Raw genomic sequence first — 83572 nt, forward strand, 5'->3', positions numbered from 1 at the left:
AAGAACACGTTGTCCTGGATGTCGGGGTTGCCGAGGCCGAACTCGCCCTCGCCGACGCCCGCGAACGAGATGAGCGAGGTCGAGATGAGCAGGTAGAGCGAGACGATGATGAGCACCGACAGGGTCGCCGCGCGACCGGGCGTCTTCTCGGCGCCTCGGGTCTCCTCGTTCATCGTGAGAGTGACGTCCCAGCCCCAGAAGATGAAGATCGACAGCGAGAGGCCGGCGGCCAGTGCGCTGAAGTCGCTCACCGCGAACGGGTTGAACCAGCTCAGCTCGATGGGCGTGGCGTCGAAGGCGTTGCCGTTGGCGACCTCGACGAGCGCCGCGACGGAGAACACCACGAGCACGAGCACCTGGAACCCGACGAGCCAGTACTGCAGCTTCTGCGTGGTGCGCATGTCGCGGTACGAGATCCACGTCGCGCCGAGCATGAACAGCAGGCACACGGCGACGTTGACGAACGGGTTCGCGGCGATGCCCGCGATCTCCGGGTTCCCGACGATCTGCGAGATCGCGAGGAACAGGAAGTCGACCGCGATGCCCGCGAGGTTCGAGAGCACCAGGATCGTGGCGGCCACGAGCCCCCAGCCCGCCATCCAGCCGATCCACGGGCCGAACGCGCGCGTCGCCCACGTGAACGAGGTGCCGGAATCGGGCATGCGGCGGTTGAGCTCGCGGTACCCGAAGGCGACCAGCAGCATCGGGATGAACCCGAGCAGGATGATCGCGGGCACCTGCGTGCCGACCTCCGACACGGTCGGGCCGAGCGCGGCGGTCAGCGTGTACGCGGGCGCGATGCACGAGATGCCGATGACCACGGCGCCGACGAGGCCGACCGACCCGGCCGAGAGGCCCTTCTTCGAGATGCCGTGCTCGGCGGAGTCGACCGCGCGGGTCGCCTCGGTGAGCGGGGGCGGGGATTGGAGCGATTGCGTCATTGCAGGTCTTTCGTCAGGTGCGGGTGGTGCGCGGCACCACGATCATGGGGACGGGCAGCTCGCGCAGCATCTTCGCCGCGGTCGACCCGAGGAAGAGCCGGCGCGGTGCCGCGAGCCGGCTCGAGCCGACCAGCACGACCTCGCCGGGGTGCCAGTCGAGGGCGCGCACGGCCCCCTCGATCGAGCTCCCGTCCGCGGTCTCGACGCTCGCGTCGAGATCCACGGGGAGGGCGCGGCGGGCCTCGTCGAGGACGTCCTCGGCGTGGACCGTGCTCGTGAGCGCGGCCAGCTCGGCGTCGAGCCCGGCCGGCAGGTCGATCGGCACGAGCGAGAGCAGGCGCAGCGGGGCGGAGGCGCTCCGCGCCAGGCGGACGGCGGACTCCAGCAGCGCGTCGGCGCCCGGGCGGGTGCCGACGGCCGCGGTGATCCGCGTCACGCCCTCGTCAGACGACGCCTCGGATCCGGCGGGCGCGAGCAGGACGGGCACGTCCGAGGAGTGCAGCAGCGCGTCCGCGACCGAGCCGATCCGGGACCGGCCGAGGATCCCGCCCCGGGCGGTGCCGACGACGATGAGCGCGGCCCCGAACTCGTGGGCCGCGTCGATGAGCCCCTCGGCGCTCGACTCGGCGTAGCGCAGGTGCAGCTTCGTCGCGACGTCCGTGCCGAGTCGTCCCGAGGCGTCGGCGAGCCAGGACCGCGACCGCTCGCGGAGGAACCGCTCGTAGCCCGCGTCGGCCGGCACGCTCGAGTTGCGCGCCTCCGACGGCAGGACCAGCACGACCTCCACGCCCGCACCGGTCGCCGCGGCGACGCGGCCGGCCACCGCGAGCGCGTCGGCGCCCGCCTCGTCGGCGGTGTAGCCGACGAGGATCGACGCCGCGCTCACGCGAGTTCCGCCAGGATCTGCGAGGCCACGAGGCGTCCCATCCGGATCGCGCCGTCGACGTGCTGGTAGCCCTTGCCCGCCATGTCGGAGCAGGCGAAGCGGATCGGTCCGACCGGCGTGCGCAGGTCGGCGCCGTAGCGCGCGAGTCCGCCCATGTCGAAGCTCGCGGCGTAGGCGCCGCGGGTCCACTCCTCGCTGCCCCAGTCGCTCTCGTAGTAGACGACCGGGTGCTTGGCCTGTTCGCCGTAGTAGTGCGAGAGCGATTCGAGGATCCGGGCCTTCCGCTCCTCGGCGCTCAGGCGGAACACCTCGTCGGCGGCCTCGTCGGAGACGAAGCCGACGAGCGTGCCGCGGGTGTCGCCGTGGTTGGTGTTGTCGTACGCCTCGTGCGAGAGCTCGTACGGGCTGAATGCGGTGCCCGAGAGCCCCTGCTCGCGCCAGAACGGCGTCTCGTAGACGGCGTGCACCTTTATGACGAAGCCCATCGACAGGTGCTGGTGCAGCTGGTGCTGGCGGCGCGGGAGCGGCGGCTCGTACGAGATGCGGTCGACGAGCACGGGCGGCACCGCGAGCACGATCTCGCGGGCGTGCACCTCGAGGTCGTCGGTGACGGCGACGACCGCCGCGGCGCCGGGGGCGGCATCCTCCTGCCAGCGCACGACCCGCACGGGCTGGTTCAGCCGCACGCGGTCGCCGAGTCGCTCGGCCATGCGCAGCGGCACCTGCTGGAGACCGCCGACGACGCGCTTGTCGAGGATGAAGTCGGCGTCGACGAGGTGCGAGAACGATCCGGCCGACGCGGCCATGAGCAGCGCCTGCAGCGCGCTGAAGGCGTGCGTGGGCTTGGTGAGCATCGCGCCGGCGATGAACATGCCGATGTTCAGCCGCGCCTCGACGTCGTCGGTCTGCGTCTCGAGCCAGTGCGCGAACGAGATCTCGTCGAGCTCCTTGGCGCGTGGGTGGGTCCACGGGGCGTCGGGGTCGATCTCGGCGACGAGGTCGTCGAGCTTCTCGATGAGGCCGACGATCTCGCCCTCGGTCCGCGCCGGGACGGGGAAGATCTCGCCCTCGAAGAGCCGGCGCTCGCCGTCCTCGGCGATGTAGACGTTCTGGCCCTCGCGGTAGCGCTCGTACGTCTCGAGGCCGAGGTCGTCGAGGGTCTCGATGAGGGCGTCCTGGTCGGGCGAGACCCACTGGCCGCCGATCTCGAGCATGGCCCCGTCGATCTCGCCGGTCCAGAGGCGACCGCCGACGCGGTCGCGGGCCTCGAGGACCACGACCTCGCGGCCGGCCCTGACGAGCTCGGTCGCCGCGGTCAGTCCCGAGGCGCCGGCCCCGACGATGACGACGTCGGTCTCGATGCGTTCCATGGTGTTCGTCCTTGCTGTCGTTCCGCTCGTCCGCAGATCGGTACTCAGGAGGCCTCCGGGTGCACAGGTGCAGGACACGTCGTGTCCTCCTGAGGAACGCCCGCGAGCGGGCCCCGGTTCCGTGAGAGAGCGATATGGGTGATGTGAGCGGGGCGGATGCCGCGACCCGCGGCGCACGTGCGGCGCACGTCGCGGCATCCGCCCGGCCCGGTCGCGTCGGACCGGACCGGACCCCGGCTAGGCCGGGATCAGGGTGTACTTCGTGTCGAGGAACTCGTGGATGCCCTCGAAGCCGCCCTCGCGGCCGATGCCCGACTGCTTGACGCCGCCGAAGGGCGCCGCCGCGTTCGAGACGAGGCCCGTGTTCAGGCCCATCATGCCGGTGTCGAGGCGGTCGATCATGCGGTGTCCGCGCGAGAGGTCCTCGGTGAACACGTACGAGATCAGGCCGTACTCGGTGGCGTTGGCGAGGCGCACCGCCTCCTCCTCGTCGGCGAAGGTGGTGATGCCGAGCACCGGTCCGAAGATCTCCTCGCGGAGCAGGCGCGCGTCGGCCGACACGTCGCCGAGCACGGTCGGCGCGTAGAACGTGCCGGCGCCGTCGATCGCGGAGCCGCCCGCGAGCACGGTCGCACCCTTCGAGACGGCGTCCTGCACGAGCTCGTGGGTCGAGGCGACCGCGTTCTCGTCGATCAGCGGGCCGATCGCGACCCCGTCCTCGGTGCCGCGGCCGACGCGCATCGCCTGGACGCGCTCGGTCACCCGCGTGGCGAACTCGGCCGCGACCGACTCGTGCACGATGAAGCGGTTGGCCGCGGTGCAGGCCTGGCCGATGTTGCGGAACTTCGCGACCATCGCGCCGTCGACCGCCTTGTCGAGGTCGGCGTCCTCGAACACGACGAACGGGGCGTTGCCGCCGAGCTCCATCGAGGTGCGCAGGATCCCCTGCGCCGACTGCTCGATGAGCTTGCGGCCGACCTCGGTCGAACCGGTGAACGAGAGCTTGCGCAGGCGCGGGTCGGCGATGATCGGGCCGGAGACCTTCGACGAGCTCGTGGTGGTGACCACGTTCACGACGCCCTTGGGGAGCCCGGCCTCCTCGAGCAGCTGCACGAACGCGATCGTCGTGAGCGGCGTGAGCGCGGCGGGCTTGACGACGACGGTGCAGCCCGCGGCGAGCGCCGGGGCGATCTTGCGCGTCGCCATCGCCAGCGGGAAGTTCCACGGCGTGATGAAGTACGACGGGCCGACGGGGCGCTGCGCGACCACGATGCGACCGGTGCCCTCGGGGTTCCAGCCGTAGCGGCCGGTGATGCGCACGGCCTCCTCGCTGAACCAGCGGAGGAACTCGCCGCCGTACTTGACCTCGCCGCGCGCCTCGGCGAGCGGCTTGCCCATCTCGACGGTCATGAGGAGCGCGAAGTCGTCCGCCCGCTCCATGAGCAGGTCGAAGGCGCGGCGGAGGATCTCGCCGCGCTCGCGGGGCGCCGTGGCGGCCCACGCGTCCTGTGCGGCCACGGCCGCGTCGAGCGCGCGGATGCCGTCGGCCGGCGAGGCGTCGGCGATGGCCTTGACGACCTCGCCCGTGGACGGGTCGCACACCTCGAAGGTCTTCCCGCCCTCGGCGGCGACCCACTCGCCGCCGATGTAGAGGCCGTCGGCGACGTGCTCGAGCAGTGCGGATTCCTGCGTTGCAGTGGTCATGGGGTGTCCGTTCCTTGTCGTGCGCGGGTCTCGCGCGATCACGGGTAGAGGCCGCGGAGGCGGTGGGCCTCGGCGACGCGCTCGACGGCGAGCGCCGTGGCGGCGGTGCGGAGCGAGAGGTCGCGGGCCTCGGCGTAGCCGAGGACATGACGCCAGGCGTTCAGCATCCGCTCCTCAAGTCTGCTCTCGACCTCGTCGACCCGCCACCAGTACGCCTGGTTGGCCTGGACCCATTCGAAGTACGAGACGATGACACCGCCCGCGTTGGCGAGGATGTCGGGGACGACCAGGACGCCGCGCTCCCGGAGGACGGCGTCGGCGGCCGGCGTGGTGGGGCCGTTGGCGCCCTCGACCACGACGGTGGCGCGCACGTCGCGCGCGTTGCCGTCGTGGAGCACGCCCTCGACCGCGGCGGGGACCAGGAGGTCGACGTCCTGCGTGAGGACGGCGTCGCGGTCGAGCTCGTCGGCGCCGGCGAACCCGACCACCGAACCGGTCTCGCGGACGTGGTCCGCGAGCGCCTCGACGTCGATGCCGGCGTCGTTGCGCACGGCGCCGTACTGGTCGCTGATGGCGAGGACCCGCACGCCCGCCTCGGCGAGGAACCGCGCGGCGTCCGCGCCGACCTTGCCGAAGCCCTGCACGGCCGCGGTGGCGCGCGCCGGCTCGATCCCGACGTGGCGGAGCGCGGCGAGCGCCACGTGCGTCACGCCGCGGCTGGTCGCCGACGCGCGGCCGAGTGAGCCGCCGAGCGAGATCGGCTTGCCCGTGACGATGCCGGGCACCGTGTACCCGGAGTTCACCGAGTAGGTGTCCATCATCCAGGCCATGGTGCGCTCGTCGGTGCCGATGTCGGGCGCGGGGATGTCGCGCTCCGGCCCGATGATCGGGAGGATCTCGCTGGTGTAGCGACGGGTCACGCGCTCGAGCTCGCCGACCGAGTGCTCGCGCGGGTCGATCGCGATGCCGCCCTTCGCACCGCCGTACGGCACGTCGAGCAGGGCGCACTTCCAGGTCATCCACATCGCGAGCGCCCGGACCTCGTCGAGGTTGACGTTCGGCGCGTAGCGGAGGCCGCCCTTGGCGGGGCCGCGCGAGAAGTTGTGCTGCACCCGGTAGCCGAGGTAGACCTCGGTCTCGCCGGTGTCGCGCCGCAGCGGCACCGCGACCGCCATCTCGCGACGCGGGGTCGCGAGCATGCGGTGCAGGCCGTCGCCGTAGCCGAGCAGCTCGATCGCCTCGGCCAGCTGGGCGCGGGCGTCGACGAGCGGCGTCGGCTCGGCGTCGGCGAGCGCGGGCAGGGATGCCGCGTCGGCGTGGATCAGGGGCGACGTCGTCGTCGCCGTCACGGGGTTCATGCCGAGCGCAGTCCTTCCGCGACGACGTCGAGGCCCTCGATGAGCAGCTCGTCGCCGATGGTGAGCGGCGGGAGGAAGCGGATCACGTTGCCGTAGGTGCCGCAGGTGAGCACGAGCACGCCGTTGGCGTGGGCGTGCGCGGCGACCTTCGACGTGAGCGCCGCGTCGGGAGCGCCGGTGGTGGGGTCGACGAGCTCGATCGCGACCATCGCGCCGCGGCCGCGGACGTCGCCGATGCGCGGGTCGGCGGTGCGGAGCGCGTTCAGGCGGCCGATGAGCACGGCGCCGATCTGCTGCGCCCGCTCGATGAGGCCGTCCTCCTCGTACGCCTCGATCGCGGCGAGGGCCGCGGCGCACGCGAGCGGGTTGCCGCCGTAGGTGCCGCCGAGGCCGCCGGCGCCGGCCGAGTCCATGATGTCGGCACGGCCGGTGACCGCCGAGAGCGGAAGGCCGCCGGCGATGCCCTTCGCGGTCACGATGAGGTCGGGCACGATGCCCTCGTGCTCGCTCGCGAACCAGGCGCCGGTGCGGGCGAAGCCGGTCTGCACCTCGTCGGCGATGAAGACGACGTCGTTGGCCTTCGCCCACTCGACGAGCGCGGAGAGGAAGCCCTGCGCCGGGACGATGAAGCCGCCCTCGCCCTGGATGGGCTCGATGATGATCGCGGCGAGGTTCTCGGCGCCGATCTGCTTCTCGATCTGCGTGATGGCGCGGGCCGCGGCCTCGGCGCCCGACAGGCCGCCGTCGCGGTAGGGGTAGCTGAGGGGCGCGCGGTAGACCTCGGGGGCGAACGGGCCGAAACCGTTCTTGTACGGGATGTTCTTCGCGGTCAGCCCCATCGTGAGGTTGGTGCGACCGTGGTACGCGTGGTCGAAGGCGACGACCGCCATCTTCTTCGTGTGGTGGCGGGCGATCTTGATCGCGTTCTCGACGGCCTCGGCGCCCGAGTTGAACAGCGCGGAGCGCTTCTCGTGGTCGCCGGGGGTGAGCTCGTTGAGCTTCTCGGCGACCCGGACGTAGGCGTCGTACGGCGCGACCGTGAAGCAGGTGTGCGTGAACGCGTCGAGCTGGGTCTTCACGGCGTCGACGACGCGCGGGTTCGAGTTGCCGACGCCGGTGACGGCGATGCCCGAGCCGAGGTCGATGATCGAGTTGTCGTCGGCGTCGACGATGACGCCGCCGCCGGCCGCGACGACCGAGACGGGGATGGTGTGGCCGACGCCCTTGGCGACGGCCTGCGCCTTGCGTGCGATGAGTTCCTGCGACCGGGGGCCCGGGATGCTGGTGACGAGGCGGCGCTCCTGCGGGAGGGCGGGGCCGCCGACGGTGGTGGCCGTGGGTTCGACGAGGGTCATGGGGTGCTCCGATGCGGTGACGACGGTGGCGATGTCGGCTCATGGTAGGCAGGCCGATTCGGATGGCACCCCGTCCGCCGTGTACACCCGAACACCTGATGCACGCCTCCACGTACAAGTCACGTGCGTCCGACGGTGCGGGTCGATGGGCCGTTGTGGAAACTCCTCAAGCGAGGAATAATCCGTCTCATGCGCGCAGTGATGCTCAAGGAATTCCAGGAACTCCGCCGCGATCGACGCACCCTCGCGATGCTCATCGTGCTTCCCCTCCTGCTGCTCGTGATCTTCGGGTACGCGGCGAACTTCAACGTCGAGCACCTGACCGTCACCGTCGTCGGCAGCTCCGCACAGGACGTCGAGGACCTGATCGACGGGAACGAGGACCTCGCCGACCGCCTCGAGGTGGTCGGGACCGACCCGGACGGCGACGCCGGCACCGCGGAACAGGTGCTCCGCGACGACGAGTCCGACATCGCGGTCGTCGCCGACGGGAGCGACACGTGGACGGCCTACGTCGACGGCTCGAACCTCTTCGCCGCGCAGTCCGCCCTCACCCTCTTCGCGCAGGTGCAGCAGATGCTCGCGCAGCAGCAGGTCCAGGCGGCGGCGCAGGGCCAGCCGGTGCAGGGGCCGACCCTCGAGACCGAGGTGCTGTTCAATCCCGACCTCACGACCGCCTGGGTCATGGTCCCCGCGATCATCGGCCTGATCCTCACCTTCATCGGCACGATCATCACGAGCATCGGGCTGGTGCGCGAGCGCGAGGCCGGCACGCTCGAGCAGCTGGCGGTCATGCCGCTGCGCGCGAGCGGCGTCATCCTCGGCAAGATCACGCCCTACTTCCTGCTCGCGAGCATCGACATGGTGCTCATCACGGTGCTGGGCCTGCTCCTGTTCGACGTCCCGTTCAACGGGCCCGTCGGCCTCTTCATCGCCGGGGCCGCGCTCTTCCTGTTCGTGGTGCTCGGCATCGGGGTGCTCATCTCGACCGTCTCCCAGACCACGGGGCAGGCGATCCAGCTCGCGATGATGACCCTCCTTCCGCAGATCCTGCTCTCGGGCATGATCTTCCCGCTCGACGCGATGGCCGCCGGGGTGCGCTGGATCGGCTACCTGCTGCCGCTGACCTACTTCACGATGATCTCGCAGGGCGTCATGGTGCGCGGCGCCGGATGGGACGTGCTGTGGCTGCCGCTCACGGTGCTCGCCGTGATGGCCGTCGTCGTGTTCGGCCTCGCGGTCGTGCGCCTCCGCCGCAGCCTCGCACCGGCCGTCCCGAGGGCCCGCGCGCACGCCGAGCGCGAGCCCGTCGGGGCCGGACGATGAGCGCCGCCGACGCCCGCGCGGTCGCGGCCACCGAGGCGGGCCCGATCGCGGTCGAGGGCGTCACCGTCGGATTCGGCGACGTGCTCGCCCTCGACGACGTGGGCCTCGAGGTGCCGGCCGGCCGCGTGACCGCGGTGGTCGGCGGCGACGGCGCCGGCAAGTCGACCCTGCTGCGGGTGTTCGCGAACCGGATCCGGCCGTCGTCGGGACGGGTCAGCACCCTCGGCGCGGACCGGCTCGGCTACCAGCCCGCGACCTCGGGCGTCTGGGGCAACCTCACGGTGGCCGAGAACGTCGACTTCGTCGGCCGCTCGTACGGCATGGGCTCGCGCGCGATCCGCGAGCGCGCCCCCGGACTGCTCGCGCGCGCGGGCCTCGCCGAGGCGCGGTCGCGACTCGGCCGGGACCTCTCCGGGGGCATGCGGCAGAAGCTCGGGTTCGTGCTCGCGATCCTGCACGAGCCGGACCTCGTCATCCTCGACGAGCCGAGCACCGGCGTCGACCCGGTCAGCCGGGTCGAGCTGTGGCGGCTCGTCTCCGGCGCCGCCGCGAGCGGCGCCGCGGTGCTCATGGCGACGACGTACCTCGACGAGGCCCAGCGTGCGAGCTCCGTGACCGCGCTCGATGCGGGCCGCGTCATCGCCTCCGGCACGGCGGAGGAGATCATCGCGGCCGTCCCCGGCACGATCGCGGTCCTCCCCGCGGGCCTCGACCGCGACGAGGCCCCCGCCAACGCGTGGCGCCGGGGCGTGCGGCGCCACGCCTGGTACCCGGCGGGCGGCGCGCCGGCCGGGGCGGCGCCGATCCCGCACCCCGACCTCGAGGACGCCCTGATCGCCCTCACCCTCCAGCGGCGCACCGGGGCGGATGCCGCACCCGCCGCGGACGCGGCGCCGCCCCGGGAGGCGCCGGAGGGGCGGGCCGAGCCGACGGCCTCCGGGCCGGCCGACGCCGCTCCGGCGCACACCCACCCGCGCCATCGCGCGCCCGGGCCGGCCGCGCCGCCGGCGTCCGATCGCGTGGCCGAGCCATCCGGTGCCGTCCTGGCGGATGCCGACGGGGCCACCCGCACCTACGGCGCCACGCGGGCCGTCGACGACATGAGCCTCGCCGTCGACGCCGGCGAGATCGTCGGCCTCATCGGGGCCAACGGCGCCGGCAAGACGACCTTCCTCCGCATGCTCATCGGGCTCGAACGCCCCGACGCCGGGACGACCGCGCTCTTCGGCGGACCTCCCGACAGCGAGGCGCGACGCCGCATGGGCTACGTCCCGCAGGGCCTGGGCCTGTTCCGCACGATCGAGGTCCAGCAGAACGTGGAGTTCACCGAGCGCGTCTACGGCGGACCGCCGGCGGACCTCCCGCACTCGCTCGAGGAGGTGCGCCGCTCGATCGTCGACGCCATCGGCCTCGGCCGGCAGCGCCAGCTCGCGTTCGCGCTCGCGCTCAGCCACGGGCCCGAGCTGCTCGTGCTCGACGAGCCCACGTCGGGCGTCGACCCGCTCGCGCGGGCGCGCCTGTGGGACGTCATCCACGAGCAGGCCGCGCGCGGCCGGGGCGTCATCGTGACGACCCACTACCTGCAGGAGGCCGAGCAGTGCTCGCGGCTCGCGCTGATGTCGCGGGGCCGCCTCCTCGGCATGGGGTCGGTCGCCGACCTCACCGCGGGGACCACGGCGGTCCGGGTGCGCGCGGCGAACTGGGAGGCGGCGTTCGGCGCGCTCGGCGACGCCGGCCTGCCCACGATGCTCACGGGCCGCGACATCCGCGTCGCCGGCGTGCCGTCCGACCACGTGCACGCGGCACTCGCGGCGCGCGGGATCGAGGCCTCCGTCGACGCGGTGGCGCCGACGCTGGAGGAGACGATGGTGCTGCTCGACCACGTGCCGGGCGACGCCGCGGCGCCGACGGCCGCATCGTGAGCGGGCGGCGCCCGGGCCGCTCGACGACGCGGGACGAGCTCGTCGAGGCCGCCCGGCACGAGTTCGCCGAGCGCGGCGTCGACGGCGCGACGACCCGTCGCATCGCGGCGCGCGCGGGCGTGGACCCCGGCATGATCCGGCACCACTTCGGGTCGAAGGCCGGCCTCTGGCAGGCCGTGCTCGAGCTCCCCTTCGACCCGTTCCGGCTGACGGCCCCCGTGCGGCAGGCACCGCCCGAGGAGGTGGCGCGCGTGCTGCTCTCGACGCTGCTGGGGCACTGGGAGGGTCCGCTCGGAGCGGGGTTCCGCGCCATGCTCCGCAGCGCCGTGCAGGACCCGGGGTACGCCGACGGCGTGCGGCGGTTCCTGCTCGCCCGCGCCATCATGCCCGTCGTGCGCCGCGTGGCGCCGGAGTCGCGCGAGGGCGGGGCCGATCCCGAGCGGCTCGCCGAGCGCGCCTCGCTCGCGGCGAGCCAGGTCATCGGGCTGATCATGGCGCGCTACTTCCTCCGCCTGGAGCCGCTCGCGTCCGCGGACCACGAATGGGTGGTGGACCACGTCGCCCCCAACGTGCAGCGGTACCTGACCGGGCCGATCGGCGACGACCACACCGGGGGTTCGCCCCGCGAGTGAGGCCGTACGGGGCGGCGGCTCCCGGCGCCGGGGCGCGAGCCGCCGATCTCTCCTCGATGTACACTCGATGCCACCGTGCTCGACGCCGCGTACATCCGAGGAGGTCCCGTGAAGCCCACCGTGCGCACCCTGATCGGCCGCGACGACCTGGCCCTGACCCTCCTCACCGAGGAGGACGTGCTGCCCGACGGCGCACTCGAACGCCCCGTGCCCTGGGTGCACGGCTCCGACCTCGCCGACCCGGCGCCGTTCCTCGAGGCGGGCCAGGTCCTGCTGACGACCGGGACCCAGTTCGGCAGCGACAGCGAGCACGACGACCCGGCCCGCTTCGACGAGTACGTGGCCCGACTGGCCGGCGCCGGTCTCGCCGCGCTCGGCTTCGGCACCGAGGTGGTCCGGCACGGCACGCCCGACCTGCTCGTCGACGCCTGCCGCCGTCACGGCGTGCCGCTCTTCGAGGTGCCCTACCGCACCCCGTTCATCCGCATCTCCCGCACGATCGCCGACCTCAACGCGGCCGACGCGAACGCCAGGCAGGCGTGGGCGCTGCAGGCGCAGCGCGCGATCTCGCTCGCCGCGCTCCGCCCGGACGGCCTCGGCGCGACGCTGACCGAGCTGAGCAACCGGCTCGGGACGTGGGTCGGGCTCGTGGACGCCGCCGGTGCGCTCGACCGCGAGGCCCCGGTCGGCGGCCTCGGCCAGCCCGCGCTCGGCGAGGTCGTCGGCGAGGCGCGCACCATGCTGCGCCGCGGGCAGCGCGCGAGCCGCACCGTCGAGGCCGCGGCCTCCGTCGGCGCCCCGCAGCGGATGACGCTGCAGACGCTCGGCGCCGGCGGCGCCCTCCGCGGGGTGCTCGCCATCGGCGACTCCCCCGAGCTCGACCAGGCGGGGCGCGAGGTCGTGACCGCCGTGATCGCGCTCGCCGGCCTCGCGCTCGAGCAGAACCGCGACCTCGATCGCGCCCGCGGCCACCTGCGCTCGGGCCTGCTGCGTTCGATGCTTGCGGGCGACGTCGACCTCGCCGCCGGCGTCTCCGCCGAGATGTGGGGACCGCTGCCCGCCGACCCCGCGCGCGTCGCCGTCGCCGACCTGCCGCCCGACCACGCAGACCGGATGGCGGAGTTCCTCGAGCTCCGCGTCGACGAGCGCGACGGCCGCCTCTTCTTCGGCCGCGACGGCGAGGTCGTCGTGATCGTCGCCGAGGAGGAGGACCGCGAGGTGGCCGACGAGCTCGCCGCGGAGTTCGACGTGCCCGTCGGCGTCTCGGACGCCGGGCCCCTCGCCGAGCTCGCCCGGTTGCACGAGCAGGCGCTCCGCGCCCTCGAGCGCGCGCGCGAGACGGGACCGGGGGTCGTCTGGTTCGACGACATCAGCCGGCAGGGCGTACTTGCGTTCCTCGCGCGCACCGATGCCCGCGCGGTCGCGCGCGCGACGCTCGAGCCACTGATCGACTACGACCGCGAACAGGGCACGGCGCTGCTCGAGACGACCCGGACCTGGCTCGAGCACGGCGGCCAGTTCGACGCGACGGCGCAGGAGCTGGGCGTGCACCGGCACACGGTCCGCAGCCGGATCGCGCTCGCCGAGAAGCTCCTCGGCCGCGACCTGTCGGGCTTCCACGCGCGCGCCGACCTCTGGGCGGCGCTGCTCGCGACCGACTGAACGCGACGGGCCGTGCGTCCTTCCCGGCCCGGCGGCCCAGGCGTACGCTGGGCCGCAGGACGAGGAGGTTCGCGATGCAGGCGACGGTCGGTGACCGGCTGGTCATCCACGGCAAGCAGGTCGGGAGCACGGAACGGCACGGCGAGGTCCTCGAGGTCCGCGGCGCCGACGGCGGCCCGCCGTACCTCGTGCGATTCGACGACGGCCACGAGACGCTGCTCTACCCGGGCAGCGACTGCGAGCTCGAGCACGCGGCATCCTGACCGCACTCCCACGCGGCGGTCAGACCCCCCGCGATAGCGTGGTGGCATGTTCCACTCCTACGCGGCGATCGGCGACTCCTTCACCGAGGGCGTCGGCGACGAACTGCCCGACGGCGTCGCACGCGGGTGGGCGGACTTCGTCGCGCTGGGGCTGGCGAAGGCCGCGGCTCCGGAGACCGTGCGCTACGCCAACCTCGCCATCCGCGGAAGGAAGCTCGGCCCGATCATCGACGAGCAGCTGGAGGCGGCGATCGCCCTGCGGCCCGAGGTGATCAGCTTCAACGGCGGCGGCAACGACATGCTCCGTCCCCGCATGCCCGAGGAGCTCGTCGCGAACCGGTTCCGCCAGGCCATCGAGCGCATCCGCGAGGAGGGCATCCACGTCCTCATGCTGAGCGGCGCCAACCCGACCGACCACCTCCCGCTCGGCCGCGTGTTCGACGCGCGCGGCGGGCGCCTCACGCACGCGCTCCGCGACCTCGCCGACATGGAGGGCGTGACGTTCGTCGACAACTTCGGCGATCGCACGCTGCGCGACATCCGCTACTGGTCGGCCGACAAGCTGCACCTGAACTCGCTCGGCCACGCGAAGGTCGCCGCGAACGTGCTCACCGCGATCGGCGTCCCGGTCCCCGAGGAGTGGGGCGTCGCCGAGGTGGCCGCGCCCGCGGGATCGCGCACGCGCAACACGGCGACCTACTACCGCGAGTACGTGCTGCCGTGGATCGGCCGGCGGCTCACCGGTCGCTCGTCGGGCGACGGCCGCACGGCCAAGCGCCCGACGCTCGAGCCGGTCCTGCTCGACGGCTGACGGCTCAGCGGTCCAGCACGCCTCTCACGAACGCCCGCGTCCGCCGCGCGAGGCCGTCGATGCGCGCCGATGCGTGCCCGCCCGGTCGGACCTCGGCCGGGGCGAGCGGCGCGTGCAGGCGCACGTTCTCCTGGCACGACAGGTCGCTGCAGAGGTAGGTGCCGATGGTGTTCCCGTTCCGGCCGGCCTCGCCCGCGCGTCGCGCCGAGAACATCGTGACCTGGTTCGCCGGCTGCTGCGTGTGGCACAGGTTGCACATGCCCGCCCGGAAGCGCGACGACGGCGGATCCGCCGCGCGCAGGACGACGCCGACCGGTTCGTCGTCGATGAGCGTGACGAGGTAGCCCCGCCGGGACGCCCGGCGGTCGCGCCAGGCCAGCGCATCGACCCGATCCCACTCCACGAGCAGGTACTCCAGCGGGAGCTCGAGCTCCTCGAGTTCGCGCTCGGTCGCGTTCACGAACGACTCGCGGAGTTCGTCTTCGCTGAGCGGACGCATCCGACCCCCTTCGACCCGACCAGTGTAGGCAGGTCCCGGGGACGCTCCCGGCTCAGCCGAACTCGGGGCGGACGCGATCGTCGGCCCTCGGGCACCATCCCGCCGGCGTCCGGTCGTAGGCGTGCGCCGGGCCGGATGCCACGAGCCCGGCGAGCGCGGCGAGGAACCGGTCGACGTCCTCGATCGACGTGCTGGCGCCGACGCTCGCGCGCAGGCCGTTCGCGCGGGCCGCGATGCGGTCGAAGAAGGGGTGGGCGCAGAAGCGCCCGGCCCGCACCGAGATCCCGTGCTCCGCGGCGAGGGCCGCGGCGACGAGCCCCACGGACCCGTGCTCGAGCTCGAGCGTCGCGATGCCGACCCGGTCGTCGAGGTCGTCGAACCCGCGCAGCACGCGCACGCCGCGCAGCTCCGCGAGCCCGTCGAGCAGGCGGGAGGTGAGGGCGGCCTCGTGCGCTCGGCGGGCGGGCTCGCCCGTCGACTCGAGCTCGACGAGGGCGCGGGCGAGCGCGGCGGCGCCGACGAGGTTCGGGGTGCCGCCCTCGTGGCGCTCCGGGCCGGACTTCCAGTCGATCCCCGCCAGCGAGACGGACTCGACCGCCCCGCCCCCCGCGAGGTGGGCGGGCGCGGCGTCGAGCCAGTCCGCGCGCCCGACGAGCGCCCCGGCCCCGAACGGCGCGTACGCCTTGTGTCCCGAGAAGGCGAGGTAGTCGATGCCGGACGCCGCGAGGTCGACGCGACGGTGCGGCAGGAGCTGTGCGGCGTCGACGGCGAGGCGCGCGCCGTGCTCGTGCGCGACGGCGGCGAGGGCGTCGAGCGGGAGCACCTCGCCCGTGAGGTTCGAGGCCCCCGTCACCGACAGCAGGGCCGCCGGCCGACGCGCGAGCTCGGCGTCGAGCGCCGCGAGCGTGGCCGCGAAGCCGGGCCGCGCCACGACGACCCGCCGGCCGCGGCGTTCCCACGGCAGCAGGTTCGCGTGGTGCTCGAGGTCGAGCACCACGGTCTCGCCGGGCACGGCGCCCGCGAGCAGGTTGAGCGCGTCGGTCGTGTTGCGCGTGAACACGACGTGGTCGTCCGTGCGGGCGCCGACGTGCCGGGCGACGACGGCGCGAGCGTCCTCGAGCAGCGCCGTGGAGGCCTGCGACGCCCAGCCCGTGCCGCGGTGCACGCTCGCCGAGTACGGCAGCACGCGGTGGACGTGCGCGGCGACGGCGGCGAGCGCGGGCGCGGAGGCGGCCACGTCGAGGTTCACGTGCCGCACGCGGCCGCCGCCGAGCACCGGCACCTCGAGGTCGGCGCCGACCACCCGGAGCAGCGCGTCGCCGTCGGCGCGCGCGGTCGCGACGGGCACGGCGGTCGGGATGCTGGACATGGCGCCTCCTGGCGGACGGGTGCGTCGAGGCTAGGCGCGCCCGCGACCCCGCCTCAACGGCCGCTCGTCACGGCGCGTCACGGCGTGCAACGCGGCGTAGCACCGGGGCGCCGGCGCCCGGCCGCGCCCTCGCCTCCGGCCGTCGGCCCGGGTGCGCCGGCGGTCGTACGATTGAGCCATCCGGCGCCCTCGCGCCGCGCCACCACCGATCCCGGAGCCCTCCACGACGTGACGACGAACGAGCCCGCACCGCAGCGCGACGAGCGCACCCCGGCCGAGGGCGACGCCTTCCACCGGCGCCTTCCCGACGGCCGCGGCCTGCAGCTGAGCGGCGTCCCGGAACTGGTGGTGGTCTCCCCCGACGCCGGCCGCGCACGTTTCGACCGCGACGACCTCGTGGTCCGCCGCGGACAGTACGCGCTGGTGAACGGCCACGCGACGCCGCACGAATCGATGGTGGAGGACCTGCTCGCCGTGGCATCCGCCCTCGACGCCGCCGATGTCGACCACCTGCTCGTGCGCCGCGACGGCGGCCGGCCGGTGATCGCGGTCGACCGAGCCGAGCGCAAGCGCGTGGTCCGTGCGCTCGTACGCGCCTTCGCCGACGAACCGCTCTACGCGGCGACCATGGTGCCCGAGAAGGCGGCCGACGGCCCGCACCTGCTCGTCGCCGACGGCGCGATCTCGACCACCCGCAAGCCGCTGGCGGTGCGACTGTACCGGCCGCGCATCGAACCGGTCGGGCGCCTGCGCTACGGCGCCGAGTCGGCCGTGCAGCTGGAGTTCTGGCGCTTCGGCGACGACCTGATCGAGGCTCCGGTCGAGAACGCGCTGATGCGTCGCACCCTGCCGCGCGGCGAGGCCGTCGAGGACACCGTGCACCTGCACGGCCGCGACTGGCGCACGCTGGAGCACATGTGGGAGCCGCTCGCGAGCGACATCGACTTCGAGATCGACATGGTGTTCTCCTGGGTCGACGGCTCCGACACCGAGTTCCTCCGCGAGCGGGCGCGTCGCATGCAGACCTACGTCGTCGGCGAGGGCGACGACTCCGAGGCCCGCTACCGCCAGATCGACGAGCTGAAGTACGCACTGCGATCGGTGTACCTGTTCGCACCCTGGGTCCGGCACATCTACATCTGCACCGACTCACGGCCGCCGGCGTGGCTCGCCAGGCATCCGAAGGTCACCGTCGTGCGGGCGGAGGAGATGTTCGCCGACCCCTCGGTGCTGCCCACGTACAACTCGCACGCGGTGGAGAGCCAGCTGCACCGCATCCCCGGCATCGCGGAGCACTTCCTCTACTCGAACGACGACATGTTCTTCGGCCGGCCGGTGTCGCCCGACCTGTTCTTCTCCCCCGGCGGGGTGACGAAGTTCGTCGAGGCGGGCACCCGGATCGGGCTCGGCGACTCCGACCCGACGCGGTCCGGGTTCGAGAACGCGGCGCGCGTGAACCGCGCGCTGCTGCGAGAACGGTTCGGCAAGGTCACCACGCGGCACCTGGAGCACTGCGCCGCACCGCTGCGCCGGAGCGTGATGGCGGAGCTCGAGTCCACGTTCCCCGAGGAGTTCCGGCGCACCGCGGCCAGCCGGTTCCGCTCGGCGACCGACATCTCCGTCACGAACTCGCTCTACCACTACTTCTCGCTCATGACCGGGCACGCGGTCGTGCAGACCGACGCGACGGTGAAGTACATCGAGACCACGCTGAAGCGCGCGCTCCCGGCGATGCGACGCCTGCTGAAGCGTCGCGACGTCGACATGTTCTGCCTGAACGACGGCAGCTTCCCCGAGATCTCGGTCGAGGAGCGCACGAGCGCCGTCATCGACTTCCTCGAGCGCTACTTCCCGTTCCCGGCCCCGTGGGAGAAGGCCGAGCCGGATGCCGCGGCCGACGTGGAGGAGCACCGGCTCGGCGCCTGAATCCGGGCGCGCCCGACCGGCGCCGCTATGGGCGCAGCACCAGCGTCGTGGGCGGCGTCGGCTCCGCTGCGCGCTCGGGCCGACCGGCGCGCGACTCCGGCGCCGTCGCGATCTCGATGCCGTCCGCCGCGAGCCGCCGGGCGGACTCGTCGGCGTCGATCCAGTCCAGCGGCGCGTGGTCGCCCATCGGGACGACCGAGTGCAGGACCGTCGTCGGGTACACGTGCACGAGGTTGAAGGACCGCGCCCCGTCCCATCCGCGCGTCCCGCCGACCGGCACCGTGAGGTCCTGCGTGTAGCAGCTGGCCGAGGCGACCGAGACCGGGATGCCCGCGAACGTCGCGGTCGAGGAGTAGTGCAGGTGCCCCGCGATGATCGAGCGGATGTCGCTGCCCGCGACCACCTCGGCGAGCGCCGCCTGGTCGCGCAGCTCGACCGACGCGGCGAGGTCGAGCACGCTCGGCACAGGCGGATGGTGCAGGGCGAGGACCGTGCCGTGCGGTGCGGGGATGGAGAGCTCCTCGGCGAGCCAGTCGAGCTGCTCGCCCGTGAGCTCGCCGTGGTGGTGCCCCGGCACGGTGGAGTCGAGCGTGATGACCCGCAGCCCGGCCACGTCGTCGACGCGGTCGACCGGCCGGGGTCCGCCGATCCCGTCCCCGAGCAGACCCCGCCGGAAGGCGTCGCGATCGTCGTGGTTGCCCATCACCCAGATGACGCGGGTTCCCAGGCGCGCGGCGACGGGGTCGACGATGCCCCGGATCAGCTCGTACGCCTCCGGCTCGCCCCGATCGGCGAGGTCGCCCGTGAAGACGATCGCGTCCGGCCGGCCGCCCGAGGCCTCGAACTGCTCGAACAGCTCGCGGAGGTGACGGTCGGAGGCGACGCGATCGTAGAGGCGACCGCCGCCGGCGAGCAGGTGGGTGTCGCTGACGTGCAGCAGGAAGTGCGACGGCCGGGGATGCTCGGCCTGCCGGGTGATCACGGGGACTCCGATCGTTCGCGGGGCGTCCGGGTGGACACACGCTAGCGCAGCACGTGCGGCCGAACATCCCGTGACCGCGGAGTGTGACGCAGCTGAACGCCGGGTTCAGTCCTTCTTCTTGTCGGGTCGGTTCGTGGCGCCGGGCGGATCGGGTCGCCCGTTGCCGGTCGGCTCCTCGGTGGGCTCCGTGGTCGCGACCGGCGCATCCGGTTCCGCAGTGGCCACCGGGTCCCCCGGCTGGTCCTCGGCCGGGGTTCCGGGCACGGTGGTGGCGGGCGGGGTCGGCGTGGGCGTCGCGGTCGGCGCTCCCGTCGTGGGGGCCGGCATCACGAAGTCGGAGCCCGGGCTCGGTCGCGGCCGCGGGCCATCGCCGCGCTCGCCATCGGCGACGGCGCCCGGCGGGTTGGCGATGAACGCCGCGGTGCCGACGAAGGCGACGCCGGAGACCAGCACCGCGACGGCCACGAGCACGAGGATCCGGTGCGCCGAGACCCACGGCAGCACCGGCCCGGATCGAAGTCGGTCGAGCAGGCGGGAGAGCGTGCCCAGTGCGGCCGCGGCGATCCCCGCAAGGCGGTCGGTCACGCCCCCGAGGGGGCCCGTCGGTGCGGATCGGCGGGCTGCGTGTCGCCCACGCCGCTCCCGCTCCGTAGCCGGGTCTTCCATGCCGTCCTTCGCCTCGTCCGTCTTCTGCGCCGCAGTGCAGCATACCCGCGACCGCCTGAGGATGCCTCCCGAACGGGGGGGCTTGCGAGAGGCCCGGGACGACCGGGCAGGGCAGCGCCGGCGCCTTGCGGCGATCGACCTCAGGCGACGGACCAGCCGACGAGGTACGCCTCGACCACCACCTGCGGGGAGACCACCACCGGCCCGGCGAGGTTCATGAGCACGTCGGAGTTGGTGCGGCCGAGCGGGAGGAATCCGCGGCTCGCGACCCGCCGGCCCGTGACGGTCAGCACCGCCCGTCGAGAGATGCCGATCAGCGAGTCCGATGCCGCGCCGGCGGCCGTCCGCCGCTCCACCGGGACCTCCGGTGCGGCGTCGGCCGCGATGTCACCGGCGCGATCGAGTGCGCGGTCGTCGATCCCGTCCCCGTCGACGGCGCGCAGCAGCACGAGCGGCTCCCCGAGGCGAGACGCCTCCTCGGCGGCGAAGCGGACGGCGTCGTCGCTGTCGTGGCCGTCCGAGACGCCGACGGCGACCCCGGACCTGCCGCGCCAGGAGGTCACCGGGACCACGGCGGTCGGCGACGCCGCGACGGCGGCGAGCTGCAGGCTGCGCGATCCCATCGCCCGGCCGTGGAAGTAGCCGACCTTGTGCGTGCCGACGACCACGAGCCCGGCCCCGCGGGACGCCTCGGCGAGGGTGAGGATCGGGCTGCCGACCACGACGCTGCTGCCCACGACGGCGCCGGGCGCCACCGCGCGGGCGGCGTCGAGCTCGCGCGCGGCGAGGTCCTCGGCGGCGGCGCGCAGTTCTGCGAGGACGGAGTTGCCCACGCTCCCCCACCCGTCGTCGACGATCGTGACGAGCGCGAGGTCCTCGCCCGTGCGGTCGGCGCGACGCGCCGCCCAGTCCACGGCGGCCCGGCTGGCGACGCTGCCGTCCGCCCCGACCACGATCGTCATGGGATCAAATATCCGCGCGGCCCCCTGCGACCCCGGGGCCTTTGGTCCCCTCGTCGGGGGCGGATGCCGGGGATGCCCCGGATGGTACATTGGCGCCATCCGCCGGGTTGGAGGTGGCATGTCGCACACGTCGCCGCTGTCGTTCCCAGAGGGCCCGAGGGTCGAGCTCGACCGGGCGCTGCGCGACCTCGTGGACCGGGCCGACGAGGTCATGCGCACGCAGGGCCGGCTGCGCGCGCTGCTGGATGCGACGCGCTCCGTCGTCGGCGAGATCGAGCTCTCGGAGGTGCTGCGCAGCATCGTGCGCTCCGCGGCCGACCTGGTCGATGCGGAGTACGGCGCGATCGGCGTGCTGGCACCGCAGGGCGGCCTCGAGCAGTTCGTCCACGTCGGGATGCCGGACGCGACCGTGCAGCGCATCGGCCGCCTCCCCGAGGGTCGCGGACTGCTCGGCGCCCTGATCGACCACCCCGACCCGATCCGGCTCGGCGTGCTCGGCGACGACCCGAGGTCGGTCGGGTTCCCCGAGGGCCACCCGCCGATGGGCAGCTTCCTCGGCGTCCCACTGCGCGTGCGCGAGGAGGTCTTCGGCAACCTCTACCTCACCAACCGGCGCTCCGGCCCGTTCACCGAGGAGGACGTCGAGCTGATCACCGCGCTCGCCACCGCCGCGGGCCTCGCGATCGACAACGCGCGCCGATACGCCGAGGCGCGCATGCGCGAGACCTGGGCCGCCGCCTCGGCGCAGGTCGTGTCGGCGCTGCTGACCTCGCCGGGCGATGACGCGCCGGCACTGCTCGCCGACGAGCTCTCGGCGCGCGGCTCCGCCGAGCGCGTGGCGATCCTCACGGGCGCCGGCGGCACCGCGGTGCGCGTGCTCGAGGTCCGCGGCGACGAGACCGACGTCGACCTCGCCGGCGCGACGCTGCCCGCGGGTCGGACCCTCGGCGCCGTCGTCCTCGAGGGCGGCGAATCCCGCGCGACGCCGGGCGGCCGGCTCGACCAGCCCGACGCGCTCGCCCTCGCGCACGACGGCATGGCGGGCCCCGTGCTGTTCACCGCGCTCCGCAAGGCGGGCGTGCCGCGGATGGTGATCGCCGCGGCCCGGCGGCCCGGCGCGCCGCACTTCACCGCCGCAGAGATGCGGATCGCGGAGGACCTCGCGGACCGGGTCTCGCTCGCGCTGGAGCTCGCCGAGGCGCGCGATGCGGAGCAACGGGCGCTCCTGCTCGAGGACCGGGCGCGCATCGCGCGGGACCTGCACGACCACGTCGTCCAGCAGCTCTACGGCGCCGGCCTCGACCTGCAGGCCGCCGTGGGCGACGCTCCCGACGCGGTCGTCCGCCGGCTCGACTCGGCTGTCGACGCGATCGACGAGGCGATCGCACAGGTGCGCACCATAGTCTTCGCGCTCACGCCGCACGACGGCCGGGTCCCCACCCTGCGGCATCGGGTGCTCGACCTCGCGGGAACGGCGTCGCGCCACCTGCCCCAGCCGGTCACGGTCTCGTTCTCGGGTCCGGTCGACCTGGTCTCCGAGGGCGCGCTCGCCGACGAGCTGACGGCGACCGTGCGCGAACTGCTGTCGAACGCGGTCAAGCACTCCGGGGCGAGTTCGGTCGTGCTCACCATCACCGCGACCGACGGGTCGGTCACGGCCGTCGTGGCCGACGACGGCCGCGGCATCGGCGACTCGCCGCGCCGCAGCGGGCTGGAGAACCTCCGCGTCCGCGCCGAGCGGCTCGGCGGGGCGTTCGAGCTCGAGAGCGGCGGCGACGGCACGCGCGCCAGGTGGACCGCCCCGATCGCCCCCGCCCCGTCACTTCCGGAAGGAGACCCCAGATGACCCGCGTGTTCCTCGTGGACGACCACGAGATCGTCCGCCGAGGCGTGGCGCAGCTGCTCGATCGCGAACCCGACCTGGAGGTCGTCGGCGAGGCCGGCACCGTCGCCCAGGCGCTCGCCCGCATCGAGGCCACGCGGCCCGACGTGGCCGTGCTCGACATGCGCCTGCCCGACGGCGACGGCATCGACCTGTGCCGCGAGCTGCGGTCGCACCATCCCGAGCTCGCCTGCCTCATCCTCACCGCGTACGACGACGACCAGGCCGCGATGTCGGCGGTGCTCGCCGGCGCCGCCGGGTACGTGCTGAAGAACGTGCGCGGCACCACGATCGTCGAGGACGTGCGCGCGGTGGCTACCGGCAGGTCGCTCATCGACCGGTCGATCGCCACGCGCGTGTCACGACAGGCCACCTCGGACGCGCACGACGATCCGCGCTTCAGCGCGCTGAACCTCCGGGAGCGGCAGGTGCTCGCGCTCATCGCCGACGGGCTCACGAACCGCCAGATCGGCGACGAGCTGGGGCTGGCCGAGAAGACCGTGAAGAACTACGTGTCGGGGCTGCTGTCCAAGCTCGGATTCGAGCGTCGCACCCAGGCCGCGGTCTACCAGATGGAGCCCCGCGCGCACGGCGACGAGTGAGCATCGGTCCGATGTCGCAGGGAGGCGGCTCCATCCGCTCGTGCGCGGCCACGTGATTCGCCGGAACGTGGGTACCCGCTACTCATGACCGGGCGTCTCGTTCTTCCTAGCGTCGTTCCCAGCATGGACCGACGCAGCAGTGGGAGGGAGCGGCCATGAACACGAACGCGACGAGGATCCCGGGACGCGACGAGACGGGTCGTCGCACGGGCACCGGACGGATCGCCGCGAGGTTCGGGACCGTCGCCGCCGTCGCCGGCCTCGCGACGGTCGGCCTGACGGCGCCATCGGCCGCCGTCGCGACCGAGCGCGCCGGCGCGGGCGACCGAGCAGCGGAGATCGAGCGCACCAGCATCGAGGCGGCATGGCTCTTCCACGACCTGGACACCGACCTCCACGTGCTGCAGGGCCTCGCGCCCGAGGAGGGCTGCACCGGGAGCCCGTTCCCGCTCGTCGACGCCATGACGGTGACCTCGCCGAGCGGCGTGACCACGATGATGGCGTCCGGGACGGCTCCGGTCTACGTCTACGAGGACGACGACTACGACGACGCGCTGGCGTGGATCATCAACGAGGCATGCCCGGCGGTCGCCGCGGGCACGCCGCCGGTACCGGTCGCCGCCGGCGACGCCCACTTCACGTCCGTGGACCACATCGCTGCGGACGGCACGGTGCGGGGGCGCACGACACTGAGCGGCACGCTCTCGACGCCCGACGGCGAGCAGGTCCACCTGGTCGCCACCGGCACGCCGGGCACGTTCGCGAACGACCACGTGGTGCTCACGGACTGACGGCGGTCAGGGTGCTGCGGTACCAGGCGCGCGGGCGGGCCGGTCGCGCGCACCCGCCCCGCGCCCCTCGCGCCGCGTCAGTTCGGCGGCCGCCTCACGGGTGCCGACGCCCAGCGCGCCGAGCACCGCGGCCACGTGGTTCTCGGCGGTGCGCACCGAGATGAAGAGCCGTTCGGCGATCGCCGCGTTGCTCAGCCCCTCGGTCACGAGCGCGAGGACCTCCTGCTGGCGTCGGGTGAGGCCGTGGACGTCGCCGCGCGTCGCCGCCCGAGGCCCTCGGGGGATCGTGGTGACGCCGTCCGCGACGAGCCCGGAGCGCACGCGCGCGGCCAGTGCCCGTGCGCCGATGCGCTGCGCGACGCGGAGCCCCTCGATGCGAGCCGCCACATCGCCCCGGGCGAGCGCGGTCGCCTGCTCGAAGGGCGCGCCGCGCTCGCCGAACCAGTCGGCGGCGCGGCGCCACCGTCCGCCTGCGATCCACTGCAGTGGCGCCGGCGCCGACGTCGGCAGTGCATCGAGGACGCCGTCCATCAGCAGCGCGAGCGCGAGCTGGCCGACCGCCCACACCTCGTGGACGTCGCGGTACCGGGCGAGGACCTCGAGGTCGCGGGCACGGCCGGCCGGGTCGGTCCTGCCGAACACCCAGCGGTGCTCGGCCGAGACGCGGGCCGCCCAGAGCCGGTCCTGCGCCTGGCCGTCGGTCGAGGTCCGCTCCCACAGGTCCTCGACCGCCGACGCCGCGGCGTGGTCCCCGGACCGCACGAGCAGCAGCGCCGATTCGGCCCTGCACCACCATCTCAGCGCCTCCGGGCTCGCGTCGTCGTCCATCCATCGACGCAGGTCGGCGAGTGATCGGGCGAGGTCGCCGCGCCGACCGGCGAGGACGCTCCCCATCACGGCGAACCACCGTCGATGGGCTCCGACCTCCGGCTCCGCCTCGGTGCGCCGGACCTCGACCTCGTTGAGCCGGCGGGCGCGATCGAGGTCCATCGCCGCAGCCGCGGTCTCGATCAGGTTGGCCCGCGCACGCTGGGCCTCCCACGCGAGCCCGAGGGAGTCGGCCACCTCGACGGCGTCGTCGAGCATCGGCGTGCCGCTGGGATAGTCGGCGAAGTTGCGCAACGTCCCGAGGGCGGTCAGCGCCACGGCCCTCGCCGGGTTCGGTCCGGGGGCCAGTTCCAGCGCGCGACGGGCGTGCGCCGACGCGGCGGCGTCGTCGAGCGACTGGACGGCATGGCGCGCAAGGAGCGCGTGGGCGGCTGCCAGGTCCTCGCCCGGGACGTGGACGAGAACGCGGGCGGCCTCCTCCGCGAGGTCCGCCGCACGTGCCCACTCCGACCGGGCCCACGCGGCGCGGGACGCCGCGATCAGCGCGTGTCCCTCCGCGCGCGGTTCGCCGATCTCGCGGGAGACGGCGACCGCGCGCAGCGCCATCGCCAGGCCGTCGCCGTCCGCGGCGTCGACCTGTTCCGAGCACATCGTCAGCAGGACGACCCGATCACCGGGTGGGAGCAGATCGAGGTGCGGCACGAGGGCCCGCAGGTGCGTCGCCGCCTCCCGGTGGCTCTGACGGGCGGCAGCCTCCGCGGCGGCCGCGGGGAGGATCCGGATCATCGCGTCGACGTCGCCGGCGCTCCGGGCGTGGTGCGCGAGCCTGGCCGCATCCGCACCCAGGCGCTCCCCCGCCGACAGCACCTGCCGGTGGGCCGCTCGGCGACGGGCGGGGGTCAGGGCCTGCTCGACCGCCGCGCGCGCGAGTTCGTGACGGAACGCCACGCTCCCCGACCGGATCTCCAGCAGCCCCGATTGGACGGCCGCATCGAGGGCGCCGACGAGGTCGGGATCGATCGCGTCCAGCATCGACACGTCCAGTCGGGTGGGCACGACGGCCGCGATCTCGACGACGGCGAGCTCCGGGCCCGTCAGCCGCGACACCAGGCTCCCGACGAGGTCGGCGACGGGGTCGGGACCCCGGGGTCCGTCGCATCGAGGAGGGCGGTCACCAGGTAGGGGTTCCCGCCCGTCGCGCGGCGGACCCGCTCCGCGACCTCGCGATCACCGGCCAGTCCGGCGATGACCTCGGCGCTCCACGGGCCGAGGTGGACGTTCTCCACGCACGCCGCGGGAAGGTCGCCGATGAGCGTCCGCACCGGGTGTCGGGGGCCGACCTCGCGCATCGTCAGCACGATGGCCAGCCGGCTCCGGTCGACCCTCCGCCCGATCAGCCGCAGCAGGTCGATGGTCGCCCCGTCGGCCCAATGCACGTCCTCGACCACGACGAGCGTGGGCGAGGCGCGGTGCACCAGGGCGTCGAGGATCCGCTGGCGCACCAGGCCGGGCGCCCCGGCGTCCAAGGCGGCGCGGAGGTCCGGGTCGGCGGCGCTCATGTCCCACACCGGGCCGAGGGGGCGAGCGGCCAGCAGGTCGTCGCACCAGCCCTGCAGCACCCGCACGCCGGGGCCCGCCGAGTCCACGAGCGCGCGGACGACGGTCGTCTTGCCGATACCGGCCTCGCCGCGGACGAGCAGGATGCGGCCCTCGCCCCGTCGCGAGCGCTCGACCCACGCCCGGAGGTCGTCGAGCACGTCGTCGCGCCCGATGACCTCGCCCCCGGAGCGCACCATTCGTCCCATCCGATCCCCAGCCCTCCCTCGACCGTAGTCACCCGGAGGAGCGACCGCACCGCGCTGCACGACCGACGCCACGGCGTCCCGGGCCGACACGCGCCGCCGCTCGCACCCGACCCGCCCGTCGGTGGGTCCGCGTAGCCTCGCCCGCATGGCGAGGGATGCCGCGGCCTGCACGGTCGTCGACGAGCGAGGACCATGCGGCGAGCCGGTCGAACCGGGCGCGTCGCTGTCGCTGTCGCTGTGCACGACGCACCTGCTCGCGGCGTTCGACTGGGTCGCCCGCCGCGACGGCGTGACCGACGTGCTGCCTGGCACCTGCCTCGTGTGCGGCTCGCGCGTCGGCGTCCGCCATCCGTCCGGATGGGTGTGCGCGATCTGCGAGTGGCGGGTCGGCGCCGTGCCCGACGCGGAGGTTGCACCGCCGCGCGTCGACGTCGTCTACTACGTGCGGTGGCGCGAGCGGGTGAAGATCGGCACGTCGGCGAACCCGCGGCGGCGGTTGGCCGGCATCCCGCACGACGAGGTCCTCGCGTTCGAGCGCGGCGACCGCCGCCTCGAGCAGCGCCGGCACGCGGAGTTCGCGGACTCGCGCTGGCCGGGCACCGAGTGGTTCCGGTTCGACGACCCGCTCGTGCGCCACGTCGCCGAGCTCGCCGCCGGCGTCACCGACCCGTGGGACCGCTACGACCGGTGGCGGAGCGAGGAGCTCGCGCGGCGCGCCTGAGGCGCGCGACGCGCGTCAGTTCTTGTGGCGCGGCTTGCGGTAGGGACGGTCGCCGTCGCGGGGACGGTCGTCGCGGTCGGACCGCGACCGGTCGTCCCGGTCGTACCCGCCTCCGCCGCGACGGTCGTCGCGGTCGTACCGGCCGCCACCGCGCCGGTCGTCGTCGCGGTCGTATCGGCCACGACCCCGGTCGGAGCGGTCGTTCCCGCCGTCCCGGTCGTACCGGCCCCGTCCGCCGTCGCGGTCGTACCGGTCGCGCCCGCCGTCGCGGTCGTACCGGCCGCGGCCGCCTCGGCGAGGCGCACCGGTGTCGGGTCGCAGGTCGATGAGCTGCCCCGAGATGCGCGTGCCGGCCAGCCGGTCCATCGCGCCGGCGGGGAGACGTTCGGGCAGCTCGATGAGCGAGAAGTCGCCCATGATCCGGATCGCCCCGAAGTCGTCGCGCCGCAGCCCGCCCTCGTTGGCGAGGGCGCCGACGATCTGCCTCGGCTCGACGCGGTGGCGACGGCCGACCGCGATGCGGTAGGTCGCCATGCCCTCGCGAGGACCTCGATCGCGACGCTCGCGCCGGTCGCTGCGGTCGTCGCCGCGGTCGCGGTCGAACCGGTCGCGCTCGCGACGCTCGGGCTCCGGCTCGGCCTCCATCAGCAGCGGCGACTCGCCCTGCGCCACGACGGCGAGCGCCGCCGCGACATCCGTCTCGGGCACGTCGTGGTGCCGCACGTAGTGGGCGATGATGTCGCGGAACCCGTCGATGCGCTCGGACTGCCCGAGCGCATCGGTGATGCGGTCGTCGAAGCGCGCGAGCCGCGACTCGTTGACCTCGTCGACGCTCGGCAGCTGCATCGCCGTCATGGGCTGCTTCGTCGCCTTCTCGATGCGGTTCAGCAGTCCGCGCTCGCGCGGCGTGACGAAGCTGATGGCGTCGCCCGAACGCCCGGCCCGGCCGGTGCGGCCGATGCGGTGCACGTACGGCTCGCTGTCGGTCGGGATGTCGAAGTTCACGACGTGGCTGATCCGCTCGACGTCGAGGCCGCGGGCCGCGACGTCCGTCGCGACCAGGATGTCGAGCTTGCCCGACTTCAGCTGCTCGACGGTGCGCTCGCGCTGGGCCTGGGCGATGTCGCCGTTGATCGCGGCGGCCTCGTAGCCGCGGGCCCGGAGCTTCTCGGCCAGCTCCTCGGTCGCGTTCTTCGTGCGGACGAAGATGATCATGCCCTCGAAGTTCTCGACCTCGAGGATGCGGGTGAGGGCGTCGACCTTGCGCGCGTGCGCGACGACGAGCACCCGCTGGGCGATGTTGGCCGAGGTCTGGGTCTTCGCCTTGACGGTGATCTGCTCGGGGTCCCGCAGGTACTGCTGCGACATCCGCCGGATGGTCGCGGGCATCGTCGCCGAGAACAGCGCGACCTGCTTCTCCTCCGGGGTGTCGGCGAGGATCGTCTCGACGTCCTCGGCGAAGCCCATCTTGAGCATCTCGTCGGCCTCGTCGAGCACGAGGTACTTCAGGTCGGAGAGGTCGAGCGTGCCCTTGTCGAGGTGGTCGATGACACGTCCGGGGGTGCCGACCACGATGTGCACGCCGCGACGCAGGGCGGAGAGCTGGACGCCGTAGCCCTGCCCGCCGTAGACGGGGAGGATGTGCACGTCGTCGAGGTGCGACGCGTAGCGCTCGAACGCCTCGCAGACCTGCAGCGCGAGCTCGCGCGTCGGGGCCAGGACGAGCGCCTGCGGGCGGCGGTCCGCCACGTCGAGCCTGGCGAGGATCGGCAGCGCGAACGCCGCCGTCTTGCCGGTGCCGGTCTGCGCGAGGCCGACGACGTCGCGGCCCTCGAGCAGGGTGGGGATCGTGGCCGCCTGGATCGCCGACGGCGTCTCGTAGCCGACGTCGTCGAGCGCCCGCAGCACCGGGCCCTCGAGTCCGAGGTCGGCGAACGTGATCGCGGCAGGCTCCTCGGGAGCGGCGGTCGGGGCGGGGTCTTCGACGGAGGTCACCCTTCAGGGTAGACCTCGGTGCCTGCGCATCGCCCGAGTGCCGGGACGGACGGCGACGAGCCGTCGGTCGCGGGCGACGTCGTGCTACGACCACTCCCGCGCGCCGCGGTCCGACCAGTAGTCGCCCGGGTCGCGCGCGAGCTCGGCGAGCGCACCGGCGGCGACCGACGGGGTCCTCGCGTCGAGCCCGGCGTCGAGCTGCGCGGGCGTGACGGCACCGCTCAGCACGACGTCGGCCCACGGCTGCGACCGCGCCGCCCCCACGGCGAGCGCGGGCAGCGGCTGCCCGTCCGCCTCGGCGAGGGCGGCGGCATGCGGCTCGCCCGCGGTGCCGGCGCCGTCGGCGAGCCGCCCGTTCGCGAGCACCTCCTTGAGCACCACGAACCATCCGGCCTCGTGCGCCCGGCCGAGGGCCTCGCCCGCCGACGGCTCCTGCAGGTTCCACGTGGCCTGGACGGTGGCGAAGGGCGAGTCGGGGAGCTCCCGGGCCGCGTCCAGCGCGTCGCCCTGGTGCGGCCCGCTCGTCGAGACGCCGATCGAGACGCCGGATGCGGCGAGCTCGCGCAGCCGGTCGAGGAGCACCCCGTCGGCGAGCACGGCGCTCTCGGGGGTGAGCGAGTGCACGAGGTACCGGTCGGGCGCCCCGCCCAGGGCGGCGAGCGTCTCGGGCCACTGGTGGTCGAGCATGGCGAGCGAGTGCTCCTTGCGCTCGTGGACCGCGGCGTCCATGCGCCAGTCGCCGACGTACTCGTACCCCCACTTCGACTCGATCGCGAGGGCCGGGCGCCGGCCGGGTCGCGCGGTCAGCCACGAGCCGAGGAACTCCTCGGCGCGGCCGTACGAGCGGGCGGCGTCGACGAACCGGATGCCGCGATCCCACGCGGCGTCGAGCATCGCGTGCGCCCGCGCCCGCATCGCCGTGACGCTCCGGTCCGCTCCGAGGTCGCGGTCCCGCCCTGCGGTGAGGTAGGCGGGGCGGCCGAGTGCCGCGAGCCCGAGCCCGAGCGGGGCGAGGGCCGGTTCCGGAGCGCCGCTCGCGGCCGGCCGTGCGTGCGCGTCGTCCACGCTGCGGGAGCCTACGCCGCCGAGGCGGACCGGGCCAGTGCTCGGAGGGTAGACGATACTCGGGCGCCTCGCCACCGGTTGGCGCCCCGGCGCGGATCGTGGCATCGTGGCCGGTTCGTGATCGCAGAGGAGGAACTGATGTTCGCACTGACCGATACCGCGACCACCGTCGTGAAGGAACTCGTGACCGGAGCCGGCGCACCCGAGGGATCGGGCCTGCGCATCGAGGCCGAGGACACGGACGCCACGCAGTTCGGCGTGGCCATCGCGCCCGCGCCCGAGCAGGGCGATGCCGTCGTGGAGCAGAGCGGCGCCCGCGTGTACCTCGGCGAGCGCGCCACCATCGCGCTCGACGACAAGGTCCTCGACGCCCGCGTGGCCGAGGACGGCCGGGTGTCCTTCGACATCCTGCCCCAGCAGGTCTGACGCCGACGGTCCACCGGCTCGACCGAGTGGACCGGAATGGCGGACGAGGTCCCGGCGAGCATCGCGCTCGCCGGGACCTCGTCGCGTTGGCGCGGCCGTGGCCGCCGGGCGGCGACGACGAAGCTGGGGATTTCCGCCACCCCCTGACGGATGGACGCGATCCGGCGTATATTCGCGTTATATCGCGAGTTCGACCCGCATCGGCGCCGGGAACGGCGCCGGGGCATCGCTCCACCATCCGGTCGGGCGCCGTCGAGCGCCCGAGAACGTGAGGTGGTCGCGTGGAGATCCTCGTCTGGCTGGTCGTGTCCTTCCTGCTCATCGTCGTCGCGTCGATCACGGCGACGATCCTCATCATCCGCGCGGTCGCACGCCGACTCGGGCGCACTCGCCTGCTCGCGGGCAACGCCCTCCGGGTACGCGCGAAGGTCGCATCGGGTCCGCGCGGCCGGGTGCTCCGGCTGCGCGTCCGCCTCGCGGACGCGATCGAGAGCGGGCGGGCGGCCGTGCAGGTCGCCGCATCGGGCCCAGGGCCGCGCGGCGAGTTCGACCGGCTGTTCGGCCGCATCGAGCTCGAGGCGGCCGCCCTCGACCGACAGCTCCACCTCATGGAGAGCGAAGCCGAACGCGGCGCGCTCGAGCGGGACCTCCCGGCCGCTGCCGGACGGGTCGACCGGCTCGCCGACATGGTCGGCCAGATGCGCACCGCCGTCGGATCGGGGCTCGGCGGCCTCAGCGACGACGAGCTCGGACGGCTCCGCGCCGACGTCGATCGCGAGGCGACGGCACTCCGCGCCGGCGTCGAGGAACTGCGCACCCTGAACCGCGGCGGGTCGTGGAACGGGCCCGACGCCATCCGTCGATCCGCCTGAATGCTCGAGACAAGGGGAACCACACCATGAGCAGCAACACGTCGCGCATGCGCACGATCTTCCGGAGCAAGACCTCGCGGGCGATGGATCGCCTCGAGGACCCCCGCGAGACCCTCGACGACAGCTACGACCAGCAGGTCAAGCTCCTGCAGCAGGTGCGGAAGGCGCTCGCCGAGGCCGCGACGGCGAAGAAGCGCATCGACCTGCAGGGTCACGAGCTCGGCACCCGCTACCAGCGCCTCGGCGACCAGGCTCGCGAAGCGGTGGCCGGCGGCCGGGAGGACCTCGCGCGGGCCGCCCTCGAGCGCCGGTCGCTCATCGAGCGGCAGGTCGCCGCGCTGCAGGAGCAGTACGCCGGGATGCAGCGGCAGACCGATCAGCTGCAGGACCGCGAGCGTCAGCTCTCCGAGCAGATCGCCGCCTTCCGGATCGAGAAGGAGACGATCAAGGCGACCTACTCGGCCTCCGAGGCGCAGGTGCGCGCGAACGAGGCCGTCGCGGGGCTCGGCGCGAAGATCGACGACGTGGGCACGAGCCTGGACCGGGCACGGGATCGCGTCGCGCAGATGCAGGCCCGCGCCGCGGCGACCGACGAGCTCCTCGCCAGCGGCGCGCTCAAGGACCTCACCGCGGCCCCCGACGCCGACATCGAGCGCCAGCTCGCCGCGATGAGCGCCAGGTCCGAGGTCGAGCGGCAGCTGCAGGCGATGCGCGATGAGGACTCCGGCGGGTCGGCCGCTCGGAAGGACCGGCGCGGCGACGGCGACGAGTGGCTGAGCATCGGGCACTGACCGGACGGCGACGACGCGGGCCCGCCCGGACGGGGATCAGCCGGAACGCCCGGTGCGGGGGGTCCGTGAGCCATCGGAGCGGATGAACCAGATCACGATGATCGTCCCGGCCGCGCCGAGCGCCGCGTCGAGCAGGAACGCGTTCCTGATGCCGGCCGTGAACGCGGCGGCGGCGAGCACGATCGCGGTGTTCACGCCGAGGGCGAGCGATCCGCCGGCGACGTTGCCCATGTAGATGATGCCGCCGGCGAGGCTCGAGTCCTCCGGCCGCACCGCGGTGACGGCGGCGGTCGTGATCGCGGAGAAGAAGAGGCCGACCCCGATGCCGCAGAGCAGGAGGCCGGGCACGAGCGGGAGGTACCCGCTGCCGATGGCCGCGGCGACGACGAGGACGCCGCCGGTGAGGCAGGCTGCCCCGATCCCCACGACGAGGCGGCTGCCGATCCGGTGGTACAGCGGCCCCGCCGCGAAGGAGACGATGGCGAACGTGAGCATCATCGGCAGCAGGCCGGCGCCGGCGGCGAAGGCACTCCAGCCGAGTTCCTTCTCGAGGTACTGCGGCACGTAGACGAGCACCCCGAAGTAGACGGAGCCGAGGAGCACGACCGAGATCAGCGCACCGGCGAACTGCCTGCTGCCGACCACGCGGGCGGGCACCAGCGCATCGTCGCCCTGCCGCCGCTCGATGAGCACGAACACCGGAAGCAGCAGGATCCCGACGACGATCATGCCGAGCACCCAGGGCGAGCCGAAGGTGTTCGCGCTGCCGATGTCGAGCGCCACGAGCACGAGCACCACCGCGGCGGACAGGCTGGCGATGCCGGGGACGTCGACCCTCACCCCGGTGCCCCGCGCGGACTCCGGCACGTTGCGGAGCACGACGAGCACCGCGATCAGCGCCACCGGGACGTTGACGAAGAAGATCCACCGCCACCCGAGCGTGTCGGTGAGCACGCCGCCGAGCAGCGGACCGATCGAGTTGCCGAGGCCGGCGACGCCGATGATCAGGCCGCCGGCGAGCCCGCTGCGGGACTTCGGGATGATCTCGTAGACCATGCCGAGGACCGAGGGCCACATCATGGCGCCGCCGATGCCCATGAGCGCGCGCGCCGCGATCAGCAGCCCGATGTCCGGCGCGAGACCGCCGAGCAGCGAGAACGTGCCGAACACGAGCGCCCCGATGACGAAGATGCGTCGACGCCCGAACAGGTCGGCGAGCCGGCCGCCGGTGACGATGAGCACGCCGAAGACGACCGTGTAGCCGTTGATCACCCACTGCGCCCGGTTCAGGGTCGTGTCGAGGTCGTGCTCGATGCTCGGCACCGCGACGCTCAGCGCCGTGAAGTCGTTCGCGACGACGAGGATGCCGAGCGAGAGCGCGACGAGGGTGACGATCGCGCTGCGGTCCAGGCGGTCGGTCGTGGTGCTCTCGGCCATGGAACCCTCCCCCGAGGCTCGGCGCCCGCCGATCGATGCGGGCGCGTCAGGCGCCAGCGTCCCAGAGCGGCCTCGCGCCGGCAAGCCCCTCAGTCATGCGCCCTTCCGGGGCGGATGGTGCACGCCGCGGTGGATCTCGACGACCCGCGCCCCGCCGGTCCACTCGGGGTCGTCGAGGATCGGGAGGTCGTCCATGAACCGCTCGATCAGGTGCGCCAGCGCCCGCCCGTGCGTGAAGTTGATCGCGTGAGCGGCTCCCTCGATGGTCACCGCGAGCACGTGGTTGTCGACCTGTCCGGCCACCTCCTGCACGCGCGCGGTGCCCGGCATCAGCGGGTCGCGATCGCCGAGGACGACGAGCGAGGGCAGTTCGAGGCCGAGGAGCCGCTCCAGCGAGGGGTATTGGGTGAGCGCCGCGAAGAGCCGGAAGGTGCTGGGCACGCCGAACCGCACGTAGTCGGGGACGGCGACCCGCGCCATCCTGACCGGCTCGCGCGTGCCGTCCTGGGCGAGCTGGCGCATCGCACGCGGCAACGGCCGGTTGAACGCCCCGCCGGCCGGCGAGACGAGCACCGCGCGGTCGATGCGGTCCGGGAATCGGTGGGCGAACTCGAGGATCACCGGGCAGCCCATCGAGTTGCCGACGAGCGTGGCACGCTCGACGCCGCGATCGTCGAGGAACCGCGCCGCAGCCTCGGCGAGGTCCGGGATGTCGAGCCCCTCCTCGTGGCGTCCGCTCCGTCCGAACCCCGGGAGGTCGGGCACGAACGTGTGGAAGCGGTCGGCCAGGATCTCGGCGGTCGGCAGGAGGTACCGACCCGACATGCCGAACCCGTGGACGTGCAGCATCACCCGCGGGTCGGGCGGGGGCGCGGTCGACTCGCGGTAGAACACGTCGACCCCGTCGACGACCGTCCACCGCTCCACGAGGCGCGAGGCCGGTCGCCTCGGAGTCCGCCGTCGCCGCCACCGCTCCGCGGCCGCAGCGCTCGTCTTCGCCATCCGGGCACCCCCTCGCCCGGCGACATCAGACCACGATCCGGTCGAGTCACGCGGGACCTCCGGCCCGCGGCGAACCGAGGATGGCGCGGCGCAGCGGAACGCCGCCGACGGCTCAGTCCGTCGCGGCAGTCCCCACGGGCTCGGTCGGCCGGTGCTCGATGTCGTCCACGTGCGCCCTGGGCATCGCGACGGCGCCGGCGATCGTGAGCACCGCCGCGACCGCGACCCCCGCGAACACCGCGGCCGACGCGGACTGGATGGCCGCTCCCGAATGCGGGCCGAGGCCGGTCCCGGCGATCACCGCATTCGCGACGGCGCCGAAGATCGCGACGCCGACGGCGCTGCCCATCGAGCGCAGGAACATGTTCGCTCCCGTCACGACGCCGCGCTCCGACCACGGCACCGACGACTGGGCGGCGATGAGCGTGGGCGACGCGACCAGCCCCAGGCCGAGTCCCACGATGAAGCACGCGATCGCGGTGGTCACCGGGTTCGGTGCGAGGGTCGCGGCGATGAGCGCGCTCGCGCCGAGCACCGTGATGCCGAGGCCGAGGAACGCGGTGTTGCGGAAGCCGATGCGCAGGTACAGCCGCCCCGACTGCGACGCCGAGATCGGCCAGCCCAGGGTGAGGGCGGCGACCGCGAGGCCCGAGACCAGGGGCGACTGGCCTGCCGACACCTCCAGGAACGTCGGAACGTACGAGGTGAGGCCGATGAGCACGGCGCCGACGCCGAGTGAGATCAGCGAGGTGGTCAGGATGAGGCGGCGCGAGAACACCCAGAGCGGCAGGACGGGTTCGGCCGCCCGCCGCTCGATGAGCACGAACGCGACGAGCAGGACCGCGGCGAGCGCGAACGCACCGATGCTCTGCCACGAGACCCACGCCCAGGCCTGCCCGCCCTCGAGCACGGCGAGGATCAGCAGCGTGAGGCCGACGGTCAGCACGCTCGCCCCGGCGAGGTCGATGCGGTGCCGCTTGCGCTCCACGCGCTCGTGGTAGTGGCGGATCAGCATCCACGCCGCGAGCAGGCCGAGCGGGATGTTCACGAAGAAGATCCACCGCCACGACAGGAACTCGGCGAACAGCCCGCCGAGCGAGGGCCCGATGACGGAGGACGCGGCCCACACGCTCGCGATGTAGCCCTGCACACGGGCGCGCTCGCGCACGGAGTAGATGTCCCCCGTGATCGTGATGGAGACCGGCAGCACCGCACCGGCCCCGAGGCCCTGCACGGCCCGGAACACGATGAGCGAGGTCATGTCCCAGGCGAAGCCGGCCAGGATCGAGCCGACGAGGAAGGCGCCGATGCCCACGAGCATGATCGGCTTGCGCCCGACGGTGTCGGCGAGCTTGGCGTACACGGGCACCGAGACGGCCTGCGCGAGCAGGTAGATCGAGAACAGCCAAGGGAACTGCGCGAACCCGCCGAGGTCGGACACGATGGACGGCACGGCCGTCGCGAGGATCGTCGCCTCGATGGCGACGAGCCCGGTGCTCAGCATCAGCGCGAGCAGCACCGGCCCGCGCTCGGATCGCAGTCCCACGGCGGTCTGCTCGGTCACGGGCCCTCCTCGCTCGGGTGCCGCAGGCGCGAGGCGACCCCACCCATGGCCAACGCGTCGGCGATCGGTCCATTCCCGATCGACCCGAACTCGTGCCGACGCGGTTCGGATCCGCAGGCGGGTGCTTCGCCGGGATCTGACAACCGCGGCGCCGGATCGACCGACGCGCTTCGTCGACAGCGACAGAATCGGCCCGAACCCCGAGCCCCCCGTCTACAGTCCGAAGATGACTGATTTCCGTCCGCCCGTCGCCGACCTGACGTTCGCGCTCACGCATGTCGTGGGCTACGACCAGGTCGCCGAGCTCCCGGGCTTCGAACATGCAGACCTCGACATGGTCACCGACATCCTCGAGGAGGTCGGCGGCTTCATGGCCGAGGTCGTCGCCCCCACCAACCGCGCCGGCGACCTCGAGGGCGCCCGGCTGAACGCCGATGGCACCGTGACCACCGCGACCGGGTTCAAGGAGGCCTACGCCGCCTACGTCGAGGCCGGCTGGGGGTCGGTCCCCCTGCCCGAGGCGTTCGGCGGCGGCGACTTCCCGCGCACGATCGGGCTCGCGATCCAGGAGCTGATGATGGAGGCCAACATGGCCTTCTCGCTCGCGCCCCTGCTCACGCAGGGCGCGATCGAGGCCCTGCTGCACTACGGCAGCGACGAGCAGAAGCAAGCCTGGCTGCCCAAGATGGTCACGGGCGAGTGGGCCGGAACGATGAACCTCACCGAGCCGCACGCCGGCTCGGACGTGGGCGCCCTCACGACGAAGGCCGTGAAGCGACCCGACGGCACGTACGGCATCACCGGCCAGAAGATCTTCATCACGTTCGGCGACCACGACCTGAGCGACCAGATCGTGCACCTCGTGCTCGCCCGCACGCCCGACGCGCCCGCCGGGACCAAGGGCATCTCATGCTTCATCGTGCCGAAGTTCCTGATGAACGACGACGGCTCCATCGGCGAGCGCAACGGCGTCCACACCGTCGGCGTCGAGCACAAGATGGGCATCCACGGGTCCCCGACGTGCGTGCTGTCCTACGAGGACGCCACGGGGTACCTGATCGGCGAGGAGAACCTCGGCATGCGCATCATGTTCGTCATGATGAACAGCGCGCGCCTCTCGGTGGGCACGCAGGGGCTCGCCGTGGCCGAGCGCGCGTACCAGCAGTCGCTCGACTACGCGCGGGAGCGGATCCAGGGCCGCACGCTCGGCGCCACGCAGGACTCGGCGATCATCGACTTCCCCGACGTGCGTCGCATGCTCATGACGCAGAAGTCGTACATCGCCGCGCTCCGCCGCATGATGCTCCTGAACGCCGTGTACGTCGACATCTCGACGCACCACCCGGATGCCGCGACCCGCGCCCGCGCGAACGAGATCGTCGGGCTGCTGACGCCGATCTGCAAGTCGTTCGGCACCGACCTCGGCAACGAGCTCACGTCGCTCGCGCTGCAGATCCACGGTGGCATGGGCTTCATCGAGGAGACCGGTGCCGCCCAGCACTACCGCGATGTGCGCATCGCCGCGATCTACGAGGGCACCAACGGCATCCAGGCCGCCGACCTCGTGGGGCGCAAGCTCGGCGTCAGGAACGGTGCATCGTTCCTCGAGTTCATCGCCACGATGCGCGAGCTCGACGACGAGCTGGCCGGCGCCGGCGACGAGTTCGCCTCCATCCGGGCCCAGCTGAGCACGAGCCTCGACATGCTCGAGCAGACCACCGCGTGGATGCTCAGCACCGGCCAGTCCGACCCGAACTCGGTGCTCTCGGGGTCGAGCCCGTACCAGCGCATCTGGGGCCTCGTGGTCGGCGGATGGCTGCTCGCGAAGTCCGCACTCGCCGCGCGCGAGCTCGACGGCGACGCCATCGCGGCGAACCAACTGCCGATGGCCCGCTTCTACGCCGAGCAGCTGCTGCCGGCAGTGGCCGGACTCGTCCCCGCGGCGACGGCCGGGTCGCGCGACCTGTTCGCGCTCGACGCCGACGCGCTCGGCGACGTGGCGCGGCGGGCCGCGCGCGTCTGACGCTCGCTGACGGAGGTCACCGGGGGTCGCGCCGTCCGGCGCGGCCCCCGGTTCCGTTCGCGCGGTCGTCGTGCGTCGCGTCGACGGACGGCGTCCGGCCCTCGGATGGCTCGGTGGGCGTTCCGGTCTCGGCCTCGTCGGCCAACGCAGCGTCGTCGACCAGCGCATCCTCGTCGACCGCCACGTCGGCTTCGCGGCGGCGCTGCACCGGCTTCTGGAGGAAGTAGGCGCCGAGCGAGCCCGCGAGCGTCGCGAAGACCACGACCGAGTACACCGAGAGCGCCACGTGCAGGATGCGCGTCAGTGGTGAGTCGCCTTCGAGCGGGGCGCCGGTCACGGTCGCGAGGGCGGTCTCGTACAGCGCCTCGCCGTAGCTGATGCCGTCGCCGGTGAGGTAGTGCAGTTGGCTGGCGGCCAGGATGACCACGGCGGTGACCGCGGCGAGCCAGGCGATCCGATCCGACAGCAGTCGCCCCGCGGACCGCGAGCCGCGGACCCCGGCGGTCAGCACCCCGCCCAGCCGCGCGATGGGCGCGACGCGGAAGAACGTGAGCACCCGGAAGAAGCGGAGGAACGGCACGGCGAGGAAGACGACCTGCCACCAGTTGCGACGCCAGAACGCCGCCGATCGGGCGACCCAGGCTCTCAGGGCGAACTCCGCCACGAAGATCGCCCAGAAGATCCAGCCGAGCACGGAGAAGACAGTCACGAGCGTCGGATCCTGCGCCAGGACCTGCCCGAGCACGACGAACAGGAAGACGATGCCGAGGATGCCCATCGGGCGGTCGAGGCGCTTCGCCAGGCGCTCCGCGGCGTTCATCCGCTCGGCCTCGGGTCGCTGGCGCAGGCGGCCGGCGGCGAGCGCCTCACGGCGCGTCGGCGCCTGCGCCGCGGCCGGGTCCGCGCGCCCCCGGGCCGCGGTCTCGGCCTGGTCCGGGGTCGACGGCACGCCCGAATCGCGTTCATCCGTCAGGGAGGACCGGGCGAGGTCCCTCTGCACGTCCATCCGAGCGCACCTCCCCCGCCACGGTAGGTCGGCGGGCGGTCCGGGCGCAGGTGGTCGACTCGACGCGTCGGATGCGCTAGCGCGTGGAGGCGCCCGCGGCGCCTCCGACCGCAGTGCAGTCGCATCCGAGAACGACAAAACCCCCGGATGACCGGGGGTTTCACGGTAGCGAGGGCGGGACTCGAACCCGCGACACCACGATTATGAGCCGTGTGCTCTAACCACCTGAGCTACCCCGCCGCGAAGGCCGCTCCGGATCGCGCCGGAGGAACCAGAGCCCCGAGTCAGGATTGAACTGACGACCCCTTCCTTACCATGGAAGTGCTCTACCACTGAGCTATCGGGGCGTGTGCCGCGCTGCGGCAACCACACGAGAATATCACCTCGGCGCGCGCACGTTAAATCGGCGGTCAGATCGCCGATCCGGCTCCTGAGGCGAGGCCGGCGGCACCGATCAGGAACGCGATGAACAGCACGTAGAGCCCGATCCCGACGACGAGCAGCGCCGTGATGGCGTACCCCAGGATCAGGCCCGTGAGCGCGGCGCCGGCGCCCTGCTCACCGCGTCGGCGGACCTGCCGACGAGCGATGTGGCCGCACACGATCGCGGGGATCGAGGCGAGGACGCCGAACATGATCCCGCCGATTCCGAGGCCGAACGCGACCCAGGCGAGCACGTTCTGCGGGGGCAGGACGGGCGGCGACCACTGGGCGGGCGGGGCATGCTCGCGCGCCGGAGCGGCCGTGGCGACCGGGCCGGGTGCGGATGGGGCAGGGGGAACGGGCGGGGGCGTCTGCGACGTCATGGCGGGGGCTCCGGTTTCGGGTCGTTCGGGTGGACCGAGCATGGGTGGGGCTGCTCACGACGGATGCCGCGACGCGGGGGTTCCGCGCGCGGCATCCGTACCGGTGGTGACCGGGGCTACTTGACCGCGCCCGCGGAGAGGCCGCCGACGATGTACTTCTGCAGGTACAGGAACAGGAGCACGACCGGCAGCGCGGCGATCACCGCGCCGGCCGAGAACGCCGCCCAGTCCGCGTAGCGCGGGTTCGAGACGAGCTTGGTGAGGCCCACCGCGAGGGTCTGGTTCTCGGTGTCGATCAGGATCACCGACGCCACCACGTACTCGTTCACCGAGAAGATGAACGACAGCAGCGCGACCACGGCGAGGATCGGGGCGACCAGTCGCAGGATGATCGTGAAGAAGATGCGCGCGTGGCCCGCACCGTCGATCTTCGCGGCCTCGTCGAGCGACGACGGGATCGTGTTGAAGTACCCGTACATCAGGTAGGTGTTCACGCCGAGCGCGCCGCCGAGGTACACCATGATCAGGCCGATGTGCGTGTTCAGGCCGATCTGGGGGAACCAGTCGCTGATCGCGGTCATCACCAGGAAGATCGCGACGACCGCGAGCATCTGCGGGAACATCTGGACGACGACGATCGTGATCAGCCCGAACCGGCGCCCGGTGAACCGCATGCGCGAGAACGCGTAGGCGGCGAGCGCGCCGAGGAACACCGTGAGCAGGGCCGTGACGCCCGCGATGATCAGCGTGTTCGCGAACCAGGTCGTGAACGGCACCTGCGGGTTCGTCAGGATCCGCGCGTACGCGTCGAACCCGATCTGCGAGAACAGGGCGTTCGAGCCCGTGAGCGTGCCGTTCGGGTTGAGCGACGACGAGATGACGAACACGACGGGGAACATCGCGAACACGACGACGACGAGGCCCACGAGGTGGCGCCATCCGGTCGCCTTGAACCACTTGACGAGGTTGAACGGGCGCTTCGGCGTCGAGGACGTGGCGCGCAGCTCCGGGTCGCGTCCCGCGCGGACGGCCTCGCCCTCTTCGCGGATCTCGCCCTCGAGGAGGCCGGCCTCCGAGCCGGGGATCGGCTGGTTCGACATCAGTTGATCTCCTCGAGCGACTTGGTCCGGCGGAACGCGATGATCGAGATCACCGCGACCACGATGAAGATGATGATCGAGTACGCCGCCGCGAGACCGTAGTCGCGGTTCTGCCCGGTGAACGCCACCTTGTAGACCATCGAGATCAGGATGTCGGTGAAGCCGACCGGGATCGGCGCGCCGACGTCGCGCGGTCCGCCGTTGGTCAACATGTAGATGACGTTGAAGTTGTTGAAGTTGAACGCGAACGACGCGATGAGCAGCGGCGCGACCGAGACCAGCAGCAGCGGGAGCTTGATGTGGCGGAAGGTCTGCCATGCCGAGGCGCCGTCGATGCTCGACGCCTCGTTGACGTCATCCGGGATCGACTGGAGCGCCCCGGTGCAGATGAGGAACATGTACGGGAAGCCGAGCCACAGGTTCACGATGAGCACCGAGACCTTGGCCAGCCATGGATCGGTGAGCCACGGGATGGACGCGCCGCCGAAGATGACCTGGTTGATGAAGCCGAAGCTCTCGTTCATCATGCCCGCCCAGACCAGCGCCGACAGGAACGACGGGATCGCGTACGGGATGATCATGACCACGCGGTAGTACTTCCGCCCCCGCATGCGCATGTCGTTGAAGACGAGCGCGAGGAAGAGGCCGAGGAAGAACGTCGAGGCGACCGAGATGAGCGCGAACGCGAACGTCCACAGCGTCACGTAGAAGAGCGGGCCGGCCAGTCGCGTGTCGGTGACGGCGCGGATGAAGTTGTCGAACCCGACGGTGATCTGCCAGCCGGGCAGGAGCTCCTGTCCGTCCTCCGACGTGAAGGCCCCGGTTCCGATGTCCGAGTACACCGTGCCGCTCCGCAGGTCGGTCATGGTGCCCGCGGCCTCGTCGTACACGAGGTTCGAGGTGTAGAGGTAGGCGTTGGAGCCGTCGGGGGTCCGGATGGCCCCGTCGTTGGGGTCGTCCGAGAACGGCACCGCGAGCTCGGTGATCTCGTCGGTGCGTGCGATCACGTCGGCGAAGCGGAGCGAGGTCCACCCGTCGATCGCGACCGCCGTGCCGCCGTCCAGCTCGGCGCCGTCCACGGGCTGCAGGGGCTGCTCCGCGGTGCCGACGCTGACGTCGCCGTCGGGGTCGGTGACGAGCAGGCCGAGCGTGCCGAGCTGGTCGACGACGGTGACCTTGTAGGTCGGCGAGTCGGGGACGCGTTCGAGCGACGCGGCCATGAGCGAGCTGACCGCCTGCTCCTTGGAGCCGTTGTGCCCGGTGCCGTAGTTGGTGAACGCGATGTAGCCCGTGTAGACCAGCACGAACACCTGGAACAGCACGAGGAAGATCACGCCCGGCGTGAGGTACTTCGCCGGAAGCCGCTTGCGCGAGAAGTAGATCCAGTTGACCAGGATCGTGACGCCGACGACGACGCCGAGCACGATCCAGTCCTGCGAGAGCGCGAGGACGAAGACCGCGTAGAGGGCGAGCGCGTCGACGATGCCGAGCAGCAGCAGCTTGATCAGGATGATGCGGACGCCGCCGGATGCGGCGTCGGCGAGCGCCGCGGCACGCCGCTGGCGCTTCGTGGGCGGAGTGGCCTGGTCGGCGACTCGCTCGTCGGTCGTGATGCTCATGTGCCCGCTCTTCTCTCGAACGCTCTGGGGACGCGTGTGGCTCCGGGCCGGATGCCGACTGGCATCCGGCCCGGAGCCTCAGGCCCTACTTGGCGTCGATCGCCGCCTGGACGTCGGCGGTGAGCTTCTCCCACGTGGCCGCGGGGTCCTCGCCGTTGATGATCGAGGCCTCGGCGATGCCCCAGTACTGCCAGACCGAACCCATGGCGGGGATGGCCGGCATCGGGACGGCCTCCTGGCCGACGGCCGCGAAGCCCTCGATGATCGGGTCGGACGACGCGGACTCGGCGGCGGCCGAGAGCGCGGGCAGGATGTTGCCGGCCTCGAACAGCTCGAGCTGCACGTCCTCGGTGCCGATGTAGTTCACGAGGAAGTCGTTCGCGGCGACCTTGTTCTCCGACTCGGACGAGACGAAGAAGCCCTTGACGCCGGCGAACGGCGACGCGGCGTCACCGGTCGGGCTCGGGACGGTGTCGATCGCGACGTTCACGCCGCCGTCGATCGCGGCGCCCACGTTCCACGGGCCGGTCAGCCAGAAGGCGGCCGTGCCGTCGAGGAAGGCCTGCTTGGCGATGTCACCGTCGATGTCGGTGTTGAAGACGCCGGTGCCGTTCTTGCCCTGGCCGCTGAGCCACTCGGCGAACTCGGTGCCGCCGGCGCTGCCGAGCTGCAGGTCGCTGGGGTCGTAGCCCTCGTCGTTCGTGCCGAACACCGGGGCGCCGAACGCCGTCTGGAACGGGTAGAGGTGGTACGGGTTGCCCTCGGCACCCTGCTCCACCACGAAGGGCTGGTCGAGGCCGGCGGCCTTGCCCTTCTCGATCATGTCGTCGAAGCTCGTCGCCGCCTCGGAGACGAGGTCGGCGTTGCGGAGCACCGCGATGTTCTCGACCGCGTAGGGGAGCATGTAGACGGTGCCCTCGTAGGTCGCCGCGTCGATCGCGACGGGGAGGTAGTCCGCGGCCGAGTCGCCGAGCTCGAGCGGCGCGACGACGCCGTTGGTCGAGAGCTCGCCCAGCCAGTCGTGCGCGCCCATCGTGATGTCGGGGCCCTCGCCGGTCGGGACCTGCTGGATGAAGTCGTCCTTGATGGTCGAGACGTCCTTGCCGACGAGGTCGACCTCGACGCCGGTCTCCTCGGTGTAGGCCTCGGCCGCGCCCTTCAGCGCGTCCACTCGCTCGGAGTCGACCCAGACGGTCAGCGTGCCGCCCTCGGCGGTGGCGCCGTTGTCGCCCTCGCCCGAATCGCCGGCGCAGCCGGCCAGGCCCAGGGTCGCGACGACGGCGACAGCGCCGGCCGCGAGGAGGCTCTTCTTGTTCACCCGCATTGGTGTGCCCTTCTCAGTGTGCGTGAGACCGGCGCCTTCGCCTGGTGGGGAGTTCCGCGCACCGTGCTCGAAAGGCCGTTCTTCCGGATGTAGTTGCCCGCGATGTGATTGCAAGCGGTTTCAGGTATACCCTCTTCGAGTCGTATTGACAACTCGGCGTTACCCGATCGATACGGGGTTCGCAGGGCGGCAGCGCGGTCGTCTTGCTGCAAACGCTTCCAGATACGTGAGATTGGCTTAGGGTTTCCGCATGACTTCCGAATGGTGGCGCACCGCCGCGATCTACCAGATCTACCCCCGCTCCTTCGCCGACGCGAACGGCGACGGCATGGGCGATCTGGCCGGCATCCGCACCCGCCTCCCCGCGCTCGCCGAGCTCGGGGTCGACGCGATCTGGCTGTCGCCGTTCTACACCTCGCCGCAGAAGGACGCCGGGTACGACGTGGCCGACTACTGCGACGTCGACCCCCGCTTCGGCACGCTCGCCGACTTCGACGACATGCTCGCCGAGGCGCACCGGCTCGGCCTGAAGGTCATCGTCGACATGGTCCCGAACCACTCCAGCGACCAGCACGCCTGGTTCCAGGAGGCCCTCGCCGCCCCGCCCGGAAGCCGGGAGCGGGCGCGCTACATCTTCCGCGACGGCAACGGCGTCGACGGGGAGCTCCCGCCGAACAACTGGGAGTCGGTCTTCGGCGGATCGATGTGGACCCGCACGACGAACGCCGACGGCACGCCGGGCCAGTGGTACCTGCACATCTTCGACAGCTCGCAGCCCGACTTCGACTGGACCGACGAGGAGGTGCGCGGGGAGTTCCGTCGCATCCTCCGCTTCTGGCTCGACCGCGGCGTCGACGGCTTCCGCGTCGACGTGGCGCACGGCCTCATCAAGGCCGAGGGCCTGCCCGACTACACCCCGCCCGCCGACGCGGGCTCGATGGGCGGCAACGCCCACGGACTCGAGGCCGGCGTGCCGCTCGAGCCCGAGATCCACGACGAGGGCGACGGCGCCCCCTACTGGGGCCAGGAGGGCGTGCACGAGGTCTACCGCGACTGGCGCAAGGTCCTCGAGGAGTACGACGGCGAGCGCATCCTCGCCGCTGAGGCCTGGGTCGACCCGCTGAGCCGCGTCGCGAAGTGGGTGCGCCCCGACGAGATGCACCAGGCGTTCAACTTCGCCTACCTCGAGACGCCCTGGGAGGCCGCTGCCCTGCGCAAGGTCATCGATCACTCGATCGACACCTTCGCGGCCGTCGGCGCGCCCTCGACGTGGGTCCTGTCGAACCACGACGTCATCCGCCACGCCTCGCGGCTCGCCCTGACCGCCGACAGCCTTCAGGGCCATGGCATCGGGCCCAAGAGCCCGGGCCTGCCCGACCCCGCCGTCGGCCTTCGCCGTGCCCGCGCCGCGACCGCGCTCATGCTCGCGCTTCCCGGCTCCGCCTACATCTACCAGGGCGAGGAGCTCGGCCTGCCCGAAGCGATCGACCTCCCCGACGAGGCGCGTCAGGACCCCACGTGGTTCCGCACCGACGGCGAGCGCTACGGCCGCGACGGATGCCGCGTGCCGATCCCGTGGGAGGCCGACGCGCCGTCGTACGGCTTCGGCCCCTCGGAGGACCCCTGGCTTCCCCAGCCCGCGCAGTGGGCCGACTACGCCCGCGACCGCCAGCGCGGCGTCGAGGGTTCGACGCTCGAGCTCTACCGGGCCGCGCTCACGGAGCGCCGCGCACGTTCGCTCGCGAGCGGCTCGATCGAATGGCTCGACAGCGGGAGCGACGACGTGCTGATGTTCCGCAACGGCGGGATCACCGTCGTCGCGAACACCGGCTCGGAGCCCGTCGCGCTGCCGTCCGGCGAGATCCTGCTCACCAGCGGCCCGCTCGACGGCGATCGTCTCCCGGCCGACACCACCGTCTGGCTCGTCTCCTAGGACGCGAGATCGACCACCGCCGGTGGGGCGGGCGCGACACTGCGCCCGCCCCACCGGCGTCGGCGGGCGCGGTGGCGGTTCGCCGCCCGGTCACGGACCCGACTGAGCGCATGCCGTGACGCGCATATGCGGTCACGGCGCGAGCGCCCGGCGGCTCAGTTGGTGTTGGCCCAGAGCCACTCGAGCGGGTCGACCCAGTAGCCGTCGACCCCGCCGATGCGGATCTCGAAGTGCAGGTGCGGGCCCGTGGACATGCCGGTGTTGCCCGTGGTGCCCAGCACGTCGCCGACCTCGACCGTATCGCCGACCTCGAACCGCCGGGAGCCGTACTCCATGTGGGCGTAGACGCTCGTGATCACCTGGCCGTCGATCACGTGGTCGACCATCACGACGACGCCGAGCGAGCCGCCCGAGTCGGTCGAGACCGACACGACGCCGTCGGCGATCGACTGGATCTGGGCACCGAGGCCGGGGTTGAAGTCCTGCCCGTGGTGGTTGGTCGAGCAGCCGTAGCAGTTGCGGTAGCCGAAGCGATCGCCGATGTGCACACCCACCGCGAACGGCCACTGGACCGTGCCGAGCGGGTTGTTCGTGAAGGTCGCCTCGGCGCGGATGCCCGCGGCCTGCGCGTACTCCTCGATCGTCTGCGCCTCGTAGCCCTCGCGCTCGATGCCCCCGGCGAGCGCGCCGCCGGAGATGTCGACGCGCTGCCCGTCCACGGTGGTGCGCGTGGTCTGGGCGAGCGCCATGGCCTGCACCTCCGCCGGCGTGAGGAGGGAGAGCGAGGGAACGGAGGTCGCGAGCGCGAGGAGGGCGACGAAGCCCATCGCGACGACGCCGGCCATCCGCGTGGTCACGGCGCGCCGCGCCGATCGCCGGGGCGCGCGCGCCGCGGACGGCCGTGCGGCCTCGGGGCGGGTGACCGGGCCCTGCGGAGCGCGCCGGTCCGCCGGCGTGCGTCGACCGACCGGCATCCGGTGGCCCGCGGAGGCCTGGCCGTCGACCGGTGCGACGTCGAACTCGCGGACCTCGTGCCCCACGGGCGTGGCTCCGAAGCCGAGCAGGTCGCCGATGTCGCCCGCGGCGTCGTTCGGCCGCGGCGCGACGTCGGCGCGCGCCTCGGGCCGTTCGGACGGCGCAGCCGCCCGCTCATCGCGCTGCGGCGGCCGGCGGTCGACCGACGACGGGCGGCGGTCGGCCTCGCGGCCCGTGCCCCGGTCGGAACGGGAGGGACGCGGGACCTCGTTCATGGAGGGCCCGGGCACGGGGCGCACGGCGCCGGCGACCGCGTCCGAACGCGGTGCGCCCTGCGCACGTCGCGCTGCCGCGGCCTCGGGGCCGGAGCCCGGCGTTCCCGGTCGGGCGCTGCGAACGTCGCCCGGATGGCGCGGACCCGGTCGCGTGCCGGCCGGGCGGACGGGCGGCATGCCGGCCTCGCGCTGCGGCGCGCGCGGGGGTGCGCCCTCCGCCCGCTGGGCGTCCGGGCGCGCCGGCGCAGCCGGTCGCTCGACCGGTCGCGGCGAGCGGGTCCCGGGATGAGGTGCTCGGCTCGGATCGACGGGGCCCGCGGGGCGAGCGGCCGGGCGGGGCGACTCCGGTCCGGTGCGGGCGGACCGGGCGCGCGGGTCGCCGGTGCGGAGCGACTCGTCGCGGCGCGGCTCACCGGTGCGGAGCGACTCGCCGGTGCGGAGCGAGTCGTCGCGGCGCGGCTCGACACGACCGTGGTCGGTCGCACGGGGCGCCGGGGCGGTGGCGTCCGCACCCGGCCGACGCTGCGGCGTCCAACCGACGCCGGGCTCGCCGGGCACGTTCCGCGCCGGCCACCCGGCCTGCGACGGCGGCGTGGCGGGCGTCGAGCTGCGTGGCCCCGTCGCCGGGGCGCCCGGGACGTCGCCGTCGACCGGTCCCGGTGCTGCGCGGCGGCCGGTCCGCGCGGCCGGCGTCGACTGGTCGACGACGGGCGGCGCCGCTCGGCGCCCGGGCTCGCGAGATGCTGCGGGGCGCTCGACCGGCGGTTGCACGGCAGGCGCCGCGACCCGGCGTGCCCGCCGTGACGCGGCGGACGCGTCCACATCGGCCGCAGGCTCATCCTCGGCCGCGAGGCGCCGATCGCGCGGACGGAGCGGACCAGTCGCATCCGCACGACCGCGCAACTCGTTCCCGCCGATCGGGAGCGGCTGCGACGGGAGCAGGTGCTCGAAGGACGTGCCCCCGGATACGCGGACGGCCGAGTCGCCGACCCGACGGTCGACCGGCTCGGCCGGGATGGCGTGCGAACGGTCCCGCAACTCGCGGCGCGACAGGGGCCGTTGCGACCGCAGAGGGTCCTGGGTGCCTGGCGCTGAATGGTCGGGCACGAGGGGGATCTCGGGCACGTCGGGGGACTTTCGCTCGTTCGGGGGGCTGACGGGGGCGCCGCGACCCGGTTCAGGGCCCGTTGGTCACGGATCGGTAAAGACTAACCGCTCACGCGTCATCGCGCCACGTCGGACGGACGATTCGCCGGGTGCCGTCCGGGATCGCGGACAGATGTTGCACGGGTGGTCGATCGCGGCACGGTGCGAGCCGTCACGCACCCGAGCCCTCGAGCAGCGCGGCGAGCTCGTCGAACACCGACGACGTGGCGCCGAGCAGCATCCGATCGCTCTCCGCCTCGCCGCGCAGGCCGCCCATCCGCCCGCCCGCCTCACGCACGACCAGGCCGCCCGCCGCGTGGTCCCACGGGTTCAGGCCGACCTCGTAGAACGCATCGAGGCGTCCGGCCGCCACGGCGCACAGGTCGAGCGCCGCCGAACCGAACCGCCGGATGTCCCGGATCTGCGGCAGCATGCGAACGAGCACCTCCGCCTGGCTGCGGCGGCGATCCGCGGAGTAGCCGAAGCCCGTGCCGACGAGCGCGCGCGACAACGGCACGTCCTCGTTGACCCGCAGGTCGCGGTCGCCGAGCCGCGCCCCGCCGCCGGCGTGCGCCTCGAAGACCTCTCCCGAGACCGGATTGACGACGACCCCCGCGAGCGCGCGCCAGTGCTCCGGATCGGGCGGGCCGTCGACCACCGCGATGCTCACCGACCAGGCCGGGATGTCGTAGAGCAGGTTGACGGTGCCGTCGATCGGGTCGACCACCCAGTTCAGGCCGGTCGAGCCGACGTGCGCGTCCTCCTCCTCGCCGAAGATGCCGTCGTCGGGCCGGGCGTCCAGGATCATCGAGCGGATGCGCTCCTCGGTGTCGCGGTCGACCGCGGTCACGATGTCGGTCGGCGTCGACTTCGTCGCGGCGACGCTGACGCCGCGACGGCGTTCCTCGAGGGCGCGGTCGGCGGCGGCGAGCGCGATGCGTCGCGCCACGGCGAGCAGGTCGGCGGATGCCACGGGCGCGGCGTGCTGGGTCATGGCCCCCACGCTACGCCCGGGGCGCCCACGCCCGCGGGAGAACGACGGAAGCCCCGGCGAACCGGGGCTTCCAGACGTGGCGAGTGAGGGATTCGAACCCCCGAAGTCGTAGACAGCTGATTTACAGTCAGATCCCTTTGGCCGCTTGGGTAACTCGCCGTACGCCCGACCACGTTGTTCACATGACCGGGGGCCACACAAGGATACCCGCGCGGTGCCGCTGCACGAAATCGAGGCCGGCATCGGATGGTGCGGCTCCGGGAACCGGCTCGATGCGGGTTCGGGAACCCGGCCCGACGCGGGCTAGAGCCGATCGATCGGCATCGTGTCGTTCGGGCCGAACCGCTCGTGCCGATCGTCGACGCCGACGCCGGTCGAGGCCGCGTCGTGCGAACCGGTCGCCGCACGCACCGAGATGCCGCCGGGCTCCGGAACGCCGGCGCCGCGGTTCACCGCCCCGCGCAGGCCGGCGCGCGCGATGGTGCGCTGGATGGTGAGGTCGCGCTCGCGCGGGTTGCCGACGTACCGGATCCGGTTCAGGCCCTGGTTCTGCGCGGCCGACTCGAACACGAAGTGGCCGTAGCCGAAGACGCGACCGATGAACGGCTGGTGCACCGAGATGTCGAGGATTCGCGCGAGCGGCATCGTCGCGATGTGCTGCGAGAGGATGCCGTGGACGCGGAACACGCGCATGTTCGTGATCACGAATCGGTCCATCTGGGCCTGCAGGATGCGCGACATGGCCCAGATCGCGAGCCCGAGGGCGAGCACTGCGGGAAGCCACCACGCCTGCGGCGGCACGACGAAGGCCAGCAGGAGCAGGGGCACGGATGCCACGAGTCCGAGCACCGGCGTCGCGATCGCCGCCCAGTGCTTGGCCACCTCGTCGACCACGACCTCGCCCTCGTCGGCGATCAGGAACCGCTCGACGCGGGGGTCGAAGAGGCTTCGGGCGCGCGGGTTCACGACGGGTCTCGCGGTCAGGAGACGAGCGAGGTGAAGAAGCGGCCGACGGCCTCGATGGCGCCCCAGACGGCCTCGAACGCGCCCTGCACGGCGGCCGCGGCATCCTCTGGGCGGGTGATCGTGTAGAACAGGGCGAACCCGATGACGAGCGCCAAGACGATGCGCTTGATCCACTTCACGGCGGACGTCCCTTCGAACAGACGGGTGGCAGGCCGAACCCCCCTGAGGGCCCGCCCGGACCCGCACCTTTCTACCGCACGCCGCCGCCGCGCTCAACGCGCCACTCCGTCCGGCGATAGGATCGGCAGCGCCCGTCCGACGCTCCGAGGACGGAGGCAGGCGGAGTATTCCATGGTCGGCATCGAAGAGGTGGCCAAGCTCGCGGGGGTGTCCACCGCGACGGTCTCGCGCGCCCTCAGCGGGCGCGGGCACGTCTCGCCGACCTCCAAGGCGAAGGTCGAGGATGCGGCGACGAAGCTCGGCTACGTCGTCTCGTCGAACGCGTCGAGCCTCGCCTCCGGGCGCACCCGCAACGTCGGCGTCGTGATCCCGTTCCTGAACCGGTGGTTCTTCTCGGCGGTGCTCGAGGGCGCCCAGCGCTCGCTGCTCCGGCACGGCTACGACCTCACGCTCTACAACCTCGCGGGCGACGGCCGGGAGCGCTCGAGCGTGTTCGAGCACTTCCTCCTCCGGCAGCGCGTGGACGCCGTCGTCGCGGTCTCGCTCGAGCTCACCGAACCCGAGGTCCAGCGCCTGCACGACCTCGGCAAGCCGCTCGTCGGCGTCGGCGGCCCGATCCCGGGCGTGCGGACGCTCACGATCGACGACGTCGCGGTCGCGCGCCTCGCGACCGACCACCTGATCGCGCTCGGGCACCGCCGGATCGCGCACATCGGCGGCGACCTCGAGTTCGACCTCGACTTCCACCTGCCGACCAACCGCCGGCTCGGGTACGAGGCCTCGCTCCGCGAGGTCGGCGTGGAGCCCGACCCGCGCCTGTTCGCGCCGGCCGACTTCACCGTGGCGGGCGGGTACCACGCCGCGAAGCAGCTGCTCGGCGTGCCCCACGACCGGCCGACGGCGATCTTCGCGGCGTCCGACGAGATGGCCATCGGCTCGATCCTCGCGGCGCGCGACCTCGGGATGGTCGTGCCGCGCGACGTGTCGATCATCGGCGTCGACGACTACGACCTCTCCGACTTCTTCGGCCTGTCGACGGTCGCCCAGTTCCCGCAGGGCCAGGGCGAGCACGCGGTCGAGATCCTGATGGAGCAGCTCGAGCCCGGCCCCGAGGGCGCGTCGCCCGCGGCCGCCACTCCCCTGCCGTTCGAGCTCCGCGTGCGCTCGTCGACGGCCGTGCCGCCCGAGCGCTGACCCGCCCCGACACCGCAGCCCGCGTCAGCCGACCGCGGCGAGCGAGGTCACGACGAGCGTCGCGCCCGCGGCCGCACTGAGGCCGAGCGCCGCGCGCGAGACGATGCGGATCGGCAGTCGCCGCACCCAGCCGCGTCCCACGAGGAGGCCGAGCCCCGCGAGCGCGGCCATGACCCCGGCGAGCTGGAGGTCGACGAGGTCGGGCGGGACGGCGATGACCGTGGTCGCCATCGAGACCGGAGTCATCCCGAGGAAGGCGGCGGCGGTGTTCGCACGGAGCCGGTCGGGCCGGTCCGGTCGGTAGGCGACGGCGAGGGGCGGCCCCGGCATCGACGCGAGCGAGTTGAGGCCGCCCGCGAACGCGCCCGCGGCGAGGATCGTCGCGCGCCGCTGCGGCAACCGGAGCCCGAGCAGGCCGATCGTGCTCGCGGCGATCACGAGCACGCCGATGACGGTGCGCAGCTCCGGCCCGCCCGCGACGGCGAGCACGAGCGTGCCGGCGATCGCCCCCGGAACCGATGCCGCGACGATGGGCAGCACGACCCGCCACTCGAAGCCCGAGCGGTTGTCCCAGAGGGTGGTCACCAGCACCACGAGGCTCGCGGCGAGCAGGGCGAACGGGCTCCGGTCCGGCGCCATCAGGATGAGGGCGGGGGCGGCGATGAGCGCGAACCCGAACCCGGTGGCGGACTGGGCGACGGCGGCGGTCATGACGGCGACCGCGAAGGCGGCCGCACCGAGCGGGTCGATCACGCCGCAGTCGCGCGCAGGACGCGACGTTCGCTCAGGATCACGGATCAAGGGTAGGTCATCGCGACCGGCAGGGCCGACCGGGACGAGGCACCGGCGCCCGTCCCGCGGCATCCGCTCGCCCGTGGCATCCGCCGACCGCTCGGTAGACTGGCGCCCATGGCTGATTCGACGTTCGACATCGTGAGCAAGGTCGACAAGATGGAGGCGGAGAACGCCGTCAACCAGGCCCGCAAGGAGGTCGACCAGCGCTACGACTTCAAGGGCGTGGGCGCGTCGGTCGAGTGGTCCGGCGAGAAGATCCTGCTGAAGGCGAGCTCCGAGGAGCGCGTCAAGGCGGTGCTCGACGTCGTGCAGTCGAAGTTCATCAAGCGCGGCATCTCGCTGAAGTCGCTCGACTCCGGCGAGCCGTACGCGTCGGGCAAGGAGTTCCGCATCGAGGTCGCCCTGAAGGACGGCATCTCGCAGGAGAACGCCAAGAAGATCGGCAAGTTGATCCGCGACGAGGCACCGAAGTCGGTGAAGTCGCAGATCCAGGGCGACGAGCTGCGTGTCTCGTCGAAGAGCCGCGACGACCTGCAGGAGACCATCCGGCTGCTGAAGGCCGCCGACCTCGACGTCGACCTCCAGTTCGTCAACTTCCGCTGACCCGGGCGGGCGGCTCCACGCGATGCGCTTGCGCGCGACGCGACGGCGACCCATGCTGAGCGCATGACTGCGAACGAGGAGTTCCTCGCCTGGCTGCACGGCCCGCTCACCGAGGCGGAACGCGCGCTGCACGACGGCGACCCCGAGCCGCGTCGGGCCCTCTGGTCGCGCACCGAGCCTGTGAGCGTGCTGGGCGCCTGGCGCAACGCGATCGGGTCGCCCGAGGTCGACGCCCTGTTCGACTTCCTGGGCGCGAGCTTCTCGGACTGCACGCGCTTCGAGGTCGAGCTCCTCGCCGTCGACGTGATCGGCGACGTCGCGTACACGGTCGCGCTCGAGCACACCTCGGTCTCGGTCGACGGCGCACCACGCTCGTACACGCTGCGGGTCACGCAGGTCTACCGTCGTGAGGCGGGCGGATGGCACGTCGCCCACCGGCACGGCGACGCCGTCACCTAGCGCGATCCTCGCCCGCGGGCGCATACCCCCGGAGCCATCGGAGGATCGCGGCGTACGCCGCACTGCGGGCCGGCTCGCGCGACAGGAACGCGTCGTGCAGCGCACCCTCGATCCGCGCGACCGTGACGTCGCGACCGAGCTTGAGCGAGCGCTCGGCGATCTCGTCGACCACGAGGACGATGTCGGACGTCAGCATCGCCGGATCCCACCTCGGCAGCAGCGTCGATCGCGCCGACAGCACGGTGAGCACCGGGCAGCCGACCTCGACGCCGGCGGCGATCGTCGCGTGCCCGGCGAGGATCGCGGTCAGCCAGGCGGGATGCGTGCGGAAGCCGCGGTCGGGCCGCCATGCGTGGTCGTACTCCCACTCGCCGTCCTGCTCGTGCGCGACCGACCGGGTGTAGAAGCCGAGGTCGACGTTCGGCAGCGGACCCATCGGGTCGAGCCGGGCGCGGAATCCGATCATCGGCTGGATCGCCTGGCGCCCGATGCCGCTCAACTGGAACTCCAGCCACGGCGCGTTCAGCACGAGCGCGGCGGCCCGCCCGGGGTGGCGCGCGGCCCACAGGCTGAGCGTGAGACCGCCGGTCGAGTGCCCGAGCAGGATGAGCGGGCGCGGGGATGGTGCATCGTCCCCGTCCGCGCCCTCGTCGCGCATCACGGCGAGCGCCGCGTCGACGTCCTGGTCGTAGACCGCGAGGTCGGTCGCGTAGCCGGGCGTCTGCCACTCCCGGAGGCTGCGTCCGTACTTGCGCAGGTCGAGTGCGAAGAACCGGGCCCCCTCGTGCTCCCAGAAGCGGGCGAGCTCGGGGTTGAAGAAGTAGTCGCTCCAGCCGTGCACGTAGAGCACGTCGCACCCGGACGCCGCGGGCGGCCGATCGCGTTCGGGTTCGCGCTGCCACGGCCATCGCCAGCGGCGAGCTCGCCCGTCCCCGTCGTGCTCGTCACCTCCGGGCCGATATCGCACCAGCGTCGCGACGACCTCGCCCTCGTCATCGGAGCCGAGCGGCAGCGTGAGCTGCTCGAACCCCGGCCCGAGCACGTCGGGCCGCCAGTCGGCTGCATCCCCCATGCGGACCCCCTCGTGGCCAGCCTAGGCAACCCGGCGAGCCCTCGGCTCGTGATCGCCATCGACGCGTCGGGAGGACCGCCGCGCGGTGCATCCGCGCCATTGCGGTGGGCAGTGCTGCGGATATGATCTTTCCACGTCGCCCAACCCCAGCCTCACCTGTCCCGGGCACGTTCCTGTGCACCGGAGGATTCATGCGACTACGCGAGCAACTCCGAACGATCGACGTCGAGCGCTTGGTCCTGCTCGCCATCATCGTGCCCCTGCTGTGTGTGACGTTCGTGTCGCTGTTCTCCCAGGGTCAGCGCGAAGCGAGCTCCGGCTTCGTGGGCTTCCTCAACGTCGCGTACCTGGTCCTGCTGGCATCGTTCTACGTCGTCATCGTCCTGTTGCTGCTCATCAGGAAACCGGCGAGCGCTCGCAGCACCGGGGTGCTGCCCACCGCCGCGGCGTACGTGGGTTCCTTCCTCCCGATCTCGTTCGCGTTCCTCGGGGGCGCCGAGGTCTCGGCCGGGATCGAACTGTTCGCCGTATCCCTCATGACCGTGGGAATGACGTTCACCGTCGCCTCGCTCATCACCCTCGGCCGGAGTTTCGGCGTGGAGGCGAAGGTGCGGACCCTCGTCAAGCACGGGCCCTACCGGTACACGCGGAATCCGCTCTACGTCGGCGAGATGATCACGCTCGTCGGGACGGTGTGCTTCTCTCCGAGTTGGGCCAAGGTCGGGATCCTGGTCCTGGTCGGTGTCGTGCAGGTCTACCGCGCCATCCAGGAGGAACGCCTGCTCGAGCGGCACATCCCCGAGTACGCGGAGTACAAGCTCCGCACGCGTCGCTTCGTACCGGGACTGTTCTGATTCGAACGGGGCGCGCCGCGGAACCCGGGCACAATCAACCTGCGACCGCGTCCCGCGAGGGTCCGATCAGAAGAAGGCCCCGATGATGCCCACGACGGCCGGGTAGAGCAGCACGATGAAGAGAACCGGCAGAATCGAGAAGACCAGCGGGAATACGACCTTGATCGGCACCTTCATCGCCGATTCCTCCGCACGCTGGCGTCGCTTGATCCGCATCTCGCCGGATTGGACTCGCAGCACGTCGGCGATCGCGATGCCGTAGCGATCGGCCTGCTGCACGGCCCGCACGAATCGCTTGAGGTCGGTGCAATCGGTCCTCGCGAGGAGCGCCGAGTACGCGTCGCTCCTGGATCGGCCGATGCTCATGTCCTGCAGCGTGCGGATGAGCTCCTCGGAGAGCGGACCCTGGCTTCCCTGCGCCGCCTTGGCCATTGCCGCTTCGAACCCGAGCCCCGCCTCGACGGCGATCGTCATCTGATCGAGGGTGTCGGGCAATGCGAGCAGGATGGCCTTCTGCCGGTCGTCGGCCCGGCTCGCGAGCATGATCTCGGGCGCGAAGAACACCAGCACGCCGAAGGCGATTCCGAGGATGCGGAACATCAGCAACTCGGTGCCGAATGCGGCGAGCAGGACGAACAGGACGCCCACGATCGTGACGACCAGTCTGACGATGAGGAACCCGCCCACGGTCCATTGCCCGGCTCGTCCGGCGTAGATGATCTTGCGCTGGACCCATCCCGTGTACCCCGTCGGCATCACGGCGGCGAGGGTTTCGGAGAACGTGGCCTTCTCCACGCGGGCGCGCTCGGTCTCAGTCGCGGGGGCGACGACGGCCACGACGTTGGCCTTCACCGGGATGGTGGTGAACACGAGGAAGACGAGCACGCCGACCGCGATGGCGATGACGGCGATGGAGATATACGCGACCCACATCGTGTGCCCCTAGAACTTCACTCGGACGGCCATGAGCATCCAGACGGTGCCGACCGCCATGAGGACGACGGCCACGACCATCGCGATCCAGCCCCACGGTGGCAGGAAGAACGGGGCGAGGTAGCCCGGCTGGAGGAGGAGCACGCCGAGGAAGACGGCGACCGGCAGAATCAACAGGATCGTCGCCGAGAGTCGACCCTCGGCACTGAGCGCCTTCACCTGACGGCGAATCTGGTTGCGTTCGCGGATCGTCGCCGCGGTCCGCTGCAGCGTCTCGGAGAGATTCCCACCAGTCGCCCGGTTGATGTCGATCGCCTGAGCCGCCCAGGTGAAGTCGTCGGACCGCATGCGGTGGGCGGTGCTCATCAAGGCATCACCGAGGTCGCGACCGAGCCTCGTCTCGTTGACGATGCGCGAGAACTCCTCGGTCGTGGGCGGGTCCGCGAACCGGGCGACCGAGTCCAATGCCTGGGTGAGCCCGTGGCCGGCCCGCAGGTTTCCGGAGACGAGTTGGAGGGTGTCGTCGAGCTGGTCCGCGAAGGCGGCGCGGCGCCGACTCGTCCGCACCGTCAGCACCATCGACACGAGGAGCGGCGCAAGTGCGGCGAAGATCAGCGCCCAGAGGACCGCCCACCACGAACCGAAGCCGACGAGTGCCCCGAGTACGGCCAGTACGGCCGCGAGGGAGAACGTCAGGAGGATCATGCCCGAGGGTGACGTGCGGATGCCTGCCAATTCGAGGCGTTCCTCGTTGAACAACCCCCGGCTGCGCTGAGCCATGGCGGTGTCGATGACCTCGACGGTCTTGTCGGTCGCGCGGGTCAGCGCCGAGACGTACTCCTCGCCCGGCGCTAGGCGCCGCTCCACCGCAACCCGCTTCGGCGGAGGTGCGATGACCAAGAGGACGAGCGTCAGCACGGCGAGGATCGCGAAGGTGAGTCCGACGGCGAAGAGGAGGTTCACGCGATCTCCCCGATCCCGAGACCCCGCGGCTCATACCGGAAGATGCTCGATGGCACGACGATTCCGAGCTCCTCGAACTGGTCGACGAAGCGCGGACGAACGCCGGTGGGGATGGCATGCCCCCGGAACCGGCCCTCTTGATCCATGCCTGCCGCGAAATCGAAGGCGAAGGCGTCCTGCAGGGTGATGATCTCGCCCTCCATGCCCTGGACCTCCGTGACCGAGACGATGCGACGCGTCCCGTCCCGGAGTCGGGAGATCTGCACGACGACGTCGATCGCCGATGCGATCTGCTCGCGGATGGCGCGCAACGGCAGGTCCATGCCGGCCATGAGCACGAGCGTCTCGAGTCGCGAGAGCGCATCGCGGGGCGAGTTCGCGTGGATGGTCGAGATCGAACCTTCGTGACCGGTGTTCATCGCCTGGAGCATGTCGAGGCTCTCCCCGCCTCGGACCTCGCCGATCACGATGCGGTCGGGCCGCATGCGGAGGGAGTTCCGTACGAGGTCGCGGATCGTGATCTCACCACGGCCCTCGATGTTCGCCGGACGCGACTCGAGCCGCACGACATGGTCCTGTTGGAGCTGGAGCTCGACCGCGTCCTCGATCGTGATGATGCGCTCGTCGCCCGGAATGAAGGCGGAGAGTACGTTGAGCAGGGTGGTCTTTCCGGTGCCCGTACCACCGGAGACCAAGATGTTGAGCTTCGCGCGCACCGCGGCGTCGAGCAGCGTGGCCATCTCTCGTGTGAGGGTGTCGAAGCCGATCAGGTCCTCGACCGTGTACGGGGTGCGCGCGAACTTGCGGATCGTCAGGGATGAGCCGTCGACCGCGAGGGGCGGGATGATGGCGTTCACGCGCGAACCATCGGCGAGCCGAGCGTCGACCAGCGGCGACGATTCGTCGATACGACGCCCGACGCGCGAGACGATCCGCTCGATGACCCGTCGAAGCTGCGGCTCGCCCGTGAAGCGGGTGCGCGACTCGTAGAGTCGGCCGGAGCGCTCGACGAAGATCTGGTCGAAGCGGTTGACCATGATCTCAGTGACTTCCGGATCATCGAGCAACGGCTCGAGTGGGCCGAAGCCGAGCACGTCGGCGCCGATCTCAGTGATGAGCCGATTGCGCTCTGCCGTCGTGAGCGCGACCTGCTCCGCTTCGACGATCAACCCGAGTTCCTCGCGGGCGAGCGCGTGAAGCCTCTCCTCGGTCATGCTCGAGTCGTTGAGCCTCGTGCCGATGCGGCGGAAGAGCTCCTGTGCCGCGCGCTCCTTGAGATCGGTCAGTGGGTCTGCGATGTGCGCCGCTGCGGTGTCGTCACCGGCCAGCGCGGCCCATGTGCTCGTGTGCTCGTCATGGACCGACACCTCCGTCCTCTCGGTCTCGCCGACGACGTCCCCCTCCGCAGCTACTGACTCCGGACGCTCGACCGCCACGACTTCGGGTTCCGAGGCTGCGGCGACGTGGGGGGCGTCTCCGCCGGGGTGATCCGGCGGCACTTCGACGCCGGCGCTCCGGCGGCCGCCTCTGGCACGTTCGAGTCGATCGCTCAGGCTCACTGGGCTGCCCTCGCTTTCCTGTGGATGCGCTTTCTGGTGGGGATGGCGTCGGGTTCGATCCGCTGGATGACAGTGCGGATCGCCCGTGCCGCGGGGTCGCGGACGTCGTGGTGGATGAGCGGCGTGCCGGCGTTCGACGCGTGCACGACCCCGAGCGAACGAGGGACCTCGACGTCGACCTGCGCGCCGAGGATGCGCTCAGCATCCTTGGCGAGCAGGCCGGTGTTCTTCTCGACGAAGTTGAGCACGATGTGGCGATTGGCCGGGAGCAGGTCGAGGGTGACGAGCAGCTCGAACTCCTTGCGCAGTGCCCGCAAGCTCGGCACGGTCATGTTGGTGACGAACACGCCGTCGGTCGCCTCTTCGAGCGCGACGAGGGTGTGCTCCCCGAGCCCCGGCGTGGTGTCCACGACGACGAACCGGAACATGCCCGCGAGGCGCCGGAGCAGGCCGGCGAGGGCCGCGGGCGGGATCTGGTCGGCCAGTTCTGGCGACGGCGGCGCCGCGACCACGAAGAAGTCGTCGTCGTGCCTCGTCAGGAGGGCCTTCATCGCGACCTCGTCGTCTCCTACGCCGACCACGTCGGAGAGCGAGTACTGCGGCCGCAGGTCGAGCGCGTTCGCGATGTCGCCGAACTGCACGTCCGCATCGACGAGCACGACCGAGTTCGGGTGCACCTCGGCAAGGCCGGCCGACAGGTTCATCGCCGTCGTCGTCTTGCCCTGCCCGCCCTTGGGAGCGGCGACGACGATGATCTCCGACCGGACCCCCTCGCCGATCGGCGGGATGACCCACTCGGGTTCGGGCTCCGGTTCGGGTTCGGGCTCCGGTTCGGGAGCCGGCTCCTCGAGGGCCACCACGCCGACGTCACCGCGATCGACAAGCAGGGGCGGCGCCGGGTCCTCCTCGACGACCGGCGACAGCTGCGCGAAGATGCTCGCGACGTCCTCGCGCCGGGCCTCGTCGGCCAGCTCCTCCGGGGTGATCTCGGAGAGGCGGCCCGAGGCGACGAGCCAGTCGTCCAGCCGCGACAGCAGCGCCTCCGTGGTGCCGTCGGCGGCCTCCGGGCTCAGTACCGCGTGGATCTCCATGCCGTCGACCCAGTCCTCGAGGTCCGACCGCTGCTCGCGGACGACGATGAGGCCGATGCCGGGATACCGCTCCGCGAGCGCGCCGATGAGGGACTTGGTCTCCTCGTAGCTCACGAGCGGACCGAGCAACGCGATCCGCGGCGAGCGCTCCACCTGGCCGAGCACCGACTCGGGGCCGAAGGTCACGTACTCGCCGGGCACGACCTGCAACCGGGCGCGGAGGAGCCGGCGGAGCCGGGATTCGTACTCCGCGCTGCGGCTGACCAGGAGGTACCGGGTCACGGGAAGACGTTCTCCCCGCTCCGGAGCGATGACCCCTCGTTCTCGGTGCCATCAGGCTGCAGCGTCAGCCAGAGACCGCCGTTGCCATCCTCCTGCGCCTCCGCGCCGTACGCGATCTTCTCCGCCTGCCCGGCGGTGACGGCGAGCGTCACGAAGAACGCACTGATCTCCCGGCTGTCCTCGTTGTTCGACTCGCCGGTGGTCAGCGTGCTTCCGGCGGTCACCCGGGTGACGAGAATGTCGTTGAGGACAAACTTCGTCTGCGCCGTCTGGTCGTTCGCCGCCTCGGACCGCGTGTTCGTCGAGAGGAGGATGCCGACCTTGTCACCCGCCGAGACCTCTCCGCCGACCATCCGCTGCACCGACAGCGCGACCGTGATCTCCTGCAGCCCGTCGGGCAGGACGACCTCACCGGCATCGGCCAGCTCGTCCGGCGACGAGAACCTCGCCTGAAGCAGCTGCTCGCCCGGCAGCAATTGGGCGTTCGTGACCATGCCCTCGAGGGTGGTGAGATCGGTGACGATGTCCGGCTGGATGGCGATCGCGGGCAACTCGTCGATCTCGAGGTACTCCGAGATCGACTCCCCGGGCGTGCCCTGCGGCACAGGCTCGGTGAGCACGTAGACCGGCTGGAACTCGGCGCCCTCGGCGGCGCGCCGGTCGGCGGTCTGCACGTAGAGGAAGAGGGCTGCACCTCCGCCGATTGCCAGCAGGATGGCGACGATAGCGCCGATGATCCGGATCACCTGGGGCCTTTCTGTAGGGAGTTCGGCTTCGAGCCTGCGGCGCGATCAGGGCGCCGGGGGGAGGATCTGTCGGACGATCGCCGCGCCGTTGGGCACGCCGTTGCCCAGCTCGAACGCGTCGTCGACGGCGACGAACTTCATGAAGTAGCCCTGAACGCCGCGGCAGGCACCGACACAGCGGGGAGCGCCGGGATCGGTGTATGCGTTGCTACCGCTGATCTTGAAGCCGGTGATCTTGAATGCGGCGAACTGCTGGATGTGGAAGAGCACGTTCGAGCCGCTGCCCGTGAACTCATCGTAGATCGGGATGAAGACGGTCTCACCCAGGAGCGTCGCCATGTACGCCTCGTCGCACGCCGTTCCGGTGGTGCTGATACCCGGCTTGCTCAGGACCCACGGGTTCGCGACGTCGATCTCGATCGAGCAGTCGAGCGACGGGAGCCATCCGAATCCACCCGGGGCGAACGCCCCCGGGCAGCTGATACGCGTGCCGGTGTTGTACTCGACGAGGATCTTCGTCGGGCTCGCAACATCCTCCTGCGGCGGGTGGTCGAGGAACTCGCAGTACCCGATCGCGAGCGCGAGGGTCGTGCCTCGGACGGGCTGGCCCCACTCGGCGGCGCCTGTGGCGGTCACGACGGTGGCGTCTCCGATGCCGGGGATCATCGAGGCGAGCGGGTGCCGCACGCCGATGTCCTCGGTGTTCGTCGTGACGACGACCGTGTTCTCGACCGTGTCGACCGACACGGACTGGATGTCCTCGATCCCGTCGCTGGAGTCGTTCGCTCCAGCGATCCCAGACGGGTCGGCGGCGAGGCACGCGGCCGCGCCGGGATCCTTCGCGCACGCGATCGCGACTTGGAGTGCAGCGGCATCCGCGCCGTTCTGAAGTTCCGCCTTCTCTGCGTAGAGGGCGCCGACGTCGACGGCGATGCCGCCGAAACCGAGCAGCGGGATGAGCAGGAGCCCGAACATCACCGCGCTCGCGCCACGTTCGGTACGGAACCGCTTCATCAACCGCCGCATGGGGTGGCCGCCTCTCCCGTGAGATTGAACGTGGCGCCGAAGGCCCCGGTGACCAGGGTGGATTGGTAGGTGACGGTGGCGGTCATGACCGCGCCTGACGTGCAGGTGCCGGGGCTGAAGGCGATGTTCCCGCCGCCGATCGGGGGGTTGAGCGACGGAGCCGCCGCGATGCCGGCGCTGACTGCCTCGCCGGAGTCGTTCGAGATGGCCATGACACGCGACGCCGCACGCGCCGCATTGGTCAGCGAGATCTGCTGGTTGTAGAGGCGGCTGAACTCCATGATGCCGAGCACGAGCAGCACGAGCACCGGGATGATCAGTGCGAACTCGACCGCGGCGGCACCGCGATCGTTCCGGCGTCGGCTCATGGCCTACTCCTAGGTACGGCGACGCGGACCTCGGCGTCGCCGAGGTCCGCCGCGCGTGGAGGCGTCAGAGGTTGGCCGCGACGTTGCCGAACATGCCGTTGAGGGCGCCGGCGAGAATGACCAGGCCGCCGATGATACCGAGTGCGACGACGGCGATGATCAGGCCGTACTCAGCCGCGTTGCCGGCCTCCTGCTCGCGGAGCTGGGCGAGACGGGCCTGAGCCTTCGTGTAGAGCTTGAGCATGAGAGACACCCTTCGGGTCGTTCCAAGAAACTGGGTGCCGCCCACGACTGCAAGCGGCCTGTGAACCGTATCGACGCGATCGGAGAGTGCGCTATGCCCCCTTTCGGGGCACCCCTCGATTGGGGGCAGTGCGGGGGACACTGTGACCTCGTCGTAACCAGATGGTCTGGAACCCGGTGCTATGTTGTTATGCCTTTCGGGGGACAAACCCGACACGTTCGGCGTACGGGCCCGTGTTCAGTCCCCCACCATCACCAGCGCGACCAGCGCGCCCGCCAGCATCGACGGCCCGAACGGGATCGAACCCCTGAGCGTCACTCGACGCAGCGCGAGCGCGACGATCGCCACCACGCCGCCCACGATGAAGGCGCCGAGGAGCCCGGCTACCCAGGCCCCCCACCCGAACCAGCCGAGCACCAACCCGATCGGCAGCGCGAGCTTGACGTCGCCCATCCCCATCGCCTTCGGCGAGATGAGCGCGAGCGCGAAGTAGAACGCGAACATCGCAGCACCTCCGGCGGCGGCCCATGCGAGCGCGAGCCACTCCCCCGTGATCGTGCTGGCGATGACCAGGAGGACCGCCAGTGCCAGCGACGTCGGCAGCAGCATCGCGTTCGGCAGCCGCTGCTCGGTCAGGTCCACGATCGAGAGGGCGACGCCGGCCGCGGCGAGCGCGAGCAGCGCCGGCAGCACCGGATCGATGCCGAATCGCCAGGCGAGCACGGCGACGACCACTGCCGTCGACCCGGCGGACCAGCCGCGCAGCGCGCGCAGCGACATCCGCTCGGCCCGGTCGCGATGGATGTTCCGGTCGGCCCACGTCGCGAGCGGCCACCAGCCCAGCACGGCACCGACGACGCCGGCCCCGAGCGTGAGGACGAGGGGGGCGACGGGCATGGTGTGCAGCGTAGCGTCCCGGTGGGACGGACCGCGGCGTAGGCTCCCAGCGGAACGTGCGAACGACGTACGGACGAGGGGGACGACATGGACGACGCGGAGACCGCGTACCAGGCGGTCGCGACCGAGTTGCTCGAAGACGCCGACTACGACGTGGATGCGACGCCCGACGGCCTGCTCGTGAAGCGCCGCCTGTTCGCATTCCTCGAGGGCGAGCAGCTCGTCGTCGACCTTCCCGAGGCGCGGTCCGAAGACCTGCGGAGCCGCGGCATCGTCGAGCCGTTCCACTCCACGCGCGGCGGCGACAGCCGCACGTGGGTCCGCGTCGCCGACCGCCAGCTCTGGTCCGAGCTCGCGCGCGAGGCGCACGAGTTCGTCGGCGAGCCGCCCGTCGGCCGCCAGTCGTAGCCCGCCCCTAGACCTCGCCCCGCGAGATCGACACCATCTCGTCGCGCGGCACGACCTTGATGCGCGTGCGCTCCTCGGCCGAACCGAGGGCCAGCTCGTGCTCGTCGAGGCGGTGCCATCCGTCGAGGTCGGTCCACTGGATGCCCCGGGCCTCGAGCAGCTCGACGACCGAGGCCTCCGACGGCGACTCGGGCCGCCACCAGTTGCCGAGGTCGTTGATGAGGTGCTTGATCGTCTCCATCGCGTCGGACTTCGTGTGGCCGATGAGGCCGACGGGGCCGCGCTTGATCCATCCGGTGCAGTAGACGCCGTACATCTGGCGCGACTGTCCGGTCTCCTTGTCGCGGATCAGGACCTGACCCTCGTGGTTCGGGATGACGCCGAACTTCTTGTCGAAGGGGATCCCCGGTAGCGGCGAGCCGAAGTAGCCGACGGCTCGGTAGAGCGCCTGGATCGGGATCTCGCGCATCTCGCCGGTGCCCACGACCCCGCCCTCGCCGTCAGGCGCCGTGCGCTCGTAGCGGAGCGCGCCGACGCGTCCGGTGCCGTCGTCGACGACCTCGACGGGCTTGGCGAAGAAGTGCAGGTGGAGCCGGCGCGACGCCTGTCCGGTCTCGCGCGCGCGCCACTGCTGCAGCACCTTGTCGATCACGAAGACCTGCTTGTTGCCCGCGACGGCGGCGCGCGCGGCGTCGTCGTAGTCGAAGTCCTCGTCGTGGACGATCATGTCGACGTCGCGCAGCTCGCCGAGTTCGCGCAGCTCGAGCGGCGTGAACTTCACCGAGGTCGGGCCGCGACGGCCGAACACGTGCACGTCGGTGACGGGCGAGGCCTTGAGTCCCGCGTAGACGTTCGCCGGGATCTCGGTGGGCAGCAGGTCCTCGGCGTGCTTCGCGAGCATGCGCGCCGCGTCGAGCGCGACGTTGCCGTTGCCGATGACGCCGACGGACTGCGCGTCGAGCGGCCACTCGCGCGGGTAGTCGGGGTGCCCGTCGTACCAGCTGACGAAGTCCGCCGCGCCGTACGAGCCCTCGAGCTCGACGCCGGGGATGTTGAGGTCGGCGTCCTTCACGGCCCCCGTCGCGAAGATCACCGCGTGGTAGTGCTTCTTCAGGTCGTCGAGCGCGATGTCCTCGCCGAATCGGACGTTGCCGAAGATGCGGATGTCGCCCCGATCGAGCACCTCGCGGAGCGCCGTGATGATGCCCTTGATGCGCGGGTGATCCGGCGCGACGCCGTAGCGGACCAGCCCGTACGGGGCGGGAAGGTGGTCGAACAGGTCGATCGACACGTCGAAGTGGCGCTCCGACTTCAGCAGGATGTCCGCGGCGTAGATGCCGGCGGGACCCGCACCGACGATGGCCAGCCGCAGCTTGTTCCTCGTCACCAGTCCTGTCCTCCCTGTCGTCAGCTCGAGCGCTCGACGATCGTGTCGGCGAAGCGCGTGAGCGCCTTCTTCACGCTGCCCTCGGGCAGCGGCGCGAGCGCGACGACCGCCTCGCGCGCCCATCGGTGGGCCTCCGCGAGGGTCGAGCGCGTCGCCTCGTGGTCGCGCAGCTCGGCGACCAGCGCGTCGACCGTCGCCCGCGAGGGCACGACGCGCGACGCGAGCGTGTTGGTGTCCATCGGGTCGCGGGCCTCCTCGGCGTCGGCCGGGAGCACGTCGCGACGGATCCGCGCGAGCAGGTCGGCCGAGCCGGCATCCGTCTTCGCCAGTTCCTCGAGTCGCAGCAGCGGCAGCGTCACGACCCCGGCGCGCAGGTCGGTGCCGGGGACCTTGCCGGTCTCCTCCGGCTGCGGCGAGAGGTCGATGACGTCGTCGATGAGCTGGAACGCGACGCCGATCTTCTCGCCGAACTCGACGATCGGCGCCTCGAGGGCGGGATCGGCGTTGGAGAAGATGATGCCCGACTGCGCGGCGGCCGCGATGAGCGAGCCGGTCTTGTCGGCGAGCACCTGGATGTAGTGCTCGATCGGGTCCTCGTCGGGATCCGGTCCGACGGTCTCGTTGAGCTGACCGAGCACGAGCCGTTCGAAGGTGTCGGCCTGCATGCGGATGGCGCGCTCGCCGAGCTGCGCCATGAGCTGGCTGGCACGGGCGAAGAGCAGGTCGCCGGTGAGGATCGCGACCGAGTTGCCCCACACGGTCTGCGCGCTCGGCACGCCACGACGGCGCTCCGACTCGTCCATCACGTCGTCGTGGTAGAGCGACCCGAGGTGCGTGATCTCGATCGCCATCGCCGCGCTCACGACGTCGTCGACGGTGCCGTCGCCGAGCTGCGCGGTGAGCAGCGTGAGCATCGGTCGCACGCGCTTCCCGCCCGCCTCGAGCAGGTACCGGCTCGTGACGTCCGCGATGGTGTCCGCGAAGCGGACCTGGTCGACGAGGCCCGACTCGACGCGCTCGAGGCCCTCGTCGATGGCCCGCGCCATCGCCCGATCGGCCGAGGAGGCGAAGACGCGCTCGCTGAGGCCGAGATTGGCCGCCAGCGAGGAGGCGCGGCGGACCGGATGGCTCGGATTCACGTCGCCCAGCCTACCGAGAGCGAGCCGAGCGGATGCTGCGAGCTTGTCGAGCGTGGCCGGCTCACCTGTCCACGGCGGCGATCGGCTTGCGCGCCCGGTGCAGCGCGACGATGCCGGCGGTGAGGTTCCGGTACGCGACGTCGGACCATCCGGCCTCGCGGATCCAGCCGGCGAGCGTCGGCTGGTCGGGCCACGCGTTGATCGACTCGTTGAGGTACTCGTACGCGTCGTCGTTCGAACTGGAGAGCTTCACGAGCGGCGGCATCACGTAGCGCTGGTAGAAGTCGTAGCCGGCGCGCACGATGCCGGCGGGCGGGTGCGAGAACTCGCAGATCACCAACCGGCCGCCGGGCTTCGTCACGCGGAGGAATTCGGCGAGCGCGACCTTCGGCTCGCGCACGTTGCGGAGTCCGAACGAGATCGTGACGGCGTCGAACTCCTCGTCGCCGAACGGCAGCGCCATCGCATCGGCCTCGACGAACACGATGTTCGGAACGTGGGCCTGCCTGCGGCGGCCGACCTCGATCATGCCGGGCGAGAAGTCGGCGGCGACGACGCTCGCGCCGGACTTCGCGAGGCTCGCGCTCGAGGTGCCCGTGCCCGCGGCGACGTCGAGGATCCGCTCGCCGGGGGCGGGGGCGACGGCCTTCGTGGTGGCGACCCGCCACAGGGCCGCGTTGCCGACCGAGAGCACCGCGTTCGTGCGGTCGTAGCGCGTGGCGACCCGGTCGAACATCGCCGAGACGTCGCGGGGGTCCTTGCCGAGGTCTGCGCGGGTCATGCCAGCGAGTCTACGGTCGGCCGCGGCGGGCCGGCTCCCCGAGCGGGCCTCGGCGCGAACCTGAGAGTTTCCATGCATCGGGATGGAATCACCGTCGATCCACGTTGGATGGACTGATGGATGCCGATGCGGCATCCGCTCGAGGAAGGAACGGCACGGCATGAAGGCGATCTGGAACGGCACGGTCATCGCGGAGTCCGACGACACGGTGGTGGTCGAGGGCAACCACTACTTCCCGCGCGAGGCCATCCGCCCGGAGTTCTATGCCGCGAGCGAGAACCGGAGCGTGTGCCCCTGGAAGGGCACGGCCAACTACTTCCACCTCGAGGTCGACGGCCAGCGCAACCCGAACGCGGCCTGGACCTACGAGACCCCGTCGGCGCAGGCGGCCGACATCGCCCGGCACGTGGCGTTCTGGCGCGGCGTCGAGGTCGTCTCCTCCTGACCCGTCGGCGCGTGATCGTGTCCGCCGACGCCCGGCGTAGGCTGGTCCGGTGACGCGAACGGATGCCGCGGCGCCTCCCGCCGCCGACACGAGGTTGCGCGTCCGCACCGTCGCGGTCGACGAGACCGCGCCGCTCGTGCCGCGCCTCGACCCGAGGCATCCACTGCTGTGGATGCGCCGCGGCGAGGGCGTCATCGGACTCGGCGAGGCGCTGCGGATCGAGACCCGGGGCCCGGCGCGCATCGCGGACGCCGCCCGCGCCTGGCGCCGGGTCGCCGCGACGGCCGACGTCGACGACCGCGTGGGCCTTCCGGGCAGCGGCCTGATCGCGTTCGGCGCGGTCGCCTTCGCCGACGAGTCGGCCGCGACGAGCGTGCTGGTCGTCCCCGAGATCGTCATGGGCCGCCGCGACGGCAGGGCCTGGGTGACGCGCATCGAGCGGATGGACGGGCTCGGCGCCGATGCCGCGCCGGAGCCGGTCGAGCTGCCCGCCCCCGCGCCCAAGCGCGACGTGCCGCGCGTGCGCTTCACCCCCGGTGCGCTCCCGCCCGAGGCCTACACGGCCGCGGTCGCCGAGGCCGTGCGCCGGATCGACGACGGCCGGGTCGAGAAGGTCGTGCTCGCGCGCGAGATCGTGGGCACGCTGCACGAGGACGCCGGACTGCGCGCGGCCCTCGCGAAACTCGCGGACGACTACCCCGACACGTGGGTCTTCGCCGTCGACGGCCTGATCGGCGCGAGTCCCGAGACGCTCGTGCGCGTCGACCACGGGACGGTCTCCGCCCGCGTCCTCGCCGGCACGACCTCGCGCGGCGTCGACGCGGCAACCGACCGGGAGCGCGCCGCGGCGCTCGCGAGCTCGCACAAGGACCTCGCCGAGCACGCGCTCGCGGTCGAGAGCGCGGTGGCCACCCTCGCCCCGCACACGGCCCGGCTCGACGCCAGCCCCGAGCCGTTCACCCTGCAGCTGCCCAACCTCTGGCACCTCGCGACCGACCTGAAGGGCACGCTCGGCGACGGCTCGAGCTCGCTCGACCTCGTGCGCGCCGTGCACCCCACGGCTGCGGTCGCGGGCACGCCCCGCGCCACGGCGCTGTCCGACATCGCCGAGCTCGAGGGCTTCGACCGCGGGCGCTACGCCGGTCCCGTCGGCTGGGTCGACGCCGACGGCGACGGCGAGTGGGCGATCGCGCTGCGCTGCGCGCAGGTCGATCCCGACGGCACCGTGCGCGCATACGCGGGCTGCGGCATCGTGCACGACTCGGTGCCCGCCGACGAACTCGCGGAGACCGACATGAAGTTCCGCCCGATCGTCGAGGCCTTCGGCGCCCCGCCGCCCTCCCCGCCGGTTCCGTAGCCCGGGCTCAGCCCGTGACCAGTCGGGCCTTCTGCGCCTCGATGTCGTAGTCGGCCAGCGGCCAGTCGAGGTGCATCGACTCCAGCGCCTCGATGAGCAGGTGCTGCACGGCCAGCCTGGCGTACCACTTGTGGTCCGCCGGCACCACATACCAGGGGGCGTGCGGGGTCGTCGTCCGTTCGATCGCGATCTGGTACGACTCACGGTACTTCGGCGCGAGCAGCCGCTCGTCGATGTCACCGGGGTTGAACTTCCAGTGCTTGTCGCGACGGTTCAGCCGCTTGAAGAGCCGCTTCCGCTGCTCGTCCATCGAGATGTGCAGCATGACCTTGATGATCGTCGTACCGGATGCCGCGAGCTCGGCCTCGAACTCGTTGATGGCCTCGTAGCGGCGTTCGATCTCCTCCGGTGGCGCGAGCTCCCGTACGCGTGCGATGAGCACGTCCTCGTAGTGCGAGCGGTCGAACACGCCGATCATCCCCGCGTCGGGCACGCGCTTGCGGATGCGCCACAGGAAGTCGTGCTCGAGCTCCTCCTCCGTCGGCTTCTTGAACGTGGCGAGCTCCACGCCCTGCGGGTCGACCGCGCTCATGACGTGCTTGACGATGCCGCCCTTGCCCGCGGTGTCCATCGCCTGCAGCACCAAGAGGATGCGCCGCGGGTCATCGCCCATCTGGTGGCCTGCGAAGAGCTGCTCCTGGAGGTCGGCGATGATGTCGGAGCCGGCCTTCAGCGACGACTTCCCTTCCTTCTTGCCGCCCTCGAACCCAGGCGTGGAACCCGTGTCGACGTCGGCCAGCAGGAAGCCCTGCCGCACCCGCAGCACGTCCGACGGATCGCTCTTCCAGTACGTCTCCAGTCCCACGTCGCTCCCCTCGTGACCGCGTCCGCCGCGGCGCCTCCCCATCATCGGGGGGCGGCGGACGTCAGGGCAAGGGGTCGCGGCCCGAGCCCTCACCGTGCGAGCGGGACCTCGAGCAGGGTCGGACCGGTCACGGCCGTGCCGAGGGCCTCGTCGAGCTCACCGCGGGTCGTCGCCCGTCGGTGCTCCCAGCCGTAGGCCTGCGCCAGCGCGGCGAGGTCGACGGCCTGCGGCGTGTACTGCACTCGGTCGAACGCGTCGGCCGGCGCGGAGGCCGCCACCTCGAGCGCGTCGAAGATCGTGCCGCCGCCGTCGTTGCCGACGACGACGAGGACCCGGGGGCGCGCCTCCCCGGCTCCGAGCAGCAGGGAGCCGACGTCGTGCAGGAGCGTGAGGTCGCCGATGAGCGCCCGGGTCGTCCCGGTCGCCGGCGCGGCCGGGTCCTCCCGGCCGGGCTCGGGCGACTGGCTGGCGATCGCGATGCCCACCGCCGTCGCCACCGTGCCGTCGATGCCCGCGAGGCCGCGATTGGCGTGCACCCGGATGCGCCGGCCCGGGACGCTCCGGTCGGCGTCGCGGATCAGCCGGGAAGCGCCGAGGACGAGCCGATCGTGCGGCCAGGTCGCCGACCACAGCGCGTCGACGAGCATCCTCCGGTCGACGGGACGGCGGATCCTGGCGAGCTGGTCCTTCAGGTAGGCCCGCTGCGCGGCGTAGTCGCTGACGTGGCCGGTCTCGTCGACGCCGCTGCGCACCCCGCCTCCCCCGTCGTCGGGATCCTCGAGGAGCATGCGGCCCGCACGCACCCACCGCCCCGTCCACGCGCGCTCCTCCTCGGTCGGCTCGTGGGCGTCGACCGAGACGGCGCGCTCGAAACGGTCGACGCCGTGCCCGGGGTCGAACCACTCGATCCCCCACGGCGCGACCACGATCGCCTCGACGTCGTCGCGCTGCACGAGCGCCGGCACCTCGCGCGAGAGGGTCGGATGGCCGAACACGACGGCCCGCTCGACCCGGTCGCCGAAGCCCGGCTCGCGCAGCAGCTCGCGGTATCCGGCGACGAGGTTCGGTCCGAACCGCGCTCCGCTCGTGACCTCCGCGATGAGCGGCCAGCCGCCCGCGCGCGCGAGTTCCTCGGCCTCCTCGCCGGCGTCCGCACCGGCGATCACGATCGTGAGCGGCCCGTGCTCAAGGCGCGCGACGTGCCCGGCGGATCGCGCCGCGGCGGTCACCGATGGGACATCCGCCGGCGCTCGCGCGCCCTGCGTGCGCTCCTCCGCCGCGGGCGCCGCTTCGAGCTCGACCGGGGAGGAGAGCGGCTCGCGGTACTGCAGGTTCAGGTGCACCGGCCCGGGGCCGGGGTGCGCGACGAGCAGCCCGTCGTCGTCGGTTCCGAGCGCCGCGCGCACGGCCTCGCGCGCCAGGCGTGCCGCGGCCTCGGACGCTCCGGGCTCGCCCGACGGGGCGGGCACGTCCCGCTCGAGGCGGAGCGCGCCCGCGAACATGCCCGGCTGCACGGTGGTCTGGTTCGACCGGATGCCGCGGAGCTCGACCGGCCGGTCGGCGGTCGCGAGCACGAGCGGCACGCCCGAGTGGTGCGCCTCGAGCACGGCCGGGTGCAGGTTCGCGACCGCCGTGCCCGAGGTGGTGATCACGACCGCGGGCCGCCCCGTCTCGACGGCCAGGCCGATCGCGAGGAACCCGGCGCCGCGCTCGTCGATCCGCACGTGCAGGCGGACGGCGCCGATGCGCTCGAGTTCCGCCGCGGCGAGCGCGAGCGCCTGCGAGCGCGAGCCGGGCGCGACGACGAGATCGGTCACGCCCGCGCGGACGAACTCCTCGAGCAGCGCGAGGGCGGAGACGGTGGCAGGACTCGCGACGCGATGCGCGTCACGCATTCGGCCGACCGGAGGGTCCGGCGTCGCCCGGGCTGTCCGTGCCGTCGTTGCGGCGACGGTCGGTGCCGAGGGCGTCGTCGCCGCGGGGGCCGGTCGCGTCGCCGTCGAGTTCGTGGTCGAGTTGCTCGAGCTCCTGCTCCAGCCGGCGGATGCGCTCCTGGTGCTCGGCGTCGGCGCGGAGGCGGCTGAGGAACTCGGGATCGTCGTCGGGCGCGTTGCTGCGCCGGCCGACCCGGCCGACCCGCGGCGCACGGCCCCGGCCGACGATGAACCAGAGCGTGGCGCCGATGATGGGCACGAAGAGGATCACGAGGATCCACCAGCCGCGAGCCAGTCCGCGGATGCGCGTGCGATCGAGCAACGCGCAGTCGACGGCCGCGTAGACCATGTAGACCACGGCGGCGACACCGGCGATCAACCAGAGGCGGACCATGTTCCCGATTCTAGGCGCGTCGCATCACGTTCGGCTGGGAGCAGGCACCCAGACTCGGCTGCCTACACTGAACGGGTGAACGCGCTCCCCGCCTGGCTCCGCTACACGCTGCTGCGCGTGCTGCTGTTCGTCGCCCCGCTGGCGATCCTCCTCATCGCAGGCGTGACGCCGTGGATCTCGGTGCTGGTCGCCGCACTGTTCGGGTTCAGCGCCTCGCTCATCTTCCTGCGGCGACAGCGCGAGGAGCTCGCGAGCGACCTGTACGCCGCCCGGCATCGGGCCCAGGCACCGGCGACCATCGACGACGAGGCCGAGGACGCCGCGATCGACCGGGCCGAGCAGCGCACCGAGCGGCCGCGACCGGCCGAGTAGCTCGCGAGCTCGCGGCCGCGGTCAGAATGCGAACGCGAGCCCCAGCCCGACGCCGTAGGCGAGCGCGGTGAGGCTCGCCAGCTGCAGCGCCGTGATGAGCTCGCGCGGCGTGCGCGCCCAGATGACGATGACGCACGCCGGGACGGCGGCGAGCAGCGCGAAGAGCACCAGCCACGCCGGCGGGTACAGCAGCGCCCAGAAGACGACGACGACGAACGGTGCGAGCATGAAGAGGGCGAACAGCGCCCGGCCGACCCGAGCACCGACGAGCACGGCGAGCGTGCGCTTGCCTGCGGCGCGGTCCTGGTCGACGTCGCGGAGGTTGTTCGCCATGAGGACGGCGGCCGCGATGAGACCCACTCCCGCTCCACCGGTCCACGACTCGAGGTTCACGTCGATCGCCTGCACGTAGGTCGACCCGGCCGTCGCGACGAGCCCGAAGAAGACGAACACCACGAGCTCGCCGAGCCCCGCGTAGCCGTACGGCCGCCGACCCCCCGTGTAGAACCAGGCCGCGACGATCGCCACGGCGCCGAGCGCGAGCAGCCACCACTGCATCGTGAGGACGACGAGCGCGAGTCCGGCCGCCGCGGCGACGCCGAACGACACGAGCGCCGCCGTGAGCACCGCGCGCGGGCTCGCCGCGCCGGAGCCCACGAGGCGCGCCGGCCCGACTCGGTGGTCGTCGGTGCCGCGGACCCCGTCGGAGTAGTCGTTGGCGTAGTTGACGCCCACCTGCAGTGCCAGCGCGACGACCAGCGCGAGCACCGCGCGCCAGGGGTGGAACGCCTCGTCGAGGTACCCGAGGAGCACGACTCCCGCGCCCGTGCCGAGCGCCACCGGGGCGATCGCGAGCGGGAGGGTCCGCGGGCGCGCCCCCGCGATCCAGTCGCCGAGGCTCGCCGGCCCTCGGCGGGCGACCGGCGCGCGGCCGGCCCGCGCTGGATCACCGGAGCGCCCGTGCGTGCGGGGCTTCACGGGCGGGGTGGATGCGGACGAGCGGGGGGTCTTCGGGCGTGCCACCCCGACATGCTATGCCCGGGACCGATGCGATCGCTCGGCGATCCGAGCCGAGCGGTGGGTACGCGTGGACCGGCAGACGGGTCGGCGCCCGCTCGGCTCGGCGCGGCGACGCTAGTCCCGTCGCGCCGCCGCGGCGGCCGCGACGCGGTCGGGCTTGCCCGAGGGGAGTCTCGGCAGCTCGTCGACCACGACGACCCGGACGGGTCGCCCGGCGGGCGGCAGGCCGGCGGCATCCGTGGCCGCGCGCAGCGCGCCGAGCGCATCCGCGGCCCGGGCCGCGTCGCCCGCGCTCACGACGACGGCCCGCTCGCCCCACTCGGGATCGGCGACGGCCACCACGACCGCGTCGCCGAAGCCCGCCACGCGGTGGACGGCCCGCTCGACCTCGCCGAGCACGACCTTGACGCCGCCCGAGGTCATCACGTCGTCGACCCGGCCGGTGACGCGCACCCGCCCGTCGGCGTCGACGGAGCCGAGGTCCCCGGTCCGGTACCAGCGCGTGCCCTGCTCGTCGATCACGAAGGCGCGCTCGGTCCGCACGGGGTCGTCGAGGTACCCCTCGGCGAGCATCGGGCCGGCCAACTGCAGCTCGCCGTCGACCGTGCGCACCTCGACCCGCTGCAGGGGGCGCCCGTCGTAGACGCAGCCGCCCGCCGTCTCACTGGAGCCGTAGGTGCGGTGCACCCGCGCCCCGAGGGCGGCCGCCTGCTGGACGAGGCCGGCCGGCGCGGCCTGGCCGCCGAGCAGGATCCGCTCGAAGGAGCCGAGGGCGGCACGCACCGAACGGTCGTCCTCGGCGGCGTCGACGAGGCGCGCGAGCTGCACCGGGACGAGCGAGGTGAACCACTGCCGGTCGGGATCGAGCGTCCGGGCGGCGGCGACGAACGCCTCGGGCGTGAAGCCGCCCGGGCCGAGGGCCGCGGGCTCGGTCCCAGCGACGAGCGAGCGCACCAGCACCTGCACGCCGGCGATGTAGGTCGCGGGCAGGGCGAGCAGCCACTGGCCGTGCACGCCGCCGAACCAGTGCGCGGTCGCGCCGGCACTCGCGCGCAGGGCCGCGGCCGAGAGCGCCACCCGCTTGGGCGCGGCGGTCGACCCGCTCGTCTCGACGACCAGTGCGATTTCGTCGGGCACGAACGAGGCGACCGGATCTGCCGGTTCCTCATCGCCGGGGATCGGGAGCACCGCGGGCCCGTCGAAGAGCACCGCCTCGCGGAGCTGCGCCGTCATCCGCGGGAGGTCTCCGGCCGGCACGGCGATCAGCGGCTTCATCGCCCCGCTCGTAACCTGTCGTGGCGGTGTCGCGCGCGGCGGCAGCGCGGGCCGCTCAGAAGTGCCACGGGTAGGGGCCCCAGTCGGCCGCGCGCTTCTCGAGGAACGAGTCGCGCCCCTCGACGGCCTCATCGGTGCCGTACGCGAGCCGGGTCGCCTCGCCCGCGAACACCTGCTGCCCGACGAGTCCGTCGTCCACCGCGTTGAACGCGAACTTCAGCATCCGGATCGCCGTCGGGGACTTCGTCAGGATGGTCCGCGCCATCCCGATCGCCTCGCGCTCGAGCTCGGCGTGCGGCACGACCCGGTTCACCGCGCCCATCTCGTACGCGCGATCCGCCGAGTACTCCTCCGCGAGGAAGAACACCTCGCGCGCGAACTTCTGCCCGACCTGGCGGGCCATGTAGGCCGAGCCGTAGCCGGCGTCGAAGCTGCCGACGTCGGCATCCGTCTGCTTGAACCGTCCGTGCTCGCGGCTCGCGATCGTGAGGTCGCACACGACGTGCAGCGAGTGTCCGCCGCCGGCGGCCCACCCCGGGACGACCGCGATGACCACCTTCGGCATGAAGCGGATGAGCCGCTGCACCTCGAGGATGTGCAGTCGGCCGGTCGCCGCCGCCGCGGCCGGGTCGCGCACCACCTCGCCCTCGGCGGAGGAGTACTGGTAGCCGTCGCGACCGCGGATGCGCTGGTCGCCGCCCGAGCAGAACGCCCACCCGCCGTCCTTCGGGCTCGGCCCGTTGCCCGTGAGCAGGACGACGCCGATGCGCGGGTTCGTGCGGGCGTCCTCGAGCGCGCGGTGCAGCTCGTCGACCGAGTGCGGGCGGAACGCGTTGCGCACCTCCGGCCGGTCGAACGCGACCCGGGCGATCCGGCCGTCGGTGGAGTGGTGGTAGGTGAGGTCGGTGAGCCCGCCGACGGATGCCGCGGCATCCACCCATTCGCTCGGATCGAACAGTTCCGACACCTCGTGCGCCATGCCCACCAGCCTACTTCCGAGGTCGCCCCCACCCGCGCCCGCCCGACGGTGGCAGACTCGTCGCATGAGCGCCGACGCCCTGCCGCCCCTGCACGACGTGCTCGCCACCGCCCGGGTCGTGGCGCTGCCGCTGGTCACGCGGTTCCGCGGCATCGACGTGCGCGAGGCCGTGCTCGTCGAGGGTCCGGAGGGCTGGACCGAGTTCGCGCCCTTCGCCGAGTACGGCGACGAGGAGGCGTCGACCTGGCTCGCCGCCGCCATCGACTTCGGATGGCACGCCCCGCCGGCACCCCGCCGCGACCGCATCCGGGTGAATGCGACGGTGCCCGCGGTCGACGCCGATGCGGTGGCGGCGGTGCTCGACCGGTTCCCGGGGTGCCGGACCGCCAAGGTGAAGGTCGCCGCGCCCGACGGCACCCTCGCGCAGGACGTCGCGCGCGTGGGCGCGGTCCGCCGCGCGATGGGGCCGGAGGGGCGCATCCGCATCGACGCGAACGGCGGGTGGAACCTCGACCAGGCCGAGCACGCCATCCACGAGCTCGCGCCGTTCGACCTGGAGTACGTCGAGCAGCCGTGCCCGACGGTCGACGAGCTCGCGGAGATCCGCGATCGCACGAAGTACATGGGCATCCCGATCGCCGCCGACGAGAGCGTGCGCCGGGCCCACGACCCGCTCGCCGTGGCGGAGGCCGGCGCGGCCGACCTCCTCGTCGTGAAGGCCGCGCCGCTCGGCGGCATCCGTCGCGCGCTCGACGTCGTCGGCCGGGCCGGGTTGCCGATCGTGGTCTCGAGCGCGCTCGACACGAGCGTCGGCCTCGCGATGGGAGCGCACCTGGCGGCCGCGGTGCCCGACCTCGACTACGACTGCGGGTTGGGGACCGCGTCGCTGCTCGCGGCGGACGTCACGCGCGATCCGCTGGTCCCGGCCGACGGTTCGATCGCCGTCCGCCGCGTCGAGCCGGACGCCGCCCTGCTCGACCGTCACGCCGCCGACGAGGAGCGCACGGCGTGGTGGCTGGCGCGCCTCGAGCGCTGCCATGACCTGCTCGCGCGCGAGACGCCGTCGAGCTGACATCCCCCGGGCCCCGCGTGGTCGTCCGCCCGCACGGCCGGGTCGTGGGTGACGGCGAGCGTGCGATCTGCCCCGCCTTCTGGGGGTCGCTCGACGCGAAGGTACGGGAGCACCCTGAGGCTCGACGGGTCGTCGGGGGGCATCGTCGGAGCGGGCATCCGAATCGCGGGTGCTCGAACCCGTATCGAAGGGGAGCAAGGATGTTCTCGAGAACCATGGTGAAGGTCGGCGCGGGCGTAGGCCTCGCCGCCGCCCTCTCGCTCGGCAGCGGCATGGCCGCGTACGCGCACGAGTGCTACAACGCCAACCGCTCGGACAAGGGCAACGCGGGAGCGTCGAACTCCCAGGCCTGGTACACGATCGTCGTGGCCGACGAGGTGGCCGGCGAACTCCCGCCCGACCTCGCCGAGTGCGTCCTCGGCGAGTACTACGGCGCCGGGGGCCCCGCGAGCTTCACGATCCACGTGAAGGGCGCGAACGGCCAGGGCGGCACGATCGGCTCCAACAACCCCCACGAGGGGAAGAGTTCCGACGGGCAGGGCATCGACGAGATCTTCGACGCCTACGGCACCATCATCTTCGGCGCCTACGAGGCGTGCGGGGTCGGCTTCGGCGGCTGACGTCCCGCGAGCACACGAGATGCCCGGCGGCCTGGGGCCGCCGGGCATCGTCGTCCGACTCGACTCCGTGGGGACCCGGAGGAGCCGGTGCCGTCCGAGGCGGAGCGACGCACACCGGCTCCGCCCCGGACGGGATCAGCCGTCGCGTCGCGACGGACGCAACCGGGGTGCGACGAGCAGGCCGCCGGCCGCGAGCAGCGCCGCGGCGAGCAGCCCCGCCAGGGTGAGCTGCAGCCCGGTGAGCCCGAGCGGACCGGCCACGGTCAGCGCGGCGACCGCCTCGGTGCCGGACTCGACGCCGACGAGTCGCACGTGGTGCGCGCCGGTCTCGATGCCGGCCGGGACGGTCACCTCGAAGACGACCGACCCGTCGGCCCCCGCGGACCGGGCCTGGAGCAGGCGCGGCGTCGAGTGCAGCCACGCCTGGACGAGCTCGCCCTCCTGGAACCCGGCGCCCGTGATCGCGAGCGTCGTGCCGCCCTGCACCGACGCGGCATCGAGTCGCACGATCGGGCTCCGCCCGGCGGCCGGCGAGCCGGCCACCGCCTGCACGCCCGACGGCGACGCCGCGGCCGCGCCGCTCGCGGCGGCCGACTTCTTCTGGTCGCTCACGAGCACGGCCGCGGTGCGCGCCGGGATCGTCAGCGTCCCGGTCTTCGCCTTCCACTTCGTCTCCTTGACGACCTCGTCGACGCCGTCGCGGAGCGCCTTGGCGAGCTTGAAGTCGCGACCGGCGAGGCCGTCGACCTGCTCCGTGATCACCTCGGGCGACGCGTTGAACACGACCAGCGCGCCCTCGAGCGACGGGTCCACGTCGTCGCCGACGAGGTCGTCGATGAGCATCACGATGAGGCCGGGCGTGGCATCCGCCCCGCTGTTCGGGAACGACACCTTCTGCTCGATGAGGTCCGCAGAACCCAGCTGGAGCAGGCCCACGTTCGAGCGCACGCGCAGCAGGTCGAGCGCGGCCGCCTCGGCAGCCGCGATGTCCTCCGCCGTGGGCTCCAGCGCCGGGTCGGCGAGCCGCTCGGCCATGACGGGCCAGTGGTCCGCGTTGTCGGCCTCCATCGGCAGGCCCGAGCCGAAGGTCGACTCCTGGCCGGTCCAGTCGATCCGGTTGAACCAGTCGCCCGAGTTGTAGCTGTTCCGGTCGAGCGACTTCGAGCGGAGCAGCTCGGTGCCGGCGTGCCAGAACGACGGGCTCTGCGAGAACGTCGCGGTCGCGAGCGACAGCGTGTTCATCCGGATTCGGTCGGCCATCGACGTCTCCTGCGGCAGCTTCAGCACCCCGAGGTCGAAGAGCGTCTCGTTGTCGTGCGCGTCGACGTAGTTGATGACCTCGTCGGGCTGGTCGGCGTAGCCGGCCGGCGAGCCGTTGTAGTCCACCTCGGCGCCCGTCTTGAGCACCCCGTCGGAGCCGACGAGCTCGATGCCGCGGAGGTTGCCGGCGAGCCCCACCTTCACCAGGTCGGTCTGCTGGCCGAGGTCGCGGATCCCCTCGCGCACCGGCAGGCCGTTCGGCTCGCCCGCGAGGCCGGTGCCGAAGCCCTGCTCGTACTTCGAGTCGCCGGCGACCGGGCTGCCGCCGTGCACGCCGTCGCGCAGCCGGTCGTTGAACGTCGCGATCCCGGTGCCGCCGAGCTGGCCCTGGCTGGCCTGCTCGAACTGCGCGTTGTCCGCGACCTCGCCGAAGTTCCAGCCCTCGCCGTAGAGGAACACCTTCGATCCGTCGACGCCGTCCTCCTCGAGCGTGAGCTCGTCGAGGGCCGCGCGGATCGCGAGCATGTTCTCCTTCGAGTGGTGACCCATCAGGTCGAAGCGGAAGCCGTCGACCTTGTACTCGCTCGCCCAGAGGACGACCGAGTCGACCATGAGCTTCTCGGCGACCTCGTGCTCGGTGGCCACGTTCTGGCAGCAGGTCGAGGTCTCGACGCCGCCGACCGCGTTCAGGCGGTGGTAGTAGCCGGGCACGAGCCGGTCGAGCACCGACTTCTCGCCCTGGCCGGACTGGGCGGTGTGGTTGTACACCTCGTCGAGCACGACCTGCAGGCCGGTGGCGTGCAGGGCGCCGACCATCTCCCGGAACTCGGACACGCGCGCACCGCCCTCCGGGTCGACCGCGTACGAACCCTCGGGGGCCTGGAAGTGGTACGGGTCGTACCCCCAGTTGAATCCGTCGAGGTCGCGGATGGCGGCGATGCAGGCCTGCTGCTCCTCGGACGCCGGACCGAACGACTCGAGGTCGCAGTCGGGGGTCGCCTGCTGGTCGCGGCGCTCCTCGATGGTCGCGATGTCGAACGTCGGCAGCAGGTGCACCGTGTTGATGCCCGCCGCGGCGAGTTCGCGCAGCTGCGCGGCGCCGGCACTGTCGCGCGTGAAGGCACGGTACGTGCCGCGCTCCTCCTCGGGCACCGTCTCATCGGTGATCGAGAAGTCGCGCACGTGCAGCTCGTAGATCGCCCGGTCGACCGAGCGCTCGACCGACGGGGCGGGCGTGCCGGCCCACAGCTCGGGCGCGAGCGCCGGGTCGTCGAGGTCGACGACGACCGTGCGGGTCGAGTTCACGGTGAGCGCCGCTGAGTAGGGGTCGGTCACCGAGTTGGTCTCGATCGCCCCCGTCGTCGGTGCGAACACCTCGACGAGCCAGCGGTACTCGCTGCCCTGCTCGATCGCCTCGTCCGCGACGGACCATGCGCCCGTGGCGGCATCGAAGGCGGCCGGGAGCACCTGCGCGTCGGCGGTGGATCCGCCGTCCCACAGCTGCAGCGAGACCGACCGCGCGGTCGGCGCCCACACCGTCAGGGTCGGCTCGTCGCCGTTCCACGACGTGCCGAGCTCAGCGTCGACGAGGGCCTCCGCGTAGAGGTCGTCGAGCACGCCGGGCAGCTGCACGCCGGTGAACGCGGTGAGCGCGTCGCCGTCGCGCTGGGCGACCTGCAGCTCCTCGGTCACGAGCGACGCGACGTCGGCGCGGTCGAGTCCGACCGGCCGGAGCGCCACGTGGCCCGCGAGGTGCGGGAAGGTCGCCGCGAGCTCCTCGCCGATGCCCGCGGGGTCGACCTCGAGGGCGACGGCCTCGCCGCCGCCGGTGACGGCGCCGTCCGCGACCGCGAGGCCGGCGTCCGCCGCGTGCTCGAGCGTCCAGGTCAGGTCCGCGGGGTCCGCGCCGCCGAGCAGCGACGGCGGCCAGGCGAGCGTGTCGGCGTCGAGCCAGTACGCGCGCTGCGTGCCGGTGCCGGCGAGCGGCGGGTCCGCGACGACGACCTCGAGGACGTGCGTGGCGAGCGTGTACCGGAACTCCACGAGCTTGCCGGAGACCGCGCTGAAGGTGATGTTCGGTCCGTTCCGCACGCCGTCGGCACCGTAGTTCTCATCCCACGAGAGGCCGTGGGCGACCTTCACCTCGTAGTTCCCGGTGGGCAGCTGGTCGGTCGAGAACTCGTAGACGCCGTCCTTGTCGCCGTCCTGCGCGAAGGTGACCATGCAGCCCGGCTGCCAGTCGCCCGGGCATCCGAGCTCGTCCTGCAGGTTGCCCGGCAGGGTGACGATCGGCCCCTCGGCGCTCGACGAGAACACGTTGGTGCGCGGGTCGAAGTAGAACGTCACCGGCCCGCCCTCGGTCGTGTACGTGACGTTCGGCCCGTTCTGCTCGCCGTTCGCGCCGTAGTTGAGGTCCCAACTGCCGTTGATCGCGACCTTGTACTCGTAGGTGCCGGCGGGGATGTCGAACGTGCCGGCGTAGATGCCGTCGGCGCGCTTGGTCAGCTTCGCGATCTCGCAGCCCGGGGCCCAGTCGCCCGCGCACCCCATCTCGGAGTTGTGGTTGCCGGGGATCGTGACCAGGTCGATCTCGGTCTCGGGCTCCTCCTCCACGACGAGCGAGACGGCGTTGCCGACCGACGCGTACGTCGACGCGGCGGCGCGGTTGCCCGCGGCATCCGTCGACACGGCGCGGTACTCGAGGAGCGTGCCGTTCGCAAGGCCCGCGGTGTCGTGGAAGACGCGCGGCGTGGTGTCCTCGGCGGTGCCGAGCGACGTCCACTCGTCGGAGCCCGCCACGCGCCAGGCGAAGCTCGTCTCCTGCCAGGTGGCGTCGTCGACGTCGGCGCCGACGGGCGTCGTGCCCGTCACGCCGGCGCCGGCCGCCGGCACGTCGACGGTGATCGCGGATGCCGCGTCCGGAGCGGTCACCTCGCGGTCGGCCGTCCAGACGATCGCGCCGAGCGCCGGGACCTCGACCGAGAGCACCCCGTCGGCGTTCGCGACGACGGCGGGGCCGTCCGCGCCGTAGAGCGGCGTGAACGCGCCGTCCGCGGTGAGCGTGGGGATCTCGACCGCCTGGGCCGACGCGGCGTTGTTGACGGCGACGAGGTACTCGACCTTCTCGTCGCGGTCGACGCGGCTGAAGGCGTAGACGCCCGCGCCGTCGGCCACGTAGCGCTCGATCTGCGCGCCCTGGTCGAGCGCCGGGTGCGCGTCGCGGAGCGCGGCCAGCGCCGCGATGTGCCCGTACAGCGGCGCCGCGGTGTCGTACCGGTCGACGCTGCCGAGGGTCTCGCCGGTGACGAGCGGCTGGTTCGCGTACTCGGCGACCTGCGTGGCGAAGAGCGTCTGGCGCGCGTCCTTGTCGCCGCCCGTGCCGGCGAAGCCCTGCTCGTCGCCGTAGTACACGACCGGCTGGCCGCGCGTGAGGAACATGAGCTCGTGCGCGAGCTCGTCACGCTGCACCGCGTCGCCGGTCGAGGCGAGGAAGTAGCCGACGCGTCCCATGTCGTGGTTGCCGAGGAAGGTCGGCAGGGCGGTCGAGGAGGTGTCGGGCGTCGTGTAGTAGTCGTCGCCGGCGAACAGCGACTGGAGATTCTTCGCCGAGTTGCCCGCGGCATACGAGACGGCCTGCGACTGGAAGGTGAAGTCGAGCACCGAGTTCATGTCGGTGCCGCGCACGTACGGCGAGAGCTTCGCCGGGTCGGCGTCGTAGACCTCGCCGAACATGAAGAAGTCGGGCTTGCCGGCGGCGTGGGCGTAGTCGAGCACCTCGGTCGACCAGGTCTCCCAGAACTCGAAGTTCACGTGCTTCGCGGTGTCGATGCGGAAGCCGTCGATGCCGAGGTCGACCCACCCCTGGTACACGTCGACGAAGCCGTCGACAACGGTCGGGTCCTCGGTCATGAGGTCGTCGAGGCCCACGAAGTCGCCGAACGTGACGGACTCGCCCTCCCACGTGGAGTCACCGCGGTTGTGGTAGACCGTCGGGTCGTTCAGCCATGCGGGGACCTTGAGGTCCGCCTCCTCCGACGCGATGACCGGCGTGTACGGGAAGCTCGTCTCCGCGTCGAGGTCCGGGAAGTCGGCGCTGCCGGCGATCGCGCTGGGGTCGAACTCCTGCCCTGCGGCATCCGTGTACGGGCTCGTCGCCTTGTCGACGTAGGAGTACTGCCCCTCGGCGTACGAGATCACGTCGGCGGTGTGGTTGGTGATGATGTCGAAGTAGATCTTGATGCCCTTGGCGTGGGCCTCGTCGATCAGCGCCTCCAGCTCCGCGTTGGTGCCGAGGTGCGGGTCGATCTGCGTGAAGTCGGTGATCCAGTACCCGTGGTAGCCGGCGCTGGCGTTCGCGCCCTCGCCCTGCACCGGCTTGTTCTTGAAGCTCGGCGTGAACCAGATCGCGGTCGTGCC

74 protein-coding genes and 3 tRNA genes (1 of these 77 cut by a window edge) are annotated in these 83572 nt (G+C 72.4%); 26 read left to right on the plus strand and 51 right to left on the minus strand.

The annotated features are described in order from the left end of the window. The 6 genes from ABME01_RS07970 to gabT all read right to left on the minus strand — a co-directional run. Positions 1-941, minus strand: the 5' portion of a protein-coding gene (locus ABME01_RS07970) for an APC family permease (protein ID WP_353827850.1). It extends 610 nt beyond the left edge of the window; only the first 941 of its 1551 coding nucleotides appear in the window; it begins with the start codon at positions 939-941; its stop codon lies off the left edge, out of view. 13 nt (positions 942-954) lie between these two features. Then, the gene (locus ABME01_RS07975; protein WP_353827851.1) at positions 955-1827 is read right to left on the minus strand and encodes a universal stress protein; all 873 of its coding nucleotides are present in this window, start codon (positions 1825-1827) and stop codon (positions 955-957) included. After that, positions 1824-3197 (minus strand): flavin monoamine oxidase family protein, encoded by a 1374-nt coding sequence (locus ABME01_RS07980; RefSeq protein WP_353827852.1) that lies wholly within the window; start codon positions 3195-3197, stop codon positions 1824-1826. The genes ABME01_RS07975 and ABME01_RS07980 overlap by 4 nt, the downstream gene beginning before the upstream one ends. Positions 3198-3434: 237 nt before the next feature. Further along, positions 3435-4901: an NAD-dependent succinate-semialdehyde dehydrogenase gene (locus ABME01_RS07985; protein WP_353827854.1), complete on the minus strand. Its 1467-nt coding sequence runs from the start codon at positions 4899-4901 to the stop codon at positions 3435-3437. A 38-nt stretch (positions 4902-4939) separates the two neighbouring features. Next, entirely contained in the window at positions 4940-6259 is a 1320-nt protein-coding gene (locus tag ABME01_RS07990; protein WP_353827855.1) for a Glu/Leu/Phe/Val family dehydrogenase, read from the minus strand. Beyond that, positions 6256-7614 carry a 4-aminobutyrate--2-oxoglutarate transaminase gene (gene gabT, locus ABME01_RS07995; RefSeq protein ID WP_353827856.1) on the minus strand — a complete coding sequence of 453 codons (1359 nt, stop codon included), beginning with the start codon at positions 7612-7614 and terminating at the stop codon, positions 6256-6258. The genes ABME01_RS07990 and gabT overlap by 4 nt, the downstream gene beginning before the upstream one ends. A 189-nt stretch (positions 7615-7803) precedes the next feature. Here gabT and ABME01_RS08000 point away from each other — a divergent pair, with 189 nt between their 5' ends. From ABME01_RS08000 to ABME01_RS08025, 6 genes are all read left to right on the plus strand, one after another. After that, the gene (locus ABME01_RS08000) at positions 7804-8940 is read left to right on the plus strand and encodes an ABC transporter permease (RefSeq protein WP_353827857.1); all 1137 of its coding nucleotides are present in this window, start codon (positions 7804-7806) and stop codon (positions 8938-8940) included. Then, positions 8937-10862, plus strand: coding sequence for an ATP-binding cassette domain-containing protein (locus tag ABME01_RS08005; protein ID WP_353827859.1), 1926 nt, complete (start codon positions 8937-8939; stop codon positions 10860-10862). The genes ABME01_RS08000 and ABME01_RS08005 overlap by 4 nt, the downstream gene beginning before the upstream one ends. Further along, positions 10859-11494 carry a TetR/AcrR family transcriptional regulator gene (locus tag ABME01_RS08010; RefSeq protein WP_353827860.1) on the plus strand — a complete coding sequence of 212 codons (636 nt, stop codon included), beginning with the start codon at positions 10859-10861 and terminating at the stop codon, positions 11492-11494. Before ABME01_RS08005 ends, ABME01_RS08010 begins: the two co-directional genes overlap by 4 nt. 108 nt (positions 11495-11602) lie before the next feature. Further along, complete coding sequence (locus ABME01_RS08015; protein WP_353827861.1) at positions 11603-13156, plus strand: helix-turn-helix domain-containing protein; 1554 nt, start codon at positions 11603-11605, stop codon at positions 13154-13156. 74 nt (positions 13157-13230) lie between these two features. Beyond that, positions 13231-13419: a DUF1918 domain-containing protein gene (locus ABME01_RS08020; RefSeq protein ID WP_353827862.1), complete on the plus strand. Its 189-nt coding sequence runs from the start codon at positions 13231-13233 to the stop codon at positions 13417-13419. A gap of 46 nt (positions 13420-13465) precedes the next feature. Next, entirely contained in the window at positions 13466-14230 is a 765-nt protein-coding gene (locus ABME01_RS08025; protein ID WP_353827863.1) for an SGNH/GDSL hydrolase family protein, read from the plus strand. A gap of 4 nt (positions 14231-14234) precedes the next feature. On the opposite strand, the gene ABME01_RS08030 is transcribed toward ABME01_RS08025, so the two are convergent. Together ABME01_RS08030 and ABME01_RS08035 are read right to left on the minus strand one after the other, a co-directional pair. Continuing rightward, positions 14235-14729, minus strand: coding sequence for an FBP domain-containing protein (locus tag ABME01_RS08030; protein ID WP_353827864.1), 495 nt, complete (start codon positions 14727-14729; stop codon positions 14235-14237). Between the two features lie 52 nt (positions 14730-14781). Next, positions 14782-16098: an aminotransferase class V-fold PLP-dependent enzyme gene (locus ABME01_RS08035; protein ID WP_353827866.1), complete on the minus strand. Its 1317-nt coding sequence runs from the start codon at positions 16096-16098 to the stop codon at positions 14782-14784. A gap of 228 nt (positions 16099-16326) precedes the next feature. Between ABME01_RS08035 and ABME01_RS08040 the strand changes: the two genes are divergently transcribed. Continuing rightward, on the plus strand, positions 16327-18024 hold the full coding sequence (locus ABME01_RS08040) for a stealth family protein (protein WP_353827867.1): 1698 nt from the start codon (positions 16327-16329) through the stop codon (positions 18022-18024). 25 nt (positions 18025-18049) lie between these two features. Here the strand turns inward: ABME01_RS08040 and ABME01_RS08045 are convergent, their stop codons facing one another. From ABME01_RS08045 to ABME01_RS08055, 3 genes are all read right to left on the minus strand, one after another. Next, positions 18050-19006 (minus strand): phosphodiesterase, encoded by a 957-nt coding sequence (locus ABME01_RS08045; RefSeq protein WP_353827869.1) that lies wholly within the window; start codon positions 19004-19006, stop codon positions 18050-18052. A 105-nt stretch (positions 19007-19111) separates the two neighbouring features. Further along, on the minus strand, positions 19112-19591 hold the full coding sequence (locus ABME01_RS08050; RefSeq protein WP_353827871.1) for a hypothetical protein: 480 nt from the start codon (positions 19589-19591) through the stop codon (positions 19112-19114). Positions 19592-19812: 221 nt separating this feature from the next. Next, positions 19813-20634 carry a universal stress protein gene (locus tag ABME01_RS08055; protein ID WP_353827872.1) on the minus strand — a complete coding sequence of 274 codons (822 nt, stop codon included), beginning with the start codon at positions 20632-20634 and terminating at the stop codon, positions 19813-19815. A gap of 118 nt (positions 20635-20752) precedes the next feature. Between ABME01_RS08055 and ABME01_RS08060 the strand changes: the two genes are divergently transcribed. The 3 genes from ABME01_RS08060 to ABME01_RS08070 all read left to right on the plus strand — a co-directional run bounded on the left by ABME01_RS08060 (position 20753) and on the right by ABME01_RS08070 (position 23909). Beyond that, positions 20753-22480 carry a GAF domain-containing sensor histidine kinase gene (locus tag ABME01_RS08060; protein WP_353827873.1) on the plus strand — a complete coding sequence of 576 codons (1728 nt, stop codon included), beginning with the start codon at positions 20753-20755 and terminating at the stop codon, positions 22478-22480. Then, positions 22477-23118: a response regulator gene (locus ABME01_RS08065; RefSeq protein WP_353827874.1), complete on the plus strand. Its 642-nt coding sequence runs from the start codon at positions 22477-22479 to the stop codon at positions 23116-23118. The genes ABME01_RS08060 and ABME01_RS08065 overlap by 4 nt, the downstream gene beginning before the upstream one ends. Positions 23119-23273: 155 nt before the next feature. Beyond that, positions 23274-23909 carry a hypothetical protein gene (locus ABME01_RS08070; protein WP_353827875.1) on the plus strand — a complete coding sequence of 212 codons (636 nt, stop codon included), beginning with the start codon at positions 23274-23276 and terminating at the stop codon, positions 23907-23909. A gap of 6 nt (positions 23910-23915) precedes the next feature. On the opposite strand, the gene ABME01_RS08075 is transcribed toward ABME01_RS08070, so the two are convergent. Both ABME01_RS08075 and ABME01_RS08080 read right to left on the minus strand, forming a co-directional pair. Next, a complete protein-coding gene (locus ABME01_RS08075) occupies positions 23916-25844 on the minus strand; it encodes a LuxR C-terminal-related transcriptional regulator (RefSeq protein ID WP_353827876.1) in 1929 nt (642 codons plus the stop codon). Then, complete coding sequence (locus ABME01_RS08080) at positions 25832-26533, minus strand: AAA family ATPase (RefSeq protein ID WP_353827877.1); 702 nt, start codon at positions 26531-26533, stop codon at positions 25832-25834. The genes ABME01_RS08075 and ABME01_RS08080 overlap by 13 nt, the downstream gene beginning before the upstream one ends. Positions 26534-26687: 154 nt before the next feature. Here ABME01_RS08080 and ABME01_RS08085 point away from each other — a divergent pair, with 154 nt between their 5' ends. After that, on the plus strand, positions 26688-27263 hold the full coding sequence (locus ABME01_RS08085; protein WP_353827878.1) for a GIY-YIG nuclease family protein: 576 nt from the start codon (positions 26688-26690) through the stop codon (positions 27261-27263). 15 nt (positions 27264-27278) lie between these two features. Here the strand turns inward: ABME01_RS08085 and ABME01_RS08090 are convergent, their stop codons facing one another. Then, a complete protein-coding gene (locus ABME01_RS08090; protein WP_353827879.1) occupies positions 27279-29258 on the minus strand; it encodes a DEAD/DEAH box helicase in 1980 nt (659 codons plus the stop codon). 84 nt (positions 29259-29342) lie between these two features. Further along, positions 29343-30323 (minus strand): aldo/keto reductase, encoded by a 981-nt coding sequence (locus ABME01_RS08095; protein WP_353827880.1) that lies wholly within the window; start codon positions 30321-30323, stop codon positions 29343-29345. 138 nt (positions 30324-30461) lie between these two features. Here ABME01_RS08095 and ABME01_RS08100 point away from each other — a divergent pair, with 138 nt between their 5' ends. From ABME01_RS08100 to ABME01_RS08110, 3 genes are all read left to right on the plus strand, one after another. Then, a complete protein-coding gene (locus ABME01_RS08100; protein WP_353827881.1) occupies positions 30462-30749 on the plus strand; it encodes an iron-sulfur cluster assembly accessory protein in 288 nt (95 codons plus the stop codon). 281 nt (positions 30750-31030) lie between these two features. After that, entirely contained in the window at positions 31031-31621 is a 591-nt protein-coding gene (locus ABME01_RS08105; protein WP_353827882.1) for a hypothetical protein, read from the plus strand. A 26-nt stretch (positions 31622-31647) separates the two neighbouring features. Then, positions 31648-32412, plus strand: coding sequence for a PspA/IM30 family protein (locus ABME01_RS08110; protein WP_353827883.1), 765 nt, complete (start codon positions 31648-31650; stop codon positions 32410-32412). Between the two features lie 36 nt (positions 32413-32448). Here the strand turns inward: ABME01_RS08110 and ABME01_RS08115 are convergent, their stop codons facing one another. From ABME01_RS08115 to ABME01_RS08125, 3 genes are all read right to left on the minus strand, one after another. Next, positions 32449-33849, minus strand: coding sequence for an MFS transporter (locus ABME01_RS08115; protein ID WP_353827884.1), 1401 nt, complete (start codon positions 33847-33849; stop codon positions 32449-32451). A gap of 93 nt (positions 33850-33942) precedes the next feature. Next, the gene (locus ABME01_RS08120) at positions 33943-34851 is read right to left on the minus strand and encodes an alpha/beta fold hydrolase (RefSeq protein ID WP_353827885.1); all 909 of its coding nucleotides are present in this window, start codon (positions 34849-34851) and stop codon (positions 33943-33945) included. A 112-nt stretch (positions 34852-34963) separates the two neighbouring features. Next, the gene (locus tag ABME01_RS08125; RefSeq protein ID WP_353827931.1) at positions 34964-36355 is read right to left on the minus strand and encodes an MDR family MFS transporter; all 1392 of its coding nucleotides are present in this window, start codon (positions 36353-36355) and stop codon (positions 34964-34966) included. 286 nt (positions 36356-36641) lie between these two features. Between ABME01_RS08125 and ABME01_RS08130 the strand changes: the two genes are divergently transcribed. After that, on the plus strand, positions 36642-38438 hold the full coding sequence (locus tag ABME01_RS08130) for an acyl-CoA dehydrogenase family protein (RefSeq protein WP_353827886.1): 1797 nt from the start codon (positions 36642-36644) through the stop codon (positions 38436-38438). Between the two features lie 16 nt (positions 38439-38454). Here the strand turns inward: ABME01_RS08130 and ABME01_RS08135 are convergent, their stop codons facing one another. From ABME01_RS08135 to ABME01_RS08165, 7 genes are all read right to left on the minus strand, one after another. Further along, positions 38455-39444 (minus strand): hypothetical protein, encoded by a 990-nt coding sequence (locus tag ABME01_RS08135; protein WP_353827887.1) that lies wholly within the window; start codon positions 39442-39444, stop codon positions 38455-38457. Between the two features lie 166 nt (positions 39445-39610). Continuing rightward, positions 39611-39684 (minus strand) — tRNA-Met (locus ABME01_RS08140). Positions 39685-39719: 35 nt separating this feature from the next. Further along, a tRNA-Thr gene (locus ABME01_RS08145) sits at positions 39720-39791 on the minus strand. Positions 39792-39854: 63 nt separating this feature from the next. Continuing rightward, positions 39855-40250: a DUF4190 domain-containing protein gene (locus ABME01_RS08150; RefSeq protein WP_353827888.1), complete on the minus strand. Its 396-nt coding sequence runs from the start codon at positions 40248-40250 to the stop codon at positions 39855-39857. Between the two features lie 116 nt (positions 40251-40366). After that, positions 40367-41350 carry a sugar ABC transporter permease gene (locus ABME01_RS08155; RefSeq protein ID WP_353827889.1) on the minus strand — a complete coding sequence of 328 codons (984 nt, stop codon included), beginning with the start codon at positions 41348-41350 and terminating at the stop codon, positions 40367-40369. After that, positions 41350-42969 carry an ABC transporter permease subunit gene (locus ABME01_RS08160; RefSeq protein WP_353827890.1) on the minus strand — a complete coding sequence of 540 codons (1620 nt, stop codon included), beginning with the start codon at positions 42967-42969 and terminating at the stop codon, positions 41350-41352. The genes ABME01_RS08155 and ABME01_RS08160 overlap by 1 nt, the downstream gene beginning before the upstream one ends. A gap of 85 nt (positions 42970-43054) precedes the next feature. Then, positions 43055-44293, minus strand: a complete 1239-nt coding sequence (locus ABME01_RS08165) for a sugar ABC transporter substrate-binding protein (RefSeq protein ID WP_353827891.1) — start codon at positions 44291-44293, stop codon at positions 43055-43057. A gap of 250 nt (positions 44294-44543) precedes the next feature. Between ABME01_RS08165 and ABME01_RS08170 the strand changes: the two genes are divergently transcribed. Continuing rightward, a complete protein-coding gene (locus ABME01_RS08170; RefSeq protein ID WP_353827892.1) occupies positions 44544-46226 on the plus strand; it encodes a glycoside hydrolase family 13 protein in 1683 nt (560 codons plus the stop codon). Between the two features lie 155 nt (positions 46227-46381). Here the strand turns inward: ABME01_RS08170 and ABME01_RS08175 are convergent, their stop codons facing one another. The 5 genes from ABME01_RS08175 to ABME01_RS08195 all read right to left on the minus strand — a co-directional run bounded on the left by ABME01_RS08175 (position 46382) and on the right by ABME01_RS08195 (position 50761). Next, positions 46382-47476, minus strand: coding sequence for a M23 family metallopeptidase (locus tag ABME01_RS08175; RefSeq protein ID WP_353827893.1), 1095 nt, complete (start codon positions 47474-47476; stop codon positions 46382-46384). 1318 nt (positions 47477-48794) lie between these two features. After that, on the minus strand, positions 48795-49616 hold the full coding sequence (locus ABME01_RS08180) for an inositol monophosphatase family protein (RefSeq protein ID WP_353827894.1): 822 nt from the start codon (positions 49614-49616) through the stop codon (positions 48795-48797). A 77-nt stretch (positions 49617-49693) separates the two neighbouring features. Beyond that, positions 49694-49775: transfer RNA gene (locus ABME01_RS08185), tRNA-Tyr, on the minus strand. Between the two features lie 144 nt (positions 49776-49919). Next, the gene (locus tag ABME01_RS08190; RefSeq protein WP_353827895.1) at positions 49920-50582 is read right to left on the minus strand and encodes a PH domain-containing protein; all 663 of its coding nucleotides are present in this window, start codon (positions 50580-50582) and stop codon (positions 49920-49922) included. A gap of 14 nt (positions 50583-50596) precedes the next feature. Next, positions 50597-50761, minus strand: a complete 165-nt coding sequence (locus ABME01_RS08195) for a hypothetical protein (RefSeq protein WP_353827896.1) — start codon at positions 50759-50761, stop codon at positions 50597-50599. A 172-nt stretch (positions 50762-50933) separates the two neighbouring features. Between ABME01_RS08195 and ABME01_RS08200 the strand changes: the two genes are divergently transcribed. Beyond that, complete coding sequence (locus ABME01_RS08200; RefSeq protein WP_353827897.1) at positions 50934-51956, plus strand: LacI family DNA-binding transcriptional regulator; 1023 nt, start codon at positions 50934-50936, stop codon at positions 51954-51956. 24 nt (positions 51957-51980) lie between these two features. Here ABME01_RS08200 and ABME01_RS08205 read toward each other — a convergent pair whose 3' ends face one another. Then, on the minus strand, positions 51981-52709 hold the full coding sequence (locus tag ABME01_RS08205) for a TSUP family transporter (RefSeq protein WP_353827898.1): 729 nt from the start codon (positions 52707-52709) through the stop codon (positions 51981-51983). Positions 52710-52865: 156 nt separating this feature from the next. Here ABME01_RS08205 and ABME01_RS08210 point away from each other — a divergent pair, with 156 nt between their 5' ends. Both ABME01_RS08210 and ABME01_RS08215 read left to right on the plus strand, forming a co-directional pair. Then, complete coding sequence (locus tag ABME01_RS08210) at positions 52866-53354, plus strand: YajQ family cyclic di-GMP-binding protein (RefSeq protein WP_353827899.1); 489 nt, start codon at positions 52866-52868, stop codon at positions 53352-53354. Between the two features lie 63 nt (positions 53355-53417). Next, positions 53418-53813 carry a nuclear transport factor 2 family protein gene (locus tag ABME01_RS08215; RefSeq protein WP_353827900.1) on the plus strand — a complete coding sequence of 132 codons (396 nt, stop codon included), beginning with the start codon at positions 53418-53420 and terminating at the stop codon, positions 53811-53813. On the opposite strand, the gene ABME01_RS08220 is transcribed toward ABME01_RS08215, so the two are convergent. Then, complete coding sequence (locus tag ABME01_RS08220) at positions 53806-54885, minus strand: alpha/beta hydrolase (RefSeq protein WP_353827901.1); 1080 nt, start codon at positions 54883-54885, stop codon at positions 53806-53808. The two genes, ABME01_RS08215 and ABME01_RS08220, sit on opposite strands and share 8 nt — an antisense overlap. A gap of 191 nt (positions 54886-55076) precedes the next feature. Between ABME01_RS08220 and ABME01_RS08225 the strand changes: the two genes are divergently transcribed. Beyond that, positions 55077-55739: a methyltransferase family protein gene (locus ABME01_RS08225; RefSeq protein WP_353827902.1), complete on the plus strand. Its 663-nt coding sequence runs from the start codon at positions 55077-55079 to the stop codon at positions 55737-55739. Between the two features lie 66 nt (positions 55740-55805). Here ABME01_RS08225 and ABME01_RS08230 read toward each other — a convergent pair whose 3' ends face one another. The 9 genes from ABME01_RS08230 to ABME01_RS08270 all read right to left on the minus strand — a co-directional run bounded on the left by ABME01_RS08230 (position 55806) and on the right by ABME01_RS08270 (position 63848). Beyond that, positions 55806-56672 (minus strand): type II secretion system F family protein, encoded by an 867-nt coding sequence (locus tag ABME01_RS08230; protein ID WP_353827903.1) that lies wholly within the window; start codon positions 56670-56672, stop codon positions 55806-55808. 9 nt (positions 56673-56681) lie between these two features. After that, a complete protein-coding gene (locus tag ABME01_RS08235) occupies positions 56682-57635 on the minus strand; it encodes a type II secretion system F family protein (RefSeq protein ID WP_353827905.1) in 954 nt (317 codons plus the stop codon). Continuing rightward, positions 57632-59194, minus strand: a complete 1563-nt coding sequence (locus ABME01_RS08240) for a TadA family conjugal transfer-associated ATPase (protein WP_436407415.1) — start codon at positions 59192-59194, stop codon at positions 57632-57634. Before ABME01_RS08240 ends, ABME01_RS08235 begins: the two co-directional genes overlap by 4 nt. Then, complete coding sequence (locus tag ABME01_RS08245; RefSeq protein WP_353827907.1) at positions 59191-60567, minus strand: CpaE/TadZ family protein; 1377 nt, start codon at positions 60565-60567, stop codon at positions 59191-59193. Before ABME01_RS08245 ends, ABME01_RS08240 begins: the two co-directional genes overlap by 4 nt. Beyond that, positions 60564-61313: a Flp pilus assembly protein CpaB gene (cpaB, locus tag ABME01_RS08250; RefSeq protein ID WP_353827908.1), complete on the minus strand. Its 750-nt coding sequence runs from the start codon at positions 61311-61313 to the stop codon at positions 60564-60566. The genes ABME01_RS08245 and cpaB overlap by 4 nt, the downstream gene beginning before the upstream one ends. Positions 61314-61358: 45 nt before the next feature. Further along, positions 61359-62327: a TadE/TadG family type IV pilus assembly protein gene (locus tag ABME01_RS08255; RefSeq protein WP_353827909.1), complete on the minus strand. Its 969-nt coding sequence runs from the start codon at positions 62325-62327 to the stop codon at positions 61359-61361. Continuing rightward, positions 62327-62707: a TadE/TadG family type IV pilus assembly protein gene (locus ABME01_RS08260; RefSeq protein ID WP_353827910.1), complete on the minus strand. Its 381-nt coding sequence runs from the start codon at positions 62705-62707 to the stop codon at positions 62327-62329. The genes ABME01_RS08255 and ABME01_RS08260 overlap by 1 nt, the downstream gene beginning before the upstream one ends. 64 nt (positions 62708-62771) lie before the next feature. Then, the gene (locus tag ABME01_RS08265) at positions 62772-62951 is read right to left on the minus strand and encodes a Flp family type IVb pilin (protein WP_353827911.1); all 180 of its coding nucleotides are present in this window, start codon (positions 62949-62951) and stop codon (positions 62772-62774) included. Positions 62952-63188: 237 nt separating this feature from the next. After that, positions 63189-63848, minus strand: a complete 660-nt coding sequence (locus tag ABME01_RS08270) for a prepilin peptidase (protein ID WP_353827913.1) — start codon at positions 63846-63848, stop codon at positions 63189-63191. A gap of 87 nt (positions 63849-63935) precedes the next feature. Between ABME01_RS08270 and ABME01_RS08275 the strand changes: the two genes are divergently transcribed. Beyond that, positions 63936-64256, plus strand: a complete 321-nt coding sequence (locus tag ABME01_RS08275; protein ID WP_353827914.1) for a hypothetical protein — start codon at positions 63936-63938, stop codon at positions 64254-64256. Between the two features lie 7 nt (positions 64257-64263). Here the strand turns inward: ABME01_RS08275 and ABME01_RS08280 are convergent, their stop codons facing one another. From ABME01_RS08280 to ABME01_RS08290, 3 genes are all read right to left on the minus strand, one after another. Further along, positions 64264-65643 (minus strand): FAD-dependent oxidoreductase, encoded by a 1380-nt coding sequence (locus tag ABME01_RS08280; RefSeq protein ID WP_353827915.1) that lies wholly within the window; start codon positions 65641-65643, stop codon positions 64264-64266. A gap of 20 nt (positions 65644-65663) precedes the next feature. Beyond that, positions 65664-66782, minus strand: a complete 1119-nt coding sequence (locus tag ABME01_RS08285) for a polyprenyl synthetase family protein (protein WP_353827916.1) — start codon at positions 66780-66782, stop codon at positions 65664-65666. 61 nt (positions 66783-66843) lie between these two features. Further along, positions 66844-67563 carry a class I SAM-dependent methyltransferase gene (locus ABME01_RS08290; protein ID WP_353827917.1) on the minus strand — a complete coding sequence of 240 codons (720 nt, stop codon included), beginning with the start codon at positions 67561-67563 and terminating at the stop codon, positions 66844-66846. 160 nt (positions 67564-67723) lie between these two features. Between ABME01_RS08290 and ABME01_RS08295 the strand changes: the two genes are divergently transcribed. Further along, complete coding sequence (locus tag ABME01_RS08295) at positions 67724-68008, plus strand: DUF427 domain-containing protein (protein ID WP_353827918.1); 285 nt, start codon at positions 67724-67726, stop codon at positions 68006-68008. A 49-nt stretch (positions 68009-68057) separates the two neighbouring features. Then, positions 68058-69365: an isochorismate synthase gene (locus ABME01_RS08300; protein WP_353827919.1), complete on the plus strand. Its 1308-nt coding sequence runs from the start codon at positions 68058-68060 to the stop codon at positions 69363-69365. 7 nt (positions 69366-69372) lie between these two features. On the opposite strand, the gene ABME01_RS08305 is transcribed toward ABME01_RS08300, so the two are convergent. The 3 genes from ABME01_RS08305 to ABME01_RS08315 all read right to left on the minus strand — a co-directional run bounded on the left by ABME01_RS08305 (position 69373) and on the right by ABME01_RS08315 (position 72558). Further along, positions 69373-70230 (minus strand): polyphosphate kinase 2 family protein, encoded by an 858-nt coding sequence (locus ABME01_RS08305; RefSeq protein WP_353827920.1) that lies wholly within the window; start codon positions 70228-70230, stop codon positions 69373-69375. Positions 70231-70319: 89 nt separating this feature from the next. Continuing rightward, on the minus strand, positions 70320-72125 hold the full coding sequence (gene menD, locus ABME01_RS08310; protein ID WP_353827921.1) for a 2-succinyl-5-enolpyruvyl-6-hydroxy-3-cyclohexene-1-carboxylic-acid synthase: 1806 nt from the start codon (positions 72123-72125) through the stop codon (positions 70320-70322). Further along, a complete protein-coding gene (locus ABME01_RS08315) occupies positions 72118-72558 on the minus strand; it encodes a PLD nuclease N-terminal domain-containing protein (RefSeq protein WP_353827922.1) in 441 nt (146 codons plus the stop codon). Before ABME01_RS08315 ends, menD begins: the two co-directional genes overlap by 8 nt. A gap of 75 nt (positions 72559-72633) precedes the next feature. Between ABME01_RS08315 and ABME01_RS08320 the strand changes: the two genes are divergently transcribed. Then, positions 72634-72930 carry a DUF4229 domain-containing protein gene (locus tag ABME01_RS08320; protein ID WP_353827923.1) on the plus strand — a complete coding sequence of 99 codons (297 nt, stop codon included), beginning with the start codon at positions 72634-72636 and terminating at the stop codon, positions 72928-72930. A gap of 21 nt (positions 72931-72951) precedes the next feature. On the opposite strand, the gene ABME01_RS08325 is transcribed toward ABME01_RS08320, so the two are convergent. From ABME01_RS08325 to ABME01_RS08335, 3 genes are all read right to left on the minus strand, one after another. Further along, positions 72952-73953 (minus strand): 1,4-dihydroxy-2-naphthoate polyprenyltransferase, encoded by a 1002-nt coding sequence (locus ABME01_RS08325; RefSeq protein WP_353827924.1) that lies wholly within the window; start codon positions 73951-73953, stop codon positions 72952-72954. Between the two features lie 111 nt (positions 73954-74064). Continuing rightward, positions 74065-75225, minus strand: coding sequence for an AMP-binding protein (locus tag ABME01_RS08330; RefSeq protein WP_353827925.1), 1161 nt, complete (start codon positions 75223-75225; stop codon positions 74065-74067). A gap of 55 nt (positions 75226-75280) precedes the next feature. After that, complete coding sequence (locus ABME01_RS08335) at positions 75281-76204, minus strand: 1,4-dihydroxy-2-naphthoyl-CoA synthase (RefSeq protein WP_353827926.1); 924 nt, start codon at positions 76202-76204, stop codon at positions 75281-75283. A gap of 64 nt (positions 76205-76268) precedes the next feature. On the opposite strand from ABME01_RS08335, the gene ABME01_RS08340 reads away from it, so the two are divergent. Together ABME01_RS08340 and ABME01_RS08345 are read left to right on the plus strand one after the other, a co-directional pair. After that, entirely contained in the window at positions 76269-77276 is a 1008-nt protein-coding gene (locus ABME01_RS08340; protein WP_353827927.1) for an o-succinylbenzoate synthase, read from the plus strand. Positions 77277-77476: 200 nt separating this feature from the next. After that, complete coding sequence (locus ABME01_RS08345) at positions 77477-77896, plus strand: hypothetical protein (protein ID WP_353827928.1); 420 nt, start codon at positions 77477-77479, stop codon at positions 77894-77896. 135 nt (positions 77897-78031) lie between these two features. On the opposite strand, the gene pulA is transcribed toward ABME01_RS08345, so the two are convergent. Further along, a partial coding sequence (gene pulA / locus ABME01_RS08350) for a pullulanase-type alpha-1,6-glucosidase (protein ID WP_353827929.1) occupies positions 78032-83572 on the minus strand: 5541 nt, incomplete at its 5' end.

The organism is Agromyces litoreus, assembly GCF_040496015.1.
Classification (GTDB): domain Bacteria; phylum Actinomycetota; class Actinomycetes; order Actinomycetales; family Microbacteriaceae; genus Agromyces; species Agromyces litoreus.

Coding starts and splice junctions, on each gene's coding strand:
- ABME01_RS07990 (WP_353827855.1), bottom strand. CDS start 6,259: ATGAACCCCGTGACGGCGACGACGACGTCGCCCCTGATCCACGCCGAC.
- ABME01_RS08035 (WP_353827866.1), bottom strand. CDS start 16,098: ATGTCCAGCATCCCGACCGCCGTGCCCGTCGCGACCGCGCGCGCCGAC.
- ABME01_RS08125 (WP_353827931.1), bottom strand. CDS start 36,355: ATGCTGAGCACCGGGCTCGTCGCCATCGAGGCGACGATCCTCGCGACG.
- ABME01_RS08150 (WP_353827888.1), bottom strand. CDS start 40,250: ATGACGTCGCAGACGCCCCCGCCCGTTCCCCCTGCCCCATCCGCACCC.
- ABME01_RS08175 (WP_353827893.1), bottom strand. CDS start 47,476: ATGAACGAGGTCCCGCGTCCCTCCCGTTCCGACCGGGGCACGGGCCGC.
- ABME01_RS08210 (WP_353827899.1), top strand. CDS start 52,866: ATGGCTGATTCGACGTTCGACATCGTGAGCAAGGTCGACAAGATGGAG.
- ABME01_RS07980 (WP_353827852.1), bottom strand. CDS start 3,197: ATGGAACGCATCGAGACCGACGTCGTCATCGTCGGGGCCGGCGCCTCG.
- ABME01_RS08100 (WP_353827881.1), top strand. CDS start 30,462: ATGTTCGCACTGACCGATACCGCGACCACCGTCGTGAAGGAACTCGTG.
- ABME01_RS08060 (WP_353827873.1), top strand. CDS start 20,753: ATGTCGCACACGTCGCCGCTGTCGTTCCCAGAGGGCCCGAGGGTCGAG.
- gabT (WP_353827856.1), bottom strand. CDS start 7,614: ATGACCCTCGTCGAACCCACGGCCACCACCGTCGGCGGCCCCGCCCTC.
- ABME01_RS08115 (WP_353827884.1), bottom strand. CDS start 33,849: ATGGCCGAGAGCACCACGACCGACCGCCTGGACCGCAGCGCGATCGTC.
- ABME01_RS08130 (WP_353827886.1), top strand. CDS start 36,642: ATGACTGATTTCCGTCCGCCCGTCGCCGACCTGACGTTCGCGCTCACG.
- ABME01_RS08200 (WP_353827897.1), top strand. CDS start 50,934: ATGGTCGGCATCGAAGAGGTGGCCAAGCTCGCGGGGGTGTCCACCGCG.
- menD (WP_353827921.1), bottom strand. CDS start 72,125: ATGCGTGACGCGCATCGCGTCGCGAGTCCTGCCACCGTCTCCGCCCTC.
- ABME01_RS08065 (WP_353827874.1), top strand. CDS start 22,477: ATGACCCGCGTGTTCCTCGTGGACGACCACGAGATCGTCCGCCGAGGC.
- ABME01_RS08225 (WP_353827902.1), top strand. CDS start 55,077: ATGCGACTACGCGAGCAACTCCGAACGATCGACGTCGAGCGCTTGGTC.
- ABME01_RS08120 (WP_353827885.1), bottom strand. CDS start 34,851: ATGGCGAAGACGAGCGCTGCGGCCGCGGAGCGGTGGCGGCGACGGCGG.
- ABME01_RS08070 (WP_353827875.1), top strand. CDS start 23,274: ATGAACACGAACGCGACGAGGATCCCGGGACGCGACGAGACGGGTCGT.
- ABME01_RS08180 (WP_353827894.1), bottom strand. CDS start 49,616: ATGACCCAGCACGCCGCGCCCGTGGCATCCGCCGACCTGCTCGCCGTG.
- ABME01_RS08160 (WP_353827890.1), bottom strand. CDS start 42,969: ATGAGCATCACGACCGACGAGCGAGTCGCCGACCAGGCCACTCCGCCC.
- ABME01_RS08275 (WP_353827914.1), top strand. CDS start 63,936: ATGGACGACGCGGAGACCGCGTACCAGGCGGTCGCGACCGAGTTGCTC.
- ABME01_RS08335 (WP_353827926.1), bottom strand. CDS start 76,204: ATGGCGCACGAGGTGTCGGAACTGTTCGATCCGAGCGAATGGGTGGAT.
- ABME01_RS08055 (WP_353827872.1), bottom strand. CDS start 20,634: ATGACGATCGTGGTCGGGGCGGACGGCAGCGTCGCCAGCCGGGCCGCC.
- ABME01_RS08165 (WP_353827891.1), bottom strand. CDS start 44,293: ATGCGGGTGAACAAGAAGAGCCTCCTCGCGGCCGGCGCTGTCGCCGTC.
- ABME01_RS08030 (WP_353827864.1), bottom strand. CDS start 14,729: ATGCGTCCGCTCAGCGAAGACGAACTCCGCGAGTCGTTCGTGAACGCG.
- ABME01_RS08295 (WP_353827918.1), top strand. CDS start 67,724: ATGAAGGCGATCTGGAACGGCACGGTCATCGCGGAGTCCGACGACACG.
- ABME01_RS08135 (WP_353827887.1), bottom strand. CDS start 39,444: ATGGACGTGCAGAGGGACCTCGCCCGGTCCTCCCTGACGGATGAACGC.
- ABME01_RS08330 (WP_353827925.1), bottom strand. CDS start 75,225: ATGAAGCCGCTGATCGCCGTGCCGGCCGGAGACCTCCCGCGGATGACG.
- ABME01_RS08025 (WP_353827863.1), top strand. CDS start 13,466: ATGTTCCACTCCTACGCGGCGATCGGCGACTCCTTCACCGAGGGCGTC.
- ABME01_RS08005 (WP_353827859.1), top strand. CDS start 8,937: ATGAGCGCCGCCGACGCCCGCGCGGTCGCGGCCACCGAGGCGGGCCCG.
- ABME01_RS08345 (WP_353827928.1), top strand. CDS start 77,477: ATGTTCTCGAGAACCATGGTGAAGGTCGGCGCGGGCGTAGGCCTCGCC.
- ABME01_RS08020 (WP_353827862.1), top strand. CDS start 13,231: ATGCAGGCGACGGTCGGTGACCGGCTGGTCATCCACGGCAAGCAGGTC.
- ABME01_RS08220 (WP_353827901.1), bottom strand. CDS start 54,885: ATGGGGGATGCAGCCGACTGGCGGCCCGACGTGCTCGGGCCGGGGTTC.
- ABME01_RS08290 (WP_353827917.1), bottom strand. CDS start 67,563: ATGACCCGCGCAGACCTCGGCAAGGACCCCCGCGACGTCTCGGCGATG.
- ABME01_RS08110 (WP_353827883.1), top strand. CDS start 31,648: ATGAGCAGCAACACGTCGCGCATGCGCACGATCTTCCGGAGCAAGACC.
- ABME01_RS08340 (WP_353827927.1), top strand. CDS start 76,269: ATGAGCGCCGACGCCCTGCCGCCCCTGCACGACGTGCTCGCCACCGCC.
- ABME01_RS08230 (WP_353827903.1), bottom strand. CDS start 56,672: ATGTGGGTCGCGTATATCTCCATCGCCGTCATCGCCATCGCGGTCGGC.
- ABME01_RS08085 (WP_353827878.1), top strand. CDS start 26,688: ATGGCGAGGGATGCCGCGGCCTGCACGGTCGTCGACGAGCGAGGACCA.
- ABME01_RS08080 (WP_353827877.1), bottom strand. CDS start 26,533: ATGGTGCGCTCCGGGGGCGAGGTCATCGGGCGCGACGACGTGCTCGAC.
- ABME01_RS07985 (WP_353827854.1), bottom strand. CDS start 4,901: ATGACCACTGCAACGCAGGAATCCGCACTGCTCGAGCACGTCGCCGAC.
- ABME01_RS08215 (WP_353827900.1), top strand. CDS start 53,418: ATGACTGCGAACGAGGAGTTCCTCGCCTGGCTGCACGGCCCGCTCACC.
- ABME01_RS08155 (WP_353827889.1), bottom strand. CDS start 41,350: ATGTCGAACCAGCCGATCCCCGGCTCGGAGGCCGGCCTCCTCGAGGGC.
- ABME01_RS08270 (WP_353827913.1), bottom strand. CDS start 63,848: ATGCCCGTCGCCCCCCTCGTCCTCACGCTCGGGGCCGGCGTCGTCGGT.
- ABME01_RS08260 (WP_353827910.1), bottom strand. CDS start 62,707: ATGAGCCGACGCCGGAACGATCGCGGTGCCGCCGCGGTCGAGTTCGCA.
- ABME01_RS08315 (WP_353827922.1), bottom strand. CDS start 72,558: ATGGTCCGCCTCTGGTTGATCGCCGGTGTCGCCGCCGTGGTCTACATG.
- ABME01_RS08170 (WP_353827892.1), top strand. CDS start 44,544: ATGACTTCCGAATGGTGGCGCACCGCCGCGATCTACCAGATCTACCCC.
- ABME01_RS08255 (WP_353827909.1), bottom strand. CDS start 62,327: ATGAAGCGGTTCCGTACCGAACGTGGCGCGAGCGCGGTGATGTTCGGG.
- ABME01_RS08265 (WP_353827911.1), bottom strand. CDS start 62,951: ATGCTCAAGCTCTACACGAAGGCTCAGGCCCGTCTCGCCCAGCTCCGC.
- ABME01_RS08000 (WP_353827857.1), top strand. CDS start 7,804: ATGCGCGCAGTGATGCTCAAGGAATTCCAGGAACTCCGCCGCGATCGA.